This window comes from Marinobacter sp. UBA2688 (assembly GCF_002352785.1).
Classification (GTDB): Bacteria; Pseudomonadota; Gammaproteobacteria; order Pseudomonadales; family Oleiphilaceae; genus Marinobacter; species Marinobacter salarius.
Genome location: NZ_DELU01000026.1, coordinates 190,765 through 305,255 on the forward strand (window position 1 = coordinate 190,765; position 114,491 = coordinate 305,255).

Sequence of the window (114,491 nt, forward strand, 5' to 3'; positions counted from 1 at the left end):
CCCCAGCCACTCTGGACGCGCTTCGTGGACTATGCCGTCAGTTTCCCAAGGCAAGGTTGATTGCCGGCGGCACCGACCTGTCCCTTGAAATCACCCAGCAGCTCAAAGACCTTGATCACCTGATCGGTCTGAGTGGCATCAAGGAGCTACAGGAGATCCACGAGGACGAAGACGGGATCTATCTCGGAGCCGGAGTGACCTACCGCGCCATGTTCCATAAGCTCGAGGAGCGTTGGCCACACTTCGGGCCGATGCTGGAGCGCCTGGGTTCGCGCCAGATCCGCAACCGCGGGACTGTTGGGGGCAATATCGGGAACGCTTCGCCAATCGGCGACATGCCGCCCGCACTGATTGCACTGGGCGCAGAGCTCGACCTGGACAGCGTTGATGGCACCCGGCGCCTGCGCCTTGAGGACTTCTTCCACGGCTACAAGCAGACCGACCTCCAGCCTCACGAATTCATTCGGGGCACCTGGATCCCCAACCCGGCACCTGATGAAAAGCTGTTCATCTACAAAGTCTCCAAGCGCATTGATGACGACATTTCGGCAGTGCTGGGTGCCTTTTGGCTCAAGCGCGACGGCGACACCATCAAGGACTGCCGACTGGCCTTTGGCGGGATGGCGGCAACGCCAAAGCGGGCCAGTGGTGCTGAAGCGGCGCTTCGAGGCCAGCCCTGGAATGCAGACACGGTTGCGGCCGCCATTGCCGCACTGGAACTCGAATTTGAACCCATGACAGACGTGCGGGGGTCCGCAGCCTATCGCTTGCAAGTAGCCGGCAACCTGCTGCGCCGCGCGTTTTTGGAGAGCACTCAAGACACCACAACAACAAACCAGCCCCTCATGGTGACTGACTATGCGTAAACTACCTCCCAATATTCCGCGGCCCACCACAACGGCGAAAGGGCTGACAGGCACCCAGGCATTTCATGACAGTGCCTGGAAGCACGTTCGTGGACAGGCCCGCTATATAGACGACCTCCCCGAGCCCGCAGAACTCCTGCACGCGGCCGTCGGCCAGAGTACGCACGCCCACGCCCGTATCACCGCCATGGATCTCAGCGAGGTTTGGGCCTACCCCGGCGTGGTTTCGGTCATGACCGTCGAGGACGTGCCCGGCCATACCGACATCGGGCCGGTCTTTCCTGGCGATCCGGTTCTGGCCGGAGATGTGGTCGAACATGTGGGCCAGCCGCTGTTTGCCGTTGCGGCAACGAGTCATCGCGCGGCCCGCCAGGCGGCCCGACTTGCGAAAGTCAGCTATGAGCCCCTTCCTGCCGCGTTGACCGCGGAGGCCGCGCTTGATCAGCAGTTGTTCGTGCGCCCCAGTCATACCCAGCTGAGGGGCGACCCGGATAAAGCGCTTGCCGAAGCGCCGAATCGCCTACAGGCCCAGATGCATGTTGGCGGACAGGAGCATTTCTACCTGGAAGGACAGGCGTGCCTGGTAGAGCCTACCGAAGACGCGGGCGTGTTTGTTCATACCTCCAGCCAGCACCCCTCCGAGGTGCAAAAGCTGGTGGCCGAAGTCCTTGACCTCCCCATTCATGAAGTCCAGGTGGAAGTACGGCGCATGGGTGGCGGCTTCGGCGGCAAGGAAACCCAGGCCGCACCGCTGGCCTGTATCTCGGCCCTGCTTGCCCGACGCACCGGGCGGCCCGTTAAATACCGGATGGCGCGCTACGACGACATGGTACAAACGGGCAAGCGACACGACTTTTTCAACACCTATGACATTGGGTTCGACAACGAGGGTGTGCTGCGGGGGGCCGACATCATGGTGGCTGGACGCTGTGGCTTTTCGCCCGACCTGTCCGATGCCATCGTCGACCGCGCCATGTTTCATTCCGACAACGCCTATAGCCTGGGGCAGGCGCGTGTTGTTGGCCACCGCTGCAAAACCCATACGGTTTCCAATACCGCCTTCCGAGGCTTCGGTGGCCCCCAGGGCATGATGATCATTGAGCGGGCAATGGACGATATCGCCCGCCATCTCGGCATGGACCCGCTGGATGTGCGCAAGCGCAACCTGTACGGACCTGGCCGCGATGTAACCCACTATGGTCAAATCGTCGAGCAGCACGTTTTACCGGACCTGATCGACACGCTCGAGGCCAGCTCGGACTACCGTCAGCGTCGTACCGAGATTTCCAGGTTCAACAAAGAAAACTCAATCCTGAAACGGGGTTTGGCCCTGACACCGGTGAAGTTCGGCATTTCATTCACGGCCAAACACCTCAACCAGGCCGGTGCACTGGTGCACGTTTACACCGATGGCAGCATTCACCTCAATCACGGCGGCACCGAAATGGGCCAGGGGCTTTACATCAAGGTAGCCCAGGTCGTAGCCGCAGCCTTCCAGGTAGACCTGGACCGGGTAAAAGTGTCCGCGACCCGGACCGACAAGGTACCCAACACCTCACCAACGGCTGCCTCCTCGGGCACTGACCTGAACGGCATGGCTGCCCTGGATGCCTGCGAGAAAATCAAGCAGCGCCTGGTCGAGTTTGCCGCCGAAACCTACGGCGTGAGCGCGGACTCGGTACGGTTTGAAAACAACCAGGTCAATGTCGGTGAGCAGCAGTTCGGCTGGGCGGAATTCGTGCAGCAGGCTTACATGGCGCGGGTTTCGCTGTCTTCCAACGGGTTCTACAGTACACCCAAGATTCACTATGACCGAGAAACCGGTCAAGGCCGGCCCTTCCTGTATTACGCCAACGGGGCTGCCTGCGCAGAGGTGGTGGTTGATACCCTCACCGGAGAGTACAAGACCATGCGGGTGGACATCCTTCACGACGTGGGGCAGTCGCTGAATCCGGCCGTGGACATTGGCCAGATTGAAGGCGGCTTTGTTCAGGGCATGGGCTGGCTCACCACCGAAGAGTTGGTATACAGCGACGAAGGCCGACTGTTGTCCAACGGCCCGGCGACCTACAAAATCCCGGCTGTGTCAGACGCGCCACCGGATTTCCGGGTGGCCCTGCTGCCTCACAGCCCCAACCGGGAAGCCACCGTATTCCGCTCAAAGGCTGTGGGCGAACCGCCACTCATGCTGGGCATGGCAGTATGGTCTGCCCTGCGTGACGCTGTTTCGAGCGTGGCGGACTATCGCTACAGCCCGCCCCTGGACACGCCTGCGACACCAGAGCGGGTGCTCCAGGCTGTCACAGCAACCGAGCGCTGGGTAGCAGCGCAGGGGGAACCGTCATGCAAGAACGCCTGACCTGGATCCAAGCCGTTGCTGACTGCGAACGTCGCGGTCAGCCCTATGTTTTGGTCACGGTACTGGGCGTAACAGGCTCGGTACCACGGGAGCCGGCCAGTAAGATGGTCGTCACCCGGGAACACAGCTACGACACCATCGGCGGCGGCCACCTGGAATACCGGGTGATCGCCCGCGCCCGCGAGCGCCTGGCAAACCACGAATACAGCTACGAGCTGGCGCACTTCCCTCTGGGTGCCAGCCTTGGACAATGCTGTGGTGGTAGCGTGGCGGTCCTGCTGGAGGCCCAGTCCGGCGGCGATGCCCGCCTTGTGGTCTTTGGTGCGGGTCACGTCAGCCATGCCCTGATGCGTATCGTGGGTGATTTGCCCTGGCAGATCACCTGGGTCGACTCCCGGCAGGAATGTTTTCCGGACAGGACGCCCGACAACACCACGGTTCATTGCACCGACGACCCGGTTGGGGACGTTCCCGAACTGTGCAGCAACGCCCATGTACTGATTCTGACCCACAACCACGCACTGGATTATGACCTCTGCCAGGCGCTGCTGAAACGGGATGATGTGCGCACGATTGGCCTGATCGGTTCGCAAACCAAGGCGGAGCGTTTTCGCCAACGCCTTGCTCACCGCGGGTATACCGAAGCCGATATCGACCGCATCCGGTGCCCCGTCGGGCGCAGTGACATCCCGGGTAAGCGGCCCATGGAAGTCGCGGTGTCCATTTCCGCCGAGCTTCTTAGCCTGGTCGCTTCCGACACGGCCGAGAAACCATCAAAACGAGGCCTCTCCTGGGGGGCTCTCAAAGCGCTTACGAAAGAAGTTAAGCCTAACGAGGTTGAAGTCGCGGGCCAGAAAACGTAACCCAGCAGACAACCTGACATCGCTGCTAATCCCCGGGCCGGCGCCCGTTTGAGCGCTGGCCCGGTAAATACCCTGTCATTAAAAGTTCAATTTGCTCACAATTTTTCTTGACAAGTAATACATATTTGTACGAAGTTGTCGGTCATAATGTATACAACAAAGAGCTGTAGGAATGACCGAAACAGACCACAGATTATGGATTCGCAATCCGCTTGCCTGTTCTGACCCAGGCGCAGCCGGCGGTATTGTCGTCACGGGAACAAGAATTGTGGAAAAAGTGGCCGGGGGGCAGCAACCTCACCAGCCCGTTAACGAGACCTTCGATGCTTCCGGGCATGTCCTGTTACCCGGCTTGGTAAATACCCACCATCACTTCTACCAAACCCTGACCCGAGCCTATTCCCCCGCGCTCAATAAAGAGTTATTTCCCTGGCTGACCACGCTTTACGATGTCTGGGCCAATCTCAACGACAGCCAGATGGCCCTGGCCAGCGAGTTGGCGATGGTCGAGCTGCTGATGTCGGGATGCACCACCGTAGCGGACCATCATTACGTCTTTTCCGGTGCCTTGGTAAACGCGATTGACTGCCAGGTCGAAACCGCCCAGCGCCTCGGCGTTCGAGCGGCACTGACTCGCGGGTCCATGAGCGTCGGGCGCGACGATGGCGGTCTGCCGCCACAGACCGTGGTGCAGGACGAGCAAACCATTGTCGATGACAGCCAGCGTCTTATCGACCGTTACCACCAGCGTGCTGAAGGGGCCATGACCACCATCGCCCTGGCGCCTTGTTCACCGTTTTCAGTCAGCCGGGCATTAATGCGCGAGAGCGCGCGGCTTGCAGAGAACAACGACGTTCGCCTCCACACCCATCTTGCCGAAACCGAAGATGAGACCGCTTACTGCCAGAAGCTGTTTGGCATGCGCCCGCTGGATTATCTCGAGGACAGTGGCTGGCTCACCGATCGCACGTGGCTGGCCCATGGCATTCATTTCAATGACGACGAGATTCAGCGCCTTGGCCGTGCAGGCACGGGCATCGCTCACTGTCCCTCGTCAAACATGGTTCTGGGCTCAGGGCTGTGCCGGACCCTGGAACTCGAAGCGGCGGGCTCACCGGTCGGATTGGCGGTCGATGGATCAGCGTCGAGCGACCACTCGAACCTTGCCTCGGAAATGCGTCAGGCACTGCTTCTGGGCCGCCTGCGTTACTCGCCAAGCCAGGTAACACACGAAGCCGTCATCCGCTGGGCAACGCAAGGCTCGGCCCGTTGTCTGGGACGAACCGATATCGGCGGACTGGAGCCAGGCCAGCAGGCTGACCTGGCACTGTTCAAACTTGATGAGCCGCGTTTCTCAGGCGCGGAGAATCCACTGGCGGCGTTGCTGCTGTGTGGTGCACAACGCGCTGACCGGGTCATGGTCGCCGGGCGCTGGAGAGTGACCGGCGGCCTGCCCTGCGACGTCGATCTTGACGCGTTGATGGCACGCCATGATGAAGCAGCCCGCCAACTAAGGAGAGCTATTTAGAAAATCTTTGTAGAGCTATTGGTAGTCAACAGTCAGGCATTCCTACAAAAACAACACCTAGGAGAGACTCATGACAACAAGTACATCCGAACGGCCAGATACCGGTCCAGGTGACCGTTATAGCACCCGCGACGTTAATTCCATGCCGCCCTTGCGCCGCGCGATACCGCTGGGCATTCAACATGTTCTGGCGATGTTCGTTAGCAACGTGACCGTGCCAATCATCATCGCCGGGGCGGCGGACCTGCCTCCCGATCAGACGGCTTTTATGGTTCAGGCCGCGATGTTTGTCGCTGGCATCGCTACTCTGTTGCAGTCCCTGGGCCTGGGGCCCATCGGTGCTCGCCTTCCTATTGTTATGGGGACCAGCTTCGGATTCGTACCGGTTCTGATTCCCATAGCCATCGGCATGGGGTTGCCCGCCGCCCTTGGGGCAGCGTTGTGCGGTGGCGTCGCGATGGCGCTAATGGGGTTGTTTCTTCCCTGGTTCCGGTTTTTGTTCCCGCCAGTGGTGACTGGAACCTTTGTCGTGATGCTGGGCATTCTGTTGATGCCCGTTGGTCTTGCCTACGCCGGTGGTGGTTTCGGCGTGTCGGATTTCGGCGCCCCCCATCACATCGGACTGGCCTCGCTTGTTCTCGTCGTCACCGTGGGGCTTCACCAGTTCGGCCGAGGTATCTGGAGTGAAGTTGCCCCACTGGCCGGTTTGCTGGTTGGCTTCGTTGCTGCCGCGGCTTTTGGCTATGTCGATTTCTCCAAGGTGGGCGATGCCGACTGGGTGACGTTCCCCACCCCGCTGGGCATTGGTATTGAGTTCCATATGGCCGCCATCATCCCCGTGGTGGTGCTGTCTCTGGTCACCGTGGCCGAATCCATCGGCGATATAGTGGGCACCACCGCAGGCGGGCTGAACCGTGAACCCACCAAGAAGGAACTCTCCGGCGGCGTTATGGCCGATGGCATCGCGAGCGTATTTGCTGCTGTTTTCAATGCGTTCCCCCAGATCAGTTTCAGCCAGAACGTAGGCATGGTTGCATTGACAGGCGTCGTTAGCCGCTATGTGGTGGCGATTGGCGGCGGATTCTTGGTGTTGGCCGGCCTGCTGCCAAAGCTCGGTGGTCTCGTTTCCAGTATTCCCAACGCGGTGCTCGGCGGTGCGGTACTGCTGATGTTCGGTATGATCGCCAGTGCCGGCATTAAGATGCTCAGCCAGGTGCCGTTCGACAAGCGCAACATGCTGATCATTGGCACCTCTCTGACCATCGCGGTGGGTTTGCCGGCACAAGAAGGGCTCTATGCCAACCTGTCCGAAAACCTGCAAGCGATGATCGAATCCGGTTTGATCCCCGGGGCCATTACCGCCATCGCGTTGAACCTTATTCTTCCCAAAATCCCAAACCCGGTGCCCGATAGCTCTGAATGCCCTGAAAGCTCCAAGAGCACGGCAATGAGGCCGGACTCACTTCGAATATCTGGGTGATTGAGGGCCGAACGGCCATGTTTCCCAGCGATAAACCAAGGATAACTCGATGAAAACAAAACCAGTGCTAGGCTTAACAGACGTCAATCTGATTCTCGACGCGGCTCAGAAAGAGGCCGACGCCAACGGCTGGCCGGTGACCATCGCGGTAGCGGACGATGGCGGCCATGTCCTGGGGCTGCGTCGGCTGGACGCAACGGCGCCATTCACCGCGCATGTCGCCATGGAAAAGGCCCGTAGCGCCGCCATGGGTCGAAAAGAGACACAGATTTTCGAAGACATGATCAACAATGGGCGACATGCTTTTCTTTCAGCACCGCTCCAGGGGCTTCTCGCCGGCGGCGTGCCGGTGATCCTGGACGATCAGGTGGCCGGAAGCGTGGGAGTCTCCGGCGTCAAACCCGATCAGGATGTGCGGATAGCCAAGGCTGGCATTGAGGCGATCACCTCATCCGTGAATCGCCTTTGAAAAGTGGATTGCCCCATTAACCACTGAAGCCATCGCACTGGAGTATCCATGAGCATTCGCCTAAAGCTAATCATCGGAATGGGGGCAGCACTGCTTGCCAGCACGTTGCTGTTGGTTTCCCTTAATATCGTCCAGATGCGCGGGCTTCTTGATCGATACCTGCTCAACTCCGCCCTGCCATCCAGCCTGGAGGCCATAGCAAATTCCGTTGAGCGTGACCTCCAGGCGCCTATCACAGCGTCACGGCTGATTGCGGGGAACAGCTACCTCAAAGAGTGGATCGGTGACAACGAACCACAGCAGGGGCTCGCCCCCGCCACCCGGTATCTCGAGGGGGTCAGGCGCAGCCAGGAGGCCGCCTCCGCACACTTCGTGTCGGTAAACACGGGCAACTACTACACCCATCAGGGCATCGACAGGGTGGTGACTCCCCAGGCGGACCGCTGGTTCTATAATTTCCTGGAAAGCGGCGAGACCATGGATCTGTCGCTGGACGTGGACAAAGCAACGGGTAAACCCACCCTCTTCATCAATGCCCGCATGGAGGATGGCGGCGAGGCTATCGCAGTAACCGGCGTTGGAATCGGGCTTGATCAGATGGCGGAGCGAATCAGGGAATTCCGCTTTGGTGAAACCGGTATCGTTTACCTGGTGTCTGAAACCGGCCAGGTCAACATTCATCCTGACCTGCAGCAAACAGATCAGCCCCTATCGAAGGTTATTTCTCCAACGGCGGCCGCCGAACTGTTGAAAGACCCGACATACCACCTGACCGAGTTTGATCGAGATGGCCGTCGCTTCATCGCCGCCAGCCTGCCTCTGTCGATCACGGACTGGCGTGTCGTTGTAGAGGTTCCGTCTACCGAGATTTACGGCGAAGCCAGCCGGGCCAACCAGACCTCCTTGCTCGTCGGCGTCCTCGTGGCTCTTGTTTTCCTCGGCATCATAGCTTTGGTCGCCACTCGCATGACGAAGCCACTGACGAAAATCACTCGGGCGTTGACCGAAATTGCCAAGGGTGGCGGCGATCTCACCCAGGAACTGGCGGTTGAACGCAAAGACGAGCTGGGCCAATTGGCGACCGGGTTTAACCAGTTTGTCGGGGCACAACGAGAGATGGTTCGGGGGCTTCTGGAGACGGCAATCCGGCTCAAGGCATTTGTCGAGCAAACCTCCACCGTGATGACGGCCAACACCGACCGAGCCAAGGAACAAAGCAGCCTGACGGATTCCGTCGCCACGGCGGTGTGCGAGATGGAAGCCACGGTTCAGGAGATTGCCAAAAGCGCTACGGAAACGGCAAACCAGCTGGAGCAGGTCGGCAACAGCGCCAGTGACATTCGTGAAGGCATGTCGCGTTCCATCGCCCAAGTCGAGGGAATGGCGAGTAACATCCGCGAATCGGCCTCGGCGATCCAGCAGTTGGCTACCGAAGCGCGGGATATTGGCCAGGTGATCGAAGTGATCAATGCCATATCCGATCAGACCAATCTACTGGCCTTGAACGCAGCCATAGAAGCAGCCCGGGCCGGTGAACATGGGCGTGGATTCTCGGTGGTCGCTGACGAAGTTCGCAGCCTTGCACAGAAGACACAATCATCGACCAAGCAAATTCGAACCATTATCGAGCGTTTGCAGGAGGGCTCCGAGCGTGCGGTCGAGACGATGGCCACAAGCGAGAAAGCCACCGAAGAAACCGTCAGTACCTCCGCCAGCATGGGCAAAGCTCTGGATGGAATCGGCGAAAACGTGGACCGGATTGTAGAGATGAGCCACCAGGTGGCTGCAGCAACCGAAGAACAGAGCTCCGTCACCGAGGAAATCAGCTCAAACGTTCAGGACATCTCTCATCTCAGTGCACGTTCGAGTGAGGACATGACGGCAGCCAGCCGTGAAATTGAAGAATTACGTGCGATGGCGGAAAAGCTTGAAGCTCAAATGAAAGCGTTCCGGCTCGACCGTGAAGACTGACTTAATGAAGAAAAGATTCGGGCGCTATACAGCTCATCCAACAACGACTAACTAGAGGGAGCCATCAGTGAAACAGATATTCGCCGCCTGCCTGCTGTTTGCCTTGACCGCCCAGGCAACTGCGCAGACATACGTGGTTGGAGTGGAACAGGGAAACTTCCTGCCCCATTACGGGGTTGACGAACAAGGCCAATACAGCGGCTTCGCCCGTGAACTACTGGACCTTTTCGCCGAACATGCCGGCGTAACCTTCATCTACAAACCCTTGCCGGTCGATGAATTGATGCCGGCCCTCGTTGAAGGCGAGGTGGACTTCAAATACCCGGATCATCCCGACTGGGCCCGTGCGGCAAAAACCGAGGACAGGATCAGCTACAGCCGCCCCATCGTGGAGTATGTTGACGGCGTTCTGGTGTCTCCGCGGCGACTCGGCCTGGACGGGGACCACCTCAAACGCATCGGCCTTGTCGATGGCTGGACGGCCCGGGGATACGAGGAAAAGATCGAGGCCTCACAGATACTCCCCGTACCCAGCGACAGCCTGCCCGAAATGATTCACCAGGCGTTGCTGAAGAACAGCGATGGCGCTTACTACAATGTGGTGGTCGCCCTGCACCATATCAACAATGTTCGGGTAAGGCCGGGCGTTCTCGTGTTCGACCCCAATCTCCCGCATACCCGAAGCGCCTACCGGCTTTCAACGATCAGGCATGGGGATTTGCTGCCACGCTTCGACAGTTTTCTTGAGGAGCGCCACGAACAGGTCGCGGCGATCAAGGCCAAGCATCGGGTAGAGGCCAACATTGGCACCGAGTACTTTGGCATGGAGCAATGGAAAGTGGACTTTCTCAAACGGCAAAAGGCGAAAAACACTCAGTGACACTGACCCTCTCGCCGTATTCTGGCCCGAACTGATCACGGCTACTGAGGGCACAGCTCCGTTTCCAGCCAACGGCGCACTTCATGCCGGTGACGCCTGCGGTTGAGCTGTTCACTGTGGATATCGCGGGGGAAAATTTCCGATGCACCGTCATGTCTTAGCCAGAAACGCCGGCGTACACCCACGGCATAGCGGCTGGGGCCGTGAACCACTGCGGCCCGAATTTCTACAGCAGTCACATCCTCGAACAGGTAGTCGCTGTCACTGTCGCTATCGTCACTTCGGCGCCCCAGGATAATGTTGCGAAATGAACCCAACACCAGGTACCCGCCGGGCTGCAACGGCCCCTGCCGCAATACCTGGTGTACATTGCTGTCGTCTGCCCCAACCCGGCGATACTCGGTAACGGTCAGGGTTCTCTCCTCACCGCTACGGGTTTTCAGCACCACCTGCACACACTGCACATGGATGGTTTCCTTGCCCATATTCACCAGCAGACACAGGGCGTCCGGGTTCTCGTTCTGGGCATGGTGAATAACCATATAGGGGCGGTTATTACGCTGATACTGGATCAGGAACAACTGAAAATAGACGATCCAGATAACCGCCATGACGGCGCTGCTGATGGGGCTTATGTATTCCATTTGCTCTCCTGGTTCAGCCGACTTATGCGCTTACACGTTCTGTCGATACACCAGGATTTCAACCCCATCTCCGAAACAGATCACCCCTCGCTACTTAACCGCGCCACCACAGCCGCCAGATCCGTCATACCCTTCTCCACCTGCTGAATGCCGGTAGCAATACCCGATATTTCATCCGAACTGCGACGTGACAGCGTCGATACCCCGTCCATGTTCGCGCGCAGGGACTCGATCAAGTGGCTGTTCTTGCCCACTACCGTGGAAATTTCTTCCAGGGATTCAGCGGTCTTTGCAGCCAGTTTACGTACCTCGTCGGCTACCACTGCGAACCCCCGCCCCATTTCGCCGGCGCGGGCGGCTTCGATGGCAGCGTTCAGGGCCAACAGGTTGGTCTGCTCAGCCACAGAGCGAATGGTGCTGACAATACTGCCAATCTGCTCGGCCTGGGTTTCCAGATCCCGGCTTACCTCCGTGGCGCTGGCCACCTCAGCCAGAGCCGACGCCGAGGTTTCCACCGCAAGGTTGAGGGCACGGGTAGCTTCAGCCGCAATCTGTGAGGTTTCCTCGGAAGTGGCGGCAGCCACGTCGGCTGCCTCGCGGGCGTTGTTCACCCGCGCGGTAATGTCCGAGGCGAATTTGATCACCTTGTATACCTGCCCGCCAGCATCCAACACAGGGCTGTAGGTGGCTTCCAGCCAGATACTCTTGCCGCTCCTGTCCCTGCGCTCAAACTGCCCTGAAAAACTCTCACCACGGGCCAACCGCTTCCAGAAGTCAGGGTTATCGCGATAGAAATCATCAAAGCAGAACATCCTGTGGTGCTGATGGATGATCTCGTCCTTGGCGTAGCCGGTGGTGGCCAGGAAGTTCTCGTTGGCCTCCAGTATCGTGCCGTCGGGCGTGAACTTGATGACAGCCATGTAGCGGTCGAGGGCATCAAGCATGGCGGTATCATCCGCCACTTTGTCCTGGGCGGCAGTCGCGTCTGTTGCCAGTTTGATGACCTTGAAGACTTTCCCGTCCTCATCGGTGACGGGGAAATAGGTGGCCTCCAGCCAGACACGCCGACCATCCTTGGCAAAGCGGGGGAATGTGCCCTGTTTCTTGATACCGCGCCCGAGATCCTCCCAGAAGTGCTGGTATTCCAACGACGCCGTATAGCTTGAGTCACACAGCGCCCGGTGGTGCTTGCCAATGACCTCCTGGCGCTCGTACCCGACAATGGATAGCAGGATATCATTGGCAGACTCTACAATTCCCGAAGGGCTGAACTCGATATACCCGATCTGGGAGGCAATGGCATTCAGGGTTTGCTGAATCCTCTCCTGTTCGCCCCTGGAGACCGTTAACTGATCCGTCAATTCCGCAATACGATGGCGCCCAAACATGACATTCTCTCCCTGATGGATGAAGCAGCACATTGCTCAATATATGCTCAACCCATCGGGGAAATAAGTAGCTTAAGGTACAGTTAAGGCAACGAACTGTAAGAAACAATTACATTACATGTTTAGCGATATGACCATCTTGAGACCAAGAGATCTCCGGAGATCACCTCCAATCCAGAAACGCATCCTTCACATGCCCCGCCAGCGCATCGTTGACCGGATTGCTGCCACTTCGCACGAGTGCGATCTGATACTCCGCCAGCGCCGGCAGCCCTTCCCGGTCGAGTTTTCGTAGCGGCGGGCGCACCAGGCTGACGGGGAACGGTGCAACCGCCAGGTCCGACAACATCGCCGCTTCCTGGCCGAAGCAATTATCGCAGGTGTAGGCAACCCGATAGGAAATATGGGCGTCATCCAGGGCCGTCAGCGCGGCCCGGCGCCATACGCAACCATGGCTGGCAAGCGCCACCGGCAGGGGTGACCGGTTGGCAGCGACACCCCCTTCGCGGCCGGCCCACACCAACGGTTCGGTGTGTACAACTTCACCGCGTCGCTCCTGCCCCTCATTGCCAATGGTGACCAGCACCATATCCAGCTCTCCCGCATCGAGCCGGTCCAGGTTCTGCTGACTGGAGCCAACCACCACATCCACCTGAACCGCCGGATACGAGCGCGCGAACTGCGCCAGTACGCCCGGCAGGATACGGCTCCCCACATCGTCTGAAGTGCCCAAACTGACCCGGCCTTCCAAAACGGGAGAGAGGAACTGCCGGATAGCCTCCTCGTTCAATCGCAGCAGTCGCCGGCCATACCCCAGTAGCACTTCTCCCTCGGGCGTCAGCCGGACGCGACGGGCTTCGCGCACAAAAAGGACATGACCGAGAATTTCCTCAAGCCGTTTGATCTGCATGCTCAGGGCCGAAGGGGTGCGAAAAACCTGCTTCGCGGCCCGGGTAAAGCTTCCGCTCTCGGCAATGGCCACGAAGGTTCTCAATACGTCGGTATCCAGTAGCGGGCCAACCTCGCGGTTAGGCGCAAGTTCGGTACTGTTCATAAGCCACCTTTCAATTTTTCTTAACTCAGATGTTAAATCTTTTCGTTTGTTTGATCAAAGGTGACGTTGCATGCTGATAACCATGCCCCCGCAAACACGCGAGGGCACCCATACTGATGACTGAACTGGAGATTGAAACGATGAGCCATTATCAGGATTTTCGCCGCCCCCAGCTTCGTCCAGACGCCCCCGCCAAGCCCCCGGAGCTGGAGCTTTACATGCCGGCCACCCCGCCACTGGCGTTCATGGCAACGGTTGAGTTCTGGGTCAGAATCTTCCGGCGCAGGCACCATTTTCGTCGCCTGTTCCTGCCTTTGCTGAAGGAAGATGACGAGATGCTGGCGGACATCGGCTTCGAGAGGACGGATATTCAGTGGGCGCTCAATCTCCCACTGAAGGTCGATGCCCTCAAGGCGCTGGAGGCATGTCGCAGAGCGCGGGTTTGTTCAAACGTAAAGTGACTCGATCACATCCGTATACTTCTCATAGATGTTGCTTCTGCGCACCTTCATGGTGGCTGTCACTTCATCGTCGTCATGGTCGAGCTCTTTGGTGAGCAGGTGGAAACGCTTGATCTGTGCCACTTGGGGTAACTGATCATTACCCCTGCTCACCTCGGCCTGGATCAGTTCATTCACCTGCGCCTGTTCTGTCAGGCTGCGGAAGGTGGTATAGGCAATCCGTTGCTGTTCGGCCCACTTGGCCACCGTGTCAAAATCGATCTGTATCAGGGCGGAAACGTATTTCCGGGCCTCACCGATCACAATGCATTCCTTGATATAGGGGCTGGCCTTGATGGTGTTCTCAATCTCCGTCGGCGACAGGTTCTTGCCGCCGGCGGTGATCATGATGTCTTTCAGCCGGTCGACAATCTTGAGCTGGCCATTCCGCCACTCGCCTACGTCGCCGGTATGCAGCCAGCCGTCTTTCAGGGTAGAAGCAGTCGCCGCGTCGCTCTTGTAGTAGCCCTTGAACATGCTGCCACCGCGCATAATGATCTCGTTCTGATCACCGAGTTTGACCTCAACGCCGGCGATCGCGACACCCACGGTTCCCAGCTTCACGTCATCCACCGGCTGTGCGGTTGCCACGCCGGTACTTTCCGTCTGGCCATAGACTTCCAGCAGCGGAACACCAATGGTCCGGAAGAATTCCAGAATCCCGGTGGAAATGGGGGCCGCTCCGGTCATCGCGATGGTACATCGGCGCAGGCCAATGAAATTCTGCAGGGCCCGGAACACCAGCCAGTAACTGAGGCTGTACAGGCCTTTTTCTTTCAGGCTCCACTGCGCCCGAGATTTGGTCGCCATAGGCGAACACGCGCGGATGGCCCAATCGAACAATGCCCGGCGGAAACGCCCTGTTTCCTGGACCTTGATATAGATGGCGGAGTGCAGCTTCTCCCAGATTCTGGGCACGCCCAGGAAAAAGGTCGGCGCAATTTCCCGCAAATCCTCCTGAACGGTCCGCAGGCTCTCGCCAAAGCTGACGGAGCTGCCTGCGTAAACCGGCGCAATGTTGGTTACCGCCTGCTCCGCCACATGGCACAGCGGCAGGTAGGAAAGGCTAGAACCGCGATCGTCCGCCTGCAGCAATTCAATAAGACCGGGAGCGGCAGCGTGAAGATTGCCCCAACTGATCATCGCGCCCTTCGGCCGTCCGGTGGAACCGGAGGTGTAGATCATCAGGGCGGTGTCATCCATCCGCTGGCCATCCAGCAATTCATCCACCAGTCCGGGATGGTCTTTTTCATACTCCCGGCCTCTGGCCTCAATGTCCTCGAACGCCGCCGGGGGCTCTGGATAGTAGCGAAGGCCTTTCATATCAATGGCAATGGTGTGCTTCAATTGGGGCAGTTGGGGCCAGGCTTCCAGCACCTTGTCGGTCTGCTCCTGATCCTCACACACCACAATGCTTGCATCGCTGTGTTCGAGAACGTAGGCCACTTCATTCCAGGGACTGGTCGGGTACACCCCAACACAGATGCCCCGCACCATGCCAATACCCATCTGGGCGATCACCCATTCCACCCGGTTTTCCGAGATGATGGCCACGTGGCCACCCTCCTCCAGCCCCATGGCGCGCAGCCCCAGACCAAAATGCCGGGCGCGGTTGTAGTAGTCCCGCCAGGAATAGGCTTGCCAGATGCCAAAGTCTTTCTGACGCAGGGCCAGGGCATCCGGCCGTTCTTGCGCATGGGCCCGCAGCATCTGGGTCAGGGTCAGATCAGGCAGGGAAGGTGTTGTCATGACAGCCACCGTTTACGGCGTTTATAGTGCTTGATATCGCGGTAACTACGGGCTTCACCTTCCTTGCCGCCCACACCCAGATAGAACTCCTGAACGTCCTCGTTCGCCGTAAGCTTATCCGCCGGGCCGTCGATCACGATCTTGCCGTTCTCCATGATGTAACCGTATGAGGCAATCGCCAGAGACACGGCCGCATTCTGCTCCACCAGAAGAATCGCGGTGCCCTGTTCACGGTTGATCCGCGCCACGATGGTAAAAATCTCTTCCACCAGCAGCGGTGCCAGGCCCAGGGACGGCTCATCAAGCATGATCAGGTCCGGCTGGGCAATCAGCGCCCGGCCCAGAGCCAGCATCTGCTGTTCGCCACCAGAGAGGTAACCCGCCAACTGCTTGCGACGTTCCCTGAGGCGCGGGAAATAGTCATAGACCAGTTCGTAGCTGTCGCTCAGGGAGGGCTTGCTGCCACTGAGGGCGTAGGTGGCGGCAACCAGGTTCTCCTCCACCGTGAGGTCTTCAAACACACGGCGGCCTTCCATGACATGGAAGAGTCCGTTACGCACCAGTTTTTCGGGAGGCGTACCTTTTACATCCCTGCCCCGGAAACGTACTTCCCCGGCGGTCACCTCCCCGTCTTCCAGGGTCAGCAGGCCGGAGACACTCTTCAGCGTGGTGGATTTGCCAGCACCGTTGGAACCGAGGAGCGCCACAATGGCGCCCTCCGGCACCCGCAGCGACAGGCCCCGAAGAACCTGCACCGACTTGTTGTAGACCACCTCGATATTATCGATTTCCAGTAAGGCTTCCATACAGCCCCTCAGTCGAGGTGAATCCAGTCCGATACCGGCTCATAACGACCTTCTTCAGCATTCACCCGCCAGATCCGGCCGACCGGGAAGGACATGTTCCGCACGGTGACCGGAATGCCGATGATGCCGCCAGTATCCCAGTCCTCAATAGAGGCAAGAGATTCTGCCATGTTGTCTCCGGTCAGTTCTTTCCCCGCATCGAGCGTGCGCTTGACCACTTCTGTCCAGACCATGGCATTGAACCATCCCTGCATGTAGCCGGTGGGACGGTAGCCCGCTTCCGGGTCACTCTTCTCCGCCTGGGCACGGAGGGCATCAAGCATGGGCCCGCTTTCCTCGCTGTCGTAATAGTTGTAGGGCATTACGCCCATGTAGCCATCGGCATCCGCTCCCATCTTGTCGATGATCAGTTTGTCCGAGGACCAGAAGGTGCCCATGAACTGGGTATCGAGGCCCATCTGGCGCATCTGCACCATGAACTCGTTGATCGGCGACAGTACGTAGCCATGGAACACAACATAGTCTGGTCTTACCCGGCGAAGCTTCAGAACCTCGGCGGACACATCCACACTGCCGGGCTTGGTCACGATCTCCTCGACAACCTCGATGCCCAGCTCGCCCGCGCGGGCTTTGCCGTTTTCGATGGGGTCCTTACCGAATTCGGTATCACTGTAAACAAAGGCCACGGTAGGCATATCACCGCCTTCACCCTGGGTGGCGATGTACTCCAGAATGATGCCGAACATCTGACTGTAGTTCGGGCCGGGAATGAACTGGTAAGGGTATTGCTCGTTATCCGTCAGCGCAGTGGCGAACGAGGCTCCGCTCATCAGAGTATTGCCCTGGCTATTGAGCTCAGAGGCAATGGCTTTCATGAAACCGGTGCTGTCGCCGTAATAGGTAGCCGGGGAACTGCTACCGGAAATTTTCTTGAAGGCCGCCACCGAACGATCCACCTCATAGGCGGTGTCTTCCATCACATACTCGACCGGGTGGCCATTGATGCCCCCCTGGCTGTTGATCCAGTTGGTGTAGTCGGTCAGACCGGCGTGGATGTGAATACCGGCAAACGCGAACACGCCGGAGAGCGGTATGGAGCCGCCAAACACGACGGGCTCCTTGTCCTGTGACATCACCGGCGCGGCGACTGTCAGCGCAGCAACCAGGCTACCAAGCCCGGCAAGCCGGCGACCTTTTTTGAGGATGTTTCTGAACATGTTCATTCTCCTTGCGGCTTCTTGTTGTTGGTGTTGCACGGGTTCCCGTGAGAGAACCATTAATTCCGGAACGGCCAGAGGCGGAAAAAGCGACGGATACGGTGCCAGATTTCCGCAAGCCCATGAGGTTCAAAAATCAGGAAGCCCACGATCAGGGCGCCAAAAATGATTTCCAGCATCGGCGACATGAACACGGGCGCGTTGGGGTAGAACGGAGTCAGGGCCGCCGTCAGCAGTTTCAGCGCTTCCGGCACCAGGGTCATGAAAGCAGCACCGAGGATGCCCCCCAACAGATTGCCCATGCCCCCCACGATCACCGCCGCCAGATAGAAAATGGACATGGAAAGCGGAAAGCTCTCCGGGGTAACCACACGGTAGAAATAGGCAAACAGGCCACCGGCCACGCCGGCGTAGAACGAGCTGAGCGCGAACGACATCAGTTTGTAGCGCAGAAGGTTAATGCCGAGAATCTCGGCGGAAATATCCCGGTCGCGAATGGCAATAAAGGCCCTGCCGATTCGTGTCCGGAACACATTCCGGGCCGCCAGCACCATCAGCACCGCCAGCGGCACGATGATGAAATACATCATGAAATCACTCTGGAACGTCAGCCCGAACAGGTGCGCTGGCTCCAGGCTCAGGCCACCCATGCCACCGGTGACGGATTCCCACTCGGCAAAAATGAAGTGCAGGAACACGCTCGCGGCCAGGGTAGCGATGGCCAGATACAGGCCTTTGACCCGCAGTGATGGCAGGCCCACCAGAATCCCGACGGCAGCAGCCATAAGCCCGGCCAGCAACAGCGTGACCGGAAACGGTAGGCCGGTGTTGATGGACAGCCAGGCCACCGTGTAGGCGCCAACGCCCATGAACCCCGCCTGCCCCAGGGAAATCAGCCCGGTAAAGCCGGTCAGGATGTTCAGGCCGGTGGTACTGATTACGGCAATGCCAACCAGGCAGCCCAGGTACAGCAGGTAAGAGTCGACGGCAAACGGGAACACCATGAGAATCAGCAGGAAAAGACCCAGCCACAGTTTTTGGGTCTGGCTGGTCCAGATTGCCTCATCGGCCTCGTAACTCTGTTTCGCGTCACCGATGCGCATCTTACACTCGCTCTATTTCGTGGGTGCCAAAAAGGCCATAGGGGCGGATAACCAGGATCACCGCCAGCACCAGGAATGTTGCCGGCATACGGTACTCGCCCCCGAGGTAGGCACCGGCAACCGTTTCCAGCCAGCCAATGAACACGCCAGCCACCAGGGCACCGAGAATGCTGTCCAGGCCGCCAACGATCACCACCACCAGCACACTCAGACCAATGATCCCGAACTGCGGACTGAGGCCGCCGGTGGCGGCCACCAACACACCGGCCAACGATGCCGCAAGAGAGCCAAACACCCAGGCCATGTTGAATACCCGGCGCACGTTAATGCCCATGGAATAGGCCGCCGCCTGATCCGAGGCCGTTGCCCTCAGGGCCACGCCACCCCTGGAGAAGCGGAAATAAAGCAGATAAATAATGAGCAGGGCCGAACCGATCAGAAAGCCGTAGGCAATTTTTGGAGCGAGGTAGAGTGGGCCGATAAACACCGGCTCCCGTGGCAGAAAACGGGGCAACAACTGCGGATCGGCAGTCCAGATGAACTCCACCAGGCCCACCAGGATACTGCCGATACCGATGGTGACCATCACCACCGAGATGGGGGACTCACCCAGCATGGGCCGGATCATGGTCTTCTCGATCACACCGCCCAGAATACTGCCACCGATCACCGCCAGCGGCAGGGCAATCCATGGTGATAACTCCATGCCGCCAGCAAAGGCCAGGAACAGATAGGCGGCAAACATCATGATCTCGCCAATGGCAAAATTGATCACCCGGGTGGCCTTGTAGATGATCACAAACCCCAGCGCGATAAGGGCGTAAAGCCCGCCCATGGCCAAACCGGCGAGGCTGATTTCACCAAAGAACAACCAATCCATCAGGCAACCTCCCCTTCTGGATTGAGCTTTCTTCGCAAACTGTCGATGTCACTGTTGCCCAGATAAGCCTTGACCACCTCGGGGTTGTTCTGAACATCCGCCGGCACGCCTTCGGTAATAACCTGGCCGAAATTCAGCACCGCGATATGGTCTGATATGTCCATCACCATGCCCATGTCGTGCTCTACCATCAGCACGGTAATGCCCCACTCTTCCCGGATATCCAGAATAAATCGGGCCATGTCCTCTTTCTCTTCCCGATTCATGCCGGCCACCGGTTCGTCCAGCATCAGCACCTTTGGTTGCATGGCTAGGGCCCGGGCAAGCTCAACCCGTTTTTGAAGCCCGTATGAGAGGCTGGCCACCGGCTGGCGTCGTATATGATCGATTTCCAGGAAGTCGATAATCCGCTCTTCCACTTGCCTGCGAACAGCCATTTCCTCCCGGCGGGCCGGCCCGAAATAAACCAGCGCACTGAGCAGTCCGCTCTTCATGTGCACATGGGCGCCAAGCTTGATGTTGTCGAGTACGGTCATACCCCGGAACAGGGCTATATTCTGGAAGGTTCGGGCAAGGCCAAGGGCGGCTCGCTTCGGCGGCTTGATACTGCCCGGCAACTCTTGGCCATGGTAGCGAATGGTGCCCTGCTGCGGTTTGTAAAAGCCGGAGATGCAGTTAAAAAGCGAGGTCTTGCCCGCACCGTTCGGGCCGATAATGGTCGTGACGGTGTTTTCAGGCACCTGGAAACTGACATCCTGCAGCGCCTTGACGCCACCAAATGAGAGAGACAGGTTACTGATCTCAAGGATGCTCACATTACCTCCCGGCACCCCTGGCGCCGGGCAGACAGGCTCGCGAACACGCCCTGCTGGTACCCATCTCACGCCCGAAGATGATTGTCGTTGTTGTTTTTTCTTGTCATCGGGAGATCCCCGATCCAGATTAAAAGTAGTCCATTCAGGCAACATTGGGCAAACCCTTCTACCCTGTTACCTGTCAGACACCGAAGGGCGCTGAACAAATAATGAAGCCATAGGCCCACCACGATGAGAGAAACATCCACCATGTCAGACTCATTGGTAACCACCGAATTCGACGCCGATACGGGCATTGCAACGATGACTTTCAACCGGCCAGCAGCCCTGAACGCAATCAGTGTGCCCATGGCAGAAGCCTTTCTCGCGGAGGCTCAGGCACTGAAAGACCGGTCAGGCCTTCGATGCATCGTTCTGACCGGCTCCGGGCGCGCTTTTATGGCGGGCGGGGATATCGCCAGTATGACCGGCTCTCCCGAACAGGCGGGCAAAGCCGTCAGCGCCATCCTGGGTGCGGTCAACCCGGCCATCCTCCTGTTGCGCAGCATGGACGCCCCGGTGATCGCGGTGGTCAAGGGGGTTGCGGCTGGTGCCGGGCTGAGCCTGGCACTGATGGCGGACCTTGTCATTGCTCAGGAAGACACCAAGTTTTTGCTGGCCTACAACGGCATTGGCGCCATTCCTGACTGTGGTGGTAGCTGGTTCCTGGCCCACAAGATCGGCGCTGGGCGGGCAGCCGAGTTAATGCTGCTGGGCCGAACCCTGAGTGCGACCGAAGCCAGGGACTGGGGCATGATCACTGAGTCTGTTCCGGAAGCCGACTTTGAAAAACGAGTGACTGAGATAACGAGAAACGTCGCGAATGGCCCCACCCGAGCCTTCGGTGCCTTTCGACGGCTTACGGACGGAGCCTGTGGCGATCAGTTGGCTGCCCAACTGGAAGCCGAAAAGGAAGCGTTCCTGGAACTGACCCGGACCGGGGATTTCGCAGAAGGCGTCGCCGCGTTCCTGGCCAAGCGCCCCCCTGAGTTCCACGGATCCTGACTGTCAGGATGCTACATCCTGGGCAGCCAACGCCTTGATGTCCGGGTACTCGTGTACCCGAACCTCCGATTGCGCGGGCGCCTGCTGAGCAAGCGCCGACACCTCGTTAACCATTGCCCTGGCCACGGTGACCGCCTCAATACCGCGAAACTTTTCCAGTGGGCCGATCAACGCCCGGTTGATGAGGGGCATGGCTTTTATGCCCAGTGCTTCGGCGGTGCGCTGCTCGTTGCGTTCGCCCAGCAGCAGACTGGGTTGGTAGATGGACAGGCAGGGATAGCCCAGCGACTTTATGCCGTCTTCCAGTTCACCCTTCACCCGATTGTAGAAAACGGTGGAAGACGATGAGGAGGCAATGGCAGACATCAGCACGAATACCTGTGCACCGTTTGCCCGGCCAAGCTCCGCCGCTTTCATCGGGTAACCGTAGTCCACTTTACGGAACTGCTCGCGAGAGCCGGCCTTCTTGATGGTGGTGCCCAGGCAACAGACGATGGCATCCACCGCGAACAGATCACTGTGTTCATCCAGGCGGTCGAAATCCACTTCCTGCTGATGCAGTTTTTCATGGTTCAGCGGCAACGCTCGACGCACGGGCGCGACGACCGATGACACGTCTTCCCGCGCCAGCAGACCTTCTAGCACCTGGCCACCGGTCAGGCCAGTGGCACCCAATAGCATCACTTTCATAGAATCTCCCTCAACCACGAAACAACACCCGAACACCCACTAGTATCCAGCACAAACTCCTGCCCCCGCGAGGCACTTTTCAGAGTGCAGTATTCCCCGTCCCGGGACCAGCGGGCGAGGTTACCGTGAAAACTCATCGCGGTGTCCGCCGAATCCGGATAGAAACACCCGGGTAATCGCCATTGCGTGGTCGAAGCGGCATCCGGTGCCGTCAGGCGTTGCCGCTCCTCCAGGCGTCCAAACACCCCGGCACCCGGAAGGCCGGTTGATCGCCCCTCAAGCTGCAGGGCATCGGAGGCCACATGGAGCGTATTGCCACCATCTGGCTGACCATGGAAGTGCGGATGGTAGCGGGCCCACCGCAGGTCACTATCCGACAACTCATCAATGCGGTAAACATCGCCAATCTGGAGCCAGCCCCACAGCCCGTGAAACGGGCGGGCCTGTTTTACAAACTGCCAGCGCCTGCCCTGTTTTTCCACGTCCCGAAACAGACCGAAAAACAGGAACAGATCCCCCACCCCCACCTGCTGTTTACGGAGGTGCCCCTGTGCGGCGCCGGTTTGCCCCAGGCAGGGCCGCCAGCCGGTTTCCCGGGGATAAGCGTCAGCGATCAGGTCCGGGTCGAGGTGGGCCTTTCGGGCGCCACCACGCCGGTTGCCGGTCAGGTCGGCCACCAGCTTGCCAACATTCAGACCATCGTGATGGATATCATGGTAGGTGATCCGGGAACGCGAGTCCGGGATCGGCAGGGTATAGAAAGACCTGTCAGGGAACACCGGGCTGGGACAGCCGCCTGCGGAGGAATCAAAGCCTTTACGGCTGAGGATCAGTTTCATAAACGCATTTTGGAGCAAGGAACGAAGCGCAACCATATCACGCCATTGAAAAGCAGTTTAAACTGACGACAACAACAGACTGGCCCACCCGCTGATTCAATGCCGATCGCCCATGACTGATTTTGAAACCCTGAACACGCTGAAGGCAGGCCTTGAAGCCTGGTGGCACCCGGGCGTTACCGTCCTGCTCTCAATGGCTATCACCTTTCTTGTGTACAAGGGGTTGCTGGCAACGGTTCAACGCTTAACCCGCAGCAAAACAGTTCCCCGCCTGTTCCTGGATGCCTCATCAACCGCTCTGGGCATTGCCATTACCCTGGTGGTGCTCAACGCCATCCTGGAAGCGGCGTCCCAGGACCTGCCTCTGATCAACCACTTCCGCCACGCCGCCACGCTGCTGCTGATTGTGGCCGTCACCTGGGCGCTGGTGCGCTGCACGTCAGCCATCGGCGACGTCATCGTCTCCCTGAATCCCGTCCTGGAAGGCCAGTGGAAACGCGCCCGCAAGGTGGAAACGCAAACGCGCTTCCTGGTGAGGGTGCTGAACATTCTCATCGTCATCGTAGGCCTGGGCGCCGCACTGGTCACGTTCGAGCCGGTTCGTCATCTTGGCAGCAGCCTGCTGGCCTCGGCGGGCATTGGCGGCATTATTCTCGGCTTCGCCGCCAAACCGGTGTTGGGCAACCTGTTGGCGGGCATGCAGATTGCCCTCACCCAGCCGTTCCGAATCGATGATGTGCTGCATGTGCAGGGCGAATGGTGCTGGGTGGAGGAAGTCACTGCCACCTACGTGGTGCTGAGGGTCTGGGATTTGCGACGGCTGGTGGTTCCGCTGCAATGGTTTATCGAAAACCCGTTCCAGAACTGGTCGAGAAACGACACTGAAATGATGGGAACGGTGTTCATCACCGTCGATTATTCCATGCCTATCGAACCACTACGAACCGAGTTTGAGAGGCTGCTGGAACAGGCGCCGGACTGGGACGGGAAGACCAGGATCGTGCAGGTGACCGAAGCCGGCGAGGCCAATATCGAGGTGCGCTTCCTGCTCAGTGCCAGGGACTCAAGCTCACTCTGGAATCTCCGCTGCGCCATCCGCGAGGGGTTGATCACCTTTATACAGGCGCAGTTTCCGGCGCATCTACCAAGGGTCCGTGCCAGGCTGGTGGAAACGCCCGACCAGTAACCCTCACCCCTGCTCTGCCCCGCGCAGCATGGCGTGCAGTAACTCTTCGGCATCGAATTTGGTCAATGCCTCGTCTGCCCCCACCTGTTTGGCATAACTCACGCTCATTTCGCTGTTCAGGGAGGTATGCAGAATGATGTACGGCTGCTTCAGGGCGTTGCCGCTGTCCCTCACATTGAAGGTCAGCTCGTAGCCGTCCAGGCCGGGCATTTCGATGTCGCTCACCAGGATATTGATGGGTTTTCCATCGCGGTTGGCGTCCAGCATCAGGTCCAGTGCATCCTGCCCGTTGGTGGTGACAAAATAGCTCACATCCTTGCTGTCCAGGGCGTCCGAGAGCTGTTTGCGAGCCACCTGGGAGTCGTCCACCAGCAGGATATTCAGGCCTTTCAGAGTTTCCCGTTGAACGTCTGTCAGCGTGACTTCCCGGGGGTTTACGGACTCCGGGTACACCCGTGCCAGCAACAGCTCCACGTCCAGCAACTGCACGATCTGATCATCGATATTCACCAGGCCGGTAATGAAGGCACGGTCGCCAAGACTCTTCGGCGGGGGCATCACCTTCTTCCACTCGGTTTCCACGATTTTCCGCACACTGCGCACAAGGAACCCGATTTCCTGGCGCTGAACATCGGTCACAATGATCGAAGCGGTCTTGCGTTCTTCCACCGTCAACGGCTGGTAACCCACGGCAGCAGCCATGTCGATCACCGGCACGGCGGAGCCGCGAAAACTCATGGTACCGATCACCGCCGAATGGCTGTGCGGTAGCTTGGTCAGCGGAACAAAGGGCATGATTTCCCGGATTTTCAGGGTGCCCAGGCCGAATGGCCTCTGATTGGTCAGATAAAACAACAGCAGTTTCTGGGGGTGTTTGGTACCCTCGGCCATAACCTCAAACCTGTCAGGAGCTTTGGAAAAAGTATAACAGGCGAAAGATAACATGCCGCCCAAACCGACATTGTAAGATTTTGCGGCCCTTCGGAGGTCGCATCGGCTGCCAGTGAATCCAGCGCTTCCTCTCCCGCGTATCACCTATACTGTTGTCATCGGGAGGCTATTCGATGAAACGCGCCTTTGCACTAATATCGGTATTCCTGTTCTTCGCCGTCTTGGCCGTGGGTGGTCATGCCGACGACGACAATATCGATGACGCCATCCAGAACACGATCCTGTCGCAGATTGAAGCCTTCGCCAATGACGACAGGCAAGCTGCCTGGGACCATGCCTCGGAAGGCATCAAGCAGCAATCCGGCTCGATAGAGTCGTTCTACGATATGGTGAAGCTATCCTATGCGCCCGTCCACCGGGCCTCGTCCATTGAGTTCATGGAGCGCATACCCCACCCCGGTTTCCAGATTCAGGTGGTACGGTTGTTGGGGCCGGAGGGCAAACGCTGGATCGCCCACTACCATATGGTCAAGAATGGTGATGACTGGAAAATCGGCGGCGTCGGGCTCAAAGAGGGTCCAAGCTCTATATAATCGCTGACCGGCTAATGGTTTCTGACGCCTATGTCTTTCAGCTCTGTCCGTCCGTAAGATACAGTCCATGAACCTGATTGCCGGCAGAGCCTGAACACCACCTATGAAGAACCTGACCTTCTCCTCTCATTACGCCAGGGCCGTTCTTTATGGCCTGGAGAAGGCCGGTGGCTATTCCGACGAACTGCTTCGCAATAATGGCATCGACCCAGAGTTCATCCACTCGCCACGGGCACGGGTGCCCACGGAACAGTTTATCCGCCTGTTCCGGCTGGTGTGGGGCAAACTGGATGACGAGTTCATGGGCCGTACCACACAGCCCTGCCGCGTGGGGCACTTTCACCTGATGGGATCGTTGGTGGTACACAGCAGCAACCTGGAAGAGGTGATCCGCCAGAGCATTCGCTGCTACCGGCTGTTCTCCGATGACATGGTGATTGAGCTGGACACCCGCGGCGATGAAGTGGAGCTGAGCATCACCCACCGCCATCCGGAACTGGACCCGGACAACTTCCTGGTGGAATGGCTACTGATGGTGTGGCACCGATTAATCGGCTGGCTGATCGGACGCAAGATCGTACTCAGCCACGCCACCTTCCAGCATGATTTGCCCGGACACTTTGACGAGTACCGGTTTGTTTTCCCCTGCCAGTGTTTCTTTAACCGCGACCGCAACAGCCTGTTTTTCAGCCACAATTATCTGGACATGCCGGTGACGCGAACACCGGAGGAACTGGATGGTTTTATTGAGAAGTCTCCGCGCAACCTGCTGATCTGGACCGATGAGGACGACAGCCTGACAACCCAGGTTCGGCAGATTCTGGAAAACGTGGACGATGATCGCCTGCCCACGCTGGAACAGATCGCCGGGCAGCTGCATATGACCGCCTACACCCTGTCGCGCAAACTGAAGGCGGAGGGCAGTTCCTACCAGAAGATCAAGGACAACCTGCGGCGGGACCAGGCCGTGATTATGCTCACGCGGCAGAACCTGACGGTGTCGGAGATCTCATCACAGCTGGGATTTACCGAGCCCGGCGCTTTTTCCCGTGCCTTCAAGCACTGGACCGGGCTCAGCCCACTGGCCTACCGCAAGCAGGACCAGTAGTTCTTCTTTCTCCGCTTACAGCAGTTCGATCGCGACAGCGGTACCTTCCCCGCCCCCGATACACAGGGACGCCACACCGCGCTTGAGACCACGCTGCTTCAGGGCGTTGATCAGGGTGACCATGATCCGCGACCCTGAGGAGCCGATGGGGTGACCCAGGGCGCAGGCGCCGCCATGGACGTTGACCTTGTCGGCATCGAGCCCAAGCTCATTGATGGCGGCCAGGGTAACCACGGCAAACGCTTCGTTGATTTCGAACAGGTCGACGTCGTCGCGGTTCCAGCCGGCTTTCTTCAGTACCTTTTCGATGGCACCGATGGGCGCAAGGGTGAACTCGGCCGGCAGGCGGGCATGTGTCGCGTGGGCGACGATGCGGGCCTGGGGAGTGAGGCCGCGCTTTTCGGCTTCTTCGCGGGTGGCCAGTACCATCGCGGAGGCGCCGTCGCTGATGGAGCTGGCGTTGGCGGCGGTGACAGAGCCGTCTTTGGCAAAGGCCGGTTTGAGGTGGGGAATTTTCTCGGGTTTGGCTTTGCCGGGCTGTTCGTCGGTATCCACCACGGTGTCGCCACCACGGCCGGAGACGGTCACGGGGGTGATTTCGTCGGAGAATCCGCCGTTCTTGATGGCCGACAGGGAGCGCTCGAGGGAGGCGATGGCGAAGTTGTCCATGGCCTCGCGGCTGATGTCGTATTTGTCGGCGGTGCGCTGGGCAAAGACGCCCATGAGGCCGCCTTCGTAGGCGTCTTCAAGGCCGTCGAGGAACATGGAATCCATGACCTGCCCGTGGCCCATGCGCATGCCGGCGCGGGCTTTTGGCAGCAGGTAGGGTGCCTGGCTCATGTTTTCCATGCCACCGGCGATCATGATGCTGTTGGTGCCGGCTTTGATCTGGTCGTGTGCCATGATGACGGCTTGCATGCCGGAGCCGCACATTTTATTGACGGTGGTGCAGCCGCTGGAGTCGGGGATGCCGGAGGCGCGGGAGGCCTGGCGTGCGGGCGCCTGGCCGAGGCCACCGGGCAGTACGCAGCCCATGATGACTTCCTGGATGTCGGCGGGTTGCAGGCCGCTTCTTTCGATGGCGGCCTTGATGGAGATGGCGCCGAGATCCGGGGAACGCACGGAGCTGAGATCGCCCATCATGCCGCCCATTGGAGTTCTTGCTGATCCTGCGATGACTACATCGTTGCTATTCATGTCTTCAATCCTCTGATTAAGCCTTACCTAAAACCGACCGTGCGATGATTTCTTTCATCACTTCCGAAGTGCCGCCGTAAATTCTCTGCACTCTGGCGTCGATAAACGCTCTCGAAATCGGATACTCGCTGGTGTAACCGTAACCGCCGAACAACTGCAAACAACCGTCGGCCACCCGGCACTGCATTTCCGTGGCGCTGTACTTGGCCATGGAAGCGGTCGGTGCGTCGAGTTCGCCTTTTTCGTACAACGCAATGCACTCGTCGACAAAGGCGCGGTTAACGCGGCAGTCGGTTTCCATGCGGGCGATTTCGAAGCGGGTGTTTTGCAGTTGGGCCAGTTTCTGGCCGAACAGTTCCCGTTCCTGGGCGTAGTTAATGGTCAGATCCAGGGCGCCACGTGCGGCGGCAACGCCGAGGGCGCCGATGACGAGGCGCTCGCGGGGGAGTTCGCGCATGAGGTACATGAAGCCCTGGCCTTCTTCACCCAGCAGTGCGGAGGCGGGGATGCGCATGTCGGAGAAGAAGAGTTCCGAGGTGTCGCCGGAGTGCTGGCCGATTTTGTCGAGGTTGCGGCCTTTGCTGTAACCGGGCAACGAGGTGTCGACCAGGAACAGGCTGATGCCACGGGCACCGGCCTTGGGGTCGGTTTTGGCAGCGACGATGACCATGTCGGCGTGTTGGCCGTTGGTGATGAAGGTTTTGGAGCCGTTGAGGATGTAGTCGTCCCCGTCTTTCACCGCGCTGGTGCGTATGGCCTGGAGATCGCTGCCGGCGCCGGGTTCGGTCATGGCGATGGCACCCACGGCTTCGCCGGAGACCATTTTCGGCAACCAGTACTGGCGCTGTTCTTCGTTGCCTATATGGCTGAGGTACGGGGCGACGATGTCGGAGTGCACCATGACGTTGGTGGACAGGGCGCCGAAGCCCATGCGGGCCATTTCTTCGCCCACGACGACGGAGTACAGGAAGGGCGCACCGCAGCCGCCCCAGTCTTCGGGTACGTCCACGCACAGCATGCCGGCGTTGCCCAGGGTGTTCCAGAGTTCCCGGGGTACGATGCCGGAGTGTTCCCACTCTTCGTAGTGGGGCGTTACTTCGGTTTCCAGGGCCTTGATGACGGACTCCCGGAACATGTCGAGTTCTTCTTTATCAACAGCGCTGGTCATGGGTGTCTCCCGTCGGTGATTAATGTGGCCTTGATTGGATAACGGTCAGTCTGTCGCAGTCACGGTCTGAGCGCCATGACATAACCGGGCAGGAAATTTGATAAAAAATAGCACCCCGAGGCTTCATCGCTGGCAGCCCCGGGGTTTATAACGCGCGGTCAGAGGTTTTTGGCGTCGTCCCGCAGCACGAACTTCTGGATCTTGCCGGTGGAGGTTTTCGGCAGTTCGCTGAACACAATGGTCTTGGGCACTTTGAACTTCGCCAGTCGCTCCCGGCAGAAGGCGATGATGTCGTCTTCGCTGACCTCCCCTGCTTCGGGCTTGAGGGTGACGAAGGCGCAGGGTGTTTCGCCCCACTTTTCGTCCGGCCTTGCCACCACGGCGGCCTCGAGGATGTCGGGATGGCGGTAGAGTATGTCCTCCACCTCAATGGTGGAGATGTTCTCGCCGCCGGAAATGATGATGTCTTTCAGGCGGTCCTTGATCTCCGCGTAGCCATCCTCATGCCAGACGGCCAGGTCCCCGGTGTGGAACCAGCCGCCGCGGAATGCCTCTTCGGTGGCTTTGGGGTTTTTCAGGTAACCCTTCATTACTGTGTTGCCGCGCAGGAAAATCTCGCCGATGGTGGTGCCGTCTTTCGGCACCGCTTCCATGGTTTCCGGGTCACCCACCATCATGCCGGCCAGGGTATGGTAGCGAACGCCCTGCCGTGCCTTGATTCTGGCCCGGTCTTCCACTGGCAGGTCGTCCCACTCGGACTTCCAGGCGCATACCGTGACCGGTCCGTACACCTCGGTAAGCCCGTAAACGTGGGTCACGCGAAAGCCCATGTTTTCGATAGCTTCGATGACTTTAGCCGGAGGTGCCGCACCTGCGGTCATTGCCTGAACCGTATGGCTGAAGCTGGATTTTGCGGCGTCAGAAGCGCCCAGCAAGGTGTTCAGTACAATAGGCGCACCGCACATGTGGCTGACTTTGTGTTCGCTGATCAGCTGCAGGATTTTCTCCGGCTCTACCTTACGCAGGCACACATGGGTACCCGCAAAGGCGGTGATGGTCCAGGGGAAACACCAGCCATTGCAGTGGAACATCGGCAGTGTCCACAGGTACACCGGATGCATACCCATGGACCACACCGCCTGGTTGCCCATGGCGTTCTCATAGGCACCGCGATGGTGATACACCACGCCTTTCGGGTTACCAGTGGTGCCGGAGGTATAGCACAGCGAAATCGCATCCCATTCATTTTCCGGCATTTGCCAGTCAAAGGCCGGGTCGCCGCTGGCCACGAAAGCGTCGTAATCCAGATCGCTCACCTGGGTTCCGGCACCACTGAATTCGGGGTCGTTGACGTCAATCACCTGTGGCGGGTTGTCGAGCATGCCGACGGCTTCGTTGATGACGTCGCCAAACTCCCGGTCGGCAATCAGCACTTTCGCCTCGCCGTGCTCCAGCATGAAGGCGATGGCTTTGGCATCCAGGCGGGTGTTCAGGGCATTGAGTACTGCCCCCAACATGGGGATGCCAAAATGACACTCCAGCATGGGCGGAATGTTTGGCAGCATGGCAGCAACGGTGTCGCCCTTGCCGACACCTTTGTCAGCCAGCGCGGACGCCAGGCGGCGACAACGCTCGTAGGTCTGCTGCCAGTTGCGGCGTGTGGCACCATGAATCACCGCCGGGTATTCCGGGTACACGCTGGCCGTGCGGGCCAGGAAATCCAGCGGTGTCAGTGTGGCGTTATTGGCGTCGGTTGGCTCTAATCCCTTGTCGAAGATGGAGTTCATACTGGTCTCCTAGTGTTGTTATCCAACACCTGACTATAGGGCACAGCCGACGTTTCAGCGAGCCCCCGCAGCCGTTCGGCGGGTATCCGGCTGATCCAGCCGCGCCATTTCCGCCAGCAGCTCCGAGGTCTTTTCCTTCATCAGGGCAATGTCCCCCCGGGACTCCACATTCAGCCGCACCAGCGGCTCCGTGTTCGACATCCGGAGATTGAACCGCCAGCGCTCAAACTCAACACTCAGGCCATCAACGTGTCCCACAGACACCGCATCGGCACCATAGATCTCCTCGATCACCGCAAGCAACCGGGCCGGATCATCCACCGTGCGGTTAATCTCCCCACTGGCGGGGAAAGCGTCAATGCGGGCGTCGATCAGCGACGATAACGGCTGCCCGGTCTGGCACAGGCGTTCGGCAACCAGCAGCCATGGAATCATGCCGCTGTCGCAGTAGGCGAAGTCCCGGAAGTAGTGGTGGGCACTCATTTCACCCCCATACAGGGCATCTTCCTCGCGCATGCGCTGTTTGATGAACGCGTGTCCGGTTTTGCTTTCGATAGGTGTTCCGCCAGCCTTTCGAACCAACTCCTGGGTGTTCCAGGTCAGCCGCGGGTCGTGAATGATCTTGCCGCCGTCTACCTTCTGCAGGAACTGGTCCGCCAACAGGCCCACGATGTAATAGCCTTCGATAAACCGGCCATTTTCGTCAAAGAAAAAACAGCGGTCGTAGTCGCCGTCCCAGGCGATCCCCATGTCGGCCCCTTCGCGCAGAACCGCCTCAGCCGTTACCGCCCGGTTTTCCTCCAGCAGGGGATTGGGAACCCCGTTCGGGAAGTGCCCGTCGGGTTCGTGATGCAGTTGTACGAAATCAAAGGGCAGCCATCGTGACAACGCGTCGATGACCGGGCCCGCACCGCCATTGCCCGCGTTAACCACCACCTTCAGAGGGCCAATCGTGGTGCCGTCGATGTATCCCAGCAAGTGATGGATATAGTCGGCCTCCACTGACAGGCTTTCCAGGCGCCCGGGAATGGCAGCATCCATAAACGGCTGAGAGACTCTGTCACGGATGGTGTTCAGGCCGTTATCCGAGCTGATGGGGCGCGATTCGCGGCCGACCAGCTTCATACCGTTGTGATCCTTGGGGTTATGGCTGGCCGTCACCATAATGCCGCCATCCATACTGTAATGACTGGTGGCAAAGTAGATCTGCTCGGTACCGCAAAGACCGATGTCATAGACATCTGCCCCCGCCGCCCTGAGCCCGGTGGTCAACGCTTCTGCAATCTCCGGGCTCGATAACCGGATGTCATACCCCACCACAACCCGGCGGGCACTTGTCAGCTCCACGTAAGCACGCCCGATTCGCTCTGCCAGTTCAGGATTCAACTGGTCGGGAACCCGGCCGCGCAGGTCATAAGCCTTAAAACAGGACACTTCCATAGCTGTTTCTCCGTCTAACCTTCGATCAATGGCGCGGCCCACCCTGCTGCCCCTGGCGGTTTTGCAGAGCGGGCCGCGTTGGCCCTATACCTTTTCCGACATCACCGGAATCTGCTCTTCCTCCACGTCCGGGGTGGGCGCCGCGCGACCGTACCGGTCGTCCAGGCGTTCAATGTCATCCTCGCCAAGGTAGGCACCAGACTGGACTTCAATCAGCTCCAGGGGAATGCGGCCGGGATTGAACAGCCGGTGTACCGCGCCGATAGGTATGTAGGTGGACTGGTTCTCGGACAGCAGGAACGTTTCCTCGTCACGGGTCACTTCGGCAGTACCCTTGACGATGATCCAGTGCTCAGCCCGGTGATGGTGCTTCTGCAACGACAGCTTCTCGCCCGGCTTGACGCTTATGCGCTTCACCTGAAAACGGTTGCCCATGTCGATGCTGTCGTAGCTGCCCCACGGGCGATACACCTGCCTGTGCGTGCGGGTTTCCGAGCGCTGGTCACCGTTCAGCCGCTTCACCAGTTTCTTGACGTCCTGCACCTTGTCCTTGTGGGCAACCATCAACGCATCTTTGGTGTCGACCACCACCAGGTCTTTCACGCCCAACATGGCCACCAGCTTGTCCGAGGTGTGCACCAGGCAGTTGTTACTGTCTTCCAGGCAGGCATCACCCAGGATGGCATTGGCGTTCTCGTCCTTGTCGGTCACATCCCAGATCGTGGACCAGGAGCCAACGTCGCTCCAACCTGCATCCATGGGCACCAACAAGGCTTTCGATGTTTTTTCCATCACTGCGTAGTCAATGGAATCGTCCGGGCAATGCTCGAATATCTCGGCGGGAATACGGGTGAAATCCATGTCGCGCTCGAGGCTTCGGGCGGCCAGAAGACAGGTGTCGTAAATGTCCGGGCTGTGTTTCTTCAGTTCCGCCAGGTAGCTGTCGGCCCGGAACATGAACATGCCGCTGTTCCAGTAGTAACCACCGGCAGACAGCAGCGCGGCGGCTTTTTCGGCGTCCGGCTTCTCGATAAAGCGGGACACCGGCCGGGCAGCGCCGGGCGCCTCTCCGGACTGGCCGGCAGCGATATAGCCGTAGCCAGTCTCCGGCCGGGTTGGCGTAATACCAAACAGCACCAACCCTCCGGACCTGGCGGCTTCCTGCCCCTGGGCAACAGCCCGCTGGAACGCCTCGACATTTTCAATGGCATGATCCGCGGGCAACACCAGCATGATGGCTTTGGGATCTTTTCGCGCCACTTCGATAGCGGCCATCGCGACCGCCGGGGCGGTGTTGCGGCCAAACGGCTCCAGCAGTATCGACAACGGTTGACGGCCTATGGCCTCCAACTGCTCTTTGACAATAAAGCGGTGCTCATCGTTGGCCACCACAACCGGCGACTCGGCGTCGTCGACCGGCAGCCGGCACAGAGTTTCCTGCAACATACTTTGTTCCCCCACCAATGGGAGGAACTGCTTGGGATAGGCCTGGCGCGAGAGGGGCCAAAGCCGTGAACCGTTACCACCTGAGAGTATGACTGGAATCATCGTTCTGCTCCTTTGCTCTACAAAGACGTACCACAGGGACGTCCGTTGGCGTATTAATCTGGACCCTTGAACCAGGGCCCGTTAGAACCGTTTACTTAGGGTGATGTTGCTGGGTGGATCCGGCTGCGCGCCCTCGGGCCACAGCGGGTTAATGCCGTACAGATAGGAAATATCGCCACCCAGACGGGTGGATTTCATCGGCCGAAGTTCATCCAGAAAGGCGGGCATTCCCTCAACAGGTCCCCAGGCGGCCTGCCAGGGTTCCATCCAGGCCAGGGACCAGGCCTTATAAAGCCCGTCGACAATCTGCTCGTCTCCGGTGATGTCTTCAATTCGTTCCGGATCATCCAGCCCCGCGACGACATTTCCGGCCATTTTCGTAAACTGGTCCTGGTAACGCTCGTAAACTGAGTTGCCATTGACCTCGGCAAACAGCGCGATCATGGTCAGGGGCTGCATGGCGTAGTTCATGTATTCCAAGGCCCGGGTTTCCCGGCTGAGTTCCTTGGGCAGGTAACCGTCCTCATTGATCTGCCCCATGGCTTCATCGAACTTGGCCAGCGACCAGTTCCAGTCGTCGCAGTCCTGGGTTGCCACCGATGCCGACATCACGGCCCAGGCGGCCCAGTAATCATGGTTGTTGACCTTCTTGGCTTTTCGATCCGTGTAGTAATCACGGACCCCATCACTCAAGCGCAGAAACCAGTCTTCAATTCGACGCGCCCGCTCCAGGTCCATGGCGGCCTCCGGCGCCGACGTCCACATCCTGAGATAGGCGTTCGCAGCGGCTGCCAGTGCCCATTTGCGTACCGCCTGACCGACGTGATTGATGTCATCCGTCAACAGGGCATCCGATGACGCCCACGCGTCGAGGTTGTCCAATACGCAATCCAGCGCTTCGGGGCCATCGCCATCAACCTGGTAGTCATCGGCAGCAGCGATAACAGCCTTCTCGAAATCACGCACGTTGCTGGTGGCCTTCTTGTACTCTTCATAGGCCTGCTTGTTCAGATTGTTGCGAGCGCTGTCACTGCCCTTGTACTTACTGGTCAGCGACAGCGAGCCGACGTGCGGCTCCACCCGCTCGCAGTCGTAGTCACCGCCATCCTTGTCTTCCGGCGTCTGGTAATAGCCCACCGGAGCACGCAGTTGTCCGTTCAGGCACTGCCCGGCGTGAACGCTGCTCACACCAAAGACGGCGGTTATCGCCGCAGACAGCAGCACCCGGCCCCATTGTCGATGTTCAGAGCGTTGTTGGATTCGCATAACCATCCTCTCTATGCGTTGGATGAATGTGCGTCAGATGTCCTGACGGCGACAGATTTTCGTGGTTACCGTTAAGCCTTCCGAGACCTGCTCCGGTTTCAGCGCGAGGTCCAGCGACATGAACATTTCATCGTTCCAGTTCGGCCCTTCCGGGAGCTCGAAGACAAACCGGCCAGGGGTCTCAACCCGATCGCCGTACTCCATATCCACGCGGTCCTTGCGCCCGAACACGTACCAGATGAAGGCATCAACCTCTTTCACCCCCGGGTCACTGAACTGCAGGTCGACGACGTACTCGTTGCTCGGCATTTCGATGAACTGTCCACCGCCGTTGTAGAGCACTTCGGTGGTCCCGGCCTTGACCGGCGTGGTTTTCTGCAACACCGGCTCCTGGCTCTCACAGGCACCACTGATCATCGGTGTGACCTGCCGATAGAACTCCGCACTGTCGAGGTTGTGGTAACCGGGCACCTCCCAGATCATGATCTTGGGTGGCGACTCCCGGAAGTTGTCGGAAAGCAGGTATTCGAACATGGAGCCGTCGTAGCTACCGCCGGCAACCGCCACGTTGAGCACCTCGACACCCAGAAACTCCTGCAGCGCCCCGACAAAGTTGTAGTCCTGGGCACCCTTACTGTTACTGGTGCCCACCAGGGTGATGGGGGGCAAGTCCTGGTCGCCAAACAGGGCGCTGGCTTCAGCGGATTGGCCGGTACCGGAGGACTCGGTGCGAAACTCGTCCACGTACTGCGAGCCGTACTCGAAACCGCATATCCGTTTAACCGCGTCCTGAAGCGACCCGTCCTTTCGGATCAACCCGGACCGACGAGTCACGAATTCCTGCTGCGACAACGACTGATAGGCCGGCATATCCTTGATTCGCTCCGCCACGACCTCCGCGGTCCGCCGGGCGCCATAAGGTGTCCAGTGGTGATCCCGCTTAAAGAAGAAGGCGTCTTCACGTGTCTCTTCGTCCAGAAGGGGCGTCAGGTCTGGAACCACCAGCCCTGCCTGGCGAAAACGCATCAACGCGTCAGCGTAATTTTTACGGGCCACGTTCCAGCTGAACGGCACCGGCGATGTCGCGGGCAGATGATTGGGATGAACCAGGCCTTTTGTCGGCTGAAACACCATCACCAATTCGGTACCGGTGGTTTGCTTCAGGTGCCTGGCAAAGCGCTTCAGGTGTTTCAGGCCTTCCAGGTTCGGCCCGAACTGCTCAACCAGTTCCGCTTCCGAACGGAACAGCCAGCCGTCTTTGCCCTGAACCAGCATCTTGAAGTTCTTCAGATAACCGGTGTCGTAGCTGGATGGGTATGCCGTGAGTGGGCACAGGTCACAACAGCGTTCGATGTTGTACTCGGGCAGCTCGGCGGCGCTGGCCTTTACACCCGCGACGCTGAGCAGCCCGAGCGCAACCAGCGCCCATAATCCACGGCCTCTGAACACCTGCTTCATACCGATGTATCCACTCGGTTTTCAGCGACAACCAGCCTCGGCTCGCCACCAACGTCGATGGCAAATACGCTGAATACCTTGCCGCGCTGCAGATTGACTTCACTGGTGGTTGCCAGCGCCTTGTTGCTTTGGAAAGCGCCCAGCGCAATGCTGACGGCGTTGATTTCGCGATTGGCCACATCAAGGGAGCCCACTGCATCAATCACGGCTACCTTGCCGTCGGACGTCTTCAGAGTGACCCCGCTATTGCTGGTCAGGTTGTAGAATGAAAGCAGTGCCTTGCGAGGGTTGTCGAAGGCGACATCCTTCATCACTTTCATCTCACCGGAATCCAGTACAACCACGGTGTAGAACTCGTTCTTTTTCATGTTGACGGACGTCTTCTGACCGGCAACGTCCACCTGATAGTTACCCTCAGAAAGGTAAATGTAGGGGCTCGCCTCCAACGGCGATACTTCCTTGATCACCTTGTCGCCCACAGAGGCGCGAGCAATGGCGCCGCTGGCATCCGCGTTCACCACGCGAATGAAGGCCGCCCCGTCCGGTGCCTCTGCGGCATAAAGCGCGTCCTCGCCGGCCTGGGCCATGTTCATGGAGACCAGCAAACTGCTGATCAGGGCAAAAAAAGCGGTATGCATCAGTGCTCTCATTTTCATCATCCTCAGGGGTTGGTTTCAGAACGGCTATCCGCTTGCGCGGTCAGCGTGTTATCAGCCCGGCGGAACCAAGCCTGGGCCTGTTCGGACTCCAGTGGCTGTGCCAGGTAACGCTCGGGAAATTCCCAGATCACCAATTGCGGCGGTTGATCCCGGAAATCGGAAGAGTTCAGGTAATCGATCATTGGTACGATAGGGCCGTCGCCTTCTTCGGCCACGTTGATCAGGTCCTGCCCCAGGTGCTTTCGCAAGGCGCCGGGGAAATCCCACTGTTCATTGGCGCTGTAACTTGTGCCAACCAGAACGGTGTTGGTGACGTCATCGCCAAACAGGGCGCTGGCGTTCGCCTGGCCGTCGTTCTGGGCGCGCGTCGTTCTCGGTTCCAGTTGGTCAGGTGCAGGACCGAAGTCGGTAAACGCTGGCTCCACTGGAATGTAATTGAGCAGGTCACCACGGTGCTGGACCGGTTGGCCAATGGATGTCACAAAGCTCTGCTCGCCCCAGGACAGGCCATTGAAGCGATCGCGGATGAACTCGGCAGCGCCTTTCGCGTAGAGGTTTGCGCCGTTCGGCGACCAGTGGGTGTCAGTTCTCAGGAACACCGATTCTCCATGACGTGTCGCCTGCTCCAACAACGGTTTCAGCTCCGGCGCGGGAATGCCCGCTGTCGCCAGTGACTGCTGGAACCGGTCGTACAGTGACATCATCGTCGGTTCGGGCTTCGTACTGCCCAGCATGTCCGAATGGATTCGGGCCTTGGCGGGCACCACCAGCACAACCAGCGGAACGCCCTCGGCCAACAGATAGTCGGCGACGCGCTGTACACGACTCAGGTTGCGATCGACCACCTCGCCGTCACGGCTGGCCGGGTAGATTTCCTCATCGGTAAACAGCCACTCGTCTTGTCCCACGACAACGCCTTCCCGGCCCTCGTCAAAGAGCGTGTAGTTGATCGCGGCCCAGAGATTGGTTCCCAGATCCTTCGCCGGGAACTGATCGTCGTAATGGCTCTCCAGGTTGCGGGCCAACTCACCGTTGACCGGGCTCAGCCCTGTTTCGGCCTGGTAACCCAGCAAGGGCCGCAAGGACAGCACACCCAGAACCAGGACCAGCGCGATGAAGAGAACAGCTGTGATTCGTGCAGACGTTTTAGTCATCAAATCCACCCTCAGAACTGGAAGTACAGGAACGGTGAGAAACTCTCAGCGGACAGTTTCAACACGGCGAGCGCAAACACCGGAACCAGCAACGGCGCAGCGGCGGACCGCCAGCCGGACAGGATGGGGCCAACCTCACGATGCCCGAGCCGATCCTTCAGCCCCATCATCGCGATCACTCCGAAAGCCAACACCAGGATCGCCAGGTTCAGGTCCCGGATGCCCTGGACAAAGACATCACTCAGGCCGGCACCGTCGAAGCTGAACATGGCACCGTAGAAACCGAAGGCCTCGGTGATCGTGCTGGCCCTGAAGGTGACCCAGCCGAGCATCACGAACAGGAAGGTCAGCGCCCACCGGAAAAACCGGAACCCGGACGGGCTGCCCGACACACCCAGCGCCCTTTCCACCGACAGCAACAGACCGTGCCAGGCACCCCACAACAGGAACGTCCAGTTGGCGCCGTGCCAGAGGCCGCCGAGCAACATGGTGAGTAGCAGGTTGCGATAAGTTTTGACCGTACTGTTGCGGTTGCCGCCCAGGGGGATGTACAGGTAATCCCGCAGCCAGGTGGACAGGCTGATGTGCCAACGACGCCAGAACTCGGTAATGCTCTGGCTGATGTAGGGCTGGTTGAAGTTCTCGTTAAACCGGAAGCCCATCATCAGACCCAGGCCGATGGCCATATCGGAGTAGCCGGAAAAGTCGAAATACAACTGCGCGGTGTACGCCAGGATGCCCAGCCAGGCATCCGCCGTACTGGGGTCAGACAACGCAAAGGCACTGTCCGCCAGCGGCGCTATCGAGTCGGCGATAAAGACTTTCTTGATGAAGCCCTGCATGAACCTGAACGCGCCCTCACCGAACTTTTCCATGGTATGGGTGCGGTAGGTGAACTGATCCGCCAGGTCCTTGTAACGCAGCACCGGCCCGGCAATAAGCTGGGGGAACAACGCAATGAAAGCCGCGAAATCAATAAACCGCCGGGTCGGTTCCGTATCCCCTCGATAGACATCCACCACGTAGGAAATGGCCTGGAAGATGTAGAAGGAAATGCCGATGGGCAGGATGATATTCGCCAGTTCCAGCGGCTGACTGCCGGCGCTGACCAGCAGGTTGTTCAGGCTGTCGACACCAAAGTTGGCGTACTTGAAGTAGCCGAGCGTCGCCAGGTCACCACCAACACCGATGGCAACCCACTTGCGGGCACTCGCGGTGCCAACACCGGCGCGGTGTATTGCCAGGCCGATGAAATAGTTCCAGAAGGTCACGGCCACGAACAGCAACAGGAAATCCACCCGCCACCAAGCATAGAAGGCGTAGCTGCCGATCAGGATAACCAGTGAGCGGTGCCTGAACGGTGTCAGGTAATACAGCCCCAGGAAGGCGGGCAGGAACAGAAACAGGAAGATATTGGATGAAAAAACCATGTCAGTTCTCCGCCTGCGTAACCTGGCCCGACACCACAGCCGTGGGCTCTATGAATACTGCACGCCCCTGGTTCCGTAGTGCGTCAAAAATCTGCATCTGGTATTTGCCAAGCACACCCTCGAAGTGGATCCCCACGTCTGACCTGGGGAATCGCATTCCAACGTCATAAATTGCGATGTAAGCAGGGTTGTCGGTCGACAGGGGGCCGCTGGCGTTGGAGGCTAGTTCGCCGCCCACCACGTTCATCGACACCTCGTAGGAGTAGAAGTCTTCTTTGAAATTACGGTCGGTGGCGGACAGGTCTTTCAACTGACCATAAATACCCCAGGTGCCGTTGAGCACCGCAACGTTGTGGTATACATTCACATTGCTGCTGTTTCTGACCCGGATGCCATTGCGCAAATTGTTCATCAACCGGTTGCCCCAGAGCAGGTTGTCCGGCGACTCGTAGAGCCCGATACCGTCACCCTGGTTGTCATAGGAAACGTTATTGGCCACCACGTTGTTGGAGCTCTGACGATCCAGAACGATGCCGGATAGTCCGTTGTCGTAGCTACGGTTTCCAACAATCCAGCTGTTATTTACCTCGCGGGAGATGATGATGCCGTGCTTCTCACGGGTGCCATAAACCTCGTTGTTGGCAATCAGCAGTCGGCTGGAGTAGTCATGGGGGTCGATGCCATACACGATGTTGTCTCGGTAGACGTTATCGACGATGGCAACGTCTTCCGCCTCATAGCAGTAAAACCCGTAGTAGAGATCCTCGAAGGTGGATTCCACCAGCCAGGCATGGGGCGCGCTGCGCTGCAGACGGGCGTTGTCGTACTCAGAGTACTGGGCCACGGTAAACCCATAGGATTTACTCTGGAGATAACCCAGATTTGCCATGGTGGTGCCGAGAATAAAGTTCTCGCTACCGCCCCAGCCCACATAGAACGGACGGAAGTTGCTTTTCTTCTGGAACGTGGCCGGGCCATTGGTCTCCTCGCGCCACCCAATAATCTTGCTGTCAATGGCAAACAGCCAGCCGTCGTTGGCAATAAACGAACCACGCTCCTCCGACAGCCGCAGAGTCTCATCGCGCAGAACCAGGGTGGCCTCTTGTTTGACCGCCAGCGGCAAACGAATGATGTAAGTACCATCGCCGACCTGTTCCATGTAGCGACGATCATTCACCTGCCGATAGACATCCTCCAGCGTCACCTTCCCGCTGTTAACCATAATCGCCTGAGGATGTGAAAACTGACGGATCACCCACTCGCGCGCCCGCCCTTCGTCCACGAAATCCCCCAGTGCACTGACCCCGCCCATACGTTCCACCGTTACATTCGGTGCGGAATCCTGCCGACCGGCAAGCTTTGCCTCGATGGCGTCACGGCTATAGCCGGATACATCAGGGATCTCAGGCTCAGGCAAATACAGCTCCTCGCCAGACTTTATCTCGATGCCATAGTCTTCCTCCAAGGGCGCAATCGCCGGCGGCGCATTTACCACATTGCCATCGTCGGCGCTGGCTGCAGCCAACGCATTCAGCGGCAATATGAGCGCCGTGGTAAGAAGGCAAAAAGCCCATCGGGTTTCCAGGATTTTCATGAGTTCTCCTCAGAACCGCTTCGACACGTCTACAACTACCCGATGCCTGGCGTCATCTGCGTCCTCGCCGTAGGCATCCCCTGGCATGAAAACGCCACCACGCAAACGGACATCAAACGCCGCCCAGGAGGTTGAAGCGCTATCGCCGTAGTAGCCCAATACCAGATCCACAGATTGGCCCAGGTCATCACTGCTGCCCGTAAAGCCTGGCTCGACCAGGTCGGAACGCACGGCGCCGTTCTCATCACTCAGCCAGTAACGGTGGTACAGCAGGTTGGCGTCCCAGGTATCGCGGTCAGACAATGCGGTGTAGAAGGTCAAGACCCGGATATTGCTCCACTCCGGTTGAATGGCTTCACCAAACCGCGGCACCTGGGAGCGGGTTCCCGTAAACCTTGAGCGGTTGCTTTCCAGGCTGGTTTGCTGAAAGGCATCACTTTCGCCAGGCTCACCACCACCGGACGCAACGGCACCGTGAGCGCCGACAACCCAGCGGGGCGTATCCAGCAATTGGGCACGCGCGCCCAGGTCTGCCGCCCAACCGGAGACATCGCGTTCACGATCGCTGAAGCCATTGGGCGCACTGGGGTCTGTGCCGACCACAGTGTCCGTACCATTCACTGCCGCAACCGACGCGAAATACTGGAACGTATCGTGGGAGTGCCAATCGAAATAGCTCCGATCCGCCTGGAGGGCCGTCCAGGTCAGCGAGTCCGTGAAACCTTCATCCAGCGTCTGGCCTCGCAATGCGTATTCTTCAGCCTGATCTCCGTAGCCCTGGCCATGGGTCACCAGGAAGCCCAGGTAGTGACCTTTCCGCCACTGCCAGCGTGTATGGGCAAAAAATCGAGCAATGTCCTGCTCTTCGTCCTGAAGTTCGTTGTTGTCAGTCCGCAACTCGGCGAACTTCTGGGCGACACCCACGGTGGTGTCCAGCAGCGATGTGTTGAAGATCCAGCGCGTGAGGGTAATATCGTCGTCCCACCACATACCGCTGTTTTCCTTCAGACGCTCACGGCCAAAGCGAATCGACTCCCCGGGATAGTCGCTCAGGCCGTTGTAATCCAGCCAAGCCTCCCTGAGCGCAAGAAAGCCGTCGGTGGTGGTCGTGCCGCCGATTTCGTCGCTAACATCCACCTGACCGGTTGCGCCAAACGCCTGCAGACGCAGTTTTGAGCGCCAGTGAGGTGACAGTTGCCAGACCCACTCGGGCTTGATGTCGAGGCCGGCTTCGTTGGATTTGGTCTCGCCATTGGAGCCCAGTCCAAGGCGCCGGTCGCCTTCGCTGATAAAACTGAGCTTGGACTTTATGTTCTGTTCAACCAGCCGCGGATAACTCTGGTTCGCCTCGTCTGTAGACTGCGCTACGGCGGGCGCTACGCCGAGTGATGCCAGGCAACTGACAGAGAGTGCGAGGCGAGTTAATCGATAGTTCGTTATAAGCTGCATTGAGCTTATCCTCCTTGTTTTGTGGTCGTTGCCGGGCCTGAAGTGCCTCCGGCGATCATCTGTCGCCGCGCGGCACGTTCCTGCCTGTACAGGGCCTCAGCTCTCTTTTCGGTGTGTTCGGGTAGCGACAGAACCATATCCACCATCAGTTCTTTGGCACGCTCAACGCCGCCCTCCACTGCCAGCAACGCGAAACTCCAGGCATAAACACGGTTCACCTCGATGCCTTTTGCTTCCCAGTAAAGCTCGGCAAGGGCGTAATCCGCCTTTGGAAAGCCTCGGCGTGCCGCCGTCAGAAGATGCTGCTTGGCCTTTTCGGGATCTGGCTCCCCGAGATAGCCACGCTTGTAGATGCGCCCGAGCAGGTATTCCGCCGAGGGGTATTTTTCACGCGCTTCCATGGCGTACTCGATCGCCTTCTTCGGATCGGTCGGCACAATGCGGCCTCGCTCATAGGCCCGGGCCAGTGACAGCGACGCCTTCAGGTCACCGTTGGCTCGCGCCTCCCGAAGCATCTCGATAACGACCTCCGGTTCAGCGAGGTAGTTGTTCTCCATGATCAACTTGGCGCGCGCCGTCAGGGCGGGCACGTAGTCGGGCGTCAACATCTGGTAGAGTTCGTTGGTGGCAGCCACCTGTTTTTGCGGGGTTTCGTCGTCCGACAACCACCGCGCGAACAGGTACAGATCGCGATCTTCAATACTGCCCTGCTCCCAGGCCTGCTTGGCCCGGTCAACAAGTGCCTTCAGATCCTCACTCCGGCCATCAACCAGATACACTCTGGCGAGCAGTTGGAAGCATTCGGGCTGGGCCTCGGCAATGGGCGCGCACAGGCCTTCAATCTCGTCCGTATGATTCTCGAACTGGCCGGTCAGAAGGTAGTAACGGGCCAGCGCCACGTCGCCTTTCGGATCTCCGGCGGCGCGGGCCTGCTGAATCAGCTCAAGCGGTTTGCCGTTGGGGAACTCCCGGGGGAAATGGATGTACAGGTTGATCAACGGGATCAACGCCGTCTTATCACCTTCCGCAAGCGCTTTGCGCAGGTAACGGGCGCCATTGGCCCGCTGCTCCGGGGTTTCCCCTTCCCGCGCATTCATCTTGCCTATCCGGATAGCAGCTCGTTCACTACCCTGCTCCGCGGCCTTCCTGTACCAATCCAGCGCCTTCTGGCGTGCTTCCGGTGTGTCCTGCGCACCATAAAGATCCCCCAGCTCCACCTGGGCGTCCGCCAGGCCAAACTTCGCCAGCTTTTCCAACTGCGCCCGGGCCTCCTGAACGTCACCTTCGGCAGCAGCCTTCTCAGCCCGCTGAATGTCGGGCAGGTTGCCACAACCAGACAGCACCAGAGTGAACAGACCGGCAATGCACGCTACTCGCTTCATGCTCCGCAACTCCCTCAACCTTCCGAAAACCGTTCAACAACCTTCTGCAGGCTCGGCATCCGGAACTGGTCGACCGTGACACCAATGGGGCGTCCGATTGCTTCAATCGGCAGCGGTTCGGCGGATTCGATAGACGCACTGATAACGTCGACCAGCCCGCCCTGAGCCTGGGAGTTCACATACAGCGACGTAATGTGCCCGGTCTGTTCCTTGCCGTTGGGGAGCCGCAATATCACCTGCTGCCCTTCTTCGAGCTTTTCACCCTGGTTAAACGGGAAGTTGGCAACAACGTGGGCGGACGAGTCCATCGGCGCCATAACCGCAAGCTGCTCACCCTTGCTCATGTACTGGTCTTCCGCCGGCCTCATGTTCACCACCTTGCAGTCACAGGGGCTGGTGATCGTTCCCCGAACCCGCTGGTCCAACAGCTCTTCGATCTGGCCGACGCTGTAGTTGCCCTCTCCAACCAGGTCATTCACATAAGACATCATGGGCGCGTCAAAAGTAGCGATAGCCTCGCCCGCCTTGACCTCCTGCCCAGGCTTGACCAGCGTTGTAACCTTTGCGTCTTTGGGAATCCGCAGGGGAATCTGCTCCGACGCCACCATGGCGGACTCCGCCTTGGTTACGAAGTAGATGTCCCACAGTTCGGAAACCACAAAGCTGATCGCAAACAGACCTATCAACATCACGATCAGGCTTCCGACCATGGCGCGAAGCTTGCCGAAGAATCCAAGGTCATTGCTGCCCTTGCCTTTGCGGGCCTTGGTGAAGTTTTCGCGGGACAGCGTGTTGAGCACATCGCCGGCGGAAACCACTTCACCGCTGAGGAATGCGGTAATGAGGTATCTCAGGGCGGAAACCTCCCGGGCTCCCAGATCCTGAAACTCACACCCACAGCGATCATTCATCGAATCGAAACTGCGCGGGACAAAGTTCACGTCAATGGCAAGATCAAAGCCGTCAACCTTGAACACCAGGCGACCCTTGTAGACCCGGCCCTGACGAAACGACTCCAGGCCCGTGTTGACACTGAACCCACCGGCCGAAAGATCGGCCACCGGAAAGTTGTGGGTTGAGCCACCAAGGTTTACAAACAGCTTGGCCGGAATTCTTACCCGGGCATACTGTCGCTGTGCCTCGGATTCATGGACAAACTGCGGTTCAATATCTGCCCTACTTGCTGCCATATTCATTGCTTTGATCCTTGTGTGTTGTCCCAACGATGATTGGTGTACATAAGAAAAACTCCCCTTGCGCTATACCAGCTTCATCACCACCGCCAGAAAGACACTGCCTGCGGATATCGTCATCACTCTTGACGACCAACGGTTCATGCGTTGTTGGAAAGACGCGTTGTTCGCGCTGAACCGGGTTTTCTGGCGTGTCCACGACTGTCGGTCGAGCCGGAAAAAGACATAGATTTTCACCAGCGAGCCGAAGATCTGGTTGAAATAGAGAATGCACGGATAGGCTGGCCCGACCGAGTGTCCGGTAGTGATAAGCAGCAACGTCAGCACCAAACGGGTAAGCCCAATCCAAAGCAGGTAGGCCACCAGCACAATACCGGAGTACTTGATGGACGCGACGATAGCCGCAGTCAGCCCCAGGATGCTGGTCCACATTGAAATGCGCTGGTCATAAAGCACGTACCAGGTAAACCATCCAAGGCGCCGGGGGCCAAGCTTGGTAGCCCGTGAATTCTGCCGCAGGGAGTTGCCATACCAGCGAAACATCAGCTGACGGGCAGAACGGATAAAGCTGGGATCAGGTGGATGCTCCACTGTGCGAATCGTGGCGTCCGGCACATAGAAGGTGTCGTAGCCCAGGCGCATCATGCTGAACCAGCTGGACTTGTCATCGCCGGTCAGAAAGCGGAATTCGCCCAGCCGCCAGTGCTTCAGGGAGTCATACTCCACGTCGCTGATGAACTCCGGGCGCGTAACCACGCTGGCCCGGAATACCGACATGCGACCGGTGAGCGTCAAAACCCGATACGACAGCCCCATCGAGCACATATTCATGTGGCGCTGGGCGAACCTCAGCTTGTGCCATTCAGACATCAGATAGCTGCCGCGCACCTCGCAAAACTCGTTGGTGGTCAGCGCGCCGATGTTCGGCATCAACCGGAAGTAAGGGGCGGTTTTACGTACCACTCCGGGTTCCAGCACGGTATCGCCGTCCACCACGGCCACCACGGCATTCTCGTCAGGCAGATCCCGTGAAATGGCACGAAAGCCGTACGCCAGACCATCCCGCTTACCGGTCCCCGGAATGCGCACAATCTTGAGCCTGATGTGGCTGGGTGGGTCAAGCTTCCGCCACATTGCCCGCATGAGCATTTCATCGGAAAGCTCCACCACCGATGCCACCACCGTTGTCGGCCAACCACACTCAACCGCTTCGCGGATAATAGAGTTGTAAACCATGGCCGTGGTGTCGGCATCGATACGGAAACTGGTCACCATCAGATAGACATGGGACGGAGCGGCGTCTTCGCCCAACGCCTTTGCCCGGCGCCGAATCTTGGGGAATGCCCATTTAAGGAAATACATCGCACGCAAAAAGTGGATAAACCCAACGGAGTACCGCCAGATACCAATCACCCCGATGACCAGGAGGAAGTGGGCGCCGCCCCTCACCGTATAGGTAGTGGGCAAAGAGATCGCCAACGCCCCGAGTACGGAGAGAAAAAGCAGCCAACCGCCTGTTCTGGACACTATGTTGTCTGAGATATAAGACATGCCGTCCGTTCCTGAAATAACATTCCGTGCGTTTTCTGAGCGTGACGCCCCGCCCCACCAGGGCACCAGGACGTCACGCATGGGGGTGAAGACTTACCAGCAGATGCCTTCCAGCACCTCGGTACTTGTGGTCTTCATGAAGCCCACAAGGTCAATCACCCGCTTGCCCTCAGGCACCTCCGAAATCACCGTTTCGAACAGCTCGTCGTTGTTGCCGACCACGATCACGTCCGCGTGATCAATCACGCCACGCAGGTCGCTGTGCATCAGGTTCGAGAGGTGCGGAATCTTCTGGTTGATGTATTCGCGGTTGGCGCCGTGGGTGCGGGCGTAATCCACGTTGCGGTCGAAGATCTGCAGGTCATACCCCTTGCCAATCAGCATCTCGGCCAGCTCCACCAGCGGGCTTTCCCGCAGATCATCGGTGTTGGACTTGAAGCTCAGGCCGAGCATGCTCACCTTGCGACAGCCGTAGCCGGTGAGGATCTTGAAGGCATGAGCAACCTGCTCATTGTTACTGCTCATGATCGAGCTCAGCAGCGGGTGCTTCACGTCCATCTGATTGGCCCGGTAAGTCAGTGCGCGCACGTCTTTGGGCAGACAGGAACCGCCGAAGGCGAAGCCCGGGCGCATGTAATAGCGGGAAATGTTCAGCTTCTTGTCCTGGCAGACAACGTCCATGACGTCCCGGCCGTCCACGCCCATCGACTTGGCAATATTGCCGATCTCGTTGGCGAAGCTGACTTTGGTCGCGTGCCAGATGTTGCAGGTGTACTTGATCATCTCAGCCACTTCGATGGGCTTACGGATGATGGGGGCATCAAGGTCCTGGTATATCCGCGCCAGGAACTCGCCGGAGCGTTCGTCGAGCTCACCAATGACCGTCATCGGAGGGTGGTCATAATCCTTGATCGCCGTGCTTTCCCGCAGGAATTCCGGGTTCACACACACACCGAAATCAACGCCGGCGCGTTTCCCGGACGCTTTCTCCAAAGCCGGGATGACCACCTCACGAACCGTTCCGGGCAGCACCGTGCTACGCACCGCTACCAGGTGCCAGTCACCCTTGTCCTTCAGGGCATTACCGATATCGCTACACACTTTCTCGACAAACTGCAGGTCAAGATCACCATTTGGCTTGCTGGGCGTGCCCACGCAGATCATCGACAGCTCACTCTCCTGGACCGCGATGTGCCCGTCGGTAACGCCGTTGATGAATCCGTTCTCGCGCCCGCTCCGGAGCAGCTCCTCCAGCCCCGGCTCCACAATGGGAGACCTGCCGCTGTTGATCAGATCAATTTTGATGGGCGACACATCCACACCGACCACGTGATGCCCCCGCTGGGCCAGACTGGCGGTACACACCGCCCCGACATAACCCAAACCAAAAATACTGACTCGCATATCCTTTACTCCCCTGACTGTCATCCAGCGACTCCCACCCGGGAGCCGCCATGAATCCAACGACTGACTACTGGTTGACTGATGACACTCAAAAGGCTCGGTACAGCGACCCCGAAATCGGAAAAGAGGTTCTTTTTTGAACTTTTCCCCGCGACCGGTGTCTGATTACGAACAGGCACGCTCAACAGAAAACGTTGCCCTGATGCGCCTTTTGAGTATCCAGTTTGAGTTGGGGGAACACGAAGACGGACAAATCACCGGCAAGCGATCTACGTCGTCCACAGCGTTCCAACAGCCAGAAAACTATCGTAACGAAACGTTAAATGCCTGTTACGAAAAGATAATTTCAACTATAGGCAAGGGATACATGTCTTGATTTTTGGTGTGCACAATTGGAATACAGGAAAGACCTAGTCGCCTGACAACGCAGAAGAAATGAAAAAGGAAATCATCAGAGCATGCACCGATAAGGTACATATGAGAGAAAGGAGTGCGCTTTTCTATTTCGTAATCGCAAAAAAATAAAAATCGATATTATAAAATCGAATCAAACGCGATTTTTTCGTATGGAACCCATTTGAATCTTTCGTCGTTATACAGGGTCGTATCGAGAAAAATACCGCTCAAAGACAGTGAAACTCAGCCGATCACCGACTGAGCCCCACCCCTGAACCCCACCAAAGAGGTGAGATTCGTGTTAACGCGCAGCTGCTTTATTTAGGCGCCATGCGCAGTGCACAGTCCAGGCGGATAACCTCCCCGTTGAGGATCGGGTTGCGCACCATTTGATCTACCAACATGCCAAACTCTTCAGCCTTGCCCAATCGCTTGGGGAAAGGCAGCGTGGCCGCGAGACTGTCCTGCACCTCCTGTGGCATGCCCGCCATCATTGGCGTCATAAAGATTCCCGGAGCAATAGTGTTGACCCGAATACCTTCCCGAGCAAGCTCGCGGGCGGCCTGAAGTGTCAGCGATACCACGCCACCCTTTGATGCACTGTAGGCTGCCTGGCCAATCTGGCCCTCGTAAGCCGCCACAGACGCCGTGTTGATAATCACACCCCGTTCGCCATCCGCATTGGGCTCCCGCTGGGCCATATCGGCCGCGGCGAGACGCAGAATGTTAAAGGACCCAATCAGGTTGACCTGAACCACCTTGCTGAATGCCTCAAGCGGCATCACACCATCCCGGCCCAGGATCTTAGCGGCCGGAGCAATACCCGCGCAGCTGACCGCCACGCCGCAGGGCCCATGCGCCTTACGGGCTTCGCTGAACGCGGCTTCCGCACTCTCAGAAGACGTCACGTCGCAGTAAATAAAGACGCCCCCAATGTCTTCCGCCACTTTTCTACCCTGCTCCTCCTGAACATCCAGAATCGCCACACGGCACCCAGCTGCCGCCAGGGCACGCGCTGAGCCCTCGCCCAAGCCGGATGCACCGCCTGTTACAATCGCTGCCACATTTTTGAATTCCATCATTCACTCCTGTTTCACATATCTGTTGGTTGAAATCGGGCCTTAAAAATACTTTACGTTTACGTAAACTTTATCTAACCTAAGTCTAAAAAGGAAATCTCTATGGACATCAAGAAAACTTACAGCATCAGCGAGCTGGCCAAAGAGTTCGACGTGACGACACGAAGCGTACGCTTCTACGAAGATCAGGGTCTACTGCACCCCACCCGGCGCGGCCAGACCCGGATCTTCAGCTCGAAGGACCGGGTGCGGCTGAAGCTGATCCTCCGGGGCAAACGCATGGGCTTTTCCCTGGCGGAAACCAAGGAGCTTTTTGACCTGTGGGACGAAACCCTCAGCGGCAACGAAAAACAGCTCCTGCTGATGCTGGACACCCTGGCCCGCAAACGGGCGCAACTGGAGCAACAGAAAAACGACATTGCCCAGGCAGAAATGGAAATGGACACCGCAGAAGCAAGATGCCGCGAGGCGCTTGCTGACCTGCAACAACGAAAGCGTAAACAGACAAAGGCCACCACCAAAGAGCCTGAGTCCACCGAGCAGAAATAACAGCAAGATCAAAAGGTAGCCAACCATGAAATCACAATACTCAGAGTTCAACTTCGGCCTCGGCGAGACCCTGGACATGCTGCGCGAGCAGATCAACGGCTTTGCCGCCAGTGAAATCGCCCCCCGCGCCGAAGCCATCGACCATGACAACCTGTTCCCCAACGACCTGTGGAAAAAGTTCGGTGACATGGGTCTGCTGGGTATTACCGTTGACGAAGCCTACGGCGGCTCCGGCATGGGCTACCTCGCACACGTCATCGCCATGGAGGAAATCAGCCGTGCCTCTGCATCCGTGGGACTCTCTTACGGCGCGCACTCCAACCTGTGCGTTAACCAGATCAACCGCAACGGCTCCGACGAGCAGAAAGAAAAGTACCTGCCCAAGCTCATCAGCGGTGAACACATCGGCGCCCTGGCCATGTCCGAACCCAACGCCGGTTCCGACGTCGTCTCCATGAAACTCAGCGCCAAAGACGCCGGCGACCACTATGTGCTCAACGGCAGCAAAATGTGGATCACCAACGGCCCCGACGCCCACGTCTATGTGATCTACGCCAAAACCGATCCGTCTGCCGGCCCGCGCGGCATCACCGCCTTCATTGTGGAACGCGACACCCCGGGATTCAGCCAGGCCCAGAAGCTCGACAAACTCGGCATGCGCGGCTCCAACACCTGTGAGCTGGTGTTCGAAGACGCCAAAGTGCCCAAGGAAAACGTCATGGGCGGCGAAGGCAACGGCGCCAAAGTCCTGATGAGCGGCCTCGACTACGAACGCCTCGTGCTCTCCGGCGGCCCGCTGGGCATCATGCAGGCCGCCATGGACGTAGTCGTACCCTACATCCGCGAGCGCAAACAGTTCGGCCAGGCCATCGGTGAATTCGAGCTGGTGCAGGGCAAAGTGGCTGACATGTACACCTGGATGAATACCGCCAAGTCCTACGTCTACATGGTCGCCATGTCCGCCGACCGCGGCAACACCACCCGCAAAGACGCCGCCGGCGCGATCCTCTACTCCGCCGAAATGGCCACCAAGCTGGCCCTCGACGCCATCCAGTTGCTGGGCGGTAACGGCTACATCAACGAGTACCCGACAGGCCGTTTGCTGCGGGACGCCAAGCTGTATGAAATCGGCGCTGGCACGTCCGAAATCCGCCGGATGCTGATCGGTCGCGAGCTGTACCTGAACAACTGATAAAGCAGCTCAAAGCCACTGGTCCTTACAGCTTTAAAGAGGCCAGCACCCAAAGTATGACGAGGGACTGGCGGGGTGTCTTTCCGGGAATGTCTCCGGCCATGGATGGCCGGAGTCAAGCGCACATGGACGTGCTCGTAGCGTGTCCCGGAAAGACACCCTGTCAGTCCCGAAGCCCCGTAACTCGAGGCCAGGAAAATGACGATACTGCAAAGCAAAGTGAACCCAAGGTCCGAAGAATTCCAGGCCAACCAGGAATCCATGGCCAAGGCCGTGGCCGATCTGCGGGACAAAGTAACCACCATCCAGCAAGGCGGCGGCCCCTCCTACCAGGAACGCCACATCGCCCGCGGCAAACTGCTCCCAAGGGAACGCATCAACCGCCTGCTGGACGACGGCTCCCCCTTCCTGGAAGTGGGCCAGTTCGCCGCCTACAACGTCTATGACGAAGAAGTCCCGGCCGCAGGCGTCGTCGCCGGCGTCGGCCGCGTCTCCGGCACCGAATGCATGATCATCGCCAACGACGCCACCGTTAAAGGCGGCAGCTACTACCCGTTGACGGTCAAGAAACACCTGCGCGCCCAGGAAATCGCCCTGCAGAACCGCCTGCCCTGCATCTACCTGGTCGACTCCGGCGGCGCCAACCTGCCACGGCAGGACGACGTCTTCCCCGACCGCGACCACTTCGGCCGCATCTTCTACAACCAGGCCCGCATGTCCGCCGACGACATTCCCCAGATCGCCGTCGTCATGGGCCTGTGCACCGCCGGCGGTGCCTACGTACCCGCCATGGCCGACGAATCCATCATCGTGCGCAACCAGGGCACCATCTTCCTGGCCGGCCCGCCGCTGGTAAAAGCCGCCACCGGTGAAGTCGTCAGCGCCGAAGACCTGGGCGGTGCCGACGTGCACTGCAAAGTCTCCGGGGTGGCCGATCATTACGCCGAGAACGACGCCCACGCCCTGGAAATCGCCCGTCGCTGCATCTCCAATCTCAACCGCCGCAAACCGGCCGACGTGGAGATCCGCAAACCCAAGGCACCGCTGTACAACGCCGAAGAAATCTACGGCATTGTCGGCACCGACCTGCGTAAACAGTTCGACGTGCGCGACGTCATTGCCCGCATCGTCGACGGCTCCGAATTCGACGAATTCAAACGCTACTACGGCCAGACCCTGGTGACCGGTTTTGCCCATATCCACGGCTACCCGGTGGGCATCATCGCCAACAACGGTATCCTGTTCAGCGAGTCCGCCCAGAAAGGCGCGCACTTCATTGAACTGTGCTGCCAGCGCAACATCCCGCTGCTGTTCCTGCAGAACATCACCGGCTTCATGGTGGGCCAGAAGCACGAATCCGAAGGCATCGCCAAGCACGGCGCCAAGATGGTCATGGCCGTGGCCTGCGCCGAGGTGCCCAAGATCACCGTATTGATCGGCGGCAGCTTTGGCGCCGGCAACTACGGCATGTGCGGCCGCGCCTATAGCCCCGACTTCCTGTGGATGTGGCCCAACGCCCGCATCTCCGTGATGGGCGGCGAACAGGCCGCCGGCGTACTCGCCACCGTCAAACGCGAAGGCATGGAGCGCAAAGGCCAGGAGTGGAGTGCCGATGAAGAGGCCGAGTTCAAGAAGCCCATCGTCGACTCCTACGAACATCAGGGCCACCCCTACTACGCCAGCGCCCGCCTGTGGGACGACGGCGTGATCGACCCGGCCCAGACCCGGGAAGTGGTCGCCCTGAGCCTGTCCGCCACCCTGAACCGCCCGGCCAAGCCAACACGCTTCGGCGTGTTCCGCATGTGACGGAGGAGAACACCATGACCGAACAGGAAACCGCGGTTCTACTCAATCGCCGCAGCGGCGGCGTCACCGAGGTGGTGCTGAACCGCCCGGACAAACGCAACGCCTTTGACGACGTCATCATCCAGCAACTGATCAACGCGCTGGAAGCCGTAAACACCGATGACAGCACCAGCGTTGTCATCCTGCGCTCCGAGGGCAAGCACTTCTCCGCTGGCGCGGACCTGGGCTGGATGCGCCGCATGGCGGACAACAGCCGCCAGGAAAACCTGGACGACTCGCGGGAACTGGCGCGGCTGATGAACGTGCTTAACCACCTGTCCAAGCCGGTGATCGGCCTGGTGCAGGGTGCTGCCTTCGGTGGAGCCGTCGGCCTGGCCGCCTGCTGCGACATCGTGCTCGCCACCGAGAAAGCCAGCTTCTGCCTGAGCGAAGTGAAACTCGGCCTGATCCCCGCTGTGATCAGCCCCTACGTGGTACGCGCCATTGGCGAGCGCCAGGCCCGCCGTTACTTCCTGTCCGCCGAAGTGTTTTCCGCAACGCAGGCGCAGGAATACGGCCTGGTGCACATCGTCTGTGACGATGTTGAAGCCATGAACGCACGCTGTAACGAGATGCTGCAGCAACTGGCCATCAACGGCCCAGAAGCCATGAAAGCGGCGAAAGACCTGGTGTTTGCCGTCAGCCACAAGCCGATCAGCGCCGATGTGATCGACGATACCGCACAACGCATTGCCGACATCCGGGTGGGTGCCGAAGGGCAGGAGGGACTTGGTGCCTTCCTGAACAAACGCAAGGCCAACTGGGTTCCGGAGGAAGAATAACCATGTTCAGCAAAATCCTGATCGCCAACCGGGGCGAAATCGCCTGCCGGATCATACAGACCGCCCACCGCATGGGCATTCGCGTTGTCGCTGTCTACTCGGACGCCGACGCCGACGCGCGCCATGTCGCCATGGCTGACGAAGCCTTCAACATCGGCCCTGCAGCCAGCTCCGAGAGCTACCTCAAAGCCGACAAGATCATCGAGGTGGCGAAAGAAAGCGGCGCCCAGGCCGTTCACCCGGGCTACGGGTTCCTCTCCGAGAACACCCAGTTCGCCGAAGCCTGCGAAGCCAACAACATCGTGTTCATCGGCCCGCCCTCCTCCGCCATCGCGGCCATGGGTTCCAAGTCCGCCGCCAAGGCCATTATGGAAAAAGCCGGCGTGCCCCTGGTGCCGGGTTACCACGGTGACGACCAGACTCCGGACACCCTGCGCAAGGAAGCCGAGAAGTGCGGCTTCCCACTGCTGCTGAAAGCCGTCGCCGGCGGTGGTGGCAAAGGCATGCGCGTGGTCGAGCGAATGGAAGACTTCGACGATGCCCTGGCCGCCGCCAAGCGGGAATCGAAGAACGCCTTCGGCAACCCGGACATGCTCATCGAACGCTACCTGACCCAGCCACGCCACGTGGAGATTCAGGTGTTCTGTGACAAGAGCGGCAAAGGCGTCTACTTGGCCGAGCGCGACTGTTCGGTTCAGCGCCGCCACCAGAAAGTGCTGGAAGAAGCCCCCGCCCCGGGCCTGAGCGAAGACACCCGCAAAGCCATGGGCGAAGCGGCCGTCAAAGCCGCCCAGGCCATCAACTACGTCGGCGCCGGCACCGTGGAATTCCTCTACGACGTGGACGGCTCCTTCTTCTTTATGGAAATGAACACCCGCCTGCAGGTAGAGCACCCGGTCACCGAAATGGTCACCGGCCAGGACCTGGTGGAATGGCAGTTGAAAGTCGCCTGGGGCGATGCGCTGCCGCTGGAACAGTCCCAAGTGAAAACCCGGGGCCACGCCCTGGAAGCACGTATTTACGCCGAAGACCCGGACCAGGATTTCCTGCCCGCCACCGGCAACCTGCGCTACCTGAGCACGCCCGATGAAAGCGCCCACGTGCGGGTGGATACTGGCGTCACCGAAGGCGACGACATCAGCATCCACTACGACCCGATGATCGCCAAGCTCATCGTGTGGGACGAAACCCGGGACCAGGCCATCAACCGTATGGTGCAGGCTCTGGAGCACTACCGCATCGCCGGCGTGAAAACTAACATCCGTTTCCTCCACGCCCTGGCCGACGCCCAGCCGTTCCGGGAAGCGGATCTGACCACCGGCTTTATCGAGGACCATCGCGAACTGCTGTTCCCGAAATCCCGGCTCGACACCCACAAGGCCCTGGTGCTGGCCGCCGGCTTCGTGCTGGAACAGCGCAAGTCCCGGGAAGTGATCAGCACCGACCCCTGGTCGCCTTTTGGCCGCCAGAACAGCTGGCGCATGAACTCTGAATACGCCCAGCCCCTGCAACTGCAGGTGGGTGAGGACATCCACGAACTGAAAGTGCTGGAACGGGACGACCGCTATCAGGTGTTTGTGGGTGACAGTGTCTACAACCTGACGGCGAAGCTGGACGACGACTACCTGCAGGCGGTCATCAACGGCCACCGCATCAGCGTTCACGGCAACCTGCACAACGATCAGCTGGTGCTCTTCTACGAAGGCGACACCTTCCAGTGCATCCTCTACCGGGAAACCTACGGCTTCGAGGAAATGGCCGGTGAAGGCAGCCTGGCCGCGCCCATGAACGGCGCCATCGTGGCGGTACAGACCAAGGTAGGCGACACCGTGACCGCCGGCCAGAGCCTGGTAATCATGGAAGCCATGAAAATGGAGCATGCCATCAAGGCCCCGGCCGACGGTGTGGTGACCGACATCTTCTTCGCCGAAGGCGATCAGGTGTCCGAAGGCGCCGAACTGATCGCCATCGAAGTCACCGACGACGAGGAGGCAGGCTAATGGCCTTTCCGACGCAGGTAAGACTGGTTGAAATGAGCCCCCGGGACGGCCTTCAGAACGAACCCGGCCCGGTGATCGACACCGCCATCAAGACCGGCCTGATCGACCGGCTGGCCGACTGTGGCCTCAACCACATCGAATCCGCCAGCTTCGTGTCGCCAAAATGGGTGCCCCAGATGGGCGACGCCGCCGAGGTGATGGCCGGCATCAAGCGTAAAGCCGGTGTGCGCTACTCCGTGCTCACCCCCAACCTCAGGGGCTTCGAAAACGCCCTGGCGGCCGGGGTGGACGAAGTCGCCGTGTTCGGCGCTGCGTCGGAATCGTTCAGCCAGAAAAACATCAACTGCTCCATCGCCGAAAGCCTCGAGCGCTTCCTGCCGGTGATGGAAGCGGCCAAACAACACCACATCCCGGTACGCGGCTACGTCTCCACCGTGCTCGGCTGCCCCTACGAGGGCGACATCGCCCCCGAACAGGTGGCCAAAGTCGCCAAGGCCCTGGCCGAACTCGGCTGCTACGAAATCTCCCTGGGCGACACCATCGGCGTGGGCACCCCGCTGAAAGCCAAACGCATGCTCGAAGCCGTGGCCGCCGAAGTGCCGATTGAGAAGCTCGCTGCCCACTTCCACGACACCTACGGCCAGGCCCTGGCCAATCTTTACGCGGTGCTGGAAGAAGGCATCTCGGTGATTGATGCGTCTGTTGCCGGCCTCGGCGGCTGCCCTTACGCCAAGGGCGCCTCCGGCAACGTCGCCACGGAAGACGTGCTATACCTTCTGAACGGATTGGGCATCAAGACCGGCGTCGATCTGGACAAACTGGTCACCACCGGCGAGTGGATCAGTGGACAACTCAAACGCCATAACGGCTCAAAAGTCGGCCAAGCTCTCGGAGGAAACTGCTCATGAGCCATCACAACAACGTCGTCGCCCTGGATCTCCCGATCCCCGAGATCAAGGACATGCCGGAAGACACCCAGAAGTACTTCCAGATCTGCCAGGAAAAACTCGGCATGATCCCCAATGTTCTGACCGCGTACAGCCAGAACCTGAAGCAGCTTGAGGGCTTTACCCGGCTCTACAACGAACTGATGCTCGGCGAAGGCGAACTCAGCAAACTGGAACGCGAGATGGTCGCTGTCGTGGTGTCCTCCGAAAACAAGTGCTTCTACTGCCTGGTGGCCCACGGTGCTGCCGTGCGGGTGCTGAGTGGCGACCCCGTGCTGGGCGAACACATGGTGATGAACTACCGCAGCGCCAAACTCGACAAGCGCCAGCGCGCCATGCTCGATTTCACATCGCACCTCACCCGCTCCCCGGCGACCGTTACCGAAGAACACACCCAGGCCCTGCGGGACGCTGGCCTCAGCGACAGTGCTATCTGGGACCTGAGCAACCTGATTGGCTTCTACAACATGTCCAATCGGGTGGCCATCGCCAGCGATATGCAACCGAATCCTGAATATCACAACCAGAGCCGCTAGCAGGCTGATTCAAACCTGCAGCTTGCCCTCGACGACAAAAACAATGGAGGCAGACACCATGAGCATGACTCTTCCCAGCTACACCAGCGGTACCTCCGAAGTACCCCTGCTGGGCATGACCATCGGCGCAATGCTCGACCGCACCGCCGAAAAATACCCGGACACCGAAGCCCTGGTCGCCCTGCACCAGGACATCCGCTGGACCTATAAAGAGTTCGTGGCAAAGGTCAACGAAGCCGCCCGCGCCTTCATGGCCATCGGCGTCAAACGCGGCGACCGCGTAGGCATCTGGTCCCCCAACCGCTACGAGTGGACCGTCACCCAGTTCGCCACCGCCAAGGTGGGCGCCATCCTGGTCAACATCAACCCGGCCTACGGCTTGCACGAACTGGATTACGCCATGAACCTGGCCGGTATCTCCGTGCTGGTCACCGCAGACAGTTTCAAAGCCTCTGACTACCGCAAGATGGTCTACGACCTGGCCCCCGAACTGAAAGCCGCCACCCCCGGCAAGCTCAAAGCCCAGAAAGTGCCCGAGCTGCGCGCCGTGATCAACCTGGACAAAGACAAGCACGACGGCATGTGGACCTGGGCCGAGTTTGTCGGCTTCGCCAGCGACGTCAGCCAGGAAGAACTGGACAAGGTACAGGGCCAACTGCAGTTCGATGACCCCATCAACATCCAGTTCACCTCCGGCACCACCGGTAACCCCAAGGGCGCCACCCTCACCCACCACAACATCCTCAACAACGGATACTTTGTGGCGGAGAGCCAACTGCTCACCGAGAAAGACCGCCTGGTCATTCCCGTGCCCCTGTACCACTGCTTCGGCATGGTGATGGGCAACCTGGGCTGCATCACCCATGGCGCCACCATGATCTACCCGGGTGAAGGCTTCGAGCCCAAATCCGTACTGCAGGCCGTGCACCAGGAAAAAGCCACCGCCCTGTACGGCGTGCCCACCATGTTCATCGCCGAACTGGCCGAGCCGGACTTCGAAACCTACGACCTTTCCACCCTGCGCACCGGCATCATGGCTGGTTCCATCTGCCCGGCAGAGGTGATGAAAAAGGTCAACGGCAAGATGAACATGAAAGAAGTGCAGATTGCCTACGGCATGACCGAAACCAGCCCCGTGTCCACCCAGACCAGCTCCCTGGACCCGTTCGAGAAACAGGTCACCACCGTGGGCCGCACCCAGCCCCACCTGGAAACCAAAATCGTCGACCCCGGCAACGGCAACGTGGTCCCACGCGGCGAAATCGGCGAGCTGTGCACCCGTGGCTACAGCGTGATGCTGAAGTACTGGAACAACGACGAGAAAACCCGCGAAGCCATCGATAGCGCCGGCTGGATGCACACCGGTGACCTGGCCACCATGGACGAAGACGGTTACATCCAGATCGTCGGCCGCATCAAGGACATGGTCATCCGCGGCGGCGAGAACATCTACCCGAAAGAAATCGAGGAATTCCTCTACACCCACCCTGCCATCGAGGAAGTGCAGGTGACCGGCATCCCCGACGACAAATACGGCGAAGAACTCATTGCCTGGGTGAAACTACGCCCCGACGCCGACCCCGTCACCGGCGACGAGCTGCGGGAATTCTGCAAAGGCAAAATCGCCCACTTCAAGATCCCCAGGAACTACAAGTTCGTGGATGAATTCCCGATGACCGTCACCGGGAAGATCCAGAAGTTCAAGATGCGGGAGATTTCTATCGAGGAGATGGGGCTTAAACCATAAACCCCAGTTCGTTAAAAAGCCTCCAGCCCTAGCTGGAGGCTTTTTAACTGATCCATGTAACCCATTCTGTTCGCTGAACTAGATCTTAGCCAGCAAGCCTTTACAAAAGATTCAACAGTGAGCTATTTCACCCCAACGGTGAATTGTCCCTGGTCAGGGGTCACTCCGAGCAAATCAATTAGACTTCCGCCCCTACTGATATAGTTCAAAGTTTGCGAACCACCGTCGGACTCAGACATCAAAACCCCACCTCCAGGTCCTACAGCCCAAGTACCTGAGGGCGGTTCCATTCCAAATGCCGCCATCCGATCAAACCACTCATAAGTAAAGGCATCAACACGTTCTAGAAATCCTGTATTCCTATAGCCCGAAGAGGGTTTCCAGCCCGGCGTTGAGACAACCTCTGAACTAGCGACAACGCTACCTTTCAAGCGAGCACGGTAATTTCCGTCCATTTCACCTCCCAACTCGTGAGAGACTGTATACGCCAAAAAGTCGGCTCTTAGATCCAGATAGTGGACAACGACTATCCGATTCCCACCGTCCTCGGCGTAATCTCCTGCTTCAATTCCAAATTCGCCAAAACTGGTCATATGGGCAAATTTCGGATAATACTGAACACAATCCGGATCTGGATCCAGACTACTGTAGCATATGATTTTTAATTCAGTATTTGGTATGAGAGATTCTCCATTGACCTCCAACCATCTCTCCGCCGATAGTCTAAGCTCCACGCTCTCTGACTTGATGAAATCAACTGCAAGCACAGCTGACCCCATTGAGCTTGCCTGCGTATTAGAACTCAAGTTCGCGCCTAAAACCCCCCTCTCAGAAGCCGCTACTTCGACAGACAGCTTATTCACAACACTGACATAAACGTCATATTCATCGCCCCAGTTTGTGATCGTCGTTTCGACCCAGCGTACCGACTTAGCTGCCGTGCCTGCTTGATCAAAAAACCATCCCCCACTAATTTCTCCATTTTGAGGCTGGCTCAGTATTTCACGCCAGCCATCAGGGTTGGTCCCTGCGTCATATAAATCGGGTGAAGTGGAAAGAGTATTTGGGCGAACATAAAGTGTGTCGGTGTAAGATTCATTCACCATAGCCACAAGCCATTCGTCACCAACGCCATCTTCAATGATTGCGGCACCATGTACGTTCCCTGGTGCCACAGCAAACAACTTGCCGCCACTATAAATCTGGCTGGAAAAGCCCTCCTCTCCAAAATACCTTGAGGAAGGTCCATGCCAACTTAATATACGTGTGGGTGTACCGCCTACGTATTGTCCCTTCCAATCAATATTACCGAACGCCGCATTATCGGTATTTACCGCGTTCCAACTGCCATCATGAGTCAGAAACTTTGCCGCCGTTGCAGTTTGTGCAACCAGCCCATGGTCACCCTGTTCCTTGAGTTCAACCGTTTTAGCTTGGACTACCTGTCCTTTCGTGCCTATCGCCTGGATCGAAAGGAAGACCCGCTCATCGGATAAGCCGGATACCGTTGCCTCTCTTTGCGTACGCCCAAATTCCGCCAACTTCTCCCAGGCGTCATTTTCGTGTGTGTTTTCATCTTGCTGAGCCAAAACTGGGTCATCAGTGAGATACGCATCAAATCGCTGAATGAACGCTTCATCAGCCTGCTCAACCGACCACTCGATATCAGCGCTTGTAGGGTCGTTCGACTTCCGAAATGCCTTTACTATCTCGGGAGGAGATATCTTTTTCGGGACCACGCTCACATCGATTCTTCGAATCGGTACTGCAACCCCAGGTGACGTATTCCCTACCTGAGAAATCTGGACGACATCTCTATATTCCCTAACTTCTCTTGAGCCCTGGTTATTGAACGTCATCGAGAGTGTTTGAGTCTCACCCGGCTCCAATTCACCTCTGTCCGGATACACCATCAGGTAACTGTCGGCCTGGTAATCCGCTCTCCAGCTCAGTGACTGCCCGCCCACATTTTTGACGGAAATAGTTCGAACAATATTCTCACTGCTTCCCTCTTCAATAATTTCGGATATGCCACTACCGTTGACAAGCATGGCTGCAGGAGCAGGGCCGCACATATTTAGTTTATTCTCAAAAATCTTGCCTTCTTTCGAACCGATTTTGACTTGAAGGCCCGGAGGCGTAATCCCAACAACCTCAAAAAACTTTTTTCCGCCTGTGGTTTCCCACTTTAAGACGCTTTCCAGCCCCGCATAAATGCCATATGTGAGCGATTCATTACACGCTGATGTTAAGTCGTACGATGATCGCATCTCGGAATAGCCCTGAATATCAATCGCGGGGCCCATTAAGTCGTATATCTGAACCGTAGGTTGCGCGCCCACATACATCCGGAATCTTGCCTGGCTTTCAACAACGGGTTCTCCGGGGCTCCAGTCACTGCTGTAGCCGCTCGAATACTCAAACCCCACCCCTTTTGAGTAGTAGATGCCAGCGAAAACCGACGATGTCAGGTTGGATTCAAGTCCCAACTGTCCCGTCACCTCACCATTCGCACCCAGGTATACGTCAACATAGGGATTCAAATAAACGGGCACAAAACCTATTAAGAAACTCGTTCTAGCAAAATTTATACGACCGAGCTTTCTCCGTACAACGTCATTTCCACCTGCACCCTTCTGAGTCTTCAAAGACCCACTGGCCATAAGCGTAATGTTTGCCTCATTACTGATGGAGGGAGAGACCTTAAAGAACTTAAGCCCCTCCTCATATTCGAATGAGGCGCTCACATCGAGCTCAAACTTCACATCAAGGCTGCCAGAGAGTTCCAGCAATTGGCCATCGACGTCCCAGGTTCCACTGTCTTGTAGCGTTGATTTAGTATTGGCTTCGGCTGGCTCTACCGACAAACTAATAACAGACGGGTCATTGCTTGACTGGGCCAATAATTTATAGGGCTTTATAGTTATTGATTGAGAGGCGGGAGAGGTTGGGTATTCAATCGACTCTATATCGTCCGCAGAGAACGCCTTACTGAACGTACCCGTTCCTTTTTGAATGACATCAGTAAGTTTCGCCTGCTGATATCCAAACTCGACCGAGTCCCCATGGCTGATAACATCCTGCACACTGACCAAGAGCGGCTTATCGTTGACTACGAGGGATACCTGGTCACCCGACGACAGGTTGATCAATCGGTTTTTCAGGGTCTCATCAGCAGGCAGGTCAACCGTTATTCTATCTGGCGAGACTTGGCCAGTGAGTCCTTCCCCGAGGCCTACATAGTTAGCCGAAATGGCTACTTCTGTGTATCCAAAGTTGATTTCCACGACCCGATCGCGCAGAAAGCTCTTTATTTCACAGCGAGTCCCATCTGCACTGACTTTATCGCAGCCATCCCATCCCAGCATTCTGCTCCCGGAGTCCGGGTAGGCAGTTAGATAGTAACTATTGGAACGACTTTTGGAGACATGAAAGCGTGTTTTTATTTGCTCCGGGTCGTATACCCTTTCACCATTTTCATCCAGCACGTACCCGGCACCGAAACCAACCACGGTAATACCCGCGTGGCTGGAGATTGTTTCATCCTGAGCTAACGAAACGCTTCCACCAAACAGATTTTTGATTTCCACATCGATCTCGTCGGTGGAAGCGCCCGAAAGAACGAGTTCAACATACGTCTGCATGTCACAACATACGGTTGAAAAATCAAAAGCCAGACTGGCCGTGTGCTGAGGATCATTCGGATTAAAATCGAGAACGTCTTGATGGTTAACCGCCCCATCCCCATTCAAGTCTTCCTTGAGAAATAGGCCTGCGAGGTAGTTTAAATAGTTAACAGAGTCAGACCGTTCCGACCTTTGTAGGTATGCGCTCGAAACTCGCCACACCAGGTCAGATAAAGGACTTACATTGATTCCGTTACGAACATCTTCGACAGCGGCTACTGCAAACACTTCTGCATTTTCAGAAATCGCCAATGATTGGCCGCTAACGTCGGCACCGCCGGTCACCCTCACAACAACCAGTTCCTCGGACTGAGGTGCCGTAAGATCCACTGCCCACTGACTTACCTTCAAGCCATCAGAACCATCACTCACTGATGTGTGGGCGTAGGTTTCCGAGCCTAAAAGATCAGTAACAGCAACATCACCTCCCGCATTTTGCAAGAAGTAGGCGTGGCCGATTTCAGGAGGCGCATTCGTGTCTGAAGATGAGTTTCCGCGACAACCAAGGAGAGTTAAAAACAGTGCGAGCAGTACGAAAAACTTCGAAGATAATCGTAGCATTATGATCAATCCTTTAATCCACAACAAAAAGCATTTCCTTTTGACGCTGCGACCTTAACATAATTTAATGTAAACAAACATGAAACAGCTTGCGACTCCTTCTGCCCGGCGGAGGTGATGAAAAAGGTCAACGACAACATCATATCCTGGGGCGAAATCGGCGAACTGTGCACCCGTGGCTACAGCGTAATGCTGAAGTACTGGAACAACGACGAGAAAACCCGCGAAGCCATCGACGACGCCGGCTGGATGCACACCGGCGACCTGGCCACCATGGACGAAGACGGCTACATCCAGATTGTCGGCCGCATCAAGGACATGGTCATCCGCGGCGGCGAGAACATCTACCCGAAAGAAATCGAGGAATTCCTCTACACCCACCCCGCCATCGAGGAAGTGCAGGTGACCGGCATTCCCGACGACAAGTACGGTGAAGAGCTCATCGCCTGGGTGAAACTACGCCCCGACGCAGACCCGGTCACCGGCGACGAGCTGCGGGAATTCTGCAAAGGCAAAATAGCCCACTTCAAGATCCCCAGGAACTACAAGTTCGTGGACGAATTCCCGATGACCGTCACCGGGAAGATCCAGAAGTTCAAGATGCGGGAGATTTCGATTGAGGAGATGGGGTTGAAGAAGTAACGCCCCTCCTCCAGTCCGCTCTTACCTCAGACCCCAGCCATGTGCTGGGGTTTGTGCCTGGTGTATTCTGTGTATACGCTTTTGGAAATGTCGGAATCATGCGGGGGGCCTGTAGCAGTCTGGAGTTATACGAACCGGATCGAAAAACTCCGGCGGTAGCCGTTTTGGACTCCGATTACCATTTGATTTTAAATAGTTTTCTGGGTCAGAAAGGGACGGCTACAATTGGAATTATACGAATGCGTGTTATGCGAACGCGTTCGTGTAACACGCTGTTAAATTCTTTTGCCGCACCCTCGCTAACTATGATGTAATACCTTGTAGTAATCCGCATTGAGGGTACAGTTATGAGTGTCACTACCGTTCGTCTTCAGGCAGAAGTTGAACAGCACCTGGAAGTAATTGCCGGCAGACTCCACCGAAGTAAAGGCTGGGTGATTAATCAGGCGCTATCAGAATACATTGAAAAGCAACAGCGTGAGCAGGAGCGTTGGCAGCAAACGCTAGAGGCAATGGAATCGGCCGCCCAAGGAAAGGTAGTTGATGCTAGCGAGGTCCATGGTTGGCTCAACAGTTGGGGAACCGAAAACGAGCAGGATGCGCCGAGGTCAGGTAAGTGAAACTGGTTTACACGGACGAAGCCATTGAAGATTTGAAGCGCCTCAGGGAGTTTATCGCAGTTCACAATCCTCCTACGGCAGGCAGGATAGCCGCAGAACTGGTTAGCAAAATCGAATTACTCCCAGACTTCCCCAGAATGGGAACACCGGTTGAATTGGCGCCGGTACCTGATTCCATCCGCGACATGGTTTTTGGCAAGTACGTTGTCCGCTATTCCGTACATGTGAGTACCATCATCATTCTAAGGGTATGGCACGAGCTAGAAGGCGAACGATAGCCATTTAACCAGTGGCTCTTGTCGGACGTGCCTACGCTGGCGCTCCGGCACGTCGCAAAGCCAAGGCGTTACAAAGCAAGGGAGAGTGTGCGGTTATGATCGCCAGGGAATGGAAGTGCCGAGTGCCTGAAGCCCACAGTGCGGGGTTCACGGGCTATCTTTACGAAACCGGCATCAAGGATTCGTCTGCAACACCAGGCTTTCTCGGTGCTCAAATCTTCCGTCGATCATTGCCCGCCAAAATAGAACTTACCCTCATCACTTACTGGGACAAGCTGGAGTCCATCAAGGCGTTTTCTGGCAACGATATTTCGCGGGCACGCTTGTACCCAGAGGATGAGGTTTATGAGCTTGAGCCTGACCTTTCGGTGCAGCACTATGAGGTCATTGAGCATCAGTTTTCGGCAGAGCAGCGGGGGTAAACGGCCGCTGTCCCGGTTTATAGGTGCGACACCGACCAGTGCCAGTGCTGCAATCTCTTTTCGGTTCAATGATCGGAGTTCCGGGAGCTCACTGAGGAGGGTGTAGGCGAGCACGCCGATGGCTTGGGCGTAGCGCATTGGAGAGCGATATCAAGGTTCGAGTTATCGCTTGAGAGTCATGCAGCGCTACGCACTTGTTACCGGTCTCTCGAATGAGGAGCCTGCCATCATCGAGCTGCTGCATGAAGGCCCCCAGCGGCCACTGGCATCAACAATCTCTACAATTCAAATACACTCAGGCGTTGAGGGTTCGCCCCGGTTCCCGAGCAGCACATTCCGCCAACGGCCCGGAAAACTGCTTCATTATCGCAGAATCGAAATCACCCATCCTGTGTGCCAGAGACTTGTCGGTTAACCCACATATTTCCTTCGAAGATTGCCCGCCGCTGGACTACCTCTTGGTTCCAGGTGGGCGGGGGACGCAGAAAGAAGTCTACAACGAAGCCCTAACAGGTTTTGTGCGACGGCAGGCTGAACACTGCCAGGCGCTGTTATCGGTGTGTACCGGGTCTTTCATTCTCCATGCTGCAGGCCAGTTGTCTGGTAAAAAAGCGACCACCCATTGGGCGTCACTTGAACGCCTGAGAGCCTTGGGTGATGTTGAGGTCATAGAAGAGCGCTTTGTTGAGGATGGCAGTATCTGGACATCGGCCGGTATCTCGGCGGGTATTGATCTCATGCTGGCGTTTATCGCGCGCACTTTCGGAGAGCAAATAGCGGGTGACGTGCAGTTCAGTTCTGAATATTTTCCTGCTACAACCCGTTATGGAAAGGTTGAGCAACACCCTGATGCGCCGACGTACTTGAGGCGTAGCAGACTCCATTGTCGTAACCACTAATGCTCGAAGCAGTTCGCGGGCGTCATACACAAAATGCATCAAGGACAGACGCGTGCTCATAACTGAAACACCCAGATTGTTACTGCGTGAGTTTTCATCCGGTGATGTGGACGCACTTGCGGAGATTATTGGTAACCCGAAGGTCATGGAGTTTTCGACCAATGGACCATGCACCGAGGATGATACCCGGCAGTTTATCGACTGGTGCCTGGACTCATACCGGGATAATGGTTTTGGTCAGTGGGCTGTTGTTGATCGTCTTTCCGGGGCGGTTATTGGTTTCTGCGGATTGAGCCACGTAGAGCTTGATGGCGCTCAGGAAATAGAGGTCGGCTATCGCCTTGCACCAAGCGTTTGGGGGCAAGGCCTGGCGTCAGAGGCTGCGGAGGCGGCGTTGGAGTACGGCTTCTCGCACTGTGGCATTGACTCGATCATAGCGATCATCGCAACCCGCCACGTCGTTTCTGCTGGTGTGGCGGAGAAGGTGGGGTTCAGAATTGATACCCGCACCAAATACCGTGGCTGGGACGTTATCATTTACCGCAAACGCCATGCGGCGAGTGCCTGAGCCACATAGCCCTTACCGGCCCTAAGGAAGCGAGCGCGCACAATGGAATTGGTGACGAGAAGGTTTGTTCTCCGCGATTTCGGGGATGGGGATACGGCCGCTTTTGAGGCATACCACAACGATCCTCGCTCTCAGGAATTCTATGGGGCCGAGCAAGCCAATCCCGAGCATGCTCGCGAGCTCATTGACCTATTCAAGGCATGGGCGGCTGAGCAGCCACGGCTGAACTATCAACTCGCCATCATTTTACGGGACGCCCCCCAAGTGCTTATTGGCTGCTGTGGGCTGCGATGTGCGAATGCGGAAGCAGGAACTGCGGAATTGGGAATCGAACTAGCGCCGGAATACTGGGGGCGATACACGTATGCCTTGGAGGTCATGCAAGCCTTGGCGGTGTTTGGCTTTAACTCGCTGCAACTGCATACAATCTATGGTGGCACGGTCGGCGCAAACTCACGCATAGCGAGGCTGGTAGAAGCGTTTGGCGCGACGGCCGTCACACGACCGGCCCCCGACTGGATGTCAAACAAGGGCTGGGCAAATGGTTGAGTTAGCTACCCACCAACTGGGCTTCTTGGGTATTGGATCGGCCTGAGAGAATCTGGGCATTACTGCGTCTTACTGGAAGAGCCTTGACCTGTACAAACTTTGACCACCCACCCTAAAGACCTAAACTAACTAGTGACTCTGATTCGAGCTGGAGAGTCTTGCCCCCGGAGATTCACAAGGCGGTGTTGCTGCGCTGGTCATCGTCGGTTTTTGCTGGATGCATACAGAACCGGGGCAGGTTCAGCGCTGGCCTCGTCTGGCGCTGGAAGCCATCGTTTAGCATTGAAAAAGGAACTTCAAAATGGCTAGCAAAGATAAAGCGAATGATGAATCACCTCTCTCTGCCTCCCAGGTTGCCGAACGTTTCGACAGAAGTCCGAAGGGCACAATACCGAAAGACCTGCAGTCCATGCTGCTGCCGGAACCAAAGCCCTACAAATATAAAGGGCTTGAAGCCAAACGAGACGCAAGGTCTGACGAAAAACCTACCGCGCCAATGATGCCCAAGTGGTTTGGGGCAAGCTCCGTACCTTGCAGGGACAAGCTGGCAAAACCGCCTCGTGTTCTTCTGAACGGAAAGGATCTTAGGCCTCTTACGGTTTTCAATCCGGAGGACCGCAGGATTTACAACGACATCAGCTACCCGTGGGGGACCATTTGCAAGGTTCTGACGTCGTCCGGCTCAGGATCGGGCGTCATTGTTGGCCCCAGGCATGTGCTGACGGCAAGCCATGTGGTCGACTGGCGCTCAAATGGCGCAGGTACCGTTGAGGTTCATCGATCCGGCGGTTCAGTCCGTGCTATCACCGCCATCACCCGGGTCTGGTTCTATACAAAAGTGACCGGCAGCGTTGGCTGGTTTGAACTTGACGAGGACTATGCCGTTCTGGTCACGGCTGATCGTATTGGCGATCTATTTGGATGGATGGGCACGCGAACGTACAACAGCTCATGGGATGACGAACCTTACTGGTTCAATATCGGCTATCCCGGCAGTATTGGTAGCGCTTTGCGCCCAACCTTTCAACGCGACAAGAAGCTGAATGAGCCCTGGCATGATCTCGGCCCCGCTCGATCCATGGAGACTCACGCGGACATAACGCCCGGAAATTCCGGCGGCCCGATGTTCGCTTTCTGGAGCGACGGTCCCTATGTTGTGGCGGTTGTATCTGCTGAAGATTCAGACGAAAACTGGTGCGCAGGAGGTTCCTGGTTAACCAAGCTTGTGCGCCATGCACGGGATCAGGATGCGTAACCAGTAACTGAAGACCATTTTCCGGAAACGGTACTAACAGAAGGGCCAGGTTTGGCCCTTCTGTTAGTTGTGGCTGTGGTGTATGGCCTCATACATTGCGTTGATGTAATATTTCCCGATAAACAACAAACAACGCACACCCTGGAAGCCAGTTCAAGGATGATATGCCATGACATGGAGCGATCTGCGTAGTCCTCCCGCAATTCCCTCGCACACTTCAAGCAGCCCAAAAGGAAAGAACGCCGAAACATCATTTGGCCTTCGAATGCTGCTATTTTTCTTCCGCTAAAAAGACACAAACCAAGGAACTTCAATGGCAGTCATCGGCATTGATTTGGGCACCACCAACAGTTTGGCAAGTGCCTGGAAAGAAGATGGACCTGTAATCATCCCGAACGCTCTTGGCGAATGGCTTACCCCTTCCGTGGTGAGTGTGGACCGCAGTGGTAATGTGCTGGTGGGCCGGCCTGCCAAGGACCGCCTGGTGACCCACCCTCACGCCACGGCGTCGCAATTCAAGCGGCTGATGGGCACGTCCGAACGCCTTGCCCTGAACGGGAACAGCTACTCCCCGGAAGAGCTTTCAGCGCTGGTTCTCAAGCAGATCAAAGCCGATGCAGAAGCCTTTCTCGGGGAACACGTCGAAGAAGCCATCATCAGTGTCCCTGCCTACTTCAACAATAACCAGCGTACCGCTACGCTCACTGCAGCACGGCTTGCCGGCCTGCACGTTGAACGCCTGATAAACGAGCCAACGGCCGCTGCCCTGGCGTATGGGTTGCGCGAGCAGCGGGACGAAAGCACCTTTATCGTGATCGATCTTGGTGGCGGCACCCTGGATGTCTCCATCCTGGAGAAATTCGATGACCTGCTGGAAGTACACGCTACCAGCGGCGACAGTTTCCTCGGCGGTGAGGACTTCACCCGGGCACTGGTGGCGGGGGTACTGGCAAAGTGGGAACTTGGCAGTCAGAAACTGAGCCGGGAAGAGCGGGCACATGTCTACCGCGTCTGCGACCAGGCCAAGGCCGCGCTTTGCGAGGACGTTCAGGTTGACGTGAAGGCATCCATCGGCGGCCAGTCGCTCGCAACTACCGTCACTCGGGATGACTTTCTGGGATATAGCGCCGGCCTGCTTGATCGTCTTCGCGCCCCACTCGAGCGAGCGGTGCGGGACTCCGGTTTGGGTCGCGAAGGATTTGATGAGGTCATCATTGTCGGCGGGGCATCCCGCATGCCCATGATCAAGAACGCTGTCGGGCGTATGTTTGGGCGCATCCCTTCTGCCAATCTCGACCCAGACCTTGTTGTTGCTATGGGCGCGGGCATCCAGGCGGCTCTTAAACAGCGTAACCAGGCTCTGCGGGATACCGTGCTGACGGATGTCTGCCCCTTCAGCCTGGGCATCGAATCGGCGCAGACGCTGGAACAGGGCACTCGCACTGGCTTTTTCTCCGTGCTCATTCCGCGCAATACCGTGATTCCCGCCAGTCGGGTCGACCGCTTCTACACGGTGTCTGACCATCAGAAACAGGTTCAGCTGCATGTCTACCAGGGCGAGCAGAGACTGGTCAAAAACAACATCAAGATTGGCGAGATGACCGTTCCCGTTCCACCCAAACCTGCTTCCGAGGAAGCCGTGGATGTCCGCTTTACCTACGACATCAACGGCATACTCGAAGTGCAGGCAGAGGTTCTGAGCACCGGGGTCAAGGATCGCCTCATCATTCGCAACACGGCGACCGAGCTCTCGGACGTCGATATCGAACGTGCCTTGAAGCGGCTGGACTCGCTCAAGTTTCATCCGCGGGAGGACAGCGCCAACATCGCGGTGATGATGGAAGCGGAACGAATGTTTTCTGAAGCCCTGGGGGAACAGAGACAATTGATCAGCGACCTGATCATGGAACTGGAAAACGCGATGGACTCTCAGGATTCGCAACGGGTGGACACGATACGTACTGCCGTTGAACAACGCCTGGATGCTATCCGCAAACAATGGGGAATGTGGTGAACGCCTGGGAATATCTCGGCATCGAGCCGAACAGCGACAAGCGCACGATCAAGCTCGCTTACGCACGACGAGCAAAAGAGTGCAATCCAGAGGACAAGCCTGACGAGTTCATGACGCTACGCCAGGCCTACGAGACAGCCCTGAAGGCTATTTCGGCACCGTCGCAGGCCGATCCTGCTTCCTCATTGGCGACGCCAGCAGCCTCAACCACACCCTCGCCGTCTTCCCAACTCGAGCCGCAACCGATCTCAGAGCCTCAGCCGGCGTTGGCCGAACGCCCGGCGGTTGATGCCCGAGAGGTCCGGCACCTGGCAGACGAAATCGCAGCCATGATTCAAAAAGCGGAGGACACATCAAACCTCGAAGCGATGGAAGCGCTCCTGAACAATCCGCTGCTCGAATTCCCGGGTATTCGAGATGACATCGGCCATTATGTTCTCAATGTGCTTTGGCAAAAAATCTCCGAAGCCTCCCCCCGATGCTGTCCACTGGACCGAACCGTACTTCTGACATTGGACCGCACATTCGGCTGGAGCAACGACTACCGGCACGTGCCGGGCCTGCCCATGGACAATATTTACCTGCTTCTGGACGCCGCCCATGCCAGCGAAATCAAGAACAGTGAACGTTTAGGCTGGAGATGGCTTGGCCGCTTGCTGGCGAATTCGAGGGGGCGTATCTCCCGGCTGGAGTGGCTGTTTGCTTTTCTGGTGCTGGTGTTAGGGACGAGCGCGACGCTAGGCCTTGTTCAGGGAGTGATGAATCTGCTGCCCGGGACCTCCTACCACGCAGATATTTTCCTGATCGTTGCTTTGCTGGCGGCCATCTCCTTCTTCTGCTTTACCGTAAAGCGCAGCGTGGATGCCGGGGTAAACCCGATTGCGACCCTGATTTTCGGCTTTCTTTTCCCAGTTACGCTGCTTTTCTTTATTGCGGGGGTACCCAAAGAACACGCACGGCACGAAGACCCGAGGATAAAATTCACAGACCCACTCGATATAGCATTCTGGGATGTCCGAGGAGACGAAAAGCGCTACGGCGTGGCGCAGCGGTTTGGTGTTTTCTTCAAGAAGCTCTCACCTCGGTTTCTCTGGGGTCTTGGAGGCTATCTGATTGTCGGCATAGGGGTTATACCGATACTGACGCTCTGACCGGACACGATCCAGCAATCAGATTCGGATCGCGAAGACAGAACAAGAGTGCGGAAATGCACCTGACTGATGCAGAAGTAGTTATGTTGAAAAACCATAAAACTAAAAGAGGATATAGGATGGTTACTATGCGACTTGGTGTACTTGGTTGTTCGTTGTTAGTCCTCTCGGGCTGCGGCGCATTACCACAGTCTATTGAGATGGAAGATAGCCGAAACAAGATATTCTCAAGTGAGATAGTTGTTGCCATCCAAGAAACGCCAGGCTTCCTTTTTACTACCCCTGACATCGCACTTTTCGACACATTGACGTGGTATTCCGAAAGGCCGGACAGCATGCCTAGCTGGAAAGGAATCACGTCATTCAATGAAATCCCGGATTTCACAGCTGAGGTGAGAGAGAAATTTATAACCGCAGTAGGCAGTGAGAGGCCCTATTCCTTCAGGCTTGCCAACAAGGTGGAGCCGACGGTTGATTCTGATGATTTCAGCAGGCTGACCTCCCAGTATGATGCACCATACATTCTTGAGTTCAGGACTAAATACGGCTCTTTTGCACACGGCCCCCTGAGCTGGAATACTTTTTTCCTGAATTATATTAGCGATGCAACACTGGTGCGCACTAATGATGGGAAGGCGGTATGGCGTGCCACTTGCACAGTCAAAGCATCGGAGTCCGATTTGCTGGGTGTGCCCGCTGAGGATGTTCTTGATGGCTCTGGGGAAGACTTCAGGGCGGCCGCTGACTATGCGACATCCTCATGTGCCGAAAAACTGTCTGAGTCTTTCATCAACGGATAAAAGATTCACTTATCCCATTTTCCCGGTTCGACCTGTGTTTTGGTCGAACCGTTACGCACATCATTGGCAAACCGGGACAGGTTTATTTCCTTACCGCATCGAGAAAAATCGCTCGATTGTCGAAATCCGCGATGCCTGATCGACTACCCGATGAGCCTATTAAAGGTTTTTGATGAAACGACAATCGGGAGAAACACCATGAAATACATGCTGCTGGCCTACGGAAACGAAGAAAAATTCAACAAGATGAGCAAAGACGAGCTGGCCGAGATTGGGGAGAAGTGCAAGAGCTTTGACGCCGAGATGCAGGCGGCGGGCGAGGTCACATGGGGCGGGAGCCTGAGCTGGGACTCAAAGTCGATGCGCCTCAAGGACGGAAAACTGATAGTCACCGACGGGCCGTTCGCGGAAACCAAGGAAGTCGTGGGCGGTGTGGTGATCATCGAAGCGCCGGACTTCGATGCAGCGGTTAAGCTCGCCTCGCTGCACCCGGCAGCGCGCATGGGCGAGAAGTTGGGCTGGGGCATCGAGCTCCGCCCGATAAACTTCTGCCTCGCGATCCGCGAGGCAGCTTCTAACGTCCGTCGTCAGGAGTAAGGCTCATTCAGTTATGGCAGAATTATTGGAATTTCAGACCGAACGACTACGTTTGCGCCAATGGCGCGAGAGTGATCTCGAGCCGTTCGCCGTTCTAAACGCCGACCCAAAGGTTATGGAGTTCTTCCCCGAGCCGCTGGGTGGGCATGCAAGCAACGAGATGGCGGAGACAATTCGTTCGCTCATCAAACAACGTGGCTGGGGGTTCTGGGCGGTAGAAGTCAAGGGCGCCGAGCCCTTTATTGGCTTTTGCGGGCTACACGTCCCCGTTGCGGCGATGCCGTTTTCTCCGTGTGTGGAGATTGGTTGGCGCCTATCGTTCGCCCACTGGGGGAATGGCTATGCGTCAGAAGCTGCTCGCGGTGCCCTGGATATGGGGTTTCAACAGCTGGGGCTTTCTGAAATTGTCTCCTTTGCCACCGTTGGCAATCTGCGATCACGCGGTGTCATGGAGCGCATCGGCATGACGTACAGTGGCGAGTTTGAACATCCCAGTTTGCCCGAGAGTAGCCCGTTGCGGCCACATGTGCTTTACCGGTTGCAACGAGAGCAGTGGGAAGTAGAAAAGCCTAACCATTAGCCCCAGTTTGTACTGGACTTACCCTGGAGCACGCCATGTCAGAAATCACCAACACCCCCACTCCGCCCTACTATGCTGTCATTTTCACCAGCCACCGCACCGAGGGCGACAACGGCTACGGCGAAATGGCCGAGCGAATGGCCGAATTGGCGGCACAACAACCCGGCTACCTGGGTATGGAATCCGCCCGGGAGGGGCTGGGCATTACGGTGTCCTACTGGGAAAGCCTTGAGGCCATTCGCAACTGGAAGCAGAACGCGGAGCATCAGGAGGCCCAGCGGCGCGGCCATCAGCAATGGTATTCCAGTTTCCGGGTGCGGGTTGCGAAGGTTGAGCGGGAGTACGGTATTTGACCGGCGCCCCCCTCATACACCACTCTCAATCGCCACACTGGAACGCATCACGGCCTTGTCCCGGCCCGGTGGCGCGCCAAACAGTTTGCGGTAATCGCGGCTGAACTGGGACGGACTTTCATAGCCGACCTGGTAGCCAACACTCGCCACTTCCTGATCGCTTAACAACAGCCGCCGGGCTTCCTGCAGGCGCACCAACTTTTGGAACTGCACAGGCGTTAAACGGGTGATGCTCTTGAAATGCCGGTGGAAGGTCGCCGGGCTCATACTCGCCATTGCCGCCAGCTCGGCCACCCGGAAGGGCTGTTGGTAGTTCGCCTGCATCCAGGCCGTTACCCGGCCAATGCGGGCGGTGTCGCTGTCCTTCAGGCCGATCTGCTGCAGAGCCGGCCCCAGCGGCGAACGCAATATACGCCAACAGATTTCCCGACGGACAAGCGGCTCCAGAACTTCACGATCGTCCGGTTGATCAAGCAACCGGAGCAGGCGAATGACAGGATCGTACAGGTCATCCGGCATCCCGGCCGTGACCAGTGCCGGTTGTTTTGGGCCCCGATACGCCATTTCCGGATGGGTCACCAGCAGCTCGGAAATCATCGCCGGATCAATCGACAGGCTCAGCGCCAGATACGGCTTATCGGGGGAGGCCTGCACGATCCGGGAGTTCACTGGCACATTGACGGACGCCAGCAGGCACTCGCCCTGGCGATAATGAAAAGCCGACTCCCCAACCGCCGTTACCTTGGCCCCCTGCAATACGATGCAGAACGAGGTCTGATAAAGGGCTCGGATGGTGCCGCTGGGTTCCAGGGCGTGGGTCAGGCGTAAACCGTCGATCGCGCTCTCCGGGCCATGGGTCTGCCATTGCTGCTCGACAAGATCACGGAGCCGGCTCAGGGATGGGTTGTCCGGTTGCATTGGTATGACGTTGGGCTGGGCGGTCATGGCGGTCTCCTGTTCTGATGGGATCATAGACTGTCCGGCGCCGCACTTCAGCAGGGGCATCCCCAGGCTGATATCAGGTTGCGAGGATTGTGCAATCCTCTGAGAGTTTCCGCCAGCTCGATTGGCCGTGCGTCGCCTAGTATGAACCCACGGCCCTGCTCCGGCAGGTTCATCCATAACGAAGAGGTGATCGGCTATGACAACTCCCAACTTACCCCAATCCACCCATGACGCACCCCTGCGCCTGCGGACGCTAGGCAACTCGGGGCTGTTTGTATCGGAACTGTGCCTGGGCACCATGACCTTCGGCGGCGGGGACGACATGTGGGGGCTGATCGGCCAGTTGCAGCAGGAACAGGCCGATCAGCTGATGAAGACGGCCTTGGAGGCGGGCATCAACTTTATCGATACCGCCAACGTGTACGGTGGTGGTGCCAGTGAACGCATCGTGGGGCAGTCCCTGAAGAATCTGAACGTTCGCCGCGAAGATGTCGTACTGGCCACCAAGGTGCTCGGCCCTATGGGTGAAGGCCCCAACGCCCGTGGTGCCTCCCGTGGCCACATCATGAGCGAGTGCAAGGCCAGCCTGCAGCGACTGCAAACCGACTACATCGACCTGTATCAGATCCACGGCTTCGACCCGGCCACGCCGATAGAGGAGACCCTGGAGGCGCTGAATTCCCTGGTGCAACACGGCCACGTCCGTTACGTCGGCCTGTCGAACTGGGCCGCCTGGCAGGTGATGAAAGCCGTTGGCATTACACGCACCCGCCGCCTGTGCCCGATTCTGTCACTGCAGGCTTACTACACCCTCGTGGGCCGGGATCTCGAACGGGAAGTGATCCCCATGCTGGAGTCCGAAAACATCGGCCTGATGGTGTGGAGCCCACTGGCGGGCGGCTACCTCTCCGGCAAGTACGAGGGGCCGGACGTCTCCGAGGAGAGCCGGCGCGCCAAGTTTGATTTCCCGCCTGTCAACCGGGAGCGTGGCAGTGCTGTCATCGCCGTGATGCGGGAGATCGCCATCAGCAAGAAGGTCGACGACCAGCCCGTCAGTGTGGCTCAGATTGCGCTTGCCTGGCTGCTGCACCAGAACGCCGTAACCAGTGTGATTGTCGGGGCCAAGCGGGTAGACCAGTTGCGGGACAATCTCCTGGCGGCACAGGTCCGGTTCTCAGCCGACGAACTGGCAGCCCTGGATGAGGTCAGCCGCCTACCGACGGAGTATCCGGGCTGGATGCTGGAGCGACAGGGGGAGTATCGGGCGCATATGAAGGCGTGATATGCGGCGCTGCCCCGGCGTTACAGGTCGGGGCAGGCTGTTTTACTTGAAAGCAGTTAGACTCCGCCTATTCAGCCACCTCGACCCCACTACCACCCATTTCCGAAGGCACATCCTTCAGTTTCGGAAGGCCATCGCGGATTCGCAGCACAGCCTCCTGATAGTGAACATGCACACCGGGCTCATAGGGGAACTCCGGAATGATCCCAGCGTAGACATCCGTCAGCCCCATGGAAGGGTGCTCGGTGAACAGGTGACCGCCACAGGTTTTGCACCATTTACGGCTGCTTCCCGGTGTCTTGTTGTAGGTGCCAATGTTGTCTGAGCCCTGTTGGATGGAAACAGCGTCCGGCTTCCATAGGGTGAATGCGTTCACCGGGCTGGCCGACCAGTGCCGGCAGGATTCGCAATGGCAGTAGCCCATGGCTTCCGGATTACCCCTGACGGTTAACTGGACCGCCCCGCAAAAACAGCTTCCGTGGTAGACCTTTTCTTCGTTCATGACACATCCCCCTCATTGATTCCGTCACTTGTCTCCCTATTCATTGAAGCTGACCGGCCTTTGCGGCCGGGTGTTCACTTGCAGTGAGAAGATGTCCGGCCGGGCGTAGTGGCCGACGATATCAAGGCTGCGCCTTGCCGCGTTCACTTCGGTGACATCAATGTCTGCCAGCAGGAGGCCGGTCTCCTTTCGCAGGGGGCCGGCTACGATTTCCCCGGCGGGCGAAATGACCACGGAATCACCACAGTTAATCCATTCTTCCTTGTCCGGATACAGGCGGTCAACCTCCGGAAAGTCATCGGGCAGATCGCTCGTGCGTAGCACATTACCGGCGCCGAGCACCCAGCACCCGCCTTCCCTGGCAATGTGCTGAAGGGTGCGAACCCAGCGGTCGCCGCTGTCGTAGGTGGGGGCGATGTATATATCGATGCCCTGGGCGAACAGTGCGTAGCGCGCCAGTGGCATGTAGTTTTCCCAGCACACCAGTGACCCGACCCGGCCAACGGGGGTGTCGGTGACTTTCATCCCGCTGGCATCGCCGAAGCCCCATACCATGCGTTCCGGGTTGGTGGGCATGAGTTTGCGGTGGCAGTTCTGCACCGTGCCCTCGGGGCTGATGGTGATTACCGAGTTGTAGAGGGTGGCGCGGCTGGTGTCTTCGTCGCGTTCGTCGATGCCGCACACGATGGTCACCTGCATTTCCTTGGCGACCTCCAGCAGGGGCCGCAACTGGTCAGAACCAAGCTGGACAGCGTTGTCCAGCAGTCGCCGGTGCAACTGCTCCGAGAGCCCCCAATCACCGCCCGGTTTCAGCCGCCATATCCAGACGGGATAACCGGGGATGAAGGCTTCCGAGAAAACGATCAGCCGGGCTCCCTGGTTGGCGGCGTCCTGCACCAATTGCACTGCCCTTGCGATGGTCTTTTCCCGGTCCAGAAAGACCGGTGGTTCCTGAATGATGGCGAGCTTGATCATGGTATTCCCCTTTCCCGTGGTGTCTGAAATCACTATCCCCCCGGCCGGGTGCAGGCGATAGTCCAGAAAATGGAGCGCCAGCCATGCGAAAAAGGGCTAGGATGAAAGTTCGGGGCACTCACGCCGCCCAGGGAGCCAAAGCCCATGACCAACTATGGACAGTTCTGCACCGTTGCCCGGGGTTCGGAAATACTCGGGGAACGCTGGACACCGCTGGTGGTGAGGGAGCTGCTGTGTGGCAGCACACACTTCAATGAAATCCGGCGGGGGTTGCCAAGAATGTCGGCAACGCTCCTGGCTCAGCGCCTGAAAAAGCTGGAGGAAGTGGGGGTGCTTCGACGCGTGCAGGAGGGCAACAACCAGGAGTATGTGCTTACACCGGCGGGTGAGGAGCTGCGCCCGATCATCCTGGCCATTGGTCACTGGGGAGCGAGATGGATTGGCAGCCGCTTGCAGGCAAACCAGCTCGATGCCGGTTTCCTGATGTGGGATATCCGCCGTTTCGCACACATTGACGAATTCCCTTCCGATCGCAAAGTGGTCATCCACTTTTTCCTGAACGATGCCCGGCACCGGGAACGGCACTGGTGGCTGGTGGTTGCCAACGGCGAGATCGATCTGTGCCGTGAAGACCCGGGCCACGAACTGACCCTGGTAGTGGAGGCCAGCGTCGCCAGCCTGACCGAAATCTGGACCGGCGACAGTGACCCGGATGCCGAGCAGCAGTCGCACCGGCTACTTGTGCGTGGCGGCAGGCGGGATACCCTGGACCTATGGCGGTGGTTGGGGCGGAGTGTGTTTGCGTCCAGTAAAGCCCCGGTAAAATAACCCCAGCGCGTCCCGAGCCATGGCGATAGCTGGCAGTAGCTTGTCATTGCACCATCGCCATGCTTCACTTTCCGGGTTCGCACCTATGCCCCAACCGGAGACGACCCTATGTCCACCCCAGTCACTGTCAGTTCAATAATGCCATCCATGACACGGCGGCTTTGGCTGGTGTTACTTAGTGTCGCGCTGCTGGGCGGTTGTTCCTCGCTGTACTACAACACCATGGAAAAGCTCGGCTTTGAAAAGCGCGACATCCTGGTGGACCGGGTGGAAAACGCGCGGGACAGCCAGAACGATGCCCAGGAGACGTTCCGCTCGTCCCTTGAACGTTTCCAGAGCGTGGTGGACACGCCGGATACCGATCTCAAGGAGCGCTACGCCGAGATCAGCGATGCCTACGAAGACAGCAAGTCCAGCGCGGAAGATGTCCGTGACCGTATCGACAAGGTGGAAGACGTTGCAGAAGCCCTCTTCGATGAATGGGAAGACGAACTCGGTGAATACGAAAGCGACTCCCTGCGCCGCAGCAGCGAACAACAGCTTGATGAAACCCGCACCCAGTACAGCCAGTTGATCAGCCGCATGCACGATGCCGAGGAGCGCATGGACCCGGTACTGGAGGCATTTCAGGATCAGGTGCTGTATCTCAAGCACAATCTGAACGCCCAGGCGATCGGCTCGCTGGAGAATGAGCTGGTGGGTATCCGCCAGGACGTGGATGCGCTGATTCGCAATATGGAGCAGTCGATTGCGGAATCCGAGGCGTTTATCCGGCGTTTTCGTCAGTAAGTCAGAGCGACGAAGCCCTATAGCAAATGCCCCTCGGGCAACATGCGCTTATGAAGGATCCGGATAATTTCAGTTGTACCGTCTGCAGCTAACCGATAAAAAATGATATGGCTGCTCTGAGGGTATTGCTGATAGCCAGGGCTGATTTCGTGGCAGGCCCGCCCCAGGTTCGGGTTTTCGCCCAGGAGGTGGAAACACTGGTCGAACTGAAGGAGGTAATGATTTCGTTGATCTCGACCCCATTTACGTTCCGTGTAAAGTGCAATCGATCTAAGATCAGCTTTGGCCTTCCTGGAAAGCTTGAAGTTTGGCATTACCGTTTTTCGCTATCCAGCTCCTGAATGAATGAATCGTAGGAGTAGTCTTCAAAACCACTGTCCTCTCCTTCCTTAAGTAGTTTTCGGAGTGTTGTCAGACGGGTTTCAGACTCTTCAAGCAGGCGCAACCCTGCACGTACAACTTCGCTGGTCGAGCTGTATCGGCCATTTTTGAGCTGTTCTGTAATGAACGCATCAAAGTGTTGGCCTAAAGTGATGCTGGTATTCTTTTGCATCGTGACACCTCACTGGTACCAATAATTGGTATATTTTGATCTAGACTGGGGTGCATTTCAATCCGTGCGATGCCTCCCTTATCACCGCCACCCGCAGAGTCAGAGCGACAAAGTGTCGAAGGTGCCTTCGACGGCCTCCACAAAGCTGCGCTCCTATATTGAAAGGGGGCAAGTTCGTGTCTGATGCCGGGAACGCCCCGCTACGCCAAGAGCCCGGTGCGGGACGAGGAAACCTACCGTAAGAAACTGGCGATCACTCAGGGATACTTCCGGCCAGACTGGTCGGTTCTGGATCGGTTTTCCTAATCGCCCGGAAGTGACTCGTTAACTTCAATCATTGCTCAAAGGTAAAATTACAATGTGATGTCGATTTCACATGCTCCGGTTCGACTTAATTAAGAACCCATCGAACAAACGGTGCCCACGCATCGGAGGAGCAGGAAATGCTGAAATTATACGGAACACCCCCAACCCGCGCCTTGCGCGTTGTCTGGCTGCTTAACGAACTGGGCCTTGAGCACGAACTGCACCCGGTAGACCTTATGCAGGATGAGCATCACCAACAGAACTTTCTTTCTCTCAACCCTGCCGCCAAGGTGCCGGTATTGGTGGATGGGGACCTTGTGTTAACTGAATCGGCCGCAATTCAGCTCTACCTGGCCGAAAAATACCCTCAGGCCGGATTCATTCCCGAGACATTGGAAGACAGGGCACAGATGTACCGCTGGATGTTCTTCCTTGTGACCGAGGTCGAACAACCTTTGTGGCGCATCGCCCGCCACACGTTCGTTTACCCGGACGAGAAGCGAATACCTCAGGATGTCGAGCTGGCGAGACAGGAATGCCTGGAAATGATAGAGGTGCTTGAACGGCACATGTCGGAACGCGAGTTCATGGTTGGCGACCGGCTAAGCGTGGCGGATTTCAACGCGGCATATACACTGGACTGGGCCAACACAGAGGAGATGCTTGCGGGCGCTCCGCGGTTGCGGGACTATCTCAAGGCAATGTACGCCCGCCCCACAGCTCCGCCAACCATCGCTGAAGCGTTCGCTGCGATGGAAAGCAGCGGCTGAGGGTTAACAGGGGTATTGTCCACGGTCTTCGGAAACCGCTTCGCCACAATCACACCTCACTCCAGCGTGCCGCACCCAACCAGCGGCACAAGGCTGTGGCGCCTTTCGCAGTCACTTTCAATTCCCGACCTGCTTCACGCCGTCGCAGATAGTCGTTATCGAGCAGGTGGTTGCAAATCTGCTGTCCCAAAGGGCCGGCTATGTGAAACCGGCGCTCACTCCAGTCGAGACATGGGCGACACAAAGGCACGGAGTTAACAGATTGGGGCTGGCCGAACGACAAACCAATGGGCGCCAATGCTGTCTGTAGCCGGTCTGTTAGAGCGCCCCCATCAGGTTCGAGCACAATGGCTTGCTCTGCCATCAAATAGTCTGCAACGGCGACACCCAGGCGACCACCAAGATGGTCGTAACACATCCTTGCCCGCCTCATGCCGGGATCGCGTGGACCGGTATCGACCCTGGCCGGTTTCCGGCCCAACGCGGCGACCTGCATGATGCCCTCCAGCATTGTCGCTACCTCTCTTGATGCCAGGCGATGGTAGCGATGCCGCCCTTGTTTCAGCAACACCAACAACTCCGCCTCAATCAGAAGCGACAGATGTCCGCTGGCGGTCTGAGGAGAAACCCCTCCTATTCTCGCCAACTCATGCGCGGTATACGCACGGCCATCCATGAGTGCCAGCAACATGGTAGCGCGGGCAGGAACTCCCACTAGTGACGCTATTCGGGCAATTTCGTTCGTGTTCACGAGTTATGATGAGCCTTTGAATCGTTAGGCGCTGCTGATCGATCAGAAAGCCCATAATCCCGGACAACGTCCGCCACTCTCAACCGATAGTCGGAAAAGATCTCACTCCGCCCTTTGGCCTGGGCGTGACGATGGGCTTCCATGTTCCGCCATTGCGCAATAGCGGCTTCATCCCGCCAGAGCGACAGGGACAGTATCCGGCCAGGGTGCGTGAGGCTCTCGAAACGCTCAATGGATATGAAGCCGTCTATTTGTTCTAAAAGCGGCGCCAACGCGGCTGCTTCATCGAGATATTCGGCGGTTTTACCCGGGCGTGGTTCCAACTCAAATATCACTGCCAACATTTTAGATCTCCTCCACAGAGTCAGAGCAACGACGTGTTGAAGGTACATTCACGGTGCCTTCGGCGGCTTCCACAAAGCTGCGCTCTTCCCGTAGTATAAAGCGCTGGGATTCAGCGAGCGCAAAGTTCCTTTTTCCGGCCTCATCCGCCTTCAGGCGACACCGATACGATTCGTAGCTTGCAAGAGAATCAAACCCGATAAGGCCCCAGGCGATGTCGTTGGTTCCTTCCGAGGGCAGGAAGTAGCCGATCAAGTCACCGCCGCAACGCGGAATGATGTCACCCCAGTTTTTGGCGTAAACTTTAAACTGCTCTTTCTGGAAGGGGTCTATCTGATAGCGAATGACGCAAACGATGGGCATTGAAAGCCTCCTGAACCGTTAGTTTAGGCGCCTATTGTGCAACTTAATTCAATGCGAATGTTTCGCTGTGGACCGAAGTGAATCCGGGACAGATTTTACTGACAGCCTGCTTACAGGAGCGTTTGCACGATGAAGGCCTCAAAGGAATTCTGGGACAAGAGCGCACCCCGATATGCGAAAAGCCCGGTGCGGGACGAGGAAACCTACCGGAAAAAACTCGACATCACCCAAGGATATTTCCGGCCAGACTGGTCGGTACTGGAGTTCGGCTGTGGAACCGGCAGCACTGCCCTGGTTCATGCGCCCTATGTAAAAGAAATTCTTGCGACCGACATATCCGGCAAAATGCTGGACATCGCCACACAGAAAGCCCGGGATGCTGGTGTCGAGAACGTGCGCTTTCAGCAGGGCACCATGGAAACTCTGGCGCTGGAGGCGGAAACCTTTGATGCGGTGCTGGGGCTCAATATTCTCCATCTGCTGGAAAACCCCGAAACGGCGATTGCCCGGGTTCATGAACTGCTGAAACCCGGTGGCGTTTTTGTTTCCAGCACCGCCCTGGTGGGCGAACTGATGGTGCTCTGGCGGCTGTTGATTCCAGCCATGCAGGCGGTGGGGTTGGCGCCGTTCGTGAACCGCTTTAGCCGGCAATCACTGGTAGCGATGCTGGCCAAGGCAGGGTTCAGCATCGATTATGAATGGCAGCCGGGTAAGTCGTCAGTGTTTTTGGTGGCCCGGAAGTGACCCCGTCAACAGAGAACCCTGTTGGCTCAACGAGGATTTAGTATGGCAGAAGTCCCCCAAAAACAGTCCGGAACCAGCGGCTACTCCTGGAAACTGTCTGCCGTTGCAGCCGTGGCGTCTGTCATCGGCGCGGTAGTCTCGTTCGGGGAGGTGTCACCAATCATTACCGGGTTGATTCTCCTTGCCGCCGTTGGCTGGGGCTTTACCGCACGGGACAACAAACGAGCGGCGGAACAGGCAAAAGACGCACAGTAAACGACGTTCCTGAAAATTTTTCCTTCCCCTGTCGATTTCGTCCCGTCCCACGCGACTAACCAGTGAAACCACCAACAATCACTGGAGAACGACGACATGAAATACATGCTGATGCGCAAGGCCGATGCGGACACCGAGAATGGCGTAATGCCCACGGATGACCTCTTGCAGGCGATGGCGGACTATAACGAGCGTATGACGCAGGCAGGGGTGTTTACCGGTGGCGACGGTTTGTGGCCCACCCGCGAAGGCTGCCGCATTCAGTTCCGCAACGGTGAGCCAACTGTTGTCAACGGACCCTTCGAGCAGACCAGCGAGCTGCTGGCCGGCTACAGTGTGCTTGAGGTGGATTCTTTTGAAGACGCCATCGCCTGGGCAAAACAGTGGCCAAAAGAGGATGCTGGCGGCAATGTCACCCTTGAGTTACGCCGTTACTTTACGCTGGAGGATTTCGCGCCCAGCCCCGCACTTGAGAAGCATCGTTCGCAGGAAAAACTGCCACGGGAGATGAACGTGCACGTGGCGTTTGGCGGCAACTGCCGGGAAGCCATGGAATTCTATGCGAAGGTCACCGCCGGCACTCTGGAAGCCGTGATTACCTACGGCGAAACGCCAGCGGCAGAGGATGTGCCGAAGGAAATGCACGACCGCGTTGTTCATTCCTCCCTTAACATCCGTGGCCGTCGGCTGATGGGGGCGGATATGGCGGGAGACTGTTATCAGGCGCCGCAGGGTACGCAGATCCACCTTGAATACGATGATACCAAGCAGGCGGAGCGGGTTTTCCGGGCACTGTCCGAAGGAGGCGCAGAGATCATGCCGTTCGAACAGACCTTCTGGGCTCATCGTTTCGGAATGACCAAGGATCGATTTGGGGTCCAGTGGATGATCAGCAGCGGGCTTGAGCAGTGCCAGTAAATGACAACAACCGGGAGCCATACAATGACCAAGCGAGCGAAAAACACCATATGCCTCTGGTACAACGGCGATGCTGAGGAGGCGGCAAATTTCTACGCCAGAACCTTCCCGGATTCGTCCGTGGATGCTGTAAATCATGCGCCGGCAGACTACCCATCAGGCTCGGAAGGGGATGTACTGACGGTGGAGTTTACCGTGCTGGGCATTCCCTGCCTCGGGCTCAACGGTGGCCCCATCTTCACGCACAGCGAAGCGTTTTCATTCCAGGTGGCCACCGCGGATCAGGAGGAAACCGATCGCTACTGGAACGCGATTGTGGGCAACGGCGGCGAGGAAAGCGCCTGCGGCTGGTGCCGGGACAAGTGGGGTATTTCCTGGCAGATTACGCCGCAGGTGCTGTCGGACGCCATTGCCGACCCGGACCGCGCAACCGCGAAACGGGTTTTCGAGGCGATGATGACGATGGGTAAAATCGATGTTGCGGCTATTGAGGCGGCACGGCGGGGGTAGAAACACAGCCACGCCTACACAACCTCCGGAAACGCCGACACCAGGAAATCCACCAGCGCCCTCACCTTGGGAGTGACGAACTTGCGGGTGGGATAGACCGCGTACACACCCAGTTCGTCGGAGCGGTAATCCGGCATCAGCTCCACCAGTCGGCCTGCGTCCAGGTCATCCTGCACCAGAAAACTGGGCTGGTGGATCACACCTTGACCGGCCAGGGCGGCGGCACAGCAGGTTTCGCCGTTGTTGGCATGCATCCAGGGGCGTATCCGTGTGCTCACTGATCCATCGGGGCCGTCAAAATGCCAGTCGTTACCCGTGGCCAGGTTGCTGTAGGCGATGATCTTATGATGGATCAGCTCCTCGGGATGTTCTGGCATGCCGTGGGCGCTGAGGTATCCGGGAGAGGCGCATACAACAAGCCGCGTGGTGGTGAGACGCCGGCTGACCAGGGTGGAATTTCTCAAGCTGGCAATTCGGATCGCCAGATCAAAGCCTTCCTCAACAATATCCACAATGCGGTCGGACAGGTCGATGTTGAGTTCCACATCCGGATATTCACTATGAAACTGCCCCCACAAGGGCGCCAGGTGGCGAATGCCAAAGCTCACCGGGGCATTGATGCGCAACACACCCTTGGCGACGCCGCTGCGTGAGGTCAGTTCTGCCTCCGCCTCTTCCACTCCCGCCAGCAGTTCCCGGCATCGCACGTAGAACACTTCCCCTTCCGCGGTCAGCGACAGTCGCCGGGTGGTGCGGTGAAGAAGCCGCACCCCAAGCCGGGATTCGAGTTCACCAACGTAGCGGGATACGGCGGCTTTCGACATCCCCATTGCCTCCGAGGCGGCCACAAAACTGCTCTCGTCCACAACGGCGCAGAAGGTCTGCATCTCCAGCAATCTATCCATTCTATTGTTCCGATTTTTGAGACAGTTAATCCAATAAAAGCATGTTTATCCCAAAATAAGATATTCGTAAAGTATCCCCATGCTCAACGCACATCTCATACACAAGGAAACAGGATCATGAACAATACATTCCTCAACAAACTGCTCGACACCAACGCTGGCTGGGGCGCGCTTGCCCTGCGCATTCCCGTCGGCATCATTTTCGTGGCTCACGGCGCCCAGAAGCTGTTTGGCTGGTTCGGTGGCTACGGTCTGGAAGGCACTGGGCAGTGGTTGGATTCCATTGGCCTGAGCCCGGGTTACCTCATGGCTCTTCTGGCCGGTGGCACCGAGTTCCTGGGTGGCCTGGCGCTCATTATTGGGCTACTGGTTCGTCCCGCCAGTGCAGCACTGGCCTTCGCCATGTTGATTGCCATCTTCAGCGTGCATTTCCAGAATGGCCTGTTCATGAGCAACAACGGTTATGAATTCGCGCTGGCACTACTGGCGGCTTCAGCTTCCCTGCTGTTTAGCGGTGCCGGGCACGCTTCCGTAGACCGTTTGGCAACGAAATAAACAGGAGTATCGCGCCATGACCAGTCTGTTCGTATCCCACGGCGCTCCCACCTTTGCACTGGAGCCGGGCCTGGCAGGCCCGGCCCTCTCGCAGCTTGGAACGGAACTGCCCCGACCAACTGCGGTGCTGGTGGTGTCGCCCCACTGGATGACACAGGAAGTGCAGGTGGGGCTGTCAGAGGTACCGGCTACCATCCATGACTTTCGAGGCTTTGAGCCCGCCATGTACGAACTGGAGTACCCGGCGCATGGTCATCCCTCGCTCGCAAAGAAGGCTCTATCTCTGCTGGACAATGCCGGATGGAAGCCCGTCGCCGATGCCCAACGCGGTCTTGACCATGGTGCCTGGGTGCCGCTGACGTACCTTTACCCGGGGGCGTCGGTGCCGGTTTTCCAGGTCTCTCTGCCAGCGAACCTCGACAGCCAGTCCGCCTACCAACTGGGCCAGGTGCTGGCGCCGCTGCAAGAGGAAGGTGTGCTGATCGTCGGTTCGGGCAGTCTGACTCATAACCTCTACGAGGTACGCTGGAGGGATAACAACAGTGCAGAGTACGCAAAGGCCTTTAGCCAATGGGTTCGTGAAGCGGTTCTGGAGAACGACCAGGCACGCCTGATAAACACTCTGGCGCTCGCGCCCCATGCCCAACGCGCACACCCCACCACGGAGCACTTTCTGCCGTTGCTGGTTGCACTGGGTGCCGCTGGCCCCGACGCACGCGGCTCGGTCCTCGAGGGCGGCATTGAGCATGGTGTGCTGTCGATGGATTCCTTTATCTTTCGCAATGCCTGAAACCCGGAACCTTTGCTGCCGTATCTAATTCCGTTGCCCTGAACTGACCGATAACGGTAAAGTTCCTGCAGCAAAACGGACGCGGGGATGACCAGCCCCATGGATGCGGGTGGAATGTGACACTACAACGGCACAATCGATGGCCTGTATGGATAGCCCTGCTATCCATGCTGCTCATCTATCTGGGGCCATTGCTCACCAAAGCCCAGCTGCCCCAGCACGCCGAACCAACGCATCACTCTGCCGAGCCTTCCCATCACGCCAAGCACAAACGCCACGGCCACCCACCAGAGCACGCCCCCGACAAGCATTCTGACCCGCTCGAACACCTGGCCCATGGGGACTGTGGCTACTGCGTTTTGCTCACCAAACTGCCGGCCATGTCACCCCAGGGCGCCCAAGGTGCGCCTTCAGACCATCCTGGCAGCCGTCACCCTGCATCGCTGACCTCGATCTCTGCCCCACGGGGCATTCCAAGTTTTCCCAACGCGCCTGTTCGCGCCCCACCGCTCATCGTCTGACCTCCGCACTTTCCCTTTAAATCCGTAGTGAGGAAGACTATGAACGAATCACGCTCCACCGGCGCTGCGCGCTGGGGATACACTCTGCTTTTGCGCCTGCATTTCTACGCAGGACTTCTCGTTGGCCCGTTTATATTCGTGGCCGCCCTCTCAGGCGCGCTGTTCGCACTGACGCCACAGATTGAAAGCTGGCTCTACCACACCGAACTGACCACCGAGTTCACTGGCGATGCTCACCCACTGGCCGACCAGATCGGGGCTGCACGGAGCCATATTGGCAACGACGCCGCCCTCGCTGCAGTCCGCCCGGCACCAGAAGCGGGACAAACCACGCGGGTCATGTTTGTGGTGGAGGGCCTGCAACCCTACGAACATCAGGCAGTATTTGTGGACCCGGTTTCCCTGGCAATTCGCGGTGACCTGGTGGTTTACGGCACCAGCGGCACCCTGCCGTTCCGCATCTGGATCGATTATGTACACCGGCACTTACACTTGGGTGAGGTTGGTCGCTACTACAGCGAACTGGCCGCTTCCTGGCTCTGGCTGGTGGCACTGGGTGGCCTGTTCCTTTGGTGGCGACGCCGCTCAACCAGCCGAAGCGGCAAGGACACGGACCGAAGCACACTTCGCAAATGGCATAGTCGTATTGGCGTGGTGTTGTTGATGGCCTTTCTGTTCTTCTCGGTAACCGGCCTGACCTGGTCCAAGTGGGCCGGCGCCAACATTGCCGAACTGCGCGCGCAACTGGATTGGGGCACACCAGGGCTGAACACGCAGATCGTCGATTCAGCAGCCGCTCAGGCTCACAGCTATGGTGAACACGCCGGTCACGGAATGGCCATGCCAATGGCCGCGGGCAGGGACAACGCAGCCACCTACGATGCCGTACTGGCACGTGCCCGGGCTGCGGGCATCGATGCCGGCATGGTGGAAATCAAGCCGGCGGCAGACGCCAACCGCGCCTGGGTGGTTCGTGAAATCGACCGCAGCTGGCCGACACAGGTGGATATGGTGGCGTTTGATCCCAAGTCCATGACTGTGACCGACCGGGTGGATTTCGAAACCTTCCCGATCGCCGCCAAACTCACCCGCTGGGGCATCGACGCCCACATGGGCATTCTGTTTGGCCTGGCCAACGAGCTCTTTGTGGCGGCCTGCGCCTTGGGGCTGTGCGTGATGATCGCGTTGGGCTATCGAATGTGGTGGCTGAAGCGCCCGACGCGAGGGACATCCAATCAACGATCCGCCCAGCGGGTGTGGACAGAATTGCTCAAGGCACCGCCCCTGGCACTACTGACCATGGCGCTGATTGCGGTCGGATTGGGATGGTTTGCGCCGGTGATGGGCGTCAGTCTTGTGGTGTTTCTTGTTGTGGATGGGTTGCTGACCTTCCGGAGCTACAAGCAAAGCGAACAAGCAACCTCCGAATACAGTTGACAATCTCCTGCACCCTGTGATGTTATCACCGGTAACAATGTTATCGGTGATAACTTATGACTGTTAGCTCCACCCCACTCAAAACCAATTACCACCATGGTGACCTGCCTCAACAGGCGCACCAGTTAGCCCTCGAAATTCTGCGGGAACATGGCGATACGGCGATCAGCCTGCGGGCCCTGGCCAAGCAGATTGGGGTCAGTGCACCTGCGCTGTATCGACACTTCGTTGACCGGGACAGCCTGCTCGCAGAGCTCGCCACTACCGGTTTCAGTGCACTACGGGAACGACTGCTCGCCGTTGATCAAAGCGACCCCAGGCGGGCACTGATTGATATCGGCCTGGTTTACGTGTCGTTCGCCCGGGACGAACCCAATTTGTACCGGCTGATGTTTGGCGGGCGGGTGCTGCCCAAAGGCATTCACCCGCGCCTGGACACCGCCGGAAAGGGAGCTTTCCAAGTCCTGGAAGACACCATTGCACAAGCGCAGGCGGTCGATTACGTCAAACCGATTCCGTTGTCACTGATGACAGCTGCAGCCTGGTCCCTGGTACATGGCCTGTCCCAGTTGTCTATCGACGGGCACCTGCCCAGCACGAAGGCGGAACCTCACCTGACCGAAGGTGTTGTCACACTCCTGCTCGATGGCTCAATTGCCGAAAACAAACAACACAATAAGGACACCACATCATGAGTAGCCCCAAACCCAGTACTATCCGTGTCGGGCGCCGTTATCGCGCCAATCGTCTTGATGGCCACTACGACGCCATTGTCATCGGCTCCGGTATTGGCGGGCTTACCACCGCCGCCTGCATGAGCAAAATGGGCAAGAAAGTGGTGGTGTTCGAGCAGCACTACACCGCCGGGGGCTTTACACACAGCTACGATCGCAACGGCTACGAATGGGATGTAGGTGTGCATTACATTGGGGATGTGGGCGCGGACCACACCCTGAGCAAACGCCTGTTCGACCACATTACCGACGGCCAGTTGAAGTGGGCGCCCATGGACAGCCACTTTGACCGCATCTTTATTGGTAACCGCCACGTGGATCTTGTCGCCGGCCCGGACGCCTTCAAAGCAGAGTTGAAGAAGGAATTTCCCGGCGAGGAACAGGCCATAGATACCTACCTGGGTTATCTACGGCAAGTGGCCAAAGCCATGCCCGGGCTGGTGATCGGCAAAGTACTTCCGGACCTGGCAGCCGGGCCCCTGCGCAAGCTGGTCGACCGCACCGCACCTGCATTCCTCAACAAGCCTACACGAGAGGTTCTGGAGAGTCTGACCAACAACCAGGAACTGATCGCGGTGCTCACCGGCCAGTGGGGCGACAACGGCCTGCCACCAGCAGAATCCAGTTTCATCATCCACGCCCTGATTGCCCGCCACTACCTGTACGGCGGCTACTACCCCATCGGCGGTGCCTCTGAAATGGCGAAGACCATTATTCCGGTCATCCAGCAGAGTGGCGGGGAAGTGTTCACCTATGCCGACGTAAAAGAAATTCTGATCGAAAAAGGCAAGGCCGTGGGTGTGCGCATGGCAGACGGCGAGGACGTTCGTGCCCCGCTGGTGATCAGCAATGCCGGCGTATTCAACACGTTCGACAAACTGCTGCCGGAAACCTCACCCCACCGGGACTATTACCAGGAAAAGCTGAAAACCGTGGAACGCTCGATGGCCAGCAACTGCCTGTACATCGGCCTGGAAGATACCGCTGAGAACCTGAAGTTGCCGAAGACCAATTACTGGATCTATCCGGGCACCAACTACGAGAAGCAGGTCAGCGACTTTGTGGCCGCGCCGGACGAACACGACATTCCGCTGACGTACATCTCGTTCCCTTCCGCCAAAGACCCAAGCTTTGCCGAGCGCTATCCCGGCCGCGCCACGATCGAGATCGTCGCCCCCGGGCCTTATGACTGGTACGAGGACTGGGCGGACGAGACCTGGGGCAAGCGTGGTGACGAGTACGAGGCGAAGAAAGAAGCCTACGCCCAGCGGCTACTGGCGAAGCTGTATGAGAAGTTCCCGCATCTGGAAGGCAAGGTGGATTACTACGAGCTGTCGACGCCGCTGTCTACCGATTACTTCTGCCGCTACAGCAAGGGCGAGATCTATGGCCTGAACCATTCGCCCAGCCGCTTTGAACAGGACTGGCTGAAGCCCAAGACCCGCATTCCCGGCCTGTACCTGACCGGCCAGGATGTGATGACCTGCGGTGTGGCCGGGGCAATGATCGGCGGCCTGCTCGCCACCGTGGCGGTCAGTGGCCTGAAGGGGTTGCCGTTGGCGAAGAGGATGTTTGTGGGGTAAATCCTCACTCACAACATTCCAGCAACCGCGTGGCATGTTCCCGCAACGCATCCTTGAGCCCATCCGGCTTGAGGATGGTAAACCGGAACGGGAGCTGTGCCAGCCACCAGGAAAACCACTCAAAGCTGTCGGTTTGGGTGGTTAGCAACAAGCCATCTTCACGCTGTTCGAATCCCTCCGCACAGGAGGAGTGAAAACCAAACACGGCTGAGGCCGACTCACGGTCCGTATGGAGCACCAGCGATACCTCGTGGGTACTCCCCCAGGACAGGAAGCTCTCACTCAGGAAATCCGCCGCATCAAAATCCGGTGTCCGCTGAAAAGTGGCCGTTAACAGATGGACATGGCTGATGCGGTCCAGCCGGAACGAGCGCATGGCCTGGCGGAGATGGCAAAAGCCAGTTAAATACCAGCGCCCCTGACGGAACACCAGGCCGTAGGGATCCACGCTGCGGTCGATCCCGCCGTGGTCCGGGGAGTGGTAGGTAAACCCCACCGAGCGCATCGCTTCCGTGGCAACGGTCAGGGTTTGCAGGGCGCGGTCGTCCAGGCTGGGCTCGCCCCGGGGAAGGATCACCCGAGTGGTGTCGCTGACACCGCGTACCCGCTTTTTCAGGTTGGCCGGCATTACCCGTTCCAGCTTCGCCTGCACGCTGGCAATGGCCGGCGCCGCATCCGCCAGCCCAAGCTGTCGGGCGGCCAGCAGCCCGAGAGAAACCGCCAGGGTTTCCTCGTCGGTAAACATCATCGGCGGCAACTTGAAACCGGCCACCAGTCGGTATCCACCATAGCGCCCCTGCTCGGTCATCACCGGAATGCCCAGCTCTTCGAGCACTGTGATGTAGCGTCGGATGGTTCGCCGATCCACGCCCAACCGCTCCGCCAGTTCGGCACCGCCGATCTGACCGTGGGTCTGCAACAACTCCAGCACGGTTAACACACGCGTCGTGGGACCAGACATGGTCGCCTTCCTCCTGGCAGCTTTTCCGGTTATTTACATTAAAAATACATCTTCCCATTTATCTAGGACAGATATTGGCCTATTTCCACATTAATCTGATCTCGCAGTAACCCATTCCCCTGAAAACACAGGCTTGAAAAGGAGATCAGCATGTCGGAACTCACCTTTTACACCCACCCCATGTCACGTGGCCGCGTTGTGCGCTGGATGTTGGAAGAAGTCGGTATTCCCTACACGGTAGAGACGATGGATTTCGGCCCGGACATGAAAACCCCGGAATACCTGGCCATCAATCCCATGGGCAAGGTGCCCGCCATCAAACACGGCAGCACCATTGTGACCGAGGTGGCGGCCATCTGCGCTTACCTGGCGGACCAGTTCCCGGACAAGAAGCTTGCCCCACCGGCTGCCTCTCCGGAACGTGGCGCCTATTACCGCTGGCTGTTTTTCATGGCGGGCCCTTTCGAGATGGCTACCAGTGCGCTGGCCCACGGCTGGAAGATCGACAGCACAAACGTGCAGGCCGTCGGTTGCGGCCGGGTGGAAGACAGTATCAACACGCTGGAGAAAGTGTTGGGCAAGAGTCCCTACATTTGCGGTGACGCGTTTACCGCAGCGGATGTGCTGGTCAGCAGTTACCTGTGGTGGGAAACCATGCAGAAAAACATTCCGCCGAACAAGGTATTCCAGGAATACATCCAACGCACGGAAAGCCGGCCAGCGGCCAAGCGTGCCAATGAGCTGGATGATGCCCTGGTGGAGTCGATGAAAGCTGTCACAGCCTGACGATCAGGCGGTAGCAGCCGGCGATACTAGGCACAATCCGCCGGGGACATTCAGCACCCAGTCGCGGATAGCCAGTATCGTCGGGTCCTGCCGGCGGCTTTCCGGGTACACCAGATAGAAAGGCTTACCTTCAAGCTCCGGGCCGAAGGGCTGCACCAGCCGACCTTCGGCCAACTCATCCTCAATCAACGGCCGGCTCATCAACGCCACGCCCTGGCCACCTACCGCAGCGGAGATGGCGTGGGTTTCATCCGAAAACACCAACCCGGCACTGACATCCAACCCCGATATTTCCGCCTGTTTCTGCCAACCCGCCCAATCTATCGGGTTGACTATGGTCTGCTGGGGACGAAAGTGAATCAACGGATGGTTGGGCAGATCTTCAGGCCGTTTCAGCCCGAGGTAGGGGCTGCAAGCCGGTATAAACGTGTTATCGAACAGCTTCTCCGCGACCAAACCCGGCCAATGACCATCACCGTAGCGAACGGCGAGATCCGCCGTAACCCCGTCCAGGGCCACTGGTTCGTGTGAGGCGTGGATGCGCAGATCAATGTTCGGATGGCTGTCTCGCAACATGCACACCCAGGATAGCAGCCAACGTACCGCCACAGCCGGCGTGGTCGAGAGAGTAACCGCCTGGCGCGATGGCACCGCCTTCAGCCGCTCTATGGCATTGCCGATGTTATCGAACGCAGCCCCCAGCACCTCCTGCAGTTCTCGCCCTTGGGACGTCAGCACCAATTGCCGGGGTTTGCGAATGAATAGCTCAACCCCCAGTGCCTCCTCAAGCCCGCGAATCTGATGGCTGATGGCCGTGGCGGTCACCGACAGCTCCTGGGCAGCCTGCTTGGCACTCTCATGGCGGGCAGCAGCCTCAAAGGCTCGCAAGGCGGATAGCGAAGGCAGACGACGGGGGTTCATGGGTGAATTTGTCTCATCTATAGGTGCGAAAAATCATCGTTTGTGGCCCTTTAAGTATGGTTTTAGGCTTAATTCACTGTCAACAACAGATGAATTTACTTACAACCTGATGGAGCCCAAAATGACTCATATCCTGCAACTCGACGCCTCTGCCCGCCCTGGCCGCGCCGGCATCCACGAACACGGCTCCCACAGCCGCAGCCTGACACACCGGTTAGTTTCCCGGTGGCAGGCTCAACGCCCTGGCGATACCGTGACCTACCGCGATATCGGCGGCACGCCCCCATCCTTCATTGATCAGCAATGGATACAGGCGGCCTTTACTCCGCCCGAAAAGCACGAGCCCTGGATGAACGACACACTGGCAGAAAGTGACCAACTGATCGATGAACTGGTCGCCTCGGACATCCTGGTCATTGGTGCGCCACTCTATAATTTTGGTATGCCAGCGGCTCTGAAAGCATGGGTGGACCTGGTTGTTCGTATGGGCAGGACCGTGGAGTACGACCCATCCACCCCAGAAGCCCCCTTCACAGCACTGCTAGCAGACCGCCCCCGCCACGCGGTTATCCTGTCTTCCCGTGGCGGGGCTGGATTCGAGCCTGGAGGGGAGCTGGCACATATGAATCACCTTGAGCCAGGCCTGACCACGGTGCTTGAGTTTATAGGCATCACCAATGTGCACAGCATTGCCATTGAAAATCAGGAGGAAGGCGGCGAGGTGTTGGCGCAATCCGTTGCCGAGGCAGAACAACAGGTGGATGAACTGGTGCTGGCGTTGCAGGAAACACTCACCAAGGCGACACCTGCCATGACGTCGTCATCACTGGTAGGCTCGATGTAATCGCCAACAAGGACATTGCATGCTCTGCTTCAGCTATGGCTCCAACATGTCGCAACGACGACTCCAGGCCCGGGTTCCATCAGCCCGATACATAGCTGTCGCAGAGCTTACAGCCCATCGGCTCCGCTTCCACAAATCCGCCAGCGACGGCTCCGCCAAATGCAACGCGGAAGAGACCGGCAACCCGGGGGACTGGGTGACCGGCGTGGTGTACGAAATTGATGATTCAGAGAAACCAGACCTGGACCGGCATGAGGCATTGGGGTTTGGCTACGATGAGAAGCAGGTTGAGCTGAAAACCGAACAAGGCACCCTGCACGCCTGGATGTATTATGCCACCCGCATCAACAACTCACTTAAACCCTTCCACTGGTACAAGGACCACGTGCTCATCGGCGCCCGGGAAAACGGCTTGCCGGCGGACTACATTGCGCAGATTGAAGCCGTGGAGTCCCTTGATGACCCCAAACCAGAGCGGCACGCCCGGGAGCTGTCGATTTACAGCAACACATAGGCTGCCGGCTTCCTTACACCCCCAACCGATCCCGCAACGCGTAATACCAGGCCCCTATTGCCGTCAAAGGTATCCGAAACGCCCGCCCACCCGGAAACGGGTAATGCGGCAGGCTGGCGAAGGCGTCGAAACGCTCGGCCTGGCCCTGGATGGCCATTGCCAACGCCTTGCCCGCAACATGGGTAAAGGTTACGCCATGGCCAGAGCAGCCCTGGGAATAAAACACGTTGTTCTGCAGCCGGCCCATTTGCGGCAGGCGTGACAGGGTGAGCAAGAAGTTGCCGGTCCAGGCGTAGTCGATCTTCACATCGGCCAGCTGCGGGAACGTTTTCAGCATGTTGGGGCGAATCAGCCGTTCGATGTTGGCCGGGTCTCGGGCGCCGTAGACCACACCACCGCCGTAGATCAGCCGCTTGTCGCCGGACAGGCGGAAGTAATCCAGCAGGTAGTTGCAGTCTTCCACGCAGTTGTCCTGCGGCAGGAGTTGTCTGGCGAGGGCATCGTCCAACGGTTCGGTAGCGACGATCTGAGAGCCGCAGGGCATGGACTTGGCGCCCAGTTCCGGCACCAGTCCGCCGAGATAGGCATTGCCCGCCAGCACCACAAACCCTGCCCGCACTTCGCCTTGATCGGTTTTCACCGTGGCAGGTTGGCCATGAACAATGTCAGTAACGGCTGAATGTTCGTGGATCACGCCACCGAGGGATTCCAGGGCAGACGCCTCGCCCAGGGCCAGGTTCAGGGGATGAATGTGGCCCCCGGTGTGATCAACCGCGCCGCCGACGTAGCGCTCGGTGCCAACCCGGGCACGAATTCCTTCCCGGTCTAGCAGTTCCAGGTCCCCGTACCCGAACCGCCGCCAGAGTGCCTGTTGATCCTCCAGATGGACGAGCTGCCGTGCGTTCAGGGCCGCGAAAACGCCGCCCTCTTTCAGGTCGCACTGGATGCCGTAGTCCCGTACCCGTTGACGGATGATCTGGCTGCCTTCAAACGCCATGGACGCCAAGTGGGTCAGGTGATCCGCTGTGGTCTGGCGTTCGATTGCGTCGAGGTCACGGCTGAAGCTGTTGACGATCTGCCCGCCATTGCGACCGGAGGCACCCCAGCCCACGGTAACGGCTTCGAGCACCACCACACTGAAACCGGCTTCGGCCAGGAACAATGCGGTCGACAACCCGGTGTAACCAGCACCGACCACGCACACATCAGCCTCGCAAACGCCCTGAAGCGCCGGCCGTGTAGGGGCCGGATTGGCCGATGCCGCGTAATAGGATGGAACCGGGGAATGCTGGGTCATGGAGTTGTGCCAAATGGGTTATCAAAAAGGGTTCTTTGGCAGGCAATGAAAAGGGCAATCCTGTTGCCCGCCGAACTCAGTCTATGCCGGCTTTCAGCCCACGGGAAGACACGTTCTTGTACCTATATGGAAGGCCGTCGACGCGGCTCAAACACCTGCTATGATGACGCCATTCCTTTGCCTTCGAGGCCGCCATGTCTGACCCTGTATCCACCAATGCCATTTCCGGAACACCCACTAGCCAGCCCGAGTGGCAGGCAATGGCCGACACCCTCGCCATAGAGGGCCGCGCCTATGTAAAGGGCAGTTATCGCTGGGCGGTAAACGGTGAAACCTTTCCGTCGATCAGCCCGGTAAACGGCCGCGAACTGGCCCAAGTGGCCAGTTGCGACAAAGCCGATGCGGACAAAGCCGTAGCCATCGCCCGAAAAGTCTTTGAGCGCGGCGACTGGCGTGAGCTGGCCCCGGCCAAACGCAAAGCTGTGCTGATTCGCTTTGCGGAATTGATCGAAGCCCACGGCGACGAACTGGCCCTGCTGGATACCCTGGATATGGGCAAACCCATCAGCCATGCCCGTACGGTGGACGTACCGGCCACCGCCCGCGCCATACGCTGGACCGCCGAAGCCATCGACAAGGTGTATGGGGAACTCGCCCCCACGCCCCATAACCAGATCGGCATGATTTCCCGGGAGCCTATGGGTGTGGTGGCCGCCATCGTGCCCTGGAACTTCCCGATGATCATGGCGGCCTGGAAAATCGCGCCGGCGCTGGCCACCGGGAACTCAGTGATCCTCAAACCCTCGGAAAAATCGCCGCTCACAGCCATTCGCCTGGCGGCACTGGCCACCGAAGCCGGCATACCCGACGGCGTGTTCAACGTACTCCCCGGTTTCGGCCATACCGTGGGTAAGGCCCTGGCCTTGCACATGGACGTGGACTGCTTGGTGTTCACCGGTTCCACCAACGTGGCCAAGCAACTGATGGTCTACGCCGGCCAGTCCAACATGAAACGGGTGTGGCTGGAGGCCGGCGGCAAGAGCCCCAACATCGTGTTTGCGGATGCCCCGGACCTGAAAAAAGCCGCCGCCGAAGCCGCCAGTGCCATCGCCTTCAACCAGGGCGAAGTCTGCACCGCCGGCAGCCGTTTGCTGGTGGAGGAAAGTGTCCGCACCGAATTCGTTGGGCTGATCCGCGAGGCCCTGAAAACCTGGCGCCCCGGCCATCCACTGGACCCGGCAACCACCTGCGGCGCCATCGTCGACCAGGCTCAGCTTGATCGCATCATCGACTACATCGGCATTGGCCAGTCGGAAGGGGCAACACTGGTGGAAGGCGGTCAACGAGTGATGGCAGAGACCGGAGGTCTGTTCGTGCAACCCACGGTGTTCGATGGCGTGAACAACCGCATGCGCATTGCCTCGGAGGAAATCTTCGGGCCGGTGCTCTCGGTGATCGGTTTCACCACCGCCGAGGAGGCCATTGAGATTGCCAACGATTCCATCTATGGGCTCGCTGCCGCCGTGTGGACCTCCAATATCAATACCGCCCACAAAGTGGCCAAGGCACTGCGGGCCGGCAGTGTGTGGATCAACCACTACGACGGCGGCGACATGACTGCACCGTTCGGCGGTTTCAAGCAGTCCGGCAACGGGCGCGACAAGTCCCTGCATGCATTCGACAAGTACACGGAACTGAAGGCCACCTGGCTGGTGCTTGAATAGTTCCCACGAAAAACGGCGCCCTAAGGCGCCGTTATCGGATGACGGGAAGCAACTAAACCGTGTGCAGGTACCAGAGATATTCCAGATCCGAAATGGTCATCTCGAACTCGTTCAGTTCGTGCTCCTTGCAGGCGACGAACACATCCAGAAATTCCCTGCCCAGATAGTCCGCCATCACCGGCGACTGACCGAGTTCCCGCAACGCATCTCGCAGGTTATTCACCAGACTGGCTTCGTGCTGTTCGTGGGCATTGCCCACGGTGACCGGCGGTGGCTCGATGCGGTTGGAAATACCGTAGTGAATGCCCGACAACACCGCCGCCATCAGCAGGTACGGGTTGGCATCAGCACCCGCAACGCGGTGCTCAATCCTCAGCGCCTCGGGATCCCCACCCGGCAGGCGCAGGCTGGCCGTGCGGTTATCCACACCCCAGGTCGCCGCACTGGGCACGTAGTATTCCGGGCTGAACCGGCGGTAGGAGTTGATGTTCGGACAGAACAGCGCCATGGCGTCGTTCATGGTGGCCACCAGCCCACCAACGGCCCAGCGCAGCATGTCGTTGGGTTCCTCGGCGTCGCCGGCAAATACATTGCGCCCTTCCCCATCAACCAGGCTGACATGCAGGTGCATGCCGCTACCCGCCTGATTGTGGTACGGCTTGGCCATGAAGGTGGTGTCCATCTCATGGTCGTAGGCCATGTTCTTGATCAGGCGCTTGAGCAGGGTGGCGTGGTCGCAGGCCTGCACGGCGTCATCCACGTAATGCAGGTTCACCTCAAACTGGCCAGGGGCGGATTCCGCCACCAGGGCGTCCGCCGGCAACGCCTGTTCATGGGCCGCATCCAGCACATCCGCCAGGAATTCCGCGTATTCATCCAGGTCGTCAATGGAATAGGCCTGGGTGCCTGCCGGGCGCTTGCCGGAAATAGGTGATTTTGGGGGCTGGGGGCGACCGGCCAGGTTTTCCTGGTCGATGAGATAGAACTCCAGCTCATAGGCCGCCACCGGCGTCAGGCCCAGTTCTTCAAACCGCTTGACGATGCTCTGCAGCACCACGCGCGGGTCCGCAAAAAAGGGCGTCTCACGATCCAGCTCATACATGGTCAGCAGCAGTTGGCCAGTCGGCCGCTTCTGCCAGGGCTCCATGGTGAGAGTACCGTCGATGGGCAGGCACACTCGGTCCGCCTCGCCAATATCCAGGCCCAGACCGGTCTCTTCCACGGTAGTGCCCTGGATATTCAGGGCAAAGATGGACGCCGGCATCGCGATGCCCCGCTCAAACACCTTGGGCAGGGTTGAAGGGTCCACGCGTTTACCGCGGACAATGCCGTTCATATCCGGGATCAGCAGGTCAATAAACTGCAGCTCGGGGTGTGCCTGAAGGAATGCGTCAGCGCTCGCAAAACCAGAACCCATAAGGTCAGCCTTTCAAAACTCAAACAGGCCTGTGGCGAGGGGCCGGCACAGGAGATTTTCAAGGCTCCTTTATCCTGCTTTCCGGGGCAATTTGCAAGATAGGGACATACCACAGCGCGCCTAGTCATCCTGCTCCCGAATCTTGCCTTCGCGAATGTTCTCACGGGCTTCCTGGTGCTCGTCGCGGTCCGCTTCCGGAGCTTCGTGCTCATCCGCTCTTGAGGGGCGGAAGCACAGCGTGGTCAGTATCGGGAAGTGGTCGGAACCAAAGGGGGCGAGCCTTTCAATTCTGCCCAGCGTAAAATGCTCGGTGGTGAAGACGTGGTCCAGCGGCCAGCGCAGGTACCAGCGTTCGGCGTGAAAGCTGTTGAACATGCCCCGCCCCCGACGCGGGTCCAGCATGCCGCTGACGCGGCAAAACAGCCGCGTGGTGCGGGACCAGGCCACATCGTTCAGGTCACCGGCGACAATGGCGGGGTAACCATCTTTATGAATCTGTTGGCCGATCAGTAACAGTTCAGCATCCCGCCACAGGGACTCCTCACTTTCACTGGGTGCCGGTGGGCGCGGATGCACGGCGTGCAGTTTCACACGATCACGCGAGGGTAACCTCAACCAACCGTGGATCGAAGGGATATCGTCCTGAATCAGGTAGCTCACCTCGGCCTCTTCCAACGGCAGCCTCGAATACAGATGCATGCCATAGAGGTTCTCCAGCGGCACGCGGATAATGGTCGGCCAGTCACCAAAAGCCGCATCCAGCTGATCGCCCCACCACTGATCCGATTCCAGAGTCAGCAACACATCCGGCCGGTGTTCCTGGACCTGGCGAATCAGACCCTCGCTGTTGCGGTTGGGCGTCAGTACGTTGGCAATCATCAATGTGACACAGCGGTCTTCCTGGCCGGGCTCCGCTGATTGCACCTGCAGGGGCCATAAGCGTGTCCACGGCAAAATGCGGTACAGCTGCAACGCAAGCACCACCACCAATATCGCAAGCACCCACTTTTGCAGGCCATCGTTCCCCAGCCATAGCGCTGCGAACGCCACCAATACCGCCAGGCTGACAATCTGAACACGGGGGAACTCACAGGCACGGATCCACCAGTCATGAAGGCGCACTTTGCCGAGGACGGTCACCGCGAGCAGGGCGATGGCCAATGTCAGCAGGGTATAGTCGATCAAACAGGCCTCCGAGACAGAGTCGTGTATCTGTACCTACACCATAAACGATTGACACAACTTCTGCTGGACGACCTGATCATCGCCAGCTTTGTCTCTGGCCCGGGGCCGACTACACTGCGAGTGACGGAGCGAGGAAAAACGAAAAAAGGAGTTAACCCTTGGATCTTGCCCAGGCTTCATTACAATTCGATGCCGCTCTGGCAGACTTTGCCCGCGCCCGCAGCGCGTCACCACAAGCCTCCAGCCTGGGGCTGCTGGAGCGTGCGCGCCTTCTAATGACGCTGCCGGGAGGTTTCGATGTCCTGTACCGTCGGGTTCGCGCTCTGGAATCCGCCGGTATATTCGGCACCAGTGACTGGTCTAAACCTGCCACCCTGCAACCTGCCCTGGCCAAGCACTCACTGCGGGAAGCCGGTGCGGTTACCACCGTTGTCGAGGCGATCAGCGAAATACGGCTGCTGGCGGTGGTGCGCGGTGACTATTTTCACCCTGGCATTTCCTCCGAGCAGGCCCGGCATTTCCTCACCCAGGTGATGGCCCTGAACCTGGACCTGCTGTCTGGCACTCTCACCGAAGCCGATCGCGAACGGCCCAAGCAACTCGGCCCCCTGGTGCTGGGGCTATACCAATACCTGATATCCCACCTTGGCTACGAGAACCTGTTGGACAGCCTGGTGGCTGAGGTGTGGCGGCTACTGGAACAAGGCCCTGTGCAGGTGGACAGCATCTGCGACATGATTGGCCAGATCGCCAAATGCCTGTACGACCCGGAACTGAAAACCACCGGCACGGCCGACGCCACCCGGCTGGTACGGGCCCTGTTCGCACCCACACCCGGCAGCCGCGAAGACCCCGGATTGGACGTTTACCAGCTACGCCTGACCCAGATGGACGACGTTGAACTGTCCGCGGAAGCCAGCGAGTTCGCCCGCAACATGCACGACACCGGGCTTGCGTCCCCTTATCATGCCGTGTTCTTACGGTTCCTTCGTACGAGTGGCGAGGACGAACTTATCCCCACGGCCCTGGGCCTGACAATGACCGGGCTGGATGACCTCTACTGCTACAACCAGCTTGTAGATGCCTTGATTGATGAAGCCATCCATCCGGAAACCTGTCAGGCGGTCTACGGGCTGACCATGATGCTGGAGCGGGGTTCGCTGTTCACCCCACCGGTCGCCCAGGCACTGTGGCGGCAGATCAAGCTTAAATTATCGGCGGAAACCGAGCAGGCTCTGTCAGAAGCGTTCGGCGATGAGGTTCCACCAAGAGTGTTCCTGCTGGCCGGCGTGCTCAACCTTCTGGGCCAGCCACTGGGCGTGGGCCAGGGCAACAACCCCAGTTGCCAGTCTGCCATAGGATTGTCCATGTGGGCGGCCAACGAGGCTGATTACCTGCTGCAGGTACTCACCTGGGCAGCCCGCGACAACGAGGTACTGAGTCGGTTTGAAGGCTGGGAAGTATCGTCCAAGAACCTGGAGCCGGGTCTGGTCAAGGACACCCCGGTGGATGTGGACCCGGTGTCACTGATACTGATTCCCCACCTGGACCGGATATACGGTGAGATGTGGCGGCGCTGCGAAGACCGTAACGACGACGCCCACCGCTGGATCAACCCGGAGTTCTATGGCTGGTGGGTCAGCCACGGCTTCAAGGTGGTGGCCGATATCCATACTGGGGAAGTCACCGACTACGACGATTTCATCCGGCACTTCTACGCCAGCTATCACCCCTACTACAACGGCAACATTCCGGTGATTCACCACCAGCCTGCCGGCATCGCCGTTACCGACAGCGCCGCCCGCTTCGTCGGCCGACATGCCATTACTATCCTGCGAGTGGCCCTGAGCCCCAGAAACGAAATGCGGGTGTACTTCTTCAACCCCAATAACGACAGCGGCCAGGACTGGGGCCAGGGCATCACCTGCTCAACCCGGGGAAATGGAGAGATTCGGGGTGAGGCGTCCCTGCCCGTGGCGGAATTCACGTCCCGCCTCTATGTGTTTCACTACGACACCCTGGAACTGGGCGACCTGACAGCCATACCCGAGGCCGAAGTGGCCCGGGTCATGGCGTTGGGGTATGGCAGTTGGGCGGCCAGCGACGATTAACTCATGTTCTTGCGCATGAAGTTCTGGATCTCACCCACAATACCCGAGCGGAAGGCCATCACCGTCAGCACGAAGATACCGCCAAGAATGGGATCTACCCAGTCACCCAGCGGCCCCTGGGCCAGCTGATATTCCAGGTTCACCACGAAAGTGGCACCGACCACCGGGCCCAGCAACGTGCCGGTACCACCCAACAGAGTCATCAGGATGACTTCGCCGGACATGTGCCAATGAGCGTCGTTGAGAGACGCAAGCTGGAACACCACGGTTTTCACCGATCCGGCCAGGCCGGCCAGGCCTGCAGAGATCACGAATGCGAGGAGCTTGTAGCGATCCACGTTGTAGCCAAGGGACACCGCCCTGGGCTCGTTCTGCTTGATCGCCTTGAGCACCTGCCCGAAGGGCGAGCCGACAATGCGCTGCACCGCCAGATAGCCTCCGAGGAAGACCGCCAGCACGAAATAGTACATGGCGTAGTTGTTACTCAGGTCAACAAAGCCGAACAGGTGGCCGCGGGGTACGCCGTGCATACCGTCCTCACCACCGGTAAACGGGGCCTGTACGAAGAAGAAGTAGACCAGTTGCGCCAACGCCAGGGTGATCATCGCGAAATAGATTCCCTGGCGGCGAATGGCCACAACCCCGAAGCCGAGCCCCAACACCGTTGCCGCCGCTGTGCCCACCAGAATCCCCATTTCGGTCGTCAGACCGGAGAAATTCGAGAGCAGGTAACCGGTGGTGTATGAGCCCGCCGCCAGGAACGCAGCGTGCCCGAAAGACAGCAGGCCGGTGTAACCCAGCAGGAGGTTGAACGCCACTGCGAACAGGGCGAAGCACAGGATTTTCATCAGGAACACGGGGTACATCACCGCCGGTGCCAATAGGAGCAGCGCCAGCAGCACAAGATTCAAAATCTGCTTCTTGCGTTGCTCGGATTTCTGCTGCTGAATAATGCTTTGCTGGATATCTGTCTGCGTGGTTGCGTTCGCCATGACTATGCCTCCTTACCAAACAGGCCCGACGGGCGAATCAACAGAACAACCACCATCACCAGGAAGATCACGGCTGCCGACCCTTCCGGGTAGAACACTTTGGTGAACCCTTCTACTACCCCCATCATCAGGCCGGTAACGACGGCTCCGGCGATAGAACCCATGCCGCCGATGACGACCACAGCAAACACCACGATGAGTATGTTGGAGCCCATTACCGGCGATACCGAATATATGGGTGCGGCAAGCGCACCGGCGAAGGCGGCGAGCATGACACCAAAACCGTAAGTGAGGCTGATCAGCAGTGGCACATTGATGCCAAACCCCTGCATCAGCTGGGAATCTTCCGTGCCGGCCCGCAGGTAGGAGCCAAGCCGGGTTTTCTCAATCATGAACCAGGTTGCGAAGCACACCAGCAAGGCAGCGACGATCACCCAGGCTCGATAGTAGGGAAGGAACATGAACCCGAGGTTCATACCACCTCTGAACACCTCCGGCATGGAATAACGCAGGCCAGAAACGCCGTAAATATTGGTCAGAACACCTTGAAGGATCAGTGCAATCCCGAAGGTCAACAACAGGCTGTAGATGTGATCCTGGCCCGCGATGCGGCGCAACAGGAAGTACTCCAGCAGAATGCCGAAACAGCCAACAATCACGGGTGCGACGAAAAGCGCTACCCAGTAGTTGACTCCGAAGGCATCAAAAATCAGTACGGTACACATCGCACCGAGCATGTACATGGCACCGTGGGCGAAGTTGATGATTTTCAGCAGGCCAAATATTACCGCCAGGCCGAGGCTCAGCAGAGCGTAAAAGGCACCATTGATCACCCCGAGCATCAACTGGCCAGACAGCACGGCCACGGGGACTCCCAGAATCTCGGTCATGTTACAAACTCCAAAAGCAGCGCAACGGATCATTCACAAGTTGCGTGTCTGCAGGTCAGTGGCCGCCCCGCCAGCACTGCTGGATAGCGCGGGACGGCCCAGTCGGTCAGAACATCAGTTTTTGGTTACGAGCTTGCACTTGCTCTCAGACAGCGGGCGATAGGCCTCGTCCCCCGGGATGGTGCGTACGATGTCGTACAGGTCCCACTCGCTCTTGGACTCCTCGGGCGTTTTCACTTCCGCCAGGTACATGTCGTGAACCATACGGCCGTCCTCACGAATGATGCCGTTCTTGGCAAACATGTCGTTGATCGGCGTATCCATCATCTGCTTGCGTACCGTTTGGGCGGCATCCGAACCGGTGGCCTTCACAGCGTTCAGGTACTGCATGGTGCTGGAGTAGATACCGGCGTGAACCATGGTGGGACGAACGCCGGTTTTTTCCATGAAACGGTCAGACCAGGCACGGGTTTCGTCGTTCATGTCCCAGTACCAGCCGGTGGTGAGCTGGATACCCTGGGCAGACTGAGCACCCAGTGCGTGAACGTCGGTCAGGAACAACAACAGCGCCGCCAGGGTCTGGCCGGACTGGGTCAGGCCGAATTCACCGGCGGTAGTGATGGCATTGGTGGTGTCTGCACCGGCGTTTGCCAGGGCCACCACGTCAGCGCCTGAGGACTGCGCCTGCAGGATAAAGGACGAGAAGTCAGAGGTTGGGAAGGGATGACGCACTGCCTGCATCACTTCGCCGCCATTCTCTTCCACCACACGGGTTACGTCGCCTTCCAGGGCGTGACCGAAGGCATAGTCAGCGGTCAGGATAAACCAGCTCTTGCCACCTTCTTTAACCACCGCGCTTGCCGTACCGTTGGCCAGCGGATAGGTGTCATACACGTAGTGGATGTGGTTCGGCGTGCAGTGCTCGTTGGTAATACTGGACGCGGCAGAACCGGAGACGATACCCAGTTTGTCGTTTTCTTCCAGGATGTTGCTGACGGCAATGGTGACCGAGGAAGCAACCAGGCCGGCGATCAAATCAACGTTCTCGTTCTCCACCCAGCGCCGGGCAGTACTGGAGGCGGAATCCGGGCTGTTACGATCATCCGCGCTGACCACTTCGATCTTGGCGCCATTGACCGTGCCACCGAAGTCCGCGATGGCCATTTCCAGGGCTGTCTGGCCATTGGGGCCGGCCAGGTCACGATAGGTGCCGGACATGTCGGCCAGGTAACCGATTTTAACGGTGTTGTCGGATATCTCAGCCTGGGCAGCACCCACAAACATGGCTGATGCAATCGCTGATGTCAGAAGCTTTTTGGTGATTGTCATTGTTGTTTCTCCGCTACTGTCTTTGCGTTGGTTTTCGGGTTTCGTTCTTATTGCTCTTGTTGCACTCTTTATTTCACTCTCATCCCCAGGCCTTACACACCCAGGTACTTGTCCAGCATCGACTGCTTGGCCTCAAGCTCGTCGGCGCTGATCTCCTCCACAATCTGGCCGTGTTCCATCACATAGTGACGGTCCGCCAGGGGTGCGGCGAAATGGAAATTTTGCTCAACCAGGACAATGGTCAGGCCTTTTTCCTTCAGCTTGACCAACACCTCGCCCAGTGTTTCAACGATGACCGGAGCCAGGCCTTCGGTGATTTCATCCAGCAACAGCATGTTGGCGCCCGTTCTCAGAATCCGGGCCATGGCCAGCATCTGCTGCTCACCACCCGATAGTTTGGTGCCAGGGCTGGTACGGCGCTCGTACAGGTTGGGGAACATGGAGAAAATTTCCTCCAACCCCATGCCGCCACTTCGGACGACCGGCGGAAGCGTCAGGTTTTCCATGACATTGAGTCCGGAAAAAATGCCCCGGTGTTCGGGGCAATACCCTACTCCCAACCTTGCAATGTGGTGAGGCGCACACGTCATGGTCTCCTCACCGTTAATCATGATCGAGCCGGTGCGGCGGCCCACCATATTCATAATCGCTTTCAGGGTGGTGCTACGCCCGGCCCCGTTGCGGCCCAGAAGGGTGACCAGTTCCCCGCGCTGAACCTCCAGATCAATGCCATGGAGAATGTGGGACTCGCCATAGAACGCGTGAAGCCCGGAGATTCGTAGCTGTTCGTAATCTTTCGAGTGGGCCTGGGTCATTCCGCCGCCTCCTGCTTCTTGGTGGCCGTGCCACCCATATACACCTCACGCACACGGGGGTCATCGGACACCTGTTGGTAGTCGCCTTCGGTGAGCACGGCCCCCTGTGCCAGCACGGTGACCCGGTCGCACAGTTTGCTGACCACACCCAGGTTGTGTTCCACCATCAGCACCGTGCGGCCTTGAGCGGCCTTGCGCACCAGTTCAACGACCCGCTCCACGTCTTCACTGCCCATTCCCTGTGTGGGCTCATCCAGCAACAGCAGCTCCGGCTCCATGGCCAGAGTGGTGGCCAGTTCCAGGGCGCGTTTACGACCGTAGGCGAGTTCGACGGTGGTGGTATTGGCGAATTCAGTCAGCCCCACACTGTCCAGCAGTTCCATGCAACGCTCATTGAGCTTGTTCAGGGACTCGCCGGATTTCCAGAAGCGGAAGGAGTTTCCTTCAAAGCTCTGCAGAGCGACGCGAATGTTCTCGAGCGCCGTCATATGGGGGAAAACCGCAGAAATCTGAAAGGAACGGACCACCCCTTTGCGGGCAATGGCCGCCGATTTCATTGAAGTGATGTCCTCACCCTTGAACAGGATTTTGCCTCGGGTAGGAATCAGGAATTTGGTGAGCAGGTTGAATACCGTGGTCTTGCCCGCGCCATTAGGGCCGATCAGGGCATGTATGTGGCCACGCTGCACCTTCAGGTTAACGTCATCGACCGCCACAAAGCCCTTGAACTCTTTGACGAGGCTTTGGGTCTCCAGAACGAACGGGTCACTCATGAGCCATTCTACCTTTGTTATTGTTGTGCGTTTATACTGTGTACAGAGTAGATTGACGTCTACGTAAACGTCAACCGAAAATCGTACTTTTTTGGCCAATCGCCATTCGCAAAAAATCACTGACCAACGTCAGCGCCTGGGCAGGCTGCTGCAAGTGGGGCGAATGCCCCGTGCCAGCCATGAACACCGGTTCAGCCCGATGCCCGATACCCTCCACAATCCGGGTCACCTGCTCTGGAACGCCATATTCATCATCGTCCCCTTGAATGATCATAGCCGGGCAACGAATGGCGTCCAGCCAAGGGCCAAAGTCCATGGACTCTTGAAATCCCTCATCCAGCCAGACGTCCTGCCAGGCGTAGAACAACGCATCAGTGCGTTCGCCGTGATGGCGCAGTAACTTCTCGCGAATACCTTCTTCCAGGTAGCGACGGCGCATGTCGCGGATACCAGCCAGGGTGAGGTGATCGGCCCAGGTATGGGCGGCCATGGTGACCAACCCTTTTACCCGCCCTTCCAACGCTGCTGCGGCAATCAGGGCAATGGAGCCGCCATCGCTGTGGCCCACCAGAATCACCTCATCAATCGCCAGCGCATCCAGCAGCCGGGGCAACCACACGGTGCCTTCCTGCTCCAGATAATCGTAGGGACGGGGCAACGGCTCGTCACTGGAGGCACCGTAACCACGGCGCTCATAAATCAGCGCATCGAGGCCCGTGACCTCCGCCAACTGGCGCGGGAACTGCTTCCACAAGGCAATGTTGCCCAGGGATTCATGCAGGAACACCAACACAGGCCCGGTACGGTCACCGTGGCTCAGGCGCTGGGCCTGAACCCTGACGCCCTCCCCCAGGGAAACCGAAAGATTGCTGACGTTCATGCCGTCACCGCTGCGCCGGAATCGCGTAGGTGATGGTGGCATGGGCAACCGGGTCTTCCAGGCCATCGGAGAGAATATAGACTTCACCCACCCCACTGGTCTTGCCGATTCTCAGCATGCTGGCCCGCGCCCGGATCGGGCTGTGGGCCACGGGCTTGCGCAGGAAGTTGATGTTGAGGTTACTGGTCACCGCCAGCGGCACCAGGCCGATTTTTCCCAGCAGGGCGGCATACAGGGCCACGTCCGCCAACGCCATCATGGCGGGGCCGGACACCGTGCCGCCGGGGCGCAGATGCTCTTCAGCAACCTCCAGCTTCATTTCGGCCCAACCGTCGCCCAGTTCCTGCAGGGTGCCGTAGCGGGCACCCTGGGGAAACTGCTCGGCGAGGAAGGCCTGCAGCTCCTCGAAGGTGACAATCATCCCTGTTTCTCTTCCTTCGCCTGGTTACGCAGAACAAAGCGCTGGATCTTGCCACTGGGGGTTTTCGGCAGCTCATCCACGAATTCAATTTCACGGGGATAGGCGTGAGCGGAAAGGCGATGGCGAACCAGCTCCTGCAGCTCGTCCTTCAGGGCATCTTCGCTTTCAGGCTCCTGGTCACCCTTGATAACCACATAAGCCTTGATAATAGAGCCCCGCTTTTCGTCGGGCTTCGCCACCACACCAGACTCGGCCACCGCCTTGTGCTCCAGCAGGGTGCTTTCCACATCGGCCGGGCCCACACGGTAACCAGCAGTGGTGATAATGTCATCGTCACGGCCGCTGAATGAGAAGCAGCCACCGCCATGATTCACCACCATATCGCCGGTGAGGTAGTAGCCATTCACGAACGGGTCTTTTTCGCCCCAGGTGTAGCCGTCGAAATGGAACAATGGCGAGGCGTTCACATCCACTGCCAACTGGCCGATCTCACCTTCGCCCACAACTTCATTCTTTTCATTGAGGGCAACGACTTTGTGGCCAGGAGAGGAATAGCCCATGGAGCCCTGGCGCACTGGATGATCAAGGCCATGGAAGTTACAGCAGGTCATGCCGGTTTCGGTCTGGCCATAGTGGTCCTTGACCGGGCAGAAATGACGCCGCTCAATCCAGCTCACCACTTCCGGGTTCAGCGGCTCACCGGCACTGCTGGCCACCCGAAGGCCAAGATTCTCTCCTTCCGGAAGAACGTGGTCATTGGCTTTCAGCAACCGATAAGCAGTCGGGGCCGCCGCCAGGTTGGTGATCTTGTACTTGCGGATCATGTCGTAGGTGGTTTCCGGGGTAAACGCGCCCGGGTTGAAATGGGTGGCATGCCCCATCAGCAACGGGCCCACCACGGCGTAGTAAAGACCGTAGGCCCAGCCCGGATCAGCCACGTTCCAGAACACATCATCGTCCCGCAGGTCGATGGCATATTTCATGTACACGTAAAACGCCAGCAACGCCTTGGCAGGAACCGCAACACCCTTGGACTTACCAACCGTACCCGAGGTAAACATCTGCAGGAACGGATCACCACCCTTGATCAGTACCGGTTCAAACTGGCCAGACTGCTCTGCCAGTGTCTTTTCAAAGTCCGGGATATCGCCACTGACTTCGGCCGCGCTCACGCACACCACAGGTGCGCAGTCCTTGACCTCGGTAAGTTTCGGGTAGTTGACGGGGTCAGTGACCACCAGTTTGGTGCTGGCGCGCTCGAAACGATACTCGATGGCACCAGGGCCAAAGGCGGTGAACAGCGGCTGGTAAACGGCGCCAGCGCGAAGGGCGCCCGCGATGACAATCAACAACTCAGGGCTGCGAGGCAGCAGGGCGGCAACCCGGTCGCCCTTGCCGATACCGCGGGAGGTCAGGTAGTTCGCAAAACGGGCGGATTGTTCTTTCAGCTCGGCGAAGGTCAGCTTGCCGGAACCGCCGTCAGCTTTTTCGTAATAAAGCGCAACCCGTTGGGGGTCGTCTGCCCATTTGTCACAGATTTCCGTACAGACGTTCAGGCCATCGTTCAGGTTACCCTCCAGAATCTCGGCTTCGAGGCTGGCGGGGTCGAAATTGTCATAGACCGATTGGTAATCCGGGAGGCTCATAATCCAGTCCTTTTATTGTTGTGGCAAATTCTGAACTCAATGTGTATCACAGGCTATAGTTTACGTAAAGGTAAACTTAAAGCTAAAAATAAGCGCCTTCAAAACCCATCAGCATGAACGAAAAGCTCGGCCCAGATGGCCCTGAAGGCGCTGCCTGTTCAGCCCTGCTCGCGGTAATAGAACTTCTGTATGCTGGAGAAATCCAGCCCGCCATTACCCTCGTTGGCATGGAGCGCAAACAGGTTACGGGCCAACGACCCCATGGGGATGGGGGCCTGATTCTTGACCGCATTGTCGAAGGCCAGCCCCAGGTCCTTGTTCATCAGGTTCACCAGGAAACCGCCTTCGTAGTCACGGGACGCCGGAACACCCTCCATGACACCCGGCCAGGGGTTGTAGACGTTCAGCGCCCAGTTACCACCGGAACTCTGTTTCATGATTTCCGACAGTACCGCAGGGTCCAGGCCGTTCTTCACGCCCAGTGCCAATGCTTCGCTGGTACCGCTCATCAGGATGGCCAGCAGCATGTTGTTGCAGATCTTGGCAACCTGCCCGGAACCGTGGGGGCCAGCGTGGAAGATGTTCTTCCCCATACCTTCAAGAATGGGTTTGGCGCGCTCGAACGCGTCCGCCTCACCACCACAGATAAAGGTCAGCGTGCCCGCCTTGGCGCCACCAACACCGCCGGAGACCGGCGCATCCATAAAGGTGATACCGGCCGCCACAGCTGTTTCGGCCACACCTTTCGCGGTTTCCGGTGCGATGGTGGAGGAGTCGATCACCAATGTGGTGGACGGCAGGTTTTTCAGCAGGCCGTTGTCGCCCAGATAAACCGCTTCCACGTGCTGGCCCGCAGGCAGCATGGAAATCACCACCTCGGCACCCTCCACTGCTTCCTGAATCGTCGCTGCAGATTTCGCACCTTCGCTGGTGAGCGCCTTGACCGCCTCGGAAGACAGATCAAACACCGTCAGGTCGTGTCCCGCCTTAACGAGGTTGGCGGCCATGGGGCCACCCATGTTGCCAAGACCGATAAATGTGATAGTCGCCATATTGTTGTTCTCCATTTTTGATCAGTGTTGGTCTGTTCGGTTTTGTTCAGGGCTCGATAAAGAATCGGTCGATCCATTCCGGGTCCACGCTCTTCAGTGTCGGGAAATGCCAGCGTGGCTTCAGGTCCTTGTCGATCAACAGTGCCCGGACGCCCTCGGCAAACTCACCCATCTTCAGGCAGCGTTTCGATATTTGAAGCTCCTTGTCGAAAACCTGGGACAGGCTGTCGTGCAAGGTGTCGTGATAGTGTTGCCAGGTCAGAGTCAGGGACGCCGGCGACGCCGCCGCGACCGTCTTGACCGCCTTGATCAGCCAGGGATCTTCGCCGGCGTACTGGCTCAGGTTATCCACCACGTCCACCAGCGAATCGCCGTCGGTAAGGACCTGGATCACATCAAAGTGCTCGCGTACCACGGCCTGTGGCATTGCCTCGCGGGAGCCCTCCTCGAATCTGCGCAACACTTTGCTAACAGCGGCATGGGCGCCACCCTCAAGGCCGGCAAAGCCCGACTGCTGCAAGGCCTGCTTGACCTCCTCGCGCATGTCGTGGCGAATAAACCGATCGGCCAACCCGGTAAACAGCGCATCAGCGCCGTTCATCCGCGCCCCGGTCAGCCCCAGGAACAAACCGATCCGGCCCGGCATTTTGTTGAGGAACCAGCCAGCGCCGACATCCGGGTACAGGCCGATACTCACTTCCGGCATCGCCACACGTGAATGCTCCGTCACCACGCGGTGGGAGCCGCCAGACATCAGGCCGATGCCGCCGCCCATCACCACGCCATTGCCCCAGACAATAAAAGGCTTGGGATAGGTGTGAATCTGGTAGTCCAGTTCGTATTCGTCGGTGAAGAATCTATCCCCTTCACTGACGGCACGACTGTCAGAGCGCGGCTCTGTCATGTCGCGATACAGCGCCACAATGTCCCCGCCGGCGCACAGGGCCTTGTCGCCCTCGCCTTCCAGCCACACGGCGCCGATGGTGTCGTCCGCGGCCCACTGGTCCAGCTTTGCCTTCAACAGGTGGATCATCTCCAGCGACAATGCGTTCATGGCGCGCGGAGCGTTCAGCCGTGCCACACCAATGCGGCTACCGCCAGCGGCTTCCAGTTCCTCAAAAATGACTACTTGATCGCTCATACCATTCACTCAGTAATCCGGCCCGATTTATCGATGCTTTTAACGGTTTTTCCATTCCGGCGTGCGCTTTTCAAGGAACGCATTCACGCCTTCGCGCTGGTCTTCGGTGCTGAACAGTTCGATAAACAGTTCCCGCTCCATTCTCCAGCCATCGTCGTGACTGCGACCGTCACGGGCGCTCATCACCAGGGTCTTGCAGCGGGCAACAGACGACGGGCTCTGCTTGCCGGCCATCTCCGCCAGCTCCAGCGCCTTGTCGAGGGCTGCGCCCTGCGGCACCACTTCCTCCACCAGCCCGATGCTCAGGGCCTTGTCGGCCTTGATACGCTCACCACACAGGATCATGCGCTTGGCCCAGCCTTCGCCGACCAGCCAAGGCAGGTTCTGGGTGCCACCGGCACAGGGCAACAGGCCAACGGTGGCCTCTGGCAATGCCATCTGGGCATGCTCCTCGGCAATGCGGATGTCACAGGCCAGGGCACACTCCAGGCCACCCCCCATGGCATAGCCGTTCACGGCCGCAATTGACACGCCACGGAAGCGAACCAGGGCATCGAATGCCTGACCAAACGCCTGCGCCATGACACTGGCGTTACCAATGTCGCCATCGGCGAAGGCCTTGAGGTCGGCACCGGCAGAGAAAAACTTCTCGCCCTGGCCAGTGACCACCAGCGCAAAGATATTGCGATCAGCGTTGAGCGCCTCAATCGTCTCTTCCAGCGCCTTCAAAGACGCCTTGGTCCAGGTATTGGCCGGGGGGTTGTTAATGGTGATGATCGCGGT

109 protein-coding genes and 2 pseudogenes (1 of these 111 running past the window's edge) are annotated in these 114,491 nt (G+C 58.2%); 55 read left to right on the top strand and 56 right to left on the bottom strand.

Features of this window, described 5'->3' with window-relative positions; genetic code table 11:
• The first annotated feature begins 56 nt into the window (after positions 1 to 56).
• The 8 genes from B3M52_RS16325 (at position 57) to B3M52_RS16360 (ending at position 10,416) form a co-directional block, all read left to right on the top strand.
• Entirely contained in the window at positions 57 to 866 is an 810-nt protein-coding gene (locus tag B3M52_RS16325; protein ID WP_414673605.1) for an FAD binding domain-containing protein, read from the top strand.
• Complete coding sequence (gene xdhB, locus B3M52_RS16330) at positions 859 to 3,225, top strand: xanthine dehydrogenase molybdopterin binding subunit (RefSeq protein WP_075195342.1); 2,367 nt, start codon at positions 859 to 861, stop codon at positions 3,223 to 3,225. The genes B3M52_RS16325 and xdhB overlap by 8 nt, the downstream gene beginning before the upstream one ends.
• Positions 3,210 to 4,088, top strand: a complete 879-nt coding sequence (gene xdhC / locus B3M52_RS16335) for a xanthine dehydrogenase accessory protein XdhC (protein WP_075195343.1) — start codon at positions 3,210 to 3,212, stop codon at positions 4,086 to 4,088. The genes xdhB and xdhC overlap by 16 nt, the downstream gene beginning before the upstream one ends.
• Positions 4,089 to 4,260: 172 nt before the next feature.
• Entirely contained in the window at positions 4,261 to 5,616 is a 1,356-nt protein-coding gene (locus B3M52_RS16340; RefSeq protein WP_075195344.1) for an 8-oxoguanine deaminase, read from the top strand.
• Positions 5,617 to 5,686: 70 nt separating this feature from the next.
• The gene (locus tag B3M52_RS16345; protein ID WP_127402259.1) at positions 5,687 to 7,096 is read left to right on the top strand and encodes a uracil-xanthine permease family protein; all 1,410 of its coding nucleotides are present in this window, start codon (positions 5,687 to 5,689) and stop codon (positions 7,094 to 7,096) included.
• Between the two features lie 49 nt (positions 7,097 to 7,145).
• Entirely contained in the window at positions 7,146 to 7,565 is a 420-nt protein-coding gene (locus B3M52_RS16350) for a GlcG/HbpS family heme-binding protein (protein ID WP_075195345.1), read from the top strand.
• 48 nt (positions 7,566 to 7,613) lie between these two features.
• Positions 7,614 to 9,536 carry a methyl-accepting chemotaxis protein gene (locus B3M52_RS16355; protein ID WP_075195346.1) on the top strand — a complete coding sequence of 641 codons (1,923 nt, stop codon included), beginning with the start codon at positions 7,614 to 7,616 and terminating at the stop codon, positions 9,534 to 9,536.
• A gap of 67 nt (positions 9,537 to 9,603) precedes the next feature.
• A complete protein-coding gene (locus tag B3M52_RS16360) occupies positions 9,604 to 10,416 on the top strand; it encodes a substrate-binding periplasmic protein (protein ID WP_075195347.1) in 813 nt (270 codons plus the stop codon).
• Between the two features lie 41 nt (positions 10,417 to 10,457).
• Here the strand turns inward: B3M52_RS16360 and B3M52_RS16365 are convergent, their stop codons facing one another.
• From B3M52_RS16365 to B3M52_RS16375, 3 genes are all read right to left on the bottom strand, one after another.
• Complete coding sequence (locus B3M52_RS16365) at positions 10,458 to 11,060, bottom strand: hypothetical protein (protein WP_075195348.1); 603 nt, start codon at positions 11,058 to 11,060, stop codon at positions 10,458 to 10,460.
• A gap of 80 nt (positions 11,061 to 11,140) precedes the next feature.
• Positions 11,141 to 12,448 (bottom strand): methyl-accepting chemotaxis protein, encoded by a 1,308-nt coding sequence (locus B3M52_RS16370; protein ID WP_075195349.1) that lies wholly within the window; start codon positions 12,446 to 12,448, stop codon positions 11,141 to 11,143.
• Positions 12,449 to 12,611: 163 nt separating this feature from the next.
• Positions 12,612 to 13,502, bottom strand: coding sequence for a LysR family transcriptional regulator (locus B3M52_RS16375; RefSeq protein ID WP_075195350.1), 891 nt, complete (start codon positions 13,500 to 13,502; stop codon positions 12,612 to 12,614).
• Between the two features lie 116 nt (positions 13,503 to 13,618).
• Here B3M52_RS16375 and B3M52_RS16380 point away from each other — a divergent pair, with 116 nt between their 5' ends.
• On the top strand, positions 13,619 to 13,963 hold the full coding sequence (locus B3M52_RS16380) for a DUF1127 domain-containing protein (RefSeq protein WP_051946521.1): 345 nt from the start codon (positions 13,619 to 13,621) through the stop codon (positions 13,961 to 13,963).
• Here the strand turns inward: B3M52_RS16380 and B3M52_RS16385 are convergent.
• The 6 genes from B3M52_RS16385 to B3M52_RS16410 are packed head-to-tail and all read right to left on the bottom strand — an operon-like array spanning position 13,949 to position 20,572.
• A complete protein-coding gene (locus tag B3M52_RS16385; RefSeq protein WP_036202736.1) occupies positions 13,949 to 15,751 on the bottom strand; it encodes an AMP-dependent synthetase/ligase in 1,803 nt (600 codons plus the stop codon). The two genes, B3M52_RS16380 and B3M52_RS16385, sit on opposite strands and share 15 nt — an antisense overlap.
• On the bottom strand, positions 15,748 to 16,557 hold the full coding sequence (locus B3M52_RS16390) for an ABC transporter ATP-binding protein (protein ID WP_036202733.1): 810 nt from the start codon (positions 16,555 to 16,557) through the stop codon (positions 15,748 to 15,750). Before B3M52_RS16390 ends, B3M52_RS16385 begins: the two co-directional genes overlap by 4 nt.
• Positions 16,558 to 16,565: 8 nt before the next feature.
• On the bottom strand, positions 16,566 to 17,774 hold the full coding sequence (locus tag B3M52_RS16395) for an ABC transporter substrate-binding protein (RefSeq protein WP_075195351.1): 1,209 nt from the start codon (positions 17,772 to 17,774) through the stop codon (positions 16,566 to 16,568).
• Between the two features lie 59 nt (positions 17,775 to 17,833).
• Positions 17,834 to 18,877 (bottom strand): branched-chain amino acid ABC transporter permease, encoded by a 1,044-nt coding sequence (locus B3M52_RS16400; protein ID WP_036202730.1) that lies wholly within the window; start codon positions 18,875 to 18,877, stop codon positions 17,834 to 17,836.
• A 1-nt stretch (position 18,878) separates the two neighbouring features.
• Positions 18,879 to 19,757 (bottom strand): branched-chain amino acid ABC transporter permease, encoded by an 879-nt coding sequence (locus B3M52_RS16405; RefSeq protein WP_036202727.1) that lies wholly within the window; start codon positions 19,755 to 19,757, stop codon positions 18,879 to 18,881.
• Complete coding sequence (locus B3M52_RS16410) at positions 19,757 to 20,572, bottom strand: ABC transporter ATP-binding protein (protein ID WP_075195352.1); 816 nt, start codon at positions 20,570 to 20,572, stop codon at positions 19,757 to 19,759. The genes B3M52_RS16405 and B3M52_RS16410 overlap by 1 nt, the downstream gene beginning before the upstream one ends.
• 249 nt (positions 20,573 to 20,821) lie before the next feature.
• Between B3M52_RS16410 and B3M52_RS16415 the strand changes: the two genes are divergently transcribed.
• Positions 20,822 to 21,616 carry an enoyl-CoA hydratase/isomerase family protein gene (locus B3M52_RS16415; RefSeq protein ID WP_075195552.1) on the top strand — a complete coding sequence of 265 codons (795 nt, stop codon included), beginning with the start codon at positions 20,822 to 20,824 and terminating at the stop codon, positions 21,614 to 21,616.
• Between the two features lie 3 nt (positions 21,617 to 21,619).
• On the opposite strand, the gene B3M52_RS16420 is transcribed toward B3M52_RS16415, so the two are convergent.
• Both B3M52_RS16420 and B3M52_RS16425 read right to left on the bottom strand, forming a co-directional pair.
• Entirely contained in the window at positions 21,620 to 22,306 is a 687-nt protein-coding gene (locus tag B3M52_RS16420; protein ID WP_075195353.1) for an NAD-dependent epimerase/dehydratase family protein, read from the bottom strand.
• Complete coding sequence (locus tag B3M52_RS16425; protein ID WP_075195553.1) at positions 22,303 to 23,145, bottom strand: hypothetical protein; 843 nt, start codon at positions 23,143 to 23,145, stop codon at positions 22,303 to 22,305. Before B3M52_RS16425 ends, B3M52_RS16420 begins: the two co-directional genes overlap by 4 nt.
• Before the next feature lie 112 nt (positions 23,146 to 23,257).
• Here B3M52_RS16425 and B3M52_RS16430 point away from each other — a divergent pair, with 112 nt between their 5' ends.
• Positions 23,258 to 24,331 carry a mechanosensitive ion channel family protein gene (locus B3M52_RS16430; RefSeq protein WP_075195354.1) on the top strand — a complete coding sequence of 358 codons (1,074 nt, stop codon included), beginning with the start codon at positions 23,258 to 23,260 and terminating at the stop codon, positions 24,329 to 24,331.
• Between the two features lie 3 nt (positions 24,332 to 24,334).
• Here B3M52_RS16430 and B3M52_RS16435 read toward each other — a convergent pair whose 3' ends face one another.
• Complete coding sequence (locus B3M52_RS16435; RefSeq protein ID WP_075195355.1) at positions 24,335 to 25,222, bottom strand: chemotaxis protein; 888 nt, start codon at positions 25,220 to 25,222, stop codon at positions 24,335 to 24,337.
• 173 nt (positions 25,223 to 25,395) lie between these two features.
• Here B3M52_RS16435 and B3M52_RS16440 point away from each other — a divergent pair, with 173 nt between their 5' ends.
• Together B3M52_RS16440 and B3M52_RS16445 are read left to right on the top strand one after the other, a co-directional pair.
• Positions 25,396 to 25,815 carry a DUF4864 domain-containing protein gene (locus B3M52_RS16440; RefSeq protein WP_041334429.1) on the top strand — a complete coding sequence of 140 codons (420 nt, stop codon included), beginning with the start codon at positions 25,396 to 25,398 and terminating at the stop codon, positions 25,813 to 25,815.
• 103 nt (positions 25,816 to 25,918) lie between these two features.
• Entirely contained in the window at positions 25,919 to 26,923 is a 1,005-nt protein-coding gene (locus tag B3M52_RS16445; protein WP_041334426.1) for an AraC family transcriptional regulator, read from the top strand.
• Positions 26,924 to 26,938: 15 nt separating this feature from the next.
• Here the strand turns inward: B3M52_RS16445 and B3M52_RS16450 are convergent, their stop codons facing one another.
• The 17 genes from B3M52_RS16450 to B3M52_RS16530 form a co-directional block, all read right to left on the bottom strand.
• Complete coding sequence (locus B3M52_RS16450; RefSeq protein WP_036202703.1) at positions 26,939 to 28,120, bottom strand: thiolase family protein; 1,182 nt, start codon at positions 28,118 to 28,120, stop codon at positions 26,939 to 26,941.
• A gap of 16 nt (positions 28,121 to 28,136) precedes the next feature.
• On the bottom strand, positions 28,137 to 29,288 hold the full coding sequence (locus B3M52_RS16455) for an acyl-CoA dehydrogenase family protein (RefSeq protein WP_036202699.1): 1,152 nt from the start codon (positions 29,286 to 29,288) through the stop codon (positions 28,137 to 28,139).
• 158 nt (positions 29,289 to 29,446) lie between these two features.
• On the bottom strand, positions 29,447 to 31,075 hold the full coding sequence (locus tag B3M52_RS16460; RefSeq protein ID WP_075195356.1) for an acyl-CoA synthetase: 1,629 nt from the start codon (positions 31,073 to 31,075) through the stop codon (positions 29,447 to 29,449).
• A gap of 54 nt (positions 31,076 to 31,129) precedes the next feature.
• The gene (locus B3M52_RS16465; RefSeq protein ID WP_075195357.1) at positions 31,130 to 32,515 is read right to left on the bottom strand and encodes a phosphomannomutase; all 1,386 of its coding nucleotides are present in this window, start codon (positions 32,513 to 32,515) and stop codon (positions 31,130 to 31,132) included.
• Positions 32,516 to 32,599: 84 nt separating this feature from the next.
• Positions 32,600 to 34,063, bottom strand: a complete 1,464-nt coding sequence (locus B3M52_RS16470; RefSeq protein ID WP_036202691.1) for a mannose-1-phosphate guanylyltransferase/mannose-6-phosphate isomerase — start codon at positions 34,061 to 34,063, stop codon at positions 32,600 to 32,602.
• A gap of 81 nt (positions 34,064 to 34,144) precedes the next feature.
• Positions 34,145 to 35,329, bottom strand: a complete 1,185-nt coding sequence (locus B3M52_RS16475; protein WP_157665625.1) for an alginate lyase family protein — start codon at positions 35,327 to 35,329, stop codon at positions 34,145 to 34,147.
• A 33-nt stretch (positions 35,330 to 35,362) separates the two neighbouring features.
• Entirely contained in the window at positions 35,363 to 36,787 is a 1,425-nt protein-coding gene (locus tag B3M52_RS16480; RefSeq protein WP_075195358.1) for an alginate O-acetyltransferase AlgX-related protein, read from the bottom strand.
• Entirely contained in the window at positions 36,784 to 37,437 is a 654-nt protein-coding gene (locus B3M52_RS16485) for an alginate O-acetyltransferase AlgF (protein ID WP_041334419.1), read from the bottom strand. Before B3M52_RS16485 ends, B3M52_RS16480 begins: the two co-directional genes overlap by 4 nt.
• 11 nt (positions 37,438 to 37,448) lie before the next feature.
• A complete protein-coding gene (locus B3M52_RS16490; RefSeq protein WP_075195359.1) occupies positions 37,449 to 38,600 on the bottom strand; it encodes an alginate O-acetyltransferase in 1,152 nt (383 codons plus the stop codon).
• A gap of 11 nt (positions 38,601 to 38,611) precedes the next feature.
• Complete coding sequence (locus B3M52_RS16495) at positions 38,612 to 40,030, bottom strand: MBOAT family O-acyltransferase (protein ID WP_075195360.1); 1,419 nt, start codon at positions 40,028 to 40,030, stop codon at positions 38,612 to 38,614.
• A gap of 1 nt (position 40,031) precedes the next feature.
• Positions 40,032 to 41,624 (bottom strand): right-handed parallel beta-helix repeat-containing protein, encoded by a 1,593-nt coding sequence (locus B3M52_RS16500; protein WP_075195361.1) that lies wholly within the window; start codon positions 41,622 to 41,624, stop codon positions 40,032 to 40,034.
• A 9-nt stretch (positions 41,625 to 41,633) separates the two neighbouring features.
• Positions 41,634 to 43,073: an alginate export family protein gene (locus B3M52_RS16505; RefSeq protein ID WP_075195362.1), complete on the bottom strand. Its 1,440-nt coding sequence runs from the start codon at positions 43,071 to 43,073 to the stop codon at positions 41,634 to 41,636.
• Between the two features lie 5 nt (positions 43,074 to 43,078).
• Positions 43,079 to 44,455: a tetratricopeptide repeat protein gene (locus B3M52_RS16510; protein ID WP_075195363.1), complete on the bottom strand. Its 1,377-nt coding sequence runs from the start codon at positions 44,453 to 44,455 to the stop codon at positions 43,079 to 43,081.
• A gap of 14 nt (positions 44,456 to 44,469) precedes the next feature.
• A complete protein-coding gene (locus B3M52_RS16515) occupies positions 44,470 to 45,651 on the bottom strand; it encodes a PilZ domain-containing protein (protein WP_051946516.1) in 1,182 nt (393 codons plus the stop codon).
• 63 nt (positions 45,652 to 45,714) lie between these two features.
• On the bottom strand, positions 45,715 to 47,199 hold the full coding sequence (locus tag B3M52_RS16520; RefSeq protein WP_041334401.1) for a glycosyltransferase family 2 protein: 1,485 nt from the start codon (positions 47,197 to 47,199) through the stop codon (positions 45,715 to 45,717).
• A 93-nt stretch (positions 47,200 to 47,292) separates the two neighbouring features.
• Positions 47,293 to 48,603 carry a nucleotide sugar dehydrogenase gene (locus tag B3M52_RS16525; protein WP_036202667.1) on the bottom strand — a complete coding sequence of 437 codons (1,311 nt, stop codon included), beginning with the start codon at positions 48,601 to 48,603 and terminating at the stop codon, positions 47,293 to 47,295.
• Between the two features lie 713 nt (positions 48,604 to 49,316).
• Positions 49,317 to 50,078, bottom strand: a complete 762-nt coding sequence (locus B3M52_RS16530) for an SDR family NAD(P)-dependent oxidoreductase (protein WP_007153315.1) — start codon at positions 50,076 to 50,078, stop codon at positions 49,317 to 49,319.
• A gap of 102 nt (positions 50,079 to 50,180) precedes the next feature.
• On the opposite strand from B3M52_RS16530, the gene B3M52_RS16535 reads away from it, so the two are divergent.
• The 8 genes from B3M52_RS16535 to B3M52_RS16570 all read left to right on the top strand — a co-directional run bounded on the left by B3M52_RS16535 (position 50,181) and on the right by B3M52_RS16570 (position 59,676).
• Entirely contained in the window at positions 50,181 to 50,627 is a 447-nt protein-coding gene (locus tag B3M52_RS16535) for a MerR family transcriptional regulator (RefSeq protein WP_041334396.1), read from the top strand.
• 25 nt (positions 50,628 to 50,652) lie between these two features.
• Entirely contained in the window at positions 50,653 to 51,819 is a 1,167-nt protein-coding gene (locus tag B3M52_RS16540) for an isovaleryl-CoA dehydrogenase (protein WP_075195364.1), read from the top strand.
• Between the two features lie 198 nt (positions 51,820 to 52,017).
• Positions 52,018 to 53,625, top strand: a complete 1,608-nt coding sequence (locus B3M52_RS16545) for a carboxyl transferase domain-containing protein (RefSeq protein WP_075195365.1) — start codon at positions 52,018 to 52,020, stop codon at positions 53,623 to 53,625.
• A 14-nt stretch (positions 53,626 to 53,639) separates the two neighbouring features.
• On the top strand, positions 53,640 to 54,446 hold the full coding sequence (locus B3M52_RS16550; RefSeq protein WP_075195366.1) for an enoyl-CoA hydratase-related protein: 807 nt from the start codon (positions 53,640 to 53,642) through the stop codon (positions 54,444 to 54,446).
• A 2-nt stretch (positions 54,447 to 54,448) separates the two neighbouring features.
• On the top strand, positions 54,449 to 56,446 hold the full coding sequence (locus tag B3M52_RS16555; RefSeq protein WP_075195367.1) for an acetyl/propionyl/methylcrotonyl-CoA carboxylase subunit alpha: 1,998 nt from the start codon (positions 54,449 to 54,451) through the stop codon (positions 56,444 to 56,446).
• Complete coding sequence (locus B3M52_RS16560; protein ID WP_075195368.1) at positions 56,446 to 57,354, top strand: hydroxymethylglutaryl-CoA lyase; 909 nt, start codon at positions 56,446 to 56,448, stop codon at positions 57,352 to 57,354. Before B3M52_RS16555 ends, B3M52_RS16560 begins: the two co-directional genes overlap by 1 nt.
• Positions 57,351 to 57,929 (top strand): peroxidase-related enzyme, encoded by a 579-nt coding sequence (locus tag B3M52_RS16565; RefSeq protein WP_075195369.1) that lies wholly within the window; start codon positions 57,351 to 57,353, stop codon positions 57,927 to 57,929. Before B3M52_RS16560 ends, B3M52_RS16565 begins: the two co-directional genes overlap by 4 nt.
• A gap of 64 nt (positions 57,930 to 57,993) precedes the next feature.
• On the top strand, positions 57,994 to 59,676 hold the full coding sequence (locus tag B3M52_RS16570) for an AMP-binding protein (RefSeq protein WP_227662381.1): 1,683 nt from the start codon (positions 57,994 to 57,996) through the stop codon (positions 59,674 to 59,676).
• 122 nt (positions 59,677 to 59,798) lie between these two features.
• Here B3M52_RS16570 and B3M52_RS16575 read toward each other — a convergent pair whose 3' ends face one another.
• A complete protein-coding gene (locus B3M52_RS16575) occupies positions 59,799 to 63,950 on the bottom strand; it encodes a hypothetical protein (RefSeq protein WP_127402280.1) in 4,152 nt (1,383 codons plus the stop codon).
• 108 nt (positions 63,951 to 64,058) lie between these two features.
• On the opposite strand from B3M52_RS16575, the pseudogene B3M52_RS16580 reads away from it, so the two are divergent.
• From B3M52_RS16580 to B3M52_RS16595, 4 genes and pseudogenes are all read left to right on the top strand, one after another.
• Positions 64,059 to 64,565, top strand: a pseudogene (locus B3M52_RS16580) (AMP-binding enzyme); the annotation flags it as partial.
• Between the two features lie 347 nt (positions 64,566 to 64,912).
• The gene (locus B3M52_RS16585; protein ID WP_075195372.1) at positions 64,913 to 65,185 is read left to right on the top strand and encodes a CopG family ribbon-helix-helix protein; all 273 of its coding nucleotides are present in this window, start codon (positions 64,913 to 64,915) and stop codon (positions 65,183 to 65,185) included.
• Positions 65,182 to 65,463 carry a type II toxin-antitoxin system RelE/ParE family toxin gene (locus B3M52_RS16590; protein ID WP_075195373.1) on the top strand — a complete coding sequence of 94 codons (282 nt, stop codon included), beginning with the start codon at positions 65,182 to 65,184 and terminating at the stop codon, positions 65,461 to 65,463. Before B3M52_RS16585 ends, B3M52_RS16590 begins: the two co-directional genes overlap by 4 nt.
• A gap of 122 nt (positions 65,464 to 65,585) precedes the next feature.
• A complete protein-coding gene (locus B3M52_RS16595; protein WP_226909964.1) occupies positions 65,586 to 65,885 on the top strand; it encodes an antibiotic biosynthesis monooxygenase family protein in 300 nt (99 codons plus the stop codon).
• A 3-nt stretch (positions 65,886 to 65,888) separates the two neighbouring features.
• On the opposite strand, the pseudogene B3M52_RS20035 reads toward B3M52_RS16595, so the two are convergent.
• A pseudogene (locus tag B3M52_RS20035) lies at positions 65,889 to 65,984 on the bottom strand (IS110 family transposase); the annotation flags it as partial.
• 143 nt (positions 65,985 to 66,127) lie between these two features.
• Here B3M52_RS20035 and B3M52_RS16600 point away from each other — a divergent pair.
• From B3M52_RS16600 to B3M52_RS16645, 10 genes are all read left to right on the top strand, one after another.
• Positions 66,128 to 66,784: a DJ-1/PfpI family protein gene (locus B3M52_RS16600; RefSeq protein ID WP_083637187.1), complete on the top strand. Its 657-nt coding sequence runs from the start codon at positions 66,128 to 66,130 to the stop codon at positions 66,782 to 66,784.
• A gap of 52 nt (positions 66,785 to 66,836) precedes the next feature.
• Entirely contained in the window at positions 66,837 to 67,352 is a 516-nt protein-coding gene (locus tag B3M52_RS16605) for a GNAT family N-acetyltransferase (protein WP_075195375.1), read from the top strand.
• Positions 67,353 to 67,394: 42 nt separating this feature from the next.
• Entirely contained in the window at positions 67,395 to 67,901 is a 507-nt protein-coding gene (locus B3M52_RS16610) for a GNAT family N-acetyltransferase (RefSeq protein WP_075195376.1), read from the top strand.
• Between the two features lie 301 nt (positions 67,902 to 68,202).
• The gene (locus tag B3M52_RS16615; RefSeq protein ID WP_075195377.1) at positions 68,203 to 69,156 is read left to right on the top strand and encodes a trypsin-like serine peptidase; all 954 of its coding nucleotides are present in this window, start codon (positions 68,203 to 68,205) and stop codon (positions 69,154 to 69,156) included.
• A gap of 313 nt (positions 69,157 to 69,469) precedes the next feature.
• Positions 69,470 to 71,170, top strand: a complete 1,701-nt coding sequence (locus B3M52_RS16620; protein ID WP_075195378.1) for an Hsp70 family protein — start codon at positions 69,470 to 69,472, stop codon at positions 71,168 to 71,170.
• Positions 71,167 to 72,321, top strand: a complete 1,155-nt coding sequence (locus tag B3M52_RS16625) for a DUF805 domain-containing protein (RefSeq protein ID WP_127402282.1) — start codon at positions 71,167 to 71,169, stop codon at positions 72,319 to 72,321. The genes B3M52_RS16620 and B3M52_RS16625 overlap by 4 nt, the downstream gene beginning before the upstream one ends.
• Positions 72,322 to 72,377: 56 nt before the next feature.
• Complete coding sequence (locus tag B3M52_RS16630) at positions 72,378 to 73,121, top strand: hypothetical protein (protein ID WP_075195380.1); 744 nt, start codon at positions 72,378 to 72,380, stop codon at positions 73,119 to 73,121.
• A gap of 198 nt (positions 73,122 to 73,319) precedes the next feature.
• On the top strand, positions 73,320 to 73,718 hold the full coding sequence (locus tag B3M52_RS16635; protein WP_075195381.1) for a YciI family protein: 399 nt from the start codon (positions 73,320 to 73,322) through the stop codon (positions 73,716 to 73,718).
• Between the two features lie 13 nt (positions 73,719 to 73,731).
• Positions 73,732 to 74,298, top strand: coding sequence for a GNAT family N-acetyltransferase (locus B3M52_RS16640; protein WP_075195382.1), 567 nt, complete (start codon positions 73,732 to 73,734; stop codon positions 74,296 to 74,298).
• Between the two features lie 35 nt (positions 74,299 to 74,333).
• Complete coding sequence (locus tag B3M52_RS16645) at positions 74,334 to 74,651, top strand: antibiotic biosynthesis monooxygenase family protein (protein WP_075195383.1); 318 nt, start codon at positions 74,334 to 74,336, stop codon at positions 74,649 to 74,651.
• Positions 74,652 to 74,663: 12 nt separating this feature from the next.
• On the opposite strand, the gene B3M52_RS16650 is transcribed toward B3M52_RS16645, so the two are convergent.
• The gene (locus B3M52_RS16650) at positions 74,664 to 75,623 is read right to left on the bottom strand and encodes an AraC family transcriptional regulator (RefSeq protein WP_228712284.1); all 960 of its coding nucleotides are present in this window, start codon (positions 75,621 to 75,623) and stop codon (positions 74,664 to 74,666) included.
• Positions 75,624 to 75,792: 169 nt separating this feature from the next.
• Between B3M52_RS16650 and B3M52_RS16655 the strand changes: the two genes are divergently transcribed.
• The gene (locus tag B3M52_RS16655; protein ID WP_075195384.1) at positions 75,793 to 76,878 is read left to right on the top strand and encodes an aldo/keto reductase; all 1,086 of its coding nucleotides are present in this window, start codon (positions 75,793 to 75,795) and stop codon (positions 76,876 to 76,878) included.
• 67 nt (positions 76,879 to 76,945) lie between these two features.
• Here the strand turns inward: B3M52_RS16655 and B3M52_RS16660 are convergent, their stop codons facing one another.
• Positions 76,946 to 77,380, bottom strand: coding sequence for a GFA family protein (locus B3M52_RS16660; protein ID WP_075195385.1), 435 nt, complete (start codon positions 77,378 to 77,380; stop codon positions 76,946 to 76,948).
• A 36-nt stretch (positions 77,381 to 77,416) separates the two neighbouring features.
• Positions 77,417 to 78,355 (bottom strand): carbon-nitrogen hydrolase family protein, encoded by a 939-nt coding sequence (locus B3M52_RS16665; protein WP_075195386.1) that lies wholly within the window; start codon positions 78,353 to 78,355, stop codon positions 77,417 to 77,419.
• A 144-nt stretch (positions 78,356 to 78,499) separates the two neighbouring features.
• Between B3M52_RS16665 and B3M52_RS16670 the strand changes: the two genes are divergently transcribed.
• Both B3M52_RS16670 and B3M52_RS16675 read left to right on the top strand, forming a co-directional pair.
• Positions 78,500 to 79,183, top strand: coding sequence for a winged helix-turn-helix transcriptional regulator (locus B3M52_RS16670; RefSeq protein WP_075195387.1), 684 nt, complete (start codon positions 78,500 to 78,502; stop codon positions 79,181 to 79,183).
• A gap of 147 nt (positions 79,184 to 79,330) precedes the next feature.
• A complete protein-coding gene (locus B3M52_RS16675; RefSeq protein ID WP_075195555.1) occupies positions 79,331 to 79,972 on the top strand; it encodes a DUF2959 domain-containing protein in 642 nt (213 codons plus the stop codon).
• Positions 79,973 to 79,989: 17 nt separating this feature from the next.
• On the opposite strand, the gene B3M52_RS16680 is transcribed toward B3M52_RS16675, so the two are convergent.
• Together B3M52_RS16680 and B3M52_RS16685 are read right to left on the bottom strand one after the other, a co-directional pair.
• Positions 79,990 to 80,286 carry a type II toxin-antitoxin system RelE/ParE family toxin gene (locus B3M52_RS16680; RefSeq protein WP_075195388.1) on the bottom strand — a complete coding sequence of 99 codons (297 nt, stop codon included), beginning with the start codon at positions 80,284 to 80,286 and terminating at the stop codon, positions 79,990 to 79,992.
• On the bottom strand, positions 80,286 to 80,525 hold the full coding sequence (locus tag B3M52_RS16685; protein WP_041334363.1) for a type II toxin-antitoxin system ParD family antitoxin: 240 nt from the start codon (positions 80,523 to 80,525) through the stop codon (positions 80,286 to 80,288). Before B3M52_RS16685 ends, B3M52_RS16680 begins: the two co-directional genes overlap by 1 nt.
• A 183-nt stretch (positions 80,526 to 80,708) precedes the next feature.
• Between B3M52_RS16685 and B3M52_RS16690 the strand changes: the two genes are divergently transcribed.
• Positions 80,709 to 80,831: a hypothetical protein gene (locus tag B3M52_RS16690; protein WP_256713578.1), complete on the top strand. Its 123-nt coding sequence runs from the start codon at positions 80,709 to 80,711 to the stop codon at positions 80,829 to 80,831.
• Positions 80,832 to 80,968: 137 nt separating this feature from the next.
• Positions 80,969 to 81,601, top strand: coding sequence for a glutathione S-transferase family protein (locus B3M52_RS16695; protein ID WP_075195389.1), 633 nt, complete (start codon positions 80,969 to 80,971; stop codon positions 81,599 to 81,601).
• 49 nt (positions 81,602 to 81,650) lie between these two features.
• Here the strand turns inward: B3M52_RS16695 and B3M52_RS16700 are convergent, their stop codons facing one another.
• From B3M52_RS16700 to B3M52_RS16710, 3 genes are read right to left on the bottom strand one after another with little or no spacing between them, the layout of a single operon-like run.
• Positions 81,651 to 82,352 carry an ArsR/SmtB family transcription factor gene (locus tag B3M52_RS16700; protein ID WP_075195390.1) on the bottom strand — a complete coding sequence of 234 codons (702 nt, stop codon included), beginning with the start codon at positions 82,350 to 82,352 and terminating at the stop codon, positions 81,651 to 81,653.
• Positions 82,349 to 82,696 (bottom strand): antibiotic biosynthesis monooxygenase family protein, encoded by a 348-nt coding sequence (locus B3M52_RS16705; RefSeq protein WP_036202549.1) that lies wholly within the window; start codon positions 82,694 to 82,696, stop codon positions 82,349 to 82,351. The genes B3M52_RS16700 and B3M52_RS16705 overlap by 4 nt, the downstream gene beginning before the upstream one ends.
• 1 nt (position 82,697) lies before the next feature.
• Positions 82,698 to 83,057, bottom strand: a complete 360-nt coding sequence (locus tag B3M52_RS16710) for an NIPSNAP family protein (protein WP_075195391.1) — start codon at positions 83,055 to 83,057, stop codon at positions 82,698 to 82,700.
• A 129-nt stretch (positions 83,058 to 83,186) separates the two neighbouring features.
• On the opposite strand from B3M52_RS16710, the gene B3M52_RS16715 reads away from it, so the two are divergent.
• From B3M52_RS16715 to B3M52_RS16730, 4 genes are all read left to right on the top strand, one after another.
• The gene (locus B3M52_RS16715) at positions 83,187 to 83,801 is read left to right on the top strand and encodes a class I SAM-dependent methyltransferase (protein WP_036202545.1); all 615 of its coding nucleotides are present in this window, start codon (positions 83,187 to 83,189) and stop codon (positions 83,799 to 83,801) included.
• Positions 83,802 to 83,843: 42 nt separating this feature from the next.
• Positions 83,844 to 84,056, top strand: coding sequence for a hypothetical protein (locus B3M52_RS16720; RefSeq protein ID WP_036202542.1), 213 nt, complete (start codon positions 83,844 to 83,846; stop codon positions 84,054 to 84,056).
• Positions 84,057 to 84,152: 96 nt separating this feature from the next.
• Positions 84,153 to 84,974, top strand: a complete 822-nt coding sequence (locus tag B3M52_RS16725; protein WP_036202540.1) for a YciI family protein — start codon at positions 84,153 to 84,155, stop codon at positions 84,972 to 84,974.
• A gap of 24 nt (positions 84,975 to 84,998) precedes the next feature.
• Positions 84,999 to 85,484, top strand: a complete 486-nt coding sequence (locus B3M52_RS16730) for a VOC family protein (RefSeq protein WP_036202538.1) — start codon at positions 84,999 to 85,001, stop codon at positions 85,482 to 85,484.
• 14 nt (positions 85,485 to 85,498) lie between these two features.
• On the opposite strand, the gene B3M52_RS16735 is transcribed toward B3M52_RS16730, so the two are convergent.
• Positions 85,499 to 86,389 carry a LysR family transcriptional regulator gene (locus B3M52_RS16735; RefSeq protein ID WP_036202536.1) on the bottom strand — a complete coding sequence of 297 codons (891 nt, stop codon included), beginning with the start codon at positions 86,387 to 86,389 and terminating at the stop codon, positions 85,499 to 85,501.
• A 117-nt stretch (positions 86,390 to 86,506) separates the two neighbouring features.
• Here B3M52_RS16735 and B3M52_RS16740 point away from each other — a divergent pair, with 117 nt between their 5' ends.
• The 6 genes from B3M52_RS16740 to B3M52_RS16765 all read left to right on the top strand — a co-directional run bounded on the left by B3M52_RS16740 (position 86,507) and on the right by B3M52_RS16765 (position 92,009).
• Positions 86,507 to 86,944: a DoxX family protein gene (locus B3M52_RS16740; protein ID WP_036202534.1), complete on the top strand. Its 438-nt coding sequence runs from the start codon at positions 86,507 to 86,509 to the stop codon at positions 86,942 to 86,944.
• Between the two features lie 16 nt (positions 86,945 to 86,960).
• Positions 86,961 to 87,734 (top strand): DODA-type extradiol aromatic ring-opening family dioxygenase, encoded by a 774-nt coding sequence (locus B3M52_RS16745; protein ID WP_075195392.1) that lies wholly within the window; start codon positions 86,961 to 86,963, stop codon positions 87,732 to 87,734.
• 167 nt (positions 87,735 to 87,901) lie between these two features.
• Entirely contained in the window at positions 87,902 to 88,255 is a 354-nt protein-coding gene (locus tag B3M52_RS20040; RefSeq protein ID WP_075195393.1) for a DUF2946 domain-containing protein, read from the top strand.
• 39 nt (positions 88,256 to 88,294) lie between these two features.
• The gene (locus B3M52_RS16755) at positions 88,295 to 89,692 is read left to right on the top strand and encodes a PepSY-associated TM helix domain-containing protein (protein WP_075195394.1); all 1,398 of its coding nucleotides are present in this window, start codon (positions 88,295 to 88,297) and stop codon (positions 89,690 to 89,692) included.
• 56 nt (positions 89,693 to 89,748) lie between these two features.
• Complete coding sequence (locus B3M52_RS16760; protein ID WP_075195395.1) at positions 89,749 to 90,387, top strand: TetR/AcrR family transcriptional regulator; 639 nt, start codon at positions 89,749 to 89,751, stop codon at positions 90,385 to 90,387.
• Positions 90,384 to 92,009 (top strand): phytoene desaturase family protein, encoded by a 1,626-nt coding sequence (locus B3M52_RS16765; protein ID WP_075195396.1) that lies wholly within the window; start codon positions 90,384 to 90,386, stop codon positions 92,007 to 92,009. Before B3M52_RS16760 ends, B3M52_RS16765 begins: the two co-directional genes overlap by 4 nt.
• 4 nt (positions 92,010 to 92,013) lie before the next feature.
• On the opposite strand, the gene B3M52_RS16770 is transcribed toward B3M52_RS16765, so the two are convergent.
• A complete protein-coding gene (locus B3M52_RS16770) occupies positions 92,014 to 92,970 on the bottom strand; it encodes a helix-turn-helix transcriptional regulator (protein ID WP_075195397.1) in 957 nt (318 codons plus the stop codon).
• A 150-nt stretch (positions 92,971 to 93,120) separates the two neighbouring features.
• Between B3M52_RS16770 and B3M52_RS16775 the strand changes: the two genes are divergently transcribed.
• Complete coding sequence (locus tag B3M52_RS16775) at positions 93,121 to 93,756, top strand: glutathione S-transferase family protein (protein ID WP_075195398.1); 636 nt, start codon at positions 93,121 to 93,123, stop codon at positions 93,754 to 93,756.
• 3 nt (positions 93,757 to 93,759) lie between these two features.
• Here B3M52_RS16775 and B3M52_RS16780 read toward each other — a convergent pair whose 3' ends face one another.
• Positions 93,760 to 94,677 carry a LysR substrate-binding domain-containing protein gene (locus tag B3M52_RS16780; protein WP_178380780.1) on the bottom strand — a complete coding sequence of 306 codons (918 nt, stop codon included), beginning with the start codon at positions 94,675 to 94,677 and terminating at the stop codon, positions 93,760 to 93,762.
• A gap of 121 nt (positions 94,678 to 94,798) precedes the next feature.
• Between B3M52_RS16780 and B3M52_RS16785 the strand changes: the two genes are divergently transcribed.
• Both B3M52_RS16785 and B3M52_RS16790 read left to right on the top strand, forming a co-directional pair.
• Positions 94,799 to 95,521 carry an FMN-dependent NADH-azoreductase gene (locus tag B3M52_RS16785; RefSeq protein WP_075195400.1) on the top strand — a complete coding sequence of 241 codons (723 nt, stop codon included), beginning with the start codon at positions 94,799 to 94,801 and terminating at the stop codon, positions 95,519 to 95,521.
• A 19-nt stretch (positions 95,522 to 95,540) separates the two neighbouring features.
• Positions 95,541 to 96,035 (top strand): gamma-glutamylcyclotransferase family protein, encoded by a 495-nt coding sequence (locus tag B3M52_RS16790; protein WP_075195401.1) that lies wholly within the window; start codon positions 95,541 to 95,543, stop codon positions 96,033 to 96,035.
• A gap of 13 nt (positions 96,036 to 96,048) precedes the next feature.
• Here B3M52_RS16790 and B3M52_RS16795 read toward each other — a convergent pair whose 3' ends face one another.
• Positions 96,049 to 97,332 (bottom strand): NAD(P)/FAD-dependent oxidoreductase, encoded by a 1,284-nt coding sequence (locus tag B3M52_RS16795; RefSeq protein WP_075195402.1) that lies wholly within the window; start codon positions 97,330 to 97,332, stop codon positions 96,049 to 96,051.
• Positions 97,333 to 97,592: 260 nt separating this feature from the next.
• Between B3M52_RS16795 and B3M52_RS16800 the strand changes: the two genes are divergently transcribed.
• Entirely contained in the window at positions 97,593 to 99,056 is a 1,464-nt protein-coding gene (locus tag B3M52_RS16800; RefSeq protein WP_371915662.1) for an aldehyde dehydrogenase, read from the top strand.
• A gap of 52 nt (positions 99,057 to 99,108) precedes the next feature.
• Here the strand turns inward: B3M52_RS16800 and B3M52_RS16805 are convergent, their stop codons facing one another.
• Together B3M52_RS16805 and B3M52_RS16810 are read right to left on the bottom strand one after the other, a co-directional pair.
• Positions 99,109 to 100,473 (bottom strand): glutamine synthetase family protein, encoded by a 1,365-nt coding sequence (locus tag B3M52_RS16805; RefSeq protein ID WP_075195404.1) that lies wholly within the window; start codon positions 100,471 to 100,473, stop codon positions 99,109 to 99,111.
• A gap of 120 nt (positions 100,474 to 100,593) precedes the next feature.
• A complete protein-coding gene (locus B3M52_RS16810; protein ID WP_075195405.1) occupies positions 100,594 to 101,658 on the bottom strand; it encodes an endonuclease/exonuclease/phosphatase family protein in 1,065 nt (354 codons plus the stop codon).
• A gap of 158 nt (positions 101,659 to 101,816) precedes the next feature.
• Between B3M52_RS16810 and B3M52_RS16815 the strand changes: the two genes are divergently transcribed.
• Positions 101,817 to 103,769 carry a hypothetical protein gene (locus B3M52_RS16815; protein WP_075195406.1) on the top strand — a complete coding sequence of 651 codons (1,953 nt, stop codon included), beginning with the start codon at positions 101,817 to 101,819 and terminating at the stop codon, positions 103,767 to 103,769.
• Here B3M52_RS16815 and B3M52_RS16820 read toward each other — a convergent pair.
• From B3M52_RS16820 to B3M52_RS16870, 11 genes are all read right to left on the bottom strand, one after another.
• Positions 103,766 to 104,761, bottom strand: coding sequence for a branched-chain amino acid ABC transporter permease (locus B3M52_RS16820; protein ID WP_041333636.1), 996 nt, complete (start codon positions 104,759 to 104,761; stop codon positions 103,766 to 103,768). The two genes, B3M52_RS16815 and B3M52_RS16820, sit on opposite strands and share 4 nt — an antisense overlap.
• Positions 104,762 to 104,763: 2 nt before the next feature.
• Complete coding sequence (locus B3M52_RS16825; protein ID WP_075195407.1) at positions 104,764 to 105,651, bottom strand: branched-chain amino acid ABC transporter permease; 888 nt, start codon at positions 105,649 to 105,651, stop codon at positions 104,764 to 104,766.
• A gap of 114 nt (positions 105,652 to 105,765) precedes the next feature.
• Positions 105,766 to 106,980, bottom strand: a complete 1,215-nt coding sequence (locus B3M52_RS16830) for an ABC transporter substrate-binding protein (protein WP_075195408.1) — start codon at positions 106,978 to 106,980, stop codon at positions 105,766 to 105,768.
• Between the two features lie 92 nt (positions 106,981 to 107,072).
• A complete protein-coding gene (locus B3M52_RS16835) occupies positions 107,073 to 107,795 on the bottom strand; it encodes an ABC transporter ATP-binding protein (protein ID WP_036202479.1) in 723 nt (240 codons plus the stop codon).
• Positions 107,792 to 108,568: an ABC transporter ATP-binding protein gene (locus B3M52_RS16840; RefSeq protein ID WP_036202477.1), complete on the bottom strand. Its 777-nt coding sequence runs from the start codon at positions 108,566 to 108,568 to the stop codon at positions 107,792 to 107,794. Before B3M52_RS16840 ends, B3M52_RS16835 begins: the two co-directional genes overlap by 4 nt.
• A 70-nt stretch (positions 108,569 to 108,638) precedes the next feature.
• Positions 108,639 to 109,448 (bottom strand): alpha/beta fold hydrolase, encoded by an 810-nt coding sequence (locus B3M52_RS16845; RefSeq protein ID WP_075195409.1) that lies wholly within the window; start codon positions 109,446 to 109,448, stop codon positions 108,639 to 108,641.
• Positions 109,449 to 109,452: 4 nt separating this feature from the next.
• The gene (locus B3M52_RS16850; RefSeq protein ID WP_075195410.1) at positions 109,453 to 109,869 is read right to left on the bottom strand and encodes a PaaI family thioesterase; all 417 of its coding nucleotides are present in this window, start codon (positions 109,867 to 109,869) and stop codon (positions 109,453 to 109,455) included.
• On the bottom strand, positions 109,866 to 111,515 hold the full coding sequence (locus B3M52_RS16855) for an AMP-binding protein (RefSeq protein ID WP_075195411.1): 1,650 nt from the start codon (positions 111,513 to 111,515) through the stop codon (positions 109,866 to 109,868). Before B3M52_RS16855 ends, B3M52_RS16850 begins: the two co-directional genes overlap by 4 nt.
• 158 nt (positions 111,516 to 111,673) lie before the next feature.
• The gene (gene mmsB / locus B3M52_RS16860; protein WP_075195556.1) at positions 111,674 to 112,567 is read right to left on the bottom strand and encodes a 3-hydroxyisobutyrate dehydrogenase; all 894 of its coding nucleotides are present in this window, start codon (positions 112,565 to 112,567) and stop codon (positions 111,674 to 111,676) included.
• Positions 112,568 to 112,613: 46 nt separating this feature from the next.
• A complete protein-coding gene (locus B3M52_RS16865; protein WP_075195412.1) occupies positions 112,614 to 113,708 on the bottom strand; it encodes an enoyl-CoA hydratase/isomerase family protein in 1,095 nt (364 codons plus the stop codon).
• A 39-nt stretch (positions 113,709 to 113,747) separates the two neighbouring features.
• Positions 113,748 to 114,491: the 3' portion of an enoyl-CoA hydratase gene (locus tag B3M52_RS16870; protein WP_036202464.1), read on the bottom strand. 36 nt of this gene lie beyond the right edge of the window; 744 of the gene's 780 nt are visible here — the last part of the coding sequence; its start codon lies off the right edge, out of view; the stop codon is at positions 113,748 to 113,750.

Coding starts and splice junctions, on each gene's coding strand:
- B3M52_RS16710 (WP_075195391.1), bottom strand. CDS start 83,057: ATGCCCATCGTTTGCGTCATTCGCTATCAGATAGACCCCTTCCAGAAA.
- B3M52_RS16490 (WP_075195359.1), bottom strand. CDS start 38,600: ATGACTAAAACGTCTGCACGAATCACAGCTGTTCTCTTCATCGCGCTG.
- B3M52_RS16655 (WP_075195384.1), top strand. CDS start 75,793: ATGACAACTCCCAACTTACCCCAATCCACCCATGACGCACCCCTGCGC.
- B3M52_RS16365 (WP_075195348.1), bottom strand. CDS start 11,060: ATGGAATACATAAGCCCCATCAGCAGCGCCGTCATGGCGGTTATCTGG.
- B3M52_RS16520 (WP_041334401.1), bottom strand. CDS start 47,199: ATGTCTTATATCTCAGACAACATAGTGTCCAGAACAGGCGGTTGGCTG.
- B3M52_RS16345 (WP_127402259.1), top strand. CDS start 5,687: ATGACAACAAGTACATCCGAACGGCCAGATACCGGTCCAGGTGACCGT.
- B3M52_RS16600 (WP_083637187.1), top strand. CDS start 66,128: ATGAAGGCCCCCAGCGGCCACTGGCATCAACAATCTCTACAATTCAAA.
- B3M52_RS16790 (WP_075195401.1), top strand. CDS start 95,541: ATGCTCTGCTTCAGCTATGGCTCCAACATGTCGCAACGACGACTCCAG.
- B3M52_RS16675 (WP_075195555.1), top strand. CDS start 79,331: ATGACACGGCGGCTTTGGCTGGTGTTACTTAGTGTCGCGCTGCTGGGC.
- B3M52_RS16515 (WP_051946516.1), bottom strand. CDS start 45,651: ATGAATATGGCAGCAAGTAGGGCAGATATTGAACCGCAGTTTGTCCAT.
- B3M52_RS16740 (WP_036202534.1), top strand. CDS start 86,507: ATGAACAATACATTCCTCAACAAACTGCTCGACACCAACGCTGGCTGG.
- B3M52_RS16565 (WP_075195369.1), top strand. CDS start 57,351: ATGAGCCATCACAACAACGTCGTCGCCCTGGATCTCCCGATCCCCGAG.
- B3M52_RS16370 (WP_075195349.1), bottom strand. CDS start 12,448: ATGTTTGGGCGCCATCGTATTGCGGAATTGACGGATCAGTTAACGGTC.
- B3M52_RS16670 (WP_075195387.1), top strand. CDS start 78,500: ATGACCAACTATGGACAGTTCTGCACCGTTGCCCGGGGTTCGGAAATA.
- B3M52_RS16660 (WP_075195385.1), bottom strand. CDS start 77,380: ATGAACGAAGAAAAGGTCTACCACGGAAGCTGTTTTTGCGGGGCGGTC.
- B3M52_RS16630 (WP_075195380.1), top strand. CDS start 72,378: ATGCACCTGACTGATGCAGAAGTAGTTATGTTGAAAAACCATAAAACT.
- B3M52_RS16375 (WP_075195350.1), bottom strand. CDS start 13,502: ATGAACAGTACCGAACTTGCGCCTAACCGCGAGGTTGGCCCGCTACTG.
- B3M52_RS16775 (WP_075195398.1), top strand. CDS start 93,121: ATGTCGGAACTCACCTTTTACACCCACCCCATGTCACGTGGCCGCGTT.
- B3M52_RS16500 (WP_075195361.1), bottom strand. CDS start 41,624: ATGAAAATCCTGGAAACCCGATGGGCTTTTTGCCTTCTTACCACGGCG.
- B3M52_RS16735 (WP_036202536.1), bottom strand. CDS start 86,389: ATGGATAGATTGCTGGAGATGCAGACCTTCTGCGCCGTTGTGGACGAG.
- B3M52_RS16770 (WP_075195397.1), bottom strand. CDS start 92,970: ATGTCTGGTCCCACGACGCGTGTGTTAACCGTGCTGGAGTTGTTGCAG.
- B3M52_RS16585 (WP_075195372.1), top strand. CDS start 64,913: ATGAGTGTCACTACCGTTCGTCTTCAGGCAGAAGTTGAACAGCACCTG.
- B3M52_RS16385 (WP_036202736.1), bottom strand. CDS start 15,751: ATGACAACACCTTCCCTGCCTGATCTGACCCTGACCCAGATGCTGCGG.
- B3M52_RS16615 (WP_075195377.1), top strand. CDS start 68,203: ATGGCTAGCAAAGATAAAGCGAATGATGAATCACCTCTCTCTGCCTCC.
- mmsB (WP_075195556.1), bottom strand. CDS start 112,567: ATGGCGACTATCACATTTATCGGTCTTGGCAACATGGGTGGCCCCATG.
- B3M52_RS16485 (WP_041334419.1), bottom strand. CDS start 37,437: ATGAGAGCACTGATGCATACCGCTTTTTTTGCCCTGATCAGCAGTTTG.
- B3M52_RS16400 (WP_036202730.1), bottom strand. CDS start 18,877: ATGCGCATCGGTGACGCGAAACAGAGTTACGAGGCCGATGAGGCAATC.
- B3M52_RS16805 (WP_075195404.1), bottom strand. CDS start 100,473: ATGGGTTCTGGTTTTGCGAGCGCTGACGCATTCCTTCAGGCACACCCC.
- B3M52_RS16865 (WP_075195412.1), bottom strand. CDS start 113,708: ATGAGCGATCAAGTAGTCATTTTTGAGGAACTGGAAGCCGCTGGCGGT.
- B3M52_RS16755 (WP_075195394.1), top strand. CDS start 88,295: ATGAACGAATCACGCTCCACCGGCGCTGCGCGCTGGGGATACACTCTG.
- B3M52_RS16730 (WP_036202538.1), top strand. CDS start 84,999: ATGACCAAGCGAGCGAAAAACACCATATGCCTCTGGTACAACGGCGAT.
- B3M52_RS16785 (WP_075195400.1), top strand. CDS start 94,799: ATGACTCATATCCTGCAACTCGACGCCTCTGCCCGCCCTGGCCGCGCC.
- B3M52_RS16495 (WP_075195360.1), bottom strand. CDS start 40,030: ATGGTTTTTTCATCCAATATCTTCCTGTTTCTGTTCCTGCCCGCCTTC.
- B3M52_RS16355 (WP_075195346.1), top strand. CDS start 7,614: ATGAGCATTCGCCTAAAGCTAATCATCGGAATGGGGGCAGCACTGCTT.
- B3M52_RS16425 (WP_075195553.1), bottom strand. CDS start 23,145: ATGAAACTGATCCTCAGCCGTAAAGGCTTTGATTCCTCCGCAGGCGGC.
- B3M52_RS16350 (WP_075195345.1), top strand. CDS start 7,146: ATGAAAACAAAACCAGTGCTAGGCTTAACAGACGTCAATCTGATTCTC.
- B3M52_RS16715 (WP_036202545.1), top strand. CDS start 83,187: ATGAAGGCCTCAAAGGAATTCTGGGACAAGAGCGCACCCCGATATGCG.
- B3M52_RS16435 (WP_075195355.1), bottom strand. CDS start 25,222: ATGGCCGAGGGTACCAAACACCCCCAGAAACTGCTGTTGTTTTATCTG.
- B3M52_RS16480 (WP_075195358.1), bottom strand. CDS start 36,787: ATGAAGCAGGTGTTCAGAGGCCGTGGATTATGGGCGCTGGTTGCGCTC.
- B3M52_RS16845 (WP_075195409.1), bottom strand. CDS start 109,448: ATGAACGTCAGCAATCTTTCGGTTTCCCTGGGGGAGGGCGTCAGGGTT.
- B3M52_RS16695 (WP_075195389.1), top strand. CDS start 80,969: ATGCTGAAATTATACGGAACACCCCCAACCCGCGCCTTGCGCGTTGTC.
- B3M52_RS16690 (WP_256713578.1), top strand. CDS start 80,709: ATGCCGGGAACGCCCCGCTACGCCAAGAGCCCGGTGCGGGACGAGGAA.
- B3M52_RS20040 (WP_075195393.1), top strand. CDS start 87,902: ATGCTGCTCATCTATCTGGGGCCATTGCTCACCAAAGCCCAGCTGCCC.
- B3M52_RS16415 (WP_075195552.1), top strand. CDS start 20,822: ATGTCAGACTCATTGGTAACCACCGAATTCGACGCCGATACGGGCATT.
- B3M52_RS16820 (WP_041333636.1), bottom strand. CDS start 104,761: ATGGCGAACGCAACCACGCAGACAGATATCCAGCAAAGCATTATTCAG.
- B3M52_RS16455 (WP_036202699.1), bottom strand. CDS start 29,288: ATGACCAGCGCTGTTGATAAAGAAGAACTCGACATGTTCCGGGAGTCC.
- B3M52_RS16855 (WP_075195411.1), bottom strand. CDS start 111,515: ATGAGCCTCCCGGATTACCAATCGGTCTATGACAATTTCGACCCCGCC.
- B3M52_RS16420 (WP_075195353.1), bottom strand. CDS start 22,306: ATGAAAGTGATGCTATTGGGTGCCACTGGCCTGACCGGTGGCCAGGTG.
- xdhB (WP_075195342.1), top strand. CDS start 859: ATGCGTAAACTACCTCCCAATATTCCGCGGCCCACCACAACGGCGAAA.
- B3M52_RS16840 (WP_036202477.1), bottom strand. CDS start 108,568: ATGAGTGACCCGTTCGTTCTGGAGACCCAAAGCCTCGTCAAAGAGTTC.
- B3M52_RS16725 (WP_036202540.1), top strand. CDS start 84,153: ATGAAATACATGCTGATGCGCAAGGCCGATGCGGACACCGAGAATGGC.
- B3M52_RS16720 (WP_036202542.1), top strand. CDS start 83,844: ATGGCAGAAGTCCCCCAAAAACAGTCCGGAACCAGCGGCTACTCCTGG.
- B3M52_RS16395 (WP_075195351.1), bottom strand. CDS start 17,774: ATGTTCAGAAACATCCTCAAAAAAGGTCGCCGGCTTGCCGGGCTTGGT.
- B3M52_RS16535 (WP_041334396.1), top strand. CDS start 50,181: ATGGACATCAAGAAAACTTACAGCATCAGCGAGCTGGCCAAAGAGTTC.
- B3M52_RS16460 (WP_075195356.1), bottom strand. CDS start 31,075: ATGAACTCCATCTTCGACAAGGGATTAGAGCCAACCGACGCCAATAAC.
- B3M52_RS16680 (WP_075195388.1), bottom strand. CDS start 80,286: ATGCCAAACTTCAAGCTTTCCAGGAAGGCCAAAGCTGATCTTAGATCG.
- B3M52_RS16505 (WP_075195362.1), bottom strand. CDS start 43,073: ATGCAGCTTATAACGAACTATCGATTAACTCGCCTCGCACTCTCTGTC.
- B3M52_RS16760 (WP_075195395.1), top strand. CDS start 89,749: ATGACTGTTAGCTCCACCCCACTCAAAACCAATTACCACCATGGTGAC.
- B3M52_RS16475 (WP_157665625.1), bottom strand. CDS start 35,329: ATGCGAATCCAACAACGCTCTGAACATCGACAATGGGGCCGGGTGCTG.
- B3M52_RS16570 (WP_227662381.1), top strand. CDS start 57,994: ATGACTCTTCCCAGCTACACCAGCGGTACCTCCGAAGTACCCCTGCTG.
- B3M52_RS16525 (WP_036202667.1), bottom strand. CDS start 48,603: ATGCGAGTCAGTATTTTTGGTTTGGGTTATGTCGGGGCGGTGTGTACC.
- B3M52_RS16640 (WP_075195382.1), top strand. CDS start 73,732: ATGGCAGAATTATTGGAATTTCAGACCGAACGACTACGTTTGCGCCAA.
- B3M52_RS16445 (WP_041334426.1), top strand. CDS start 25,919: ATGAAGAACCTGACCTTCTCCTCTCATTACGCCAGGGCCGTTCTTTAT.
- B3M52_RS16340 (WP_075195344.1), top strand. CDS start 4,261: ATGACCGAAACAGACCACAGATTATGGATTCGCAATCCGCTTGCCTGT.
- B3M52_RS16545 (WP_075195365.1), top strand. CDS start 52,018: ATGACGATACTGCAAAGCAAAGTGAACCCAAGGTCCGAAGAATTCCAG.
- B3M52_RS16830 (WP_075195408.1), bottom strand. CDS start 106,980: ATGACAATCACCAAAAAGCTTCTGACATCAGCGATTGCATCAGCCATG.
- B3M52_RS16780 (WP_178380780.1), bottom strand. CDS start 94,677: ATGAACCCCCGTCGTCTGCCTTCGCTATCCGCCTTGCGAGCCTTTGAG.
- B3M52_RS16530 (WP_007153315.1), bottom strand. CDS start 50,078: ATGGAATTCAAAAATGTGGCAGCGATTGTAACAGGCGGTGCATCCGGC.
- B3M52_RS16470 (WP_036202691.1), bottom strand. CDS start 34,063: ATGATTCCAGTCATACTCTCAGGTGGTAACGGTTCACGGCTTTGGCCC.
- B3M52_RS16800 (WP_371915662.1), top strand. CDS start 97,593: ATGGCCGACACCCTCGCCATAGAGGGCCGCGCCTATGTAAAGGGCAGT.
- B3M52_RS16465 (WP_075195357.1), bottom strand. CDS start 32,515: ATGGAAGTGTCCTGTTTTAAGGCTTATGACCTGCGCGGCCGGGTTCCC.
- xdhC (WP_075195343.1), top strand. CDS start 3,210: ATGCAAGAACGCCTGACCTGGATCCAAGCCGTTGCTGACTGCGAACGT.
- B3M52_RS16610 (WP_075195376.1), top strand. CDS start 67,395: ATGGAATTGGTGACGAGAAGGTTTGTTCTCCGCGATTTCGGGGATGGG.
- B3M52_RS16510 (WP_075195363.1), bottom strand. CDS start 44,455: ATGAAGCGAGTAGCGTGCATTGCCGGTCTGTTCACTCTGGTGCTGTCT.
- B3M52_RS16850 (WP_075195410.1), bottom strand. CDS start 109,869: ATGATTGTCACCTTCGAGGAGCTGCAGGCCTTCCTCGCCGAGCAGTTT.
- B3M52_RS16405 (WP_036202727.1), bottom strand. CDS start 19,757: ATGGATTGGTTGTTCTTTGGTGAAATCAGCCTCGCCGGTTTGGCCATG.
- B3M52_RS16650 (WP_228712284.1), bottom strand. CDS start 75,623: ATGATCCCATCAGAACAGGAGACCGCCATGACCGCCCAGCCCAACGTC.
- B3M52_RS16380 (WP_051946521.1), top strand. CDS start 13,619: ATGACTGAACTGGAGATTGAAACGATGAGCCATTATCAGGATTTTCGC.
- B3M52_RS16765 (WP_075195396.1), top strand. CDS start 90,384: ATGAGTAGCCCCAAACCCAGTACTATCCGTGTCGGGCGCCGTTATCGC.
- B3M52_RS16540 (WP_075195364.1), top strand. CDS start 50,653: ATGAAATCACAATACTCAGAGTTCAACTTCGGCCTCGGCGAGACCCTG.
- B3M52_RS16685 (WP_041334363.1), bottom strand. CDS start 80,525: ATGCAAAAGAATACCAGCATCACTTTAGGCCAACACTTTGATGCGTTC.
- B3M52_RS16560 (WP_075195368.1), top strand. CDS start 56,446: ATGGCCTTTCCGACGCAGGTAAGACTGGTTGAAATGAGCCCCCGGGAC.
- B3M52_RS16440 (WP_041334429.1), top strand. CDS start 25,396: ATGAAACGCGCCTTTGCACTAATATCGGTATTCCTGTTCTTCGCCGTC.
- B3M52_RS16835 (WP_036202479.1), bottom strand. CDS start 107,795: ATGACCCAGGCCCACTCGAAAGATTACGAACAGCTACGAATCTCCGGG.
- B3M52_RS16620 (WP_075195378.1), top strand. CDS start 69,470: ATGGCAGTCATCGGCATTGATTTGGGCACCACCAACAGTTTGGCAAGT.
- B3M52_RS16430 (WP_075195354.1), top strand. CDS start 23,258: ATGACTGATTTTGAAACCCTGAACACGCTGAAGGCAGGCCTTGAAGCC.
- B3M52_RS16795 (WP_075195402.1), bottom strand. CDS start 97,332: ATGACCCAGCATTCCCCGGTTCCATCCTATTACGCGGCATCGGCCAAT.
- B3M52_RS16555 (WP_075195367.1), top strand. CDS start 54,449: ATGTTCAGCAAAATCCTGATCGCCAACCGGGGCGAAATCGCCTGCCGG.
- B3M52_RS16390 (WP_036202733.1), bottom strand. CDS start 16,557: ATGGAAGCCTTACTGGAAATCGATAATATCGAGGTGGTCTACAACAAG.
- B3M52_RS16635 (WP_075195381.1), top strand. CDS start 73,320: ATGAAATACATGCTGCTGGCCTACGGAAACGAAGAAAAATTCAACAAG.
- B3M52_RS16645 (WP_075195383.1), top strand. CDS start 74,334: ATGTCAGAAATCACCAACACCCCCACTCCGCCCTACTATGCTGTCATT.
- B3M52_RS16705 (WP_036202549.1), bottom strand. CDS start 82,696: ATGTTGGCAGTGATATTTGAGTTGGAACCACGCCCGGGTAAAACCGCC.
- B3M52_RS16825 (WP_075195407.1), bottom strand. CDS start 105,651: ATGACCGAGATTCTGGGAGTCCCCGTGGCCGTGCTGTCTGGCCAGTTG.
- B3M52_RS16665 (WP_075195386.1), bottom strand. CDS start 78,355: ATGATCAAGCTCGCCATCATTCAGGAACCACCGGTCTTTCTGGACCGG.
- B3M52_RS16745 (WP_075195392.1), top strand. CDS start 86,961: ATGACCAGTCTGTTCGTATCCCACGGCGCTCCCACCTTTGCACTGGAG.
- B3M52_RS16450 (WP_036202703.1), bottom strand. CDS start 28,120: ATGAATAGCAACGATGTAGTCATCGCAGGATCAGCAAGAACTCCAATG.
- B3M52_RS16550 (WP_075195366.1), top strand. CDS start 53,640: ATGACCGAACAGGAAACCGCGGTTCTACTCAATCGCCGCAGCGGCGGC.